Raw genomic sequence first — 112,524 nt, 5'->3', positions numbered from 1 at the left:
CCCCCCCCCCCCCCCCCCCCCCCCCCCCCCCCCCCCCCCCCCCCCCCCCCCCCCCCCCCCCCCCCCCCCCCCCCCCCCCCCCCCCCCCCCCCCCCCCCCCCCCCCCCGCGTGCAGGCGCGTCCTTGTCGCTCACGCCGATCCCGATCATGGGCACTCACGGATCTGCGCCGCCTGCGGCGTAGTAGGTGGTTGTCGAGGTGGCGATCAGTCTGTGCCGGAACGGGGTGAGTTGGATGGCGGGCGCGCCAGCGCCTAGGACACCGAACAGACGATCTCTCCAGATCGCTGCCGAAATGTCAGACGCGGTCGCTACCCTATGAAGCATGACAGTACGGGCACCAGCGGAGACGGGTCTTGCCGAACTCACGGTCGCGCTGCGCAACGCGTGGTCGGCCGACACATCCGTTACTCCTGAAGCCTGGACGCCCTCACTTCCGTCGCAAGGGCAGTGTGCGGTCACGGCACTCGTCCTGCAGGACTACCTCGGTGGGGAACTTCTTCGGGGAATAGTGGACGGTGTCAGTCATTACTGGATCATGTTGGCCTCGGGGAAAGAGATTGATTTAACTCTTGATCAGTTCCCAAACCCCACAATTACTTCGACTGGTGTTCGAGAACGTGACTATCTTTTGTCGAGTACGTCGACCAGCCGTCGTTACAAATTGCTCGCTGACTCTGTAGCAAGACAGGTCCGTGAACATGGGCACATCTGACCGCACCCTCTTTCTCTACACCTCTAACATCCGGGAGCGATACGTTACGGACGCGCTCGCAGCCGTCGCGCATCCGAACGGTGCACGGATTCGGTTCCGCTATGACCGTCGGCATGTCTCTGAAGAGTTGCGCAGTGAATGGTTGCGCTCGACAGGATTGAGTGCGCTGATACACCTTTCGCTTCAGCACCCGCAGCGGTTTCATGAGTCTGCGTTCATCCCGTTGAGGTTAGCGACGGTAGTGGGCGCATCCGAACATGGTGAGATTCTGTCTATCGATCTCGAACTGGGGGATTACTTCACCTTCCTCGGATTGCCGGTCGGTGCCGAGCCCGACAAGACTCAACGGTTGGAACTTGGCCACCGAATTCGCGAGTACTCGAAATTGCTCAGAACGTCTAGTCAGTATCCATCGCCCGACGATGATGTGCCCCACTCAGCAGGCTTTGGTCCAGCAGCTTCATCGTTCAACAATGACCTAGAGGAAACGAAGCTCCCTCTGTCGTCTGGCAATGACGCTGCCTTCCGAGCGATCGTTGACTATCTTTCGTCCACGCTCACCAACCCAGAAAGGTTCTACTTTCGAGTTGTCGGAATACGTGACATCGGCACCGGTGAGTTCGTGGGTGCAAAGGATGGCGAGTTTTGGCTGACGACGGGGCACAGCTACATTCTGGAGATCTTCCACCGTCAGGAGAGCCTTGGGATGATCCCCTCGGAGCTAAGGCTCGCCGTGGGTGAAGGCCTGAGTGCTCGTGATGTTGAGAGCCTGACCCTCACATCAGCGTACGACGCGTTCTCAGTTTTCATCGATGTGCCCAACCGCCCTGACTCGACCCGCAGCTACCTGGAAGTTGGGCCCCGTATTCCCTCGGAGGCCGCATCAATCCGCCTGAACGTTGTGCTGGGCCCGTCCAACGCGCAGAAGTACGCGATTCCAGTAGCCGGAGCGGTTGCAGCTGGCGCCGTTGCCTTCGCAGCGACCGATCTTGTGCCCAAAGATGGCTGGGGAGCTGGGTTTTCCGTTGCACTTGCTGGAGCGGTATTCGGGCTAGGGCTATGGCAGACGAAGCGCGGCCTAAAAATCCTTCCCTGAGTTCGAGGGGGACCAAAAGGGGACCAAAATCAAGCAAACCATGCATTTCGTGACGTGCTCTGCATGATCTGATCCGCGGAATTACGCGGTTTTCGGTGAGATTTGAATCGTCTGGACGCCTGGGGGTCAAGGGGTCGCAGGTTCAAATCCTGTCAGCCCGACCGAGAAGTCCCGGAAACTCAAGGGTTTCCGGGACTTTTCTGCAGGTGGATGTGATCCGATCATCGAAAACCCATCGCTTTGGCTCCCTCGTGGCCCGCTCCGGCCGTCCCGCTCCGGAAGGGGAGCGACCGTGCCGGTTGCTCCCGATCCGTGTGTGGGCCGGATTCAAGCTTCCCCAAGACCGTCGACGTCCGGCAAGCTGAGTGCTAGTCAAGGCGAGGAGGCCGAATGGTGAACAAGCTTGAGATGGGGACGCGTCGGGTCGGGGACTTCATCGACTTCGACCCAGACACCCCCGAGGTGAACATGATCCTCGAGCGCTCGGAGCATGGGATCAGTATCACACTGCCGTGGTCGGAGCCGGGTAGTCCCTACGCGGGTTGGTTTGTCGGCGATGGATTCATGCAGCCATCTGTGCTCGAGGGGGAGGAGCCTGCCGAACGGAAGCCCGTCCCGAAGCGGGTTCTCTTCCATGATTCGCATGGCCCGATTCTTCTCACCGGCTGCCGCGCAAAGGGATTCCATGCGAACTTCTGGGGGCCTGGCAGCGGGACGCTCTGGTCACGGGTCGCGATCCTGGGAGTGGACCACGATGTCGAGTACGACAAGCCCCACGGTCTGAAGACCGAGATCTCCGGTCTCCGGGAGTGGCTCGGCGTCACGTCTTGGAAAGAGACATATACCTGGCCAGACGGCCCAGTCGCCGCTTCATTCAGCTCGGTTGTCGCAGACAAGTTCGAGATCGGTGACGTCGACGGGATCGCGTTGTCATTCGTGCCGGGGTGGGCCGTCGTCCCCGAAAGTGGGCGCGATGCTCGCACTCTGAAAGACCTGATGAGGTGCACCACGCGGAGCACCGACCCCAGGAGCTGGCGCGACCACTACGCCAAGCATCGGGCGATTTGCGACCTCCTCGTGCTGTCCCGCTGGTGGAACGAGTCTTGTGTCGAGGTACTTGCCTACCGAGAGGATGACCCTCTCACGACGATGGATGGCAAGGAACACGGTGAACAGTGGCGCAACGTCGTGGTGTCTGATGACACGCCGACGGCGCCGCCCAGCGGATACCGCCCCCACATCATCCGGTTCGCCGACCTGCAGGTCGGGGGGATCAAAGCTTGGATTGCCCTGCATGACGAGTTCTCCCGAGCTCTCGATCCCGTGATCACTTGCATCAACCTGAAAGAGGCCGGTGGTCACACTCGGCTCGCGCACACCGGCCCCGGCCTGGAAGCCCTGGGCTACCTGTTGATGATCCGAGATAGCGTCGCGGAGAAGGACGCGGCCCATGCCTCACTGCGCGCGCGTCTGGAACGAATACTCGCCGATCTCGGGGACAGCTTGCCGTTCGAAGGAGCGGACTGGGTCGACTCATTCGTCGAGGTATACAACGGGATCAAGCACGCCAACCGCGCGGAGCCCGACATGGTAGACGTGCTCAACGCTTGGCAGCGGGGCGTGCTCGTCGTCCGAGCGTGGGTTGCCGCGGAGCTGGGAGTGCCTTTGGATGAGCTGAAGACCCGCCTCAAAGACGACTCGCAACAGCACGGCTTTGTGAAGGTCACATAACGTCCGCCGGATCACCAGGGCAGGTCCGAGCCAGCTAGACCCTGGCCGGTCAGGCAGCTAGGCCTGTGCCTCCTCCGCCTGTCCCGGGCCGTCCAGCGAGAGGGAGTCCAGGACGAACTCCCGGAGGACAGATGGATCGACATCGGGGCTCGGGAGATCATCAAGCTGATACGAAAGCCCGGTCCTCGCTGCCGTCACCTGTTCAAGAAACCTTGACCTCATAGCAGTCGAGACAACCGCCGCAAACTCCGGTTGGGCGAATCGCATCTCGTACGTGATGTCGCTTCCCACCCACCGAGAGAAGCGAACGAAGGCGCTGGCAACGCGCACGTAGCTGTCAAAACTATCGATTGCGTTGTCAAGAATGCCCTCGACCCTCTCGACCCCGTAAGACCAGGCGATCAGCTCGATTGAACTGGTCAATCGAATGTGGTCGTCGAGCAACTCATCCTTTCGGGTGCGAACGGCATTGAGCCAGTAGTCGGCGAAGCCTCGAGCAATCGACTTGGCGCGATCACGGTCCCGGAGAACGTTCGTGAACTGCATGATCACCGTGAACGAGTCCACTTCGCCGACCGCTTCGATAACGTCGGTGGCTAGGGCCTGCCCTGCCTCCACGCTCAGCGCGACTTCTCGTGCCAGCCAGGGAGTTAGAGTCGTGCGCGGCGAACCGGGGATGCGAGGGTCCGTGAGGCGACGTCGGACACGCTCGAGCAGAAATTCGACCAATGCGCGGCTGGTCGAGCTTGCATCGCGCCGATGCTCGAACGCGCGCTTGTATCCGAGATTCGCGGTCGCGTCTGCACCGTCGAGCAATGCGATGAGCTCGTCCAGCCGTTCTGACTCTCCTCGGTCGACGAGGTCGTCGACCACAGCCGCGATCAACTCATCACTCACATCATCCTCGGGAAGAGCCAGCAGCAGGTATCGCCCGAAGTAGACCTCATCTGCCACTGACCGTGGATGTGCGTAATGGCTGCTTACTTCGTCAAGACTGATGCCGGGGAACAGTAAGTCGAGCACCCTCGCTATGTCCCGTGGGTCGCCCGCTGGGTCAACGCCGCGGATTCGCGCTAGCCAGTCGTCGAGCGGGATCTTCTCACTAGTAAGCAAGCCGGTGCTTCGGGTCCCAGACTTCAGTTCCGAGTGCCAGCGAGACAGCTGGCTCCAAACGCCATGAGCCTCGAGGCGCAACCATGTAACTCCGGCGTAGTCGAGCACGTCGAGCTCAGCGTCTCGAACGTGAGTTGCGAAGGCCAGCAACTGCGACCGAAAGCGCCCCAGCGTTCGGGGCGTTCTGATCATGGGAGCAAGCACATGTGCGAGTTCGGCCTCACGCTGTAGCCCATGATCATCCAGGCGGGCGCCGCTTGCCTCCATCAACTGACTCAGCGTCTGGTGGGTTAGTCGTAACGCGGCGGCCCGCGAGATGGGCGGTACTTCGAATGGGTATTGAACGATCTTCTCCATGAAGGAAGTGGCACGCCCCACGGACCCACTAACCTCAAGGAGTTCCTCAATCGTCGCCTGGTCGTACGCCATCAAGTAGTGGATTCCCCGGAACCTGCCGAGCAGTCGCACCACGCGCAGCAAGTTCATGAGCTCGGACCCAGCCAGCCGGTCTACATCGTCGATCACGACCAGCACCCGCGTGCCCACCTCGGCAACGGTTGAAGACAGTTCTTCAAACTGCTTGTGCCAGGGCGGCCGCGATGCGAGGGTGGCGAGCACTTCGTTCGCTACACCGCCGGCCGCCGCGCCCGCGAGTGGCACCGCATTTAGTAAGGGCGCGACAAAACCGGCGTACCGGGCGAACTTCGCGCGCGTCTCCCCAGACGCGGCGACACCAAGTGCATCAGCGAGAGTCGACACGAATTCGAAGGACATTGCACTCGTGTCTCCGCTTGACCACGGCGTGAAGTCCGCAACGATCCAGTCATCAGACAGCTTCGATCTGACCTGCTGGATGATAGAGGTCTTCCCAGACCCCCATTCCCCGACCAGCCCGAAAACTGTGCTTGGATCACTCGCGGTGCTTTCGCTGATTTGAGAGACGACGGTGGCGACAAAGGGTCCGCGACCAAGCTCATCCCCAGTCGCGTCCGTTAGCGGCTCATCGGCCCACGGTGCCGGGTCGTGCTGGTGCCGTTCGTATGCCATGGTCACAGATTGGCACGATCAAGCGTGCGGACCTCTTCACACACGCCCAGCCGGGCGTTGCACACCGCTGTAGGGTGCGTTAGGACTGGCACTCGCGACGGGGTCGCTCACGTACTCGTGTCGTGTCGAGTCGAGGCCGGTTGGTCGTCAACCTGCCACAGCGGGATCTGCCCACCATCTGTCCATTCCACAACCGTGCTCCCCGAGCAGCGTGCGAGAAGATGGGAGCGAGCGGCAGATTCGCCACCATTCACCACGGGATGAGGGGTTCTACAGTGACCGACATGGCGGGCTCGGTTTACCGAGGGATAATTGCGACGACGAAGCCGACCGTTCTTACCTCTGGCGAGCACGTGGTCTTCGCGAGGCAGGCGCTCGAGGGCATGATCACACAGATCGACGGTGGCTTCATTCCGCTCTCTGAAGAGCATCTCACCATCTACCCGCCTTTGGGACGCATCGTTAGTGGGTCGCTCGAGCCGACTGAAGACGGCTACGAGGCGTTGGTTATCGAAGGCGTTACGTTGCCAATCCACGATCGCGATGACGACAACGATCCATTCGCGTCGTCGAGCGACATGCCGGAGGAACCGCCGGAGTCCGTCGAAGTCAACGTGCAGGTTGAGACCCGGAACTTCGAGCCCGAAGTGTGGAGTGAACTCGCGGTTGCCAGCCCGCTTCCCATCCATGAGGTTCAGAAGTGGTCATCGCTGCCGCCCATCGAGTGGCTGCTCGCCATTCCGGTTACGTGGGGCGCGGCGAAGTTCGCAGGCAGCTTCCTCGAGCGTCTCGGAGGGTTGACGGCAGATCGCCTAACCCAGTGGATCGGGCGCGCCTCGGATGCAGCGAAAGAGTCCGGACGCGATCGGTTCGTGACCCTCTCGTTCGACCTCTCGGACGGGCGCCGACTCTTGGGCTTCGTCCCCTTCTCTGCGGGCACCGACCTTACCGAGCTTGGGACCGCCGTCGACAGCGCTGGCAAGCTGGCCGAGATCGCTGGGAGCTGGCGGGATGCAACCCGGGTGGACGCCCAGATCGTCGCATATCTATACTCCGCTGGGCAGTGGCGCCTGGCGTGGTTTGTCACGGACTCGATGGTTCTCAGAACGCCCTACTTCGTCAAGCATCTCCCAGATCCGTCGCGCTTCCTCCAGGAATAGGTTGACCTTCGGCCACACTCAACGCGTCAGGACTCAATCGTCAACAACGGTCGCCTCGTCGATCCATCGGGCAAGCACGCTGAAGGCGGCTAGTTGCTCCACGGCCTCTTGCTCTGAAGCTCCCCTTCGTCATGACTCGCGGGGTTTCGAATGCCGGCGTAGCAGTCCTTCGCAAACGCCGCGATTCCTCATCGCGAGCTCAGCGAGGTTCCACCGCCGTCGTCATTCGGCGGCCGAAGCCGAGTCTCGGTTCCAGCATCGCATCATTGATGCGGAGCCGGTGGTCGTCGTGGACCACGAGCCGTCGTAGGACGGCCCTGTGGAGCTCAGCGATCTTACCGATACGCCGCTCATACTGATGGCGGACACGTGCGGGTTGACGACCTTCACCACCGATCTCTTCGTCGCGAACGACCTGCCGTTGAGCGCCTACGACGGTGAGGCGGCGACCTATCGGATGCTCGAGGAATGGGCCAAGCTGGGCCTCGGTAACGCGGTCATCGCGCGCTCGAAGCTCGCCTCCCCGGACGCGCCGCACCGCCCGCTGAGTGAACACGGCATGGACTTGGAGATCTTCTACGAGGCCGTCTGGGACGCTTCCTCCCCGCTCACCGACGACCTGGCCGACCTCACCGCCGTGCTCTCGCTGGACGCGGCCACTGCCGACTCATAAACAGGGGTTATCTCTCGATCACGTGCGCTCGTCCACTCCCGACGGCTGCCGCTTCGTAGCGTGGAGACGAGACGGCACCCGCCGTCCAGGACGGAGAGGAGCCGCATCATGGCCGAGCTCGACAGGGAACTCACCGGACGCGCCGCGATCGTGATCGGGGGCACGAGCGGGATGGGCCTCGCCATCGCTGAGCGGATCGGACGGGAGGGCGCGATCGTCGTCCTCGTCGGACGGCGCGAGGAGAAGCTGGAGAATGCGCGGGCGTCTCTCATCGGCCAAGGGCATCGATGGGACCGTCCTCCAGGCCGATCTGACGGACCCCGCGAGAGTGGAAGCACTCCGGGCCCGGCTCGCCGCCGAGCACGCCGATGCCGACCTCCTCGTCAACGCCGCGGGTGAGTTCGCGCCGAAGCCGTTCCTCGAGCACACCGAAGCGGACTACGACGCGTAGCTCGAAGGGCTTCATCGGGAAGGACGAGGTCGACGGGGTCGTGTCGAGCTTCGACGCCTTCCACCCGCTCGGCCGGGTGGGAACCCCCGAGGACATCGCCGAGGTCGCCGCGTTCCTGCTCTCCGACCGCGCGAGCTGGGTGACCGGTGCGGTCTGGGACGCCGACGGCGGCGTCATGGCCGGTCGCAACTGACGCCCGCTCCTCGCGGAGTCCCGGAACCTAGCGGCTCGGCGAGGTCTCCTCAAGCCCCTCGGCCACTCCGGTTCCAGCCGGGAGACTGGGGGGCAGCCCGATCGAAGGAGGAGACATGGAATCGACACCCGACGACGTCGGCGGTCAGCCGCTGCGCGACGGCGACGCGACCACCGAGGCTGACCCGAGCAACGATCCCGCGCAGGCGGAATGGGAACGCACAGAAGCCCTCGACGACGGTGCGGCACCGGAAGATCTGGCGGCGCAGACCGCCACCAGCCGTGATCCCGACGAGATCCCCGGTCCCGACGATGAGGTGCCGGCGGAGGACCTGCCGGGCTCCACCCCGCAGCCAGAGAGCCAGGGGGAGGACCCGGTCCTCGCCGACCTCGGCGAGGAAGGCCAGGGCGACCTGGGGCCGGGGGACGTCTGATGGCCATCACGACGATCGTCACCCGCTCGAAGAACGGCCAGTGGGTCAACGAGGTGGAGGGCGCGCCGGAGCTCTCCCGCAGCTACACCAGCCGTGACGAGGCGATCGAGGAGGGGGAAGCACTGGCTTCCGAGCGCGGTGCCCGCCATGAGATCGAGGAGAGCGAGCCGACCGGCACCATCACCGACGGCGGCGACCCGAGCGACGTCTGAAGCACCACGGTTGCTCAGCGCATGATGACGAGTTCGCGCGTCGTGCGGGTCATCGCCACATAGCGGTCGACCGCCCCCGTGCGCCCGGAGCCGAATGCCTCCGGGCGCACGAGGATCACGAGGTCGAACTCCAGTCCTTTGGCCTCCTCCGGTGTCAGTACCCTGACCCGCGGACTCGGCGCGAAGGTGGGGTCGCCGATGACTGCAGCGACTCCCTCCGGGTTCGCCGCGAGCCACGCCTCCAGCACCGCGTCGCGCTCGGCCACCGTGCCGTGCCGGACCGGGATGCCGCTCTCCCGCACGGACGTCGGGACATTGGCGTCGGGCAGCGCTTGGCGGATGGTCGGTGCGGCCAGCGCCATCACCTCGGCCGGCGTGCGGTAGTTGACCCGGAGCGAGGCGATCCGCACGTTCCGCAGGCCGAGGCGTTCGAGGCGATCCGCCCAGGACTCCGGGAAGGCCCTCCGTGCCTGGGCCCTGTCGCCCACGACGGTGAAGCTGCGAGAGGGGCACCGCGCGATCAGCGTTCGCCACTGCGCATCGGTGAGCTCCTGCGCCTCATCGACGACGATGTGTCCGAAGGGGCCTGCGAGCTCATCCGGCGGGAGCGGGGGAGGTGCGTCCGCTCCCGCGAGCACGTTCCGCGCATCTTCGCCGCGCAGGATCGACATCACCTTCATCTCGCTGTCATCGCTTTCGATGAGGTGGTCGACGACCGCGGACATCTGTTCCTCGGCCGCGGCGGCTGCCACGTGTCGCCGGTGCTGCTCTCGGACGGCTTCGGGGTCGCCGATCCGGCGGTGCGCTGCGTCGAGCAGGGGAAGGTCCGCGTCCGTCCAGGGTGCCCCTTCTGCTCGGCTCAGCAGAGCGCGCTCGTCGGCCGTGAGGTCGGGCGCGCACTGCTCGAGCAGCGTCGGGGATGCCCAGAGCGCGGCGACCACCGCCTCCGGTGCCAACAGCGGCCAGGCCCGCCGGAAGGTCGCCGTGAGTTCGTCGTCCTGCCGCAGCCACCGGCGGATCGAGGACTCGGAGACCTCCGCGTCGCGGACCTGGTCCACGAGCATCTCCAGCACCTCCTCCCAGACCTCGTCGCGCGCTTCGTTGTGCGGCGACGCCGGATCCGCTGTGGCGAACAGGTCGGCCCAGTCCTCGCGGCTCACCCAGAGATCGGCCCACGGTGTCTCGAGGCGGAGAGCGTGCGTCGGCGGCCGGGTCAGCGCCGAGATCGCCGCGGGGATCACCTGCTCCGGGTCGAGGCGCTGCTTGATCTCAGCCACCCGGGGATCCGCCTCCGGGATGGCGCCCGCGCCTTCGGGAGTGAGGTCGCGCAGGGTGCACAATCTCACCGTGTCCTCGCCGAGGCTCGGCAGCACATCCTCCACGTAGCCGAGGTACTGCGGGTTCGGCCCCACGAGGAGCATGCCGCCGGCTCCGTTCGTCAGCCGCGGCTCGGCGTACAGGAGGTGCGCGGCGCGATGCAGCGCGACCACCGTCTTGCCGGTGCCCGGGCCGCCGTCGACGACGAGCGCACCGGGCGAAGGCGCTCGCACGATGGCGTCCTGATCCGCCTGGATGGTCGCCAGCACGTCGCGCATCCGCCCGGTCCGGTGGGCGTCGAGGCTGGCGAGAAAAGCCGACTGGTCGTCGAGGGAGGCGGCGCCGTCGAGGCCCTCCGGCGACAGGGCCTCGTCCCAGTAGTCCGTGATCCTGCCACCTTTCCACCGGTACCGTCGCCGGGAGAGGAGGCCCCGGGGGTCTTCCCAGGTCGCGGCGAAGTACGGTTCCGCAGCCCGAGCCCGCCAGTCGACGAGCAGGCGGGTGCCGTCCGCATCGGACACCCCGGCGCGACCGATGTACACCGGCGGTCCGGCCGCGGGGGTCATCCGGCCCAGGCACATGTCGATGCCGTAGCGCTCCCGCAGGCGCAGCGTCGCGCTGAGGCGGCGGATCTCCAGGTCGCGATCGACCGCCGTGACGCCCGCGTCCGCGGCCTGCCGGCGCACGAGGGCGAGACGAGCGGTCAGGGCGTCGCGTTCCCGGGAGAGGGCGACGCCGAGCCGTCGGAGGTGGACGCGGTCGGCGGCGATGAGGTCGTCTGCGGACTTCGCCGCATGGTCGGCGGACAGGTCAAAGGGGTCGAGCACCGGAGGTCTCCTTCGCGAGGGCATGCGGGGCACGCGAGTCGTCGATTCTGCCTCTCGAGGGGGGCCTTGTGGCAAGCCCCCACCCCGGCGATATCCTGGAGATGCAGGGAGACGAGGGGACCTCACCATGACCCATCGGATCGGCTACCTCATCGGCAGCCTCGCATCGGACTCGATCAACCGCGTCCTGGCCACGGCGCTCGTGCGGCTGGCTCCGCCGGACCTGGAGCTCGTGGAGATCCCGATCCGCGACCTCCCCCTCTACAACCGCGACGACGAACTCGAACCGATCGCTGCGGTCACCGCGTTCAAGAGCGCGATCGAGGGCGCGGACGGGCTGCTGCTCGTGTCTCCGGAGTGCAACCGCTCCATCCCCGGGGCGTTGAAGAACGCCATCGACTGGGGCTCGCGACCCTGGGGGCACAACTCGTTCGCACGCAAGCCCACCGGCATCATCGGCGCCTCGACCGGAGCGATCGGCACCGCGGTCATGCAGTCGTCGATGCGGAGCGTGCTGAGCTTCCTCAATGCGCCCCAGCTGAACGCCCCGGAGGCGTACATCACGTTCCGACCCGAGGTGTTCGGCACCGACGGGCAGGTGTACGACGCCGACACCGAGAAGTTCCTCGGCACTACATGGAGGAGTACGCGGCGTTCGTCGAGCGGGTGCTGTCGCTCACCGCTCCGGGTCACGTCGGCGACCGGTAGCCGCCGCCGCGCTCGCCGCGTCAGGAGAGCGTGTCCGCCACGAGGGCGCTCAAGGCCAGGGCGTCGTGGGGTGCGTGCCCGCGGGCGTCGTTGTCGAAGTACACGAAGACGTCGCGCGGTGTCCCGTCGTCGGCGCCGGTCCCGTCGGCCCACCCGCGGATGAGCCTCGCCCACTCCCGCAGCTCCGCCTCGGTGTAGGCGCTGTGGTAGAGCATCTGCGCGCCGTGGAGGCGGACGTAGACGAAGTCGGCGGTGAGGGCGTCGAACCGCGGCCACGTCCCGGCGGTGTCGGCGATGACGAGGGAAGTCCCGTGATGCTGCAGGAGCCTCAGGCTCGAGGGGTCGGCGAAGGAATCTGAACGCGGTTCGAGGGCGAAGCGGAGCGGGCGGTCGGCATCGATCTCCAGCCACGCCCGGTCCTGCAGCCGCTCGTCGTGCCGCCGGGCGAGGGAGAGGGCCTCCGCCGTCGTCTGCGGAAGGGCGTCGAGGAACGCCTCCACGAGCTCCGCGTCGAAATGCTGCCTCGCGGGGAGCTGCCAGAGGATCGGTCCGAGGCGGGGACCGAGGGCGAGGACGCCCGAGGCGAAGAAGTTGGCCAGCGCCTGTTCGACGTTGCGCAGCCGCAGCATGTGGCTGACGTAGCGTGAGCCCTTGACCGCGAACACGAAGTCGTCGGGAACGCTCGCCGCCCACCGGCGGTAGCTCTCGGGCCGCTGCAGAGAGTAGAACGAGCCGTTGAGTTCGACGGTGGGGAACTGCGATCCGATGTGCTCGAGCTCTCGACGCTGCGGCAGGCCGCGCGGGTAGAAGTCGCCGCGCCACCGGGCGTACCGCCACCCGGAGACGCCGATGCGTACCCGGCCCTGCTTGCTCTGCCGCGTCATGGCCGCCTCCGTCGGGTCAAGCCCCTTGCCGCTGCCGTTCGGCGTCGGCAGGCTGGACTCGTCCACACCGAAGGAGGAGAAGCCATGTCTCTCAATGACCATCCGATCGACGATGTGAAGCCCGAGGCGGACCTGCAGGAGCAGGAGCGCCTTGCGGAGGAGGTTCCCGAGGACCCGGAAGTTCCGACCCCCTCGGCACCGGAGCCGCATCCCATCGAGGCGGACCCCGCGGACGCCGCGGAGCAGCGCATCGAAGTGCAGCTGGATGAGGACGGCCTCGACGAGCCCACCGACGGCTGACGGCCTCCGGCGGCAGGTGCACCGGGGCGGCGGTCGAGACAGGGGAGAGGCGTCATGACGAACGACCGTAGCCCGAGCGGTGCACGCCCTCGCCGGGGTTGACGCTCGGCGGGACGGCGGCTAGCCGCGGGGTATGCCCTCTCGACGGGACCGCCCCAACCCGGTGCTGCCGAGAGGGCTCACCGTCCTACCCGGACGGTTGGGGAGGCGGCGAAGTCTCGCTGTCTCTACGGCTGATCCCCCAGAGATTCAGCCGGTAGCCCCCGCTACGAAGAGCAGAATATCCCTTAATCCTCTTGTCCGCCATTTGGGGGACAAAACTTTCTTCGAAAATTCTGCGCGGCTCCCGGCTCTGTCGCCGATACGGGCCGTTCCGTAGGGTGGGGGCATGGACAGGATGCTCGTCTTCGCTGGTCAGGTCGCACTTCCGGTCGGGCACCGGGTCGAGGTCTCCGAACTCGTCGACCCGCAGACGGAGGAGCCCGTCGTCCTCTCGCTGCTCGATCTGGACACCGGCATCCGCTATCGACGCGCCGAGGAGCCGCGCGCCGAGGTGACGCACTGGATCGGTCGCGTCCTCGACTGCACGGTGGCCGTGGGCGTCGCTCCGCGGACGTCGCTGCTCATCGACCCCATCGGGCCGTCGGCCAGCGGCGCGGGCATCGCTCTGCGCGGCGCGGACGCGGCGGTCAACGCGGCCAAGGCCGAGGCGGATCGCTGGGGTGGATCGGACCGTCCCGCTCCGGAGGAGCCCGAACGCTTCTGGTGACCACCGGAAGCCGGGCGCCTCGGGCGCCGGACTCATCGGGCACCGGACTCATCGGAAGTCCCGCGAGCGGTGCATGACCCCCGTGCGGAGGTCTTCGAAGGCGTCGGCGAGCACATTGACGACCCCCTCCGGTGAGCGCTCGAGGATGCCGCGGATGATGAGCGCCGGGGACTCTCGGGCGATACGACCGAACCGACCCCAGACCCCCGTCGAGCAGATCACGTTCACCAACCCGCTCTCGTCCTCGAGGTTGACGAAGGTGACGCCGGCGGCCGTGGCGGGGCGCTGTCGATGGGTGACGAGACCGGCCACCTCGACGCGTCGTCCGGTCTCGTGCCGCTGCAGGTCCGCGGCCGTCAGGACGCCGCGAGCCCGGAGGTCGTCGCGGAAGTGCGTCATCGGGTGGTCGTCGGTCGAGATACCGGTCGCCCAGAGGTCGGCCGAGAGGCGCTCGTAGCTGGTCTGGTCGGCGAACAGCGGGGGCTGCACCGCCACCGTGGTCCCCGGAAGGAACCGGGCGCGGTCTTCCGCGGCGGCTCCGGCGAGCCAGATGGCCTCCCGGCGCTCCAACCCGAGGCACGCGAAGGCTCCGGCGGTGGCGAGGGCCTCCAACTGAGCGGCCGTCGCGTCGGTCCGGCGCACGAGGTCGTGCAGATCGCGGTAGGGACCGTGCGCCTCCCGCTCGGCGACGATGCGCTCCGCCATCGGCACCCCGATCCCGCGGATGCCGCTGAGCCCGAGGCGCACCGCGAACCGTCCGTCCCGCCGGTGCGCCGCGGACTCGTCCGGTGCGCTCCGGTCGAAGCGGTGCACGGGTGGTTGCGGGTCGGCCAGGCAGTCGTCCCTCCCGGTCGTCCCTGCGGCGTCCGGCGTGAGGGGTTCGAGGGTCTCGGTGGCGGAGGAGAGATGGAGATCCGGGCGACGGACCTCCACACCGTGCCGACGGGCATCCGCCGTGAGGGTCGCAGGGGAGTAGAAGCCCATCGGCTGCGACCGCAGCAGGCCCGCGAGGAAAGCGGCCGGATAGTGCAGCTTCAACCATGAGCTCGCGTAGACGAGCAGGGCGAAGGACAGGGAATGGGACTCGGCGAAGCCGAAGTTCGAGAACGCCTGGATCTGCGCGTAGATCCGGTCGGCGGCATCGTCGACCAGCCCGCGGCGGGCCATCCCGGCGTACAGCTTGTCCCTGACCTTCTCGATCTTCTCCAGACCCCGCTTCGATCCCATCGCCCGGCGCAGCAGGTCGGCCTCATCGGCCGTGCAGTCGCCGACGGCCGTGGCCATCTGGATCAGCTGCTCCTGGAAGATGGGGATGCCCAGAGTCCGCGCGAGGATGTCCTCCAGGTCGCTGTGCGGGTAGGGGATGGGGAACTCCTCCGGGGGCTCGCCCCTGGCCTCCCGCTCCCGGTTCACCTCGTCCACCTTGTCCTTCGCCATCTTCCGACGGACGAACGGGTGCACGGCGCCGCCCTGGATGGGTCCGGGGCGGATGAGAGCGATCTGGATGGCGAGGTCGTAGAAGCGTCGCGGCTGCAGCCGGGGGAGCAGCCCGATCTGCGCGCGGGACTCCACCTGGAAGACGCCGATCGAGTCGGCCCGGCAGAGCATGTCGTAGACGCCGGCCTCCTCCTTCGGCAGGGTCTCCAGCGTCCACTCCTCGCCCGTCGCCTCCCGGACCAGGTCGAAGCAGTGCTGCAGCGCCGCGAGCATGCCCAGACCGAGGAGGTCGAACTTCACCAGTCCCATGAAGGCGGCGTCGTCCTTGTCCCACTGGATGACGGTGCGGTCCTCCATGCGGGCGTGCTCGACCGGCACCACCTCACCGACCGGCCGGGCTGTGAGCACCATGCCGCCCGAGTGGATCCCCAGATGCCGTGGAGCCTTCAGCAGCTCGGCCGCGTAGTCGAGCACGGTGTCGGGGATGTCGTGGCCCTCGACGGGTTCGAGCCCCGATCCCCAGCCGTCCACCTGCCGCGACCAGGAGTCCTGCTGTCCCGGAGAGTGCCCCAGGGCTCTGGCCATATCGCGGACCGCATTCTTCGGCCGGTACTGGATGACGTTCGCCACCTGAGCCGCCCGCTCCCTGCCGTACTCCCGGTAGACCCACTGGATGATCTCCTCCCGTCGCCGTGAGTCGAAGTCCACGTCGATGTCCGGCTCCTCCGTGCGGGTGGTGGCGAGGAAGCGCTCGAAGGGAAGACGGTAGAGGATCGGGTCGACCGCGGTGATGCCCAGCAGATAGCAGACCGCGCTCGCCGCGGCCGAACCCCGGCCCTGGCAGAGGATGCCGCGTCGCCGGGCCTCCGTCACGATGCCGTGCACGATGAGGAAGTACCCGGGGAAGTCCTTCTCCTCGATCACGTCGAGCTCGCGGGCGATGCGCCGACGGCCGTCCGCGTCCAACCGCGGGTACTTCGACGGGACAGCCTCCCAGACGAGGTGCCGCAGCCAGCTCATCGGCGTGTGCCCCGTCGGCACGTCCTGACGGGGGAGAGCCGGGCGCGCCATCCGGAGCGGGAAGGCCGAGGCCGCGGCCAGCTCCAGGCCGTGCGAGATCGCACCGGGGTACCGTCGGAAGCGCGCGGTCATCTCCGCCCCGCTGCGCAGGTGCGCGCCGCCGTGGGCCGGCAGCCAGCCGTCGAGCTCGTCCATGCTCCGGACCGCACGGACCGCGGCCACCGCCTCGGCGAGGGGGGCCTGGTCCGGGCGGGCGTAATGCACGTTGTTGGTCGCCACGACGGGCAGCCGCATCCGGCGGGCGAGGTCGGCGAGGGCGTCGTTGCGCCGGGTGTCCAGCGGATCGCCGTGGTCGAAGAGCTCGACGGAGACATTGTCACGTCCGAAGAGGTCGACGAGGTGGCGTAGCGGCGCGGCGGCGTCTCCGGCCTCCAGGCCCTGCCGTACCGCCCCCTTGCGGCAGCCGGTGAGGATCGTCCAGTGCCCGTCGGCGGTCGCCGCGAGCTCGTCGAGGTCGTAGACCGGGCGCCCTTTCTCCCCGCCGCGGAGCTGGGCCGCGGTGATCGCTCCGGACAGGCGGTGGTACCCCTCGAGGCCCCGGGCGAGCACCAGCAGATGAGTGCCCGGCGGGTCGGCGGCCCCCTGCGGAGCGGAGGGCAGATCGAGAGAGAGCTCGGCACCGTAGACGGTCTGCAGGCGCAGCTCCATGAGCTCCGCCAGCTCGGCGAAGCGCGCGGCGCCGTAGAACCCGTCGTGGTCGGTGAGGGCGAGCGCGCTCAGGCCGAGACGCTCGGCCTCCGCGAGGAGGTCCTCGGGGGAGGACGCCCCGTCGAGGAAGGAGTAGGACGAGTGCGCGTGCAGCTCGGCATAGGGCACGGCCTCCTCCGGACGCTCCGGGAGGGACGGGGGGACGCGCTTCCGTGGACGACTCACCGGCCCGGGGTCCGGTCGGAGCCTCGGCGGCGCGGAGGTCGCTTCAGGGGTGGGCTCTCCGCTGAGGGTGCGTTCGAGCTGATCCCAGGTCAATGGCGGATTGTGCCAGCCCATCAGCGGTACCTCCCTTCAGCCCACCAGCGCTCGCCGGCCAGGAAGACGAGCCAGGCGCGGTCTCGGTCGTCGACGATCTGGAGTCGGTGGCCTCGCTTGCCGCCGCCCGTGCTCCAGCGCCGTTCGTGCACGGGCCACGGGCCGGCCCAGGCCTGCACGGTCGCCCCGTCGATGCGGGCGGGGTCGTGCGTGAGGGCGCCACGATCATCGACGTCGATCGTGCTCCCGTCCGCAGCGACGACGCCGATGGGGCGCGGCGGGCGGAACACCTCGGAGGGGAGAGGGTCGGGAAGGCTCCCCGGCCAGGGGGACCGCGGATCACGAGGCGGGACCGGACGCTCGCCCCACGGCGTGAGCACCTGACGATCGGCGAGCCAGCGCCCTCCGGAGAGGGCAGCGGTGACCACGCCCTGATGCCCCAGCATGGTCTGCACCCGTGAGACCGCGTGATGCAGTCGCTCATCGGTGCCCGAGCCGAAGAGTCCTGGTTGGTGATGGGCCGCATCGTCCACCGCGACGGGGAGGAGGCGGGCGGCCACGATGCCCCCGAATGCCCTGGCCTCGTCGACGGGCGCGCTCGCGGTCAGGGCGGCCAGCGCCTCCAGCTGCCAGCGCACGCGGTCCACGAGGTCGGCGGCGTCGAAGCTCGTCGGGTGCAGCCAGGTGCGGGAGTGGACGGCGCCGTCGTCGTCTGTCAGGTCGATCCGCACCTCGGTGCACACGAGCGACGCGTCCGCCAGAGCGAGCATCACGGCATCGGCGGTCTGCCGCACGGCGAAGGCCACCTGGTCGGTGCCTCCGAGAGGGGACTCGAACTCGATGGTCCTGGCCAGTTCGGGGTCGGGCGGCCGGGGAGTCAGGGGCCGGGAGTCGGCGCCGGCGGCGAGGGCCTGCAGGCGGGCGCCGTGTTCGCCGAAGCGGTCGCGGACGTCGAGAGGGGCGAGCGCGGTGAACTCGCCGAGAGTGCGTACGCCGAGGCGGAGGAGGAGATCGCTGATCTGCTCGTCGCGGAGCACCTGCACGGGATAGGGGGCCAGGAACTCGCGGGAGCCGCCCGGAGGTACGACCGTGCAGGACGCCGTTCCTCGGGCCGCGATCTCGGCGGTGAAGGGTCCGTCGGCGACGCCGACACGCACTTCGGGGAAGCCGGCAGCGGCGAGGATCGTGGACAGGGCTGTCGCCGCCTCGGCCTCCCCGCCGTGATAGCGGGCGATCCCGCGGGCGCGCAGGATCGCGAGGCCGGGACGCAGCAGCGTCACACCCGGGGCGTGCTTCTCGATGAGCTGCAGCACCGGGACGAAGGCACGCTCGTCCTTCTCGGCGTCGTGGGGGAGGACCTGCAGCGAGGAGAGGAGGCCCTGGGCGACGCGGCGACGCTGCCCGATGCGGACGCCGTGCGCGCGAGCGGATGCGGTGCAGGCGACGACCATGTTGGCCTGTACCAGGGCCGTGGGCGGATGCGACCCTCCGCCCAGCACCGCTCGCAGCGGCCAGTCGGGGAACCAGAGGACGAGGACACGGAGAGGGGCGTTCATCCCGCCTCCGCCCAGAAGAGGAGGTCGGATGACCCGGCCTCAGCGCTGTCCGTCGCCGAGGGGGCGAGCGGCGGCAGGGCGGTCAGCTCTGCGCCCACGGTCTCCACGGCTCCGTGCCCGCCGGGCAGTCGGACACGCACGCTCGAGGCGCGAGGGCTGTGCCTGGTCCGCGCCGTGACCGTCACTGTGCAGTCCGAGAGCAGCCCCCACCCCTCGCCGAGCCCATGCCAGTCCGGATCGTGGAGCCGGATGGTCCCCTCGCTCTGCGCCCAGCGCCCCGCGCCCGGTTCCTCCGCCACGAGCAGCGTGGACCCGCGGTCGCGCAGACGGGCGCTGAGTCGGGACACATCGGCATCCCGTGCCCTCGTCGTGGGCTGCACGACGATCAGGGGCACCACCTCGGCCAGCGCGGATGCGACGGCGAGCCAGCGGTCCCCCGGGTCGGGGACGAGGATCAGTCGGCTCAGGTCGATGCCGTAGGCGGCAGCGGCCTCGACCCCCAGGGTGGGCATGCCGATCACCGCGCACCAGTGCCCGCGGTCGGAGGAGGCGCTGAGCAGCGCGAGCACGAGGGCGGGCGAGGGGGAGACGGTGTACGAGGTGCCCGTCTGCAGCCCCTCCTCCGGCAGCAGTGCGGCGAAGGCGGGATCGAGGGGGAGGAGCGTGTGCTCGCTGCGCCGCCGCTGCATCCGGCTGATCTCGCGGCGCAGCCGCAGCACCTCTCCGGCGCGGCTGTCGCTGGTCGGAGAGAGCGCGGTCATCGCATCGAGCCCGATCCCCATGTGTCCATCCTCGAAGATATGTACGAGTAAAGCAAGTGGCGCGACTGACGTTAGTTCGTACATCCGACATTGCTCCGCGGTTGTCCACAGGGCTCTCCGCGCCTTCCTGGATCTCCCTAACCTGCGGGGATGGACATCCGTCTCGCCCTCCTCGGCCTCGTGCATGGCGGCCTCCTCGCGATCGGCATCCTGCTGACCGTGATCGACGCCCGCACGCACCGCCTCCCGAACCGCATCGTGCTGCCGACCCTGTTCCTGCTGCTCCTGGCTGCGGCCGCCGACGCCGTCGTCACCGCCGACGCGGCCGCGCTGGGGCGGGGCCTGCTCGGGTCCCTCGTGCTCGGCGGCTTCTATGCGGCCCTGCGGCTGCTCAGCCGGGCGGGCATGGGTGGAGGAGATGTGAAGCTCGCCCTCGTGATCGGGCTCGTCCTCGCCTGGCACGGCTGGGGCGCGTTCCTCCTCGGCGCCTCGTCCGCCTTCGTGCTCGGAGCGGTCTACGCGCTCGTGCTCCTCGCCGCGGGACGGGCCGACCGGAGGACCCGCATCGCCTTCGGCCCGTGGATGATCGCGGGGGCGGTCCTCGGCGTCCTCGGCGGCTGACCGGGCAGGTCGCCCCGAATGAGGGAGGGCAGCGCTACCCTGGGCACATGGCACTCGCACGACTTCACGGTGGCCCGCTGGACGGGCAGATCATCCCCCTCGACGACGACGCGGACGACAAGCTGATCGTCCCCTACAGCGAGACGCAGGTGGTCTACAACCGCCGCGGCGAGCCGCAGAACACGGGCGAGGGCGATGGCCCCACCGAGATCGACTACTGGTTCGAGGAAGCCCTCGAAGACCTCACGCTCGAGGATGACTGAGCCCTCTCGCACCGTCGAGGTCGAGCGCACGTACGACGTCGACGAGGGGACGCCCCTGCCCGACTGGACGGCGATCCCCGGCGTCGACGCCGTCTCGCCCGGCGAGCACCGCGCTCTCGACGCCCGCTACCTGGACACCGCGGATGGAACGCTGGCCCGTGCCGGCGTCGCGGTGCGCCGTCGCTCCGGGGGCCCGGACGAGGGATGGCACATCAAGGGTCCGCGGCAGGGCGACGGCCGGGTCGAGCAGGGCTGGCCCCTCGGTGGCGAGGAGCTCCCGACGGCGGTGCGTGAGGCGATCGCCGCCTGGACGACCGCGCCGCTGGAGCCGCTCGCGCGCATCGAGAACGACCGGACGGCCTACCTCCTCACCGGACCGGACGGCGTCGTGGCGGAGTTCGTCGACGACCGTGTGCGCGCGACCGATCTGCGCAGCGGAACACGTCGGGCGTGGCGGGAGTGGGAGGTCGAACTCGGACCGGCGGCTCCGTCCGACGACGCCGGTCGTGCGGCGTTCTTCGCGGCGATCGAGACCGCCGTGCGCACCGCCGGTGCACGAGCGGCCGGCTCCGATTCGAAGCTCGCCCGGGCTCTCGGCTTCTAGGCCTCCCACCCTCCGGAAGCAACCCCTTTCCGGGTGGGCGTCCGGGGTGGTTGAGTGACGACATGAGTCGACCGCCCGTGCTCCGATCGCTGCAGACGATCGTCCCCGAGACCGTCATCGTGCAGGAGCAGGTGCGCGACGTCTTCGCCGCGCAGCCCGACCTGGGACGGCTGGCGCAGCGCATCGTGGCGACGTCGTTCAACGTCTCCGGCATCGACACGCGGCACACCGTGATCGCGGAGCTCGCCGAAGACGCCGCTCCGGACGAGCCGCTGTTCTACGACCGCGGTTCGGGAAGGCTGCTGGCGCCGGGCACGAAGGCGCGCAACGACGTCTATACGCGTGAGGCTTCCCGTCTTTTCGTCGAGGCCGCGCGCCGCGCCCTCGAGGCGGACCCCGACCTGGACGCGGCGGACGTGACGCACGTCATCACGGTCTCCTGTACGGGCTTCCACGCCCCGGGACCCGAATACGAGATCGTGCGCGGGCTCGGCCTGTCCGACGCCGTGCAGCGCTACCACCTCGGCTTCATGGGGTGCTATGCCTCGATGCCGGCTCTGCGCGCGGCCGCACAGTTCTGCGCGGCCGAGGAGAACGCCGTCGTCCTCGTCGTCAGCGTCGAGCTGTGCACGCTGCACCTGCGCTCCTCCGAGGATCCGGACACCATCGTGGCCTCCTCCCTGTTCGCCGACGGGGCGGCCGCGGGGATCGTGACGGCACGGGACCTGCCCACGGCCGTCCCCGCCCTCCGGCTCGACGGCTTCCACACCGCGATCGTGCCGGAGGGTGTCGACGACATGGCCTGGACGATCGGCGACTCCGGTTTCGAGATGATCCTGTCGACCGCCGTCCCGCAGATCATCGGCGAGTCGATCATCGGGGCACTCGCGCCGCTCTACGGGCGGGAGGAGGGGCTGGCGGAGGCCTTCGCCGCTGGGCAGGTGGGGGACCGGGTGCGCCACTGGGCGATCCATCCCGGCGGACGGAGCATCCTCGACCGCGTGCAGGAGCGGATGGCGCTGAGCGATGCGCAGCTGCGGCCCGCGCGCGAGACGCTCCGGGAGTACGGGAACATGTCGAGTGCGACGGTGCTGTTCGTGCTGAAACGCATCCTCGAACAGGAGGGTGCGGAGCCCGGCGACCGCGTGGCGGCGATGGCCTTCGGGCCTGGCCTCACCGCCGAGAGCGCGTTGCTGACCGTCGTCGCACCCGCACCGTGAGCGTGGATCTGTCGGCGCGCGCCGCCGAGCTCGTCGAGCTCATGGACGACCCCGACGCGGATGAGGAGGCGCTCGGTCGCACGTACCGACGCTTCAGCGCCGTCAACGCGGTCGTCTCGCGCCCCGGGCGGCTGTACCGCCGCGACATCCGTCCCCGGGCGGCGTCCGGGCATCCGCTGCGCATCCTCGACATCGGTGCCGGCGGGGGAGACCTGTGTCGCGACCTCGTCCGCCGACTGCGGCGCGACGGCCTCCGGGCCGACATCACCGCTCTGGACGCCGACGAGCGCGCGATCCGCTGGGCCTCGGCACACGACGACGGCGCGGGGATCCACTATCGTCACGCACTCTCCAGCGACCTCGTGGCGGCGGGCGAGACCTATGACATCGTCCTCTCCAACCACGTCCTCCATCACCTCGACGCCGCAGCGCTGCACGCGGTGCTCGCCGACTCCCGTGCGCTGGTGGGCGATCGCGGACTCGTCTCCCACCACGACATCGCCCGCAGCCGTCTGGCCTATGGGGCGTTCACGGCCGGGACCTGGCCGTTCGCGCGGAACCTCCTCGCCGGGTCCTTCATCCGGGTCGACGGTCTCCTGAGCATCCGCCGCTCGTACACTCCGCAGGAGCTCGCGGCGGTGGCCCCGTCGGCCTGGGAGGTGCGGTCGCACCTGCCCGCACGGCTCGAGCTGCGCTGGGAGGGCGCAGATGGTCGACCATGACGTCCTCGTGGTGGGAGGCGGTCCGGTCGGGCTGCTCCTCGCCTGCCTCGTGGCGCAGGACGGCCGTCGGGTGCGCGTGTGCGAGCGTCGCACGGACCCGGGCACGCAGACGCGCGCGATCGGGATCCACCGTCCGGGGCTCGATGCCCTCGATGCGGCCGGGGTGGGCACCGCGGTGCGCTCCGAGGCGCTCCGCCTGTCCGGCGGGGAGGTCCGCAGTCGCGGGCGGCGGCTCGCCGCCCTGACCTTCCCGTCCGAACGTCCGATCCTCACGCTCGCGCAGCCGCGCTCCGAGGAATTGCTGCGGGGCCGCCTCCGGGCGCTGCGACCCGATGCGCTGCAGTCCGGCTCCGTCGTCCGCTCGGTCCGCGACGAGGGACCGTTCGTGCGGGTCGGGATCGACGGCGAGCATGGACGTCGGGAGGAGACGGCGTCGATCGTGGTCGTCGCCGACGGCGTGCGGAGTCCTCTGCGGGCGGCGTTCGGTGCCGGCTGGGACCCGCGGTCGGGGAGCGCCGACTACGCGATGCTCGACGTCGACGCCCCGCAGACCGACGATCGTGCCGTGCTGTACTTCGAGCCGGACGGCCTCGTCGAGTCCTTCCCCTTGCCGGGTGGGCGGCACCGCTGGGTGGTGCGCGAAGACCGTGGCAGGACGGTGACCTCGGCCGCTGAGCTGGCAGGTCTCGTCGCGCAGCGGACGGGGCACGCCCTCGACGTGGACCCCGCCGCGCCCATGTCGTCGTTCCGCGCGGCCCAGCACGCCGCGCGACGGCTGCACCGCGGACGGATCGTCCTGCTCGGGGACGCCGCGCGCGAGGTGAGCCCCATCGGCGGTCAGGGCATGAACCTCGGCTGGGCGGATGCGCTCCGGCTGAGGGACGCGTTGCGCCGGACCGACCGGGGCGCCGTCCCCGTCCTGGACGGCTTCGCCCGAGAGGTCCGGAGGACCACGCGGATGGCGCATCGCCGTTCCGCGTTCTTCATGGCGATGGGGGCTCCGGCGATCGCGCCGGTCGTCGCCGTCCGGGAGGGGCTGGTCGGCGTGCTCGGCTCTACGCCACTGCGCGGGTGGACGACCGGCCTCATCACGATGCGCGGCCTGTGACGCGAGAAGGCCCGGTCCGCGATGCGCGGACCGGGCCTTCTCGAGGCGTCGGATCAGAAGTTGATCATGTGGCCGGCCAGGCCGTGGAAGCCCTCCTGCAGCGCCTCCGACAGCGTCGGGTGCGTGTGCACGTTGCGGGCCAGCTCGAGAGCCGTGAGGTCCCACTTCTGCGCGAGCGTGAGCTCGGGCAGCAGCTCCGACACGTCGGGACCGATCATGTGCGCGCCGATGAGCTCCAGGTGCTCGGCATCGGCGATGAGCTTGACGAAGCCGACCGGCTCGCCGAGGCCATGCGCCTTGCCGTTGGCCATGAACGGGAAGGTCGCGACCTTGATCTCACGCCCCTCGTCCTTGGCCTGCTGCTCGGTGAGCCCGAACGATGCGACCTGCGGGGAGCAGAACGTGGCGCGCGGCATCATGCGGTAGTCGCCCAGCGTCTGGGTCTCAGCACCGCCGATGGTCTCGGCCGCCACGACGCCCTGGGCCTCGGCCACGTGGGCGAGCTGCAGCTTGGCGGTGACGTCGCCGATGGCGTAGATGCCCTCGACGTTGGTGCGCATGTGGTCGTCGATGTCGATCGCGCCGCGCTCCGTCAGCTTCACACCGGTCTTGTCGAGTCCGAAGCCCTCGACGTTCGGGGCGAACCCGACCGACATGAGCACCTTGTCGGCCTCGATCGACGCCTGCTGGCCGTCCTTGCCGGTGTAGGAGACGGTGACGGAGGAACCGTTATCGACGACCGACTCGACCTTGGTGGAGGTGAGGATGTCGACGCCGTAGTTCTTGTACTGCTTCGTGATCTCCTTCGACACGTCGGCGTCCTCGTTGGGGAGGGCGCGGTCGAGGAACTCGATGATCGTGACCTTCACGCCGTAGTTCGTCATCACGTAGGCGAACTCCATGCCGATGGCGCCGGCGCCGACGATCACGATGGACTTCGGCAACTCACGGGAGAGGATCTGCTCCTCGTAGGTCACGACGTTGTCGCTGAGCTGCACACCGGGAAGCAGGCGGACCTTCGATCCCGTCGCGATGATCGCGTTGTCGAACGTGACCTCCTCGGTGGAGCCGTCCGCCTTCGCGACCGAGATGGCCTTCGGGCCGGTGAAGGTGCCGCGGCCGTCGTACTCGGTCACCTTGTTCTTCTTCATGAGGAAGTGGATGCCCTTGACCCGGCCGTCCGCGACGACGCGGCTGCGGTCGAACGCCTTGCCGTAGTCGATCGTGAACTCTCCGGAGATCCCGAAGAAGTCGGCCTTGTGGTTCAGGGTGTGCGCGATCTCCGCGTTCTTCAGGAGCGCCTTGGAGGGGATGCAGCCGACGTTGAGGCAGACACCACCCCAGTACTTCTCCTCGATGATCGCGGTGGACAGGCCGAGCTGTGCGCTGCGAACCGCAGCGACGTATCCGCCAGGACCTGCACCAAGGATGACGACGTCGTAATGTGGCATGTCTTAAGCCTATCGCTCAGAGGGGGCGTCGGAATCGGTGGGGGCCGGTCCCCGAGGGCGGCGCACGATGAGCCAGACGACCGCGCTCAGCGCGGCGAGCACGCCCAGGATCACCAGCACCCAGATCCATGGGGAAGCGGCTCCGGCGTCGTCTCCCGCGTCCGGTGCCGTCGTCGCGGTCGCCTCGGGGGTAGCGGTCTGCTCCGTCGTCGGCGCCGCGGTCGGGGGAGCGGTGGTGGGCTCGCCCGTCGCGGCGCCCTCGTCGCCGACGGTGACGGTGAAGGAGAACTCTCCGGACGTCGGGTGGCCGTCGCTCGAGACGACCTTCCAGACGACGCGGTACTCCCCGGCGGGGCCCGAGCCGGTCAGGGGCTGGGTCACGATCGCCCCGTCGACCGTGGGGGCGCCGTCGATCACGGACTCGCCGGCCGGATCGGTGACGGTGAGCTCCGTCGCACCCTCCCCCTCGATGAGCTTGGCGCTGAAGGTGAGGGTCAGCTCCGCGGGCAGGGTCTCCACACTGCTGTCCGCCGCAGGCGACGACGACACGAGAGCGTCGTGGGCCGAAGCCGACAGCGGCGGGGAGAAGAGGACGAGGAACGCGGCGAGGAGGGTGGCTACGAGGGCGATCGGGGCCGCCGGGCGGCGCAGAGCTGTGGTCTTCACGAGTCCAGCCTATGAATCCCCGGTATGGGACCGCTGAGTGCGAAAGCGGCCTCCCGCGCACCCCTTCGTATCGGATAGTCTGGACAGCCAGGAGGGCACAGTGACAGACAGCGACAGCCGACCGGCCGGTGAAGCCGCCATCCATCGCTCCGGCGAGCCGAGACACGATGTGACGCAGACGTTCGGACACGATTCCGATCTGTCGTTCGTCCCGTTCGGCGTGGAGTTGACCGATGTCGAGCAGTCGGCCATCGCGGCGCTGCCCTCGGGCTCGGCTCTGCTGCTCGTCCGTTCCGGAGCGCTCGCCGGTGCGCGGTATCTCCTCGACACCGACGTGACCACCGTCGGCCGCCACCCGGAAGCCGACATCTTCTTCGACGACGTCACGGTGTCCCGCCGTCACGCGGAGATCACCCGGACCGGGACGACGTTCGAGATCATCGATCAGCGCTCCCTCAACGGCACTTATGTGAACGGGGAGCGCGTGGACCGCAGCCCCCTGGCGGACGGTTCCGAGCTGCGCGTCGGCAAGTTCCGTCTGAACTTCTTCGCGTCCCCGCTCGACCGCGCGGCGAACGCCTGATGGCGGCAACGCCCGCCCGCGAACGCTCGGCGTCCGCGGGCCTGCTGAGTATCGGTCAGGTGCTCGCACGCCTCACTCCGGAGTTCCCCGACCTGACCTCCAGCAAGCTGCGGTTTCTCGAGGTGCAGGGCATCGTCCGGCCCTCCCGCACCGAGTCCGGCTACCGGAAGTTCTCCTCCGCCGATATCGAGCGGCTCCGTCTGGGACTGACGCTGCAGCGGGATCACTACCTTCCGCTCAGCGTCATCCGTGAGCAGCTCGACGAGGCGGAGGCCTCGGGGGAGACGGCGGCCCTCACGCCGCCGCCCTCGATCGCCCCGGCCCCGCGCCGTTATCGCCGTGAGGAGTTGCTGGCTGCAGCCGGCGCGGGTCCCCAGCTGCTCAACGACGCCATCAGCACCGGGGTCATCACCGCGCAGGAGACCTACTCGGACTCCACCGTCGCGCTGCTCCGTGGGCTTGTCGCCCTCGACCGGCACGGCATCGAGCCGCGTCATCTCCGCTCCCTGCGACAGGGAGCGGAGCGTGAGGTGTCGCTCATCGAGTCGGCGCTCTCCACGTTGCTGCGCCGGACCGATGCCGCCTCGCGAGCGCGCGCCAATGAACTCGCGCCGGAACTGGCCACACGGATCGACGACGTCCGGACCTTGTTCGTGAAGGACGCACTCACGCGGATCCTTTCGTAACGAACTGATTGCGACACACCTTCGGCGTCGCACGGATGTCGTTGCCGGTGCCGGGACCCTGCTCTACCGTGGAGATAACCGTTCCAGGGAGGATTTCAGATGAATGCGGATGAGCTCGCAGGCGACCCGCGGTTCGTGACCGAACTCCTCTTCACCGACGGTCTGCCCGCGATGGACGATGAGGTCGGCTATCGCGGTGCCGTGGCGGCCCGCGCGGCCGGTATCACCTACCGTCAGCTCGACTACTGGGCACGCACCGAGCTCGTCGAGCCCACGGTGCGCGGTGCGAACGGCTCCGGTTCCCAGCGCCTCTACGGCTTCCGCGACATCCTCGTCCTGAAGCTCGTGAAGAGCCTGCTCGACACCGGGATCTCCCTGCAGCAGATCCGCACCGCGGTGGACGAGCTCCGCCGCGCCGGTATCCGCGACCTCGCAGGGACGACCCTCATGAGCGACGGGGCGTCGGTCTACCTCTGCACGTCGAACGACGAGGTGATCGACCTGGTCAGCCGCGGTCAGGGTGTCTTCGGTATCGCGGTCGGCAAGGTCCTGCGTGAGGTGGAGTCGACGCTCGTCGCCTTCGACGCCTCCGCTCCCGACCCCGTCGACGAGCTCTCCGCCCGTCGCGCCAAGCGCTCCGCCTGACGGCCCCCGCTCCACGAAGAACGGCCACCCTCGAAGAGGATGGCCGTTTCGTCGTTCCGGGGTCTCAGCTCTGCGGCCCGGTCTCCGGGACGGGGATCCGACCCGTGCGGATGATGCGGTCGAGGAGTTGGTCGAAGTCTGCGGCGAGTTCCTGCGCCGAGTCGCCGGGCCAGATGTGCAGCGGCTTCGCGGCGCCCTGCGCCTGCTGGAGGGAGGTGCGCTCCGGCAGCTGCGGCGAGAGGACGAGGGGGCCGAACATGTCCCGCAGCTCCTTGATGCGGAACTGATGCTCGATCGACTGCGGGCGCACGCGGTTGACGACGATGCCCAGCGGCTGGAGGCGCGGGGAGAGGCCGCGGCGGATCTCCTCGATCGCACGCAGGGCACGGTCCGCTGCCGCCACGGAGAAGAGTCCGGGCTCAGTGACGACCATGACGCGGTCGCTCGCCGCCCACGCAGTACGGGTGAGGGCGTTCAGCGAGGGCGCGCAGTCGATGAGCACGAGGTCGTAGTCCGCCTCGACCGCAGCGAGCGCCTCCTCGAGCTTCCACACATCGCGGACGCTCGGGTGCGGGCCGTCGAAGTTGATGGCGGACGGACTGCCGATCAGCACGTCGATCGTGCCGGGGTGGACCTTGGCCCAGCCGCTGGAGGTGATCGCCTGACGGACGGTCTTCTCCTTCGGGTTCGCCAGCACATCGGCGATGTTGAGTCGTCCCGCGACCTGGATGTCCATCCCGGTGGAGACGTCGGACTGCGGGTCGAGGTCGACGACGAGCGTCCGGACACCCCGGGCGAAAGCCGCGGAGGCCAGCCCGAGTGTCACGGTCGTCTTGCCGACGCCCCCCTTGAGAGAGCTGACGCTGAGTACGTGCACGGAGACCACGTTACCTTCCCCTAGGCTGGGGGAACACTCAGCCCCGCCCCATGTGCGTGCCTCGGCCGTGCATCGAGCTCTCAGAGGTGTGCATGTTCCAGAAGATCCTTGTGGCGAATCGTGGCGAGATCGCGATCCGGGCATTCCGGGCAGCGGTCGAGGTGGGGGCGCGCACCGTCGCCGTCTTCCCGCACGAGGACCGCGGCTCGGTCCACAGGCTCAAGGCCGACGAGGCGTACGAGATCGGCGAGCGCGGCCATCCGGTCCGCGCCTACCTCGATGTCGACGAGATCATCCGCGTGGCCACCGAGGCCGGCGCCGACGCCATCTACCCCGGATACGGCTTCCTCTCGGAGAATCCGGAACTGGCGGAGAAGGCCGCGGCGAACGGCATCGTCTTCATCGGGCCGCCGGCGACGGTCCTCGAGATGGCCGGCAACAAGGTCGAGGCGAAGCGTCACGCCGTCGAAGCAGGCGTCCCCGTGCTCCGGTCCACCGAGGCTTCGGACGACGTCGATGCGCTCGTAGCCCAGGCGGAGGAGATCGGGTTCCCCCTCTTCGCCAAGGCGGTCGCCGGAGGAGGAGGCCGCGGCATGCGGCGCGTCGAGACGCTCGGCGATCTCGGACCGGCCCTCGCCGAGGCCATGCGGGAAGCCGGCAGCGCCTTCGGCGACCCCCGGATGTTCCTCGAGCAGGCCGTCGTGCGGCCGCGGCACATCGAGGTGCAGATCCTCGCGGACAAGACCGGTGAGACGGTGCACCTGTTCGAGCGGGACTGCTCCGTCCAGCGGCGGCATCAGAAGGTCGTCGAGATCGCTCCCGCCCCCAACCTCGATGACGACGTGCGCCAGGCCCTGCACGGCTACGCCGTGGCTTTCGCCCGCTCCATCGGCTATGAGAACGCGGGGACCGTCGAGTTCCTGCTGGAGACGGCGGGGGAGCGCGCCGGCGAGGTCGTGTTCATCGAGATGAACCCGCGCATCCAGGTCGAGCACACGGTCACCGAGGAGGTGACCGACGTCGACCTCGTGCAGAGCCAGATGCGCATCGCCGCGGGGCAGACCCTCGCCGAGCTCGGACTGCAGCAGGAGAACCTGCACCTGCGCGGCGCCGCACTGCAATGCCGCATCACCACGGAGGACCCGACGCAGGGCTTCCGACCCGACACCGGGAAGATCACCACCTACCGCTCGCCCGGCGGCGCGGGGATCCGTCTCGATGGCGGCACCGTTCACCAGGGTGCCCAGATCAGCCCGCACTTCGACTCGATGCTGGCGAAGCTGACCTGCCGCGGCCGCGATTTCCCCGCCGCCGTCGCCCGTGCGCGCCGTGCCCTCGCCGAGTTCCGCATCCGCGGGGTCTCCACGAACATCCCCTTCCTCCAGGCTCTGCTCGACGACGAGGCGTTCATCCGGGGCGACGTCAGCACGTCCTTCATCGACGAGCGGCCGGAGCTGCTCCGCGGACGCGCCTCGAAGGACCGCGGGACGAAGATCCTCAACTGGCTCGTCGACGTCACGGTGAACAAGCCGCACGGCGCTCACCCCGGCGTCATCGACCCCGCGACCAAGCTGCCGCCCATCGACCTGGCGGCCGAACCGGCGCCCGGATCCCGGCAGCGGCTGCTCGAGGTCGGTCCCGAGGAGTTCGCTCGCGGCCTGCGTGCGCAGAGCGCCCTCGCGATCACCGACACGACCTTCCGCGACGCGCACCAGTCGCTGCTCGCGACCCGGGTCCGCACGAAGGACCTCGTCGCCGCCGCTCCGTACCTCGCCCGGCTCACACCGGAGCTGCTCTCTGTCGAGGCCTGGGGAGGCGCCACGTACGACGTCGCGCTCCGCTTCCTGGGAGAGGACCCGTGGGAGCGACTGGACAAGCTGCGGGCGGCCCTCCCGAACGTCGCCATCCAGATGCTCCTCCGCGGTCGGAACACGGTCGGCTACACGCCGTACCCGACGGCGGTGACCGAGGCTTTCGTCGCGGAGGCGGCGGCGAGCGGCGTCGACATCTTCCGCATCTTCGACGCGCTCAACGACGTGGAACAGATGCGCCCGGCGATCGAGGCGGTCCGCGCCACGGGGACCGCGGTCGCGGAGGTCGCGCTCTGCTACACCGGCGATCTGCTGGATCCGGCGGAGCAGCTCTACACGCTCGACTACTACCTCGGGCTCGCGGATCAGATCGTCGCCGCCGGCGCGCACATCCTCGCGATCAAGGACATGGCGGGCCTGCTCCGCCCCGCCGCGGCCGCGAAGCTCGTCACGGCGCTCCGGGAGCGCTTCGACCTGCCCGTGCATCTGCACACCCACGACACTCCGGGCGGACAGCTCGCCACCCTGCTCGCGGCCAGCGCCGCCGGCGTCGATGCGGTGGACGCTGCGTCGGCCCCGCTGTCCGGCACGACCAGTCAGCCGTCCCTGTCGTCTCTCGTCGCCGCCCTCGCCCACACGGAGCGGGACAGCGGGATCTCGCTCGCCGCCGTCTCGGACCTTGAGCCCTACTGGGAGGCGGTGCGTCGCCAGTACGCACCGTTCGAGTCGGGGCTTCCGGGGCCCACCGGACGCGTGTACCACCACGAGATCCCCGGCGGTCAGCTGTCGAACCTCCGGCAGCAGGCCAAGGCTCTCGGCCTCGCCGACGACTTCGAACTCATCGAGGACATGTACGCCGCCGCGGACCGCATCCTCGGACGCGTGCCGAAGGTCACCCCGTCGTCGAAGGTCGTGGGCGACCTCGCTCTGCACCTCGCCGCGGTGAACGCCGATCCCGCGGACTTCGAGGCGAACCCCGGGAAGTACGACGTGCCGGACTCCGTGGTCGGGTTCATGGCGGGCGAGCTCGGCGACCTCCCCGGTGGCTGGCCCGAGCCCTTCCGCTCCAAGGTGCTCGCCGGCCGTTCCGTGCGAACCGGCCTCACGGCGCTGACGGACCAGGACGAGGCGGAGCTGGCCGGGACGAGCGCGCAGCGGCGCTCCCGCCTGAACACGCTGCTGTTCCCCGCGCCCACGGCTGAGTTCGCGGAGCGGCGCGAGCAGTACGGCGATCTCTCCGTGCTCGACACCAGCGACTATCTCTACGGGCTGGTCCCCGGCCAGGAGCACCTCATCGAGATCGATCGTGGGGTGCAGCTGTACGTGGGGCTCGAAGCCATCGGCGAGGCGGACGACAAGGGCATGCGGACCGTGATGACGACCCTGAACGGTCAACTCCGGCCCGTGTTCGTGCGGGATCGCTCCATCGCCGTGGATGCACACGAGGTGGAGAAGGCGGACACGTCCGTCCCCGGCCAGGTGGCGGCGCCGTTCTCCGGAGTGGTCACCCTCAAGGCCGAGGTGGGGGCGACGGTGCGGGCCGGTGAGCCGGTCGCGTCGATCGAGGCGATGAAGATGGAGGCTGCCATCACGGCCCCCGTGGACGGGGTCGTCGAGCGGCACGCCATCGCCGAGACCCAGCAGGTGGACGCGGGTGATCTTTTGGTCGTGATCCGACCGGCGCACTAATCTTGTCCGGGCGAGGCCGCGCACCCTGGGCGCATCCCGAGGCCCGCACAGGTTGGAGTGACACGTGACCGCGAAGAACAACGCCGATCCCGAGGACAGTCCGCTGGGGGTGCTCGACGACGCTGCGTCCGTCGACACCGCCGGCATCGGCATCCTCGGCGGGACCGCGCAGGTGCGGGTGACCCTGCCGGCGGAGGAGGACGACGATCTCGCCGACGACGGTGTGGTGGTGGGAGAGGTCGGCATCGATCTCGTCGTCGATGACCTCACGCTCCCCGCAGCGCCCAAGCCTGTCCTGGATCCGCCGCGCCTCGATGACGTGATCGATGCGGTCGTGGTGGAGGAGCCCGCGCCGACGGCGGATGCCGCACCGGATCGGGTCGCCGAGGAGGAGGCTGCGGCTCTCTTCCTCGCCAAGGCCGGTGCCGACCGTACGGAGATCCCGGCGGCGAAGCCGGTGCGCGCTCCGCAGCCACCCGTGCAGAAGGAGACCACGATGCCCGCATCCGACGACAAGCCCGTCGCCTCCGCGCCCGCGCGTCCGGCGCCGCGCACCGATGTGACGCTCACCGCGAAGCGCCTCGACGAGTTGGGGGAGTCCGCCCGCGAATCCGCGGACCTCCTCACCACCGATCGCCTCCTCGACCCGCATCGTGTGGCAAAGCCGGAACCCGAGGGCGGGTGGAGCCATCTGCTCTACACGTTGTCCGGACGCCGACTGAACCTCGGTGATGGACGACGTGCGCGTGAGCGCAAGGAGCTCACCGCGCGGATCGCCGCGCCGCTCGCCGGCGGGGCCCGTTTCGTGCCGGTGCTCTCGCGTAAGGGCGGTGTGGGCAAGACCACGGTCACCGCGCTCCTCGGTATGGCCCTTGCGGACGCGAGGGAGGACCGGGTCATCGCGGTGGACGCGAACCCCGATCGGGGAACTCTCGCCGACCGGGTGCAGCGCGCCGCGCACGGCAAGTCCGTGCGCGACCTCGTCCGCATCCGGGACGACGTGCGGGGCTACCACGATGTCTCCGCCATCGTCGCTCGGGATGCGACGCGCCTCGATGTGCTCGCGTCGGACGCCGATCCCCGCGTCGCCGAGGCCTTCAGCGACGACGACTATCGCGACGTCGCCGATGTGGCCGCTCATTACTACTCGCTCGTCCTCACCGACACCGGCACCGGAATCGTCCATTCGGTGATGTCGGCCACCCTCGACCTCGCCGACCAGATCGTCATCGTCTCCGGTCTCAGCGTCGACGAGGCGCGACTGGCCTCCGAGACGCTCACGTGGCTGGAGACCAACGGGCACGCGCAGCAGGCGCGGGATGCGATCGTGGTGCTCAACCAGTCCACGCCCGGCACGCCGCTCGTGCGTCTCGGGGAGCTCCAGGCGCACTTCGCGTCGCGGGCCCGCAGTGTCGTGCGTGTGCCGTACGACCCGCAGATCGCCGCGGGCGGGACGATCGTCTTCGCGAACCTCCTCCCTGAGACGCGGAAGGCGGCGCGGGAACTCGCGGCGCTCCTCGTCGAGGGTCTCCGGGCGAAGGCCGCCTGATGACGGTCCGAGAGATCCGCATCTTCGGCGATCCCGTCCTGCGGACCGTCTGCGCGCCCATCGAGGAGATCGACGACGGCGTGCGCGCCCTGGTCGCCGATCTCCTGGAGACGGTCGAGCTCCCCGGTCGTGCCGGCGTGGCGGCCCCGCAGATCGGCGTCGCGCTCCGCGCCTTCAGCTACAACGTCGACGGCGAGATCGGATACGTCCTCAACCCCGTGCTCACGGAGGTGCGCGGCGAGCCCGAGCCGACGGGGGAGGGGTGCCTCTCGGTGCCGGGACTCTGGCACGATGCGCAGCGCCACCCCTGGGCCCGCGTCGAGGGGATCGACCTCGACGGGCGGCCGGTGGTGCTCGAGGGGGACGGCTTGCTCGCGCAGGCCCTCCAGCATGAGACCGACCACCTCGACGGCACGCTCTTCCTCTCCCGGCTCGACCCCGAGACCCGGAAGATCGCGATGCGCGAGGTGCGCGAGAGCTCCTGGTTCTAGCCCCGACCCACCCCCGTACGTACGAACCGGCCCCTTGCGCTCGCGCGCAAGGGGCCGGTTCGGTCAGAAGGGGGTGGGTCGACGAGGGTGTCAGCCGCCGATCGCGACGTTGGTGGTGGCGACGGGCTCGTCGTAGATCGCGGAGATCTCGTCGGCGAAGTCGTTCATGATGATGTTCCGCTTGATCGACAGCTTCGGGGTGAGGTGGCCGGAGGCCTCCGTCCACTCCGAGTCCAGGATCGTGAACTTGCGGATGGACTCCGCGCGCGACACCCGCTCGTTCGCGGCGTCCACGGCGCGCTGCACCTCGGCGCGGACCTGCGCGTTGGTCGAGGCCTCTGCCAGCGTCATCTTCTCGTCGAGACCGTTGTTCGCGAGCCAGGTCGGCAGCATCTCCGGGTCGAGGGTGACGAGGGCCGAGATGAACGGACGCTGGTCGCCGACGACGACGACCTGCCCGACGATCGGGTTCGCGCGGATCGGGTCCTCGAGGGCGGCCGGAGCGACGTTCTTGCCGCCCGCCGTGACGATGATCTCCTTCTTGCGCCCGGTGATCGTGAGGAATCCGTCGGCGTCGAAGCTGCCGATGTCGCCGGTGTGGAACCAGCCGCCCTCGCTGAACGCCTCGGCGGTGGCCTCGGGGTTGTTCCAGTACTCCTTGAACACGTTGATGCCACGCACCTCGATCTCGCCGTCGTCGGCGAGACGCACCCCGACGCCGGGAAGGGCGGGCCCGACCGTGCCGATCTTCGACTTCGAGGCGAGGTTCACCGTCGCGGGCGCCGTCGTCTCGGTCAGACCGTAGCCCTCGAGGATCACCACGCCGAGGCTGTGGAAGAAGTGGCCGAGGCGGGCGCCGAGGGGCGCGGATCCGGAGACGGCGTAGACGACGTTCCCGCCCATCGCCTCGCGCAGCTTGGAGTACACGAGCTTGTTGAACAGCGCGAACTTGAGCTTCATCCCGAACGGGATCTTCTTCCCCTCCTCGAGGAGCCGGGAGTGCTCGATCGCCACGTCGGCGGCCGCCCGGAAGATCTTGCCCTTGCCGCCCGCCTCGGCCTTCTGCTCGGCGGAGTTGTACACCTTCTCGAACACGCGGGGGACGGCCAGGAGGAAGGTCGGCTTGAACGACCCGAGCGCGGGCAGCAGCTGACGGGTGTCCGGCTGGTGCCCGGTGCGGACGCCCGCGTGCACGTTGAGGATCGAGATGAACCGGGCGAAGACGTGCGCCGTGGTGATGAAGAGCAGGGTGGAGGAGCCGGGGGTCTGCACGACTTCGTCGAGGGCCTTCGCGGAGTTGCGGGAGAGCTCGACGAAGTTGCTGTGCGTGAGCACGCAGCCCTTGGGTCGTCCCGTGGAGCCCGAGGTGTAGATGAGGGTCGCGATGTCCGAGCCGACGGCGAGGTTCCGGCGCCGCTGGATCTCGTCGTCGGAGACCGAGGCCCCCTGCGCGGTGAGCGTGTCGATGGCGCCCAGATGCAGCTGCCAGACCTCCCGGAGCAGCGGCAGGTCGCCGCGCACCTCGTCGACGCGGGCGAAGTGCTCCGGCGACTCGACGAGGAGCGCGATCGCGCCCGAGTCCTCGAGGATCCACTGGATCTGCGACGGGGAGCTCGTCTCGTAGATCGGCACCATCACGGCGCCGGCGTAGAACAGAGCGAAGTCGACGAGGCTCCACTCGTACGTGGTGCGGGCGAGGAAGCCCACCTTCTCGCCGGGCTGGATGCCGGCGGCGGCGAAGCCCTTCGCGAGCGCGATCACGGCGGTCTCGAAATCGGCGGCGGAGATGTCGCGCCATCCGTCGCCCTGCGGGACAGAGAACAACGCCCGGTCGGGAGTCGCCTCGACGCGCTTCGCAAGCAGGTCGGCGACGTTCGCGTCGGGATCGGCGGGGACGATCGCGGGGACTTCAAACTGGACCACGGCAGCTCCTTCGGTACCGGTCGGGCACGGGCGTTGGTCCGAGTCTAGGGCATGGCACCGGGTCGCGGTCAGGGTGAAACTCAGTCGCTTCGGGCGTCGAGAGACGAGAAACGTGGGGCGATGTGCGACACGGCGCTAGACTTCACCTCGATGTTCTACTGGCTGATGAAGTACGTCGTGATCGGCCCCGTGGTCAAGGCCGTGTTCCGCCCCTGGATCGTGGGGCGGAAGAACGTGCCCGCGACCGGGGCGGCGATCCTCGCCAGCAACCATCTCTCCTTCGCGGACTCGATCTTCCTGCCTCTCGTGATCGATCGGCCGATGTCGTTCCTCGCGAAGAGCGACTACTTCACCGGACGGGGCCTGAAGGGGTGGTCCACCCGCTTCTTCATGAAGGCGACGGGCCAGATCCCCATCGATCGCTCCGGTGGCAAGGCCTCCGAGGCCTCCCTGAACACCGGCCTCCAGGTCCTCGGCGGGGGCGACCTGCTCGGCATCTATCCGGAGGGCACCCGCAGCCCCGATGGCAAGCTCTACCGAGGCCGCACCGGCATCGCCCGGATGGCGCTCGAAGCGAAGGTCCCCGTCATCCCGGTCATCATGGTCGACACCGACACGGCCATGCCCATCGGCCGCCGGATCCCGCGCGTCATGCGGGTCGGAATCGTCATCGGCGAGCCGCTCGACTTCTCCCGCTACGCCGGCATGGAGAACGACCGCTACATCCTCCGTTCCGTCACGGACGAGATCATGGTGGCGCTCCAGCGCCTCGGTCAGCAGGAGTACGAGGACGTCTACGCGTCGACGGTCAAGGACCGCCTCCCGGCGCGCGTCACATAGGCTCCGGGGCGCGTCTCGGCGGTGTCGCCGCCCACTAGGCTGGACGCATGCTCCCGCACCACATCGAAGCCCTTGATGCCTGGCGCTCGCTTCCCATCAAGCAGCAGCCGCAGTGGCCAGACGCCGACCGCGTCGCCGACGTCTCCCGGCAGATCTCGAGCCTTCCGCCGCTGGTCTTCGCCGGTGAGGTCGACAACCTCCGCGACCGTCTCGCCCGGGCAGCCTCGGGGCAGGCCTTCCTGCTGCAGGGCGGCGACTGCGCCGAGACGTTCGCCGGCGCGACGGCTGAGCAGATCCGGAACCGCATCAAGACGGTGCTGCAGATGGCCGTGGTGCTCACGTACGGTGCCTCCATGCCGGTCGTCAAGATGGGGCGCATGGCCGGGCAGTTCGCCAAGCCGCGCTCGAGCGACACGGAGACGCGCGGCGACGTCACGCTTCCGGCGTACCGCGGCGACATCGTCAACGGCTACGACTTCACCGAAGGCTCGCGTCAGGCCGACCCCGGTCGTCTGCTGCAGGGCTACCACACCGCGGCCTCGACGCTGAACCTCATCCGGGCTTTCACGCAGGGTGGATTCGCCGACCTCCGGGAGGTGCACTCCTGGAACAAGGGCTTCGCCCAGAACCCCGCCAACCAGCGCTACGAGCGCATGGCCGCCGAGATCGATCGTGCGATCAAGTTCATGGAGGCCGCCGGCGCGGACTTCGACGAGCTGAAGCGGGTCGAGTTCTTCACCGGCCACGAGGGCCTGCTCATGGACTACGAGCGCCCGATGACCCGCATCGACTCCCGGACGGACACGCCGTACAACACCTCGGCCCACTTCCTGTGGATCGGGGAGCGCACGCGCGAGCTCGACGGTGCGCACGTCGACTACTTCTCGAAGATCCGGAACCCGATCGGCGTGAAGCTGGGCCCCACCACGACGCCGGAGACGGCGCTGGCGCTCATCGACAAGCTCGACCCTGAGCGCGAGCCCGGCCGCCTGACGTTCATCACGCGCATGGGTGCCGGCCGGATCCGCGACGCGCTGCCCCCGCTGCTGGAGGCCGTCCGGGAATCCGGTGCGCAGCCGCTGTGGGTCACCGACCCCATGCACGGCAACGGCATCACGACGCCCACCGGATACAAGACGCGCCGTTTCGATGACGTCGTCGACGAGGTCCGCGGCTTCTTCGAGGCGCACCGCGCCGTGGGTACCTTCCCCGGCGGCATCCACGTCGAGCTGACCGGCGACGACGTCACCGAGTGCCTGGGTGGGTCGGAGCAGATCGACGAGGCGGCCCTCGCGACGCGCTACGAGAGCCTGTGCGACCCGCGCCTGAACCACATGCAGTCCCTGGAGCTGGCCTTCCTCGTTGCCGAGGAGCTCGAGAAGCGCTGATCCACGTGCGGGATGCACGAAGGGGCCGGAACGATGTTCCGGCCCCTTCGTCGTGTCGGCGTCAGCCGGCGAAGCTCATGGTGAGCGTGATGCTCGTGCCCTTCCGCTGCGGGTCGGACGGGCTGTACGACTCCACGCGCGTGTTCTCGTTCGCGAGGAGATCCCACACGGAGTCGGGCAGACCGGTGCTGCTCGTGTAGCTCCAGGTGAAACCGGCGTCGCGCAACGCGGCGGTGGCCTCATCGCGCGTCATCCCGGAGACATCGGGAACGTCGAACAGCGGCGGCCCCTGCGAGACGATCAGCTGGATCGTCTCGCCCGGGCGCCATGATCCTCTCTCGGCGCGGTCCGCGTAGCCGATGACGCGGTCCTTGCCGATGGAGTCGCTCGGGCGGTAGATGTTCTCCTCCGCCACCTTCAGTCCCTTGCCGGTGAGCGTCTCGGTGGCCTGCTTGACCGTCATGTCCGTGACATCCGGCACCGGGCCGCGCGACACCTGGATGGTCGCCGTGTCCTTCTCGTGGACCGTGCAGCCCTGGTCGCAGGCGAAGGCATCTCCGCCGGCTCGGGGGGTGATGCGGACATTGACGACCGACCCGTCCGCGGTGTCGGTGAAGTACTCCTCGTCGTCGGTGATCTCCAGATTCGCCGCCTGCAATGCGGCCCGCACATCGTCGGCCGGCTCCCCGGCGACGGGGGCGAGGTCGTGCGAGGCCGGGCCGGCGGAGACGACGACGGCGACCGTGGTGCCCTTGTCGATCCTGGTGCCCGTGCCGGGGTCCGTCTCGATGACGATCCCCTTCTCGACATCCACGGAGAACTCGTCGCGCTGGGCGGGTTCGAAGCCGGCTTCGGCGAGGTCCGCGGCGGCTTCGTCGTAGGTCTGGCCCGCTACATCAGGCACCGCGATCAGCGATCCGGGACCGGAGCCGAACCACCATCCGACGCCGCCGGCGAGGACGGCGAGCAGCAGAACGAGGGAGAGGAGGAAGGTACCGCGGGCGCGGCGCTTGGCGGCTCGCCGGCGGAGGATCGTGGCGTTGTCGATCCCCGGGGAGGTGGCCGTCGCCGGCTCGGGGAGGACCATGGTGCCCGGCATGACCTTGGTGAGGTCTCCGGAATCTGCCTGGCCGTGGGAAGCGCCGGTGGTGCGGGTCACGGCGGGAGCGACCCCGATCTCACGCTCGATCTCGCGCAGGCGCTCGAGCATCTGCTGGGCATCGTCCGGACGCTCGTCCGGAGACTTCTCGGTCGCCCACAGCACGAGCTCGTCGAGCTGCTCCGGCACCGCGGGATTGCGGACGCTGGGCCGGGGAACCGACTCCGTGGCGTGCTGGAACGCGATCTGCATCGGCTGCTCGCCCTTGTAGGGCTGCTCGCCGACGAGCATCTCGTAGAGCATGATGCCGAGCGCGTAGATGTCGCTGCGGGCGTCGGCGGTGCCGCGGGTGACGAGCTCGGGCGCGAGGTACGCGATCGTCCCGAGGAGCTGCTGCCCGGTCGCGGTGTTCGCGGTCGTCGCCCTGGCGAGTCCGAAGTCGCCGATCTTGATGCGGCCGTCCTCCGCGAGCAGGACGTTCTCCGGCTTCACGTCGCGATGGACGATGCCCGCCCGATGCGCGGCGGACAGCCCGGCGAGAACGGCGTCCATGATGGTGATCGTCTGAGCGACGGTGAGGCGCTTCTGCTCGCGGAGCAGCTCCCGCAGGGTGATGCCGGGCAGATACTCCATGACGAGGTAGGCGAGCTCGCCGTCCTGGCCCTGATCGAAAACGTTGACCACGTGCGGGTCGGCGAGCCGCGCCGCGGCGCGTGCCTCCTGGATGAACCGGCTCTGGAACGCGGAGTCGTCGCTGAGGTGGGCGTGCATGACCTTCAGGGCGATGCGACGCTCGAGTCGGAGGTCGGTGGCGACATAGACCGTGGCCATTCCGCCGCGGGCGATCCGCGCGCGCACCCGGTACCGACCGTCGACAAGCCGCCCGATGAGGGGATCGGCTTGATGATTGGTCGTCACGACAGAAGTCTATGGACGATTGGCTGAAAGCCCCGGGAACGCCTCACCCCTCGAGGCATCCGGATTTCCGCAGGCGTCACCCGTGCTGGGCGAGCCATGCGTATGCCTGGTCCTCCCACTGCCCGTAGCGGTCCGGGTAGGCGGAGATCTGCACGGCCTGTGCCGCATCGGTGAACGCCATCGACTCCCAGCCCGGAATGTCGAGCAGCCCGCGGGTCAGATGCCCGTTCGGGTCGCCGGCGCCACCGTAGAAGACGCGGGTGCTCCGCTCTGCGTCCATGATCTGCGTCGGGGTGCCCCAGCCGGTGCTCGGGCGCTGTTGGAAGATCCCGAGCGAGTCGCGATCCCCCCAGTCCAGGTTGCGGAGATCCGACTCCACCATCCCGGTGGCAAGGGCGATGGCGATCCCGCGGTCGGAGACTCCGAGCTCGCGGCCCACGCGGATGATGAGCGCGGCGTTGGCCGCCTGCTCCGCTGTCAGGGTGGCGCTGCGCTGTCCGGTGGGTGCGGTGGCGGGCTTCGGAGCAGGTGCCTGCACGGCGAGGCGCTGACCCGGGTAGATGATCGACGACGCGCCGAGGCCGTTCCAGGCGAAGAGGGACTGCGTGGTGGTCCCGTACCGCTGAGCGATCGAGAACAGCGTCTCACCCGCGGCCACGGTGTGTGTCGCGCCACTCGGCTGCGCGCGCGGTGCCGGTGCCGCCGCGGGCGCGGCTGCGGGCGCAGCAGTTCCGGACACGACGAGCTTCTGCCCGGGATAGATGATGGCGCCGGCGGAAAGGCCGTTGGCGGCGAGGATCGCGCTGACCGAGGTGGCGTATTTCCGGGCGATGCCGAAGACGGTATCGCCCGCCACGACCGTGTGGCTCTTCGTCGCTGCGGGAGTCGGGGTGGGTGACGGCGCGGGAGCCCCGGCGGCGGCGCGCAGCTGCAGGCTCTGCCCCGGATAGATGACCGATCTCCAGGTGAGGCCGTTCCAGCCGAGGACGTCGGTCGTTCGGAGCCCGTAGCGACCGGCGATGCCGGCGACCGTGTCGCCCGGTTGCACGACATGCGAGGGCGGGATGTTCTGCGTCGGTGTGACGCGCGCCGGAGCGATGCGATGCCGTTCGTGCGGCGCGACCGGCGGTGCAGGCGCGGCGGCGGGCGTCGCCGTCAGAGTGGCGGCGAGAGCGCCGGCCACGGCTGTCTGGAAGATCACGTCAGCCCCCTTTTCGAGCACTTCACGCTGACACGGATGTATAGAGATGTCAACAGAAGTGACGGGTGTGACGAATGTGACGGAAGTGCTGAACATGCGCTCCGGCTGGCGAGGTGAGATAGTGGCAACGTGTCTGAGAACGTCGCTGCAACCCCTGATTCCGCCCTCGAATGGCTGACCATGCCCGACCTCGTCGAGGTTCTCGGCGAGCCGCTCGGGCGCGTGCGTCGTCTGATCGACGAGCACTACCTCGTCGGTTCGCGGCGCAGCGGCGTCTTCGCGGTGCCGTCGGTGTTCATCGTGGACGGGCAGCCGCTGAGCTCGCTTCGCGGGACGATCATCGTCCTGCAGGATGCCGGCTTCTCGGACGACGAGCTGATCGACTGGCTGCTCGCCGAGGAGGAGACCCTCGGGCGTTCCCCGATCGCCTCCCTGCTCGCCGGACACAAGAGCGAGGTCCGTCGGCTCGCGCGCACGCTCGCCTGAGAGATTCGTTCAGGAGGAGCGCACGGTCGCTGCTCTGCCGAGGTCGCGGAGCTCTCCGACAGCGGCGTCGTCGAGCCGGGCTCCGGAAAGCGCGCGATCGGCCTCTCTGGCGTACTCCGCGATCATCGTCTCGACCCGTTCGAGGGCCCCGGTTCCGGCGATCGTCTCCTGCAGGAACGACACCTGCGCTGCGGTCAGATCGGGATCGCCGAGCATCTCGTCGAGCAGCCGTCGCGCAGGGGTGTCCAGCTTCTCCCTGGTGAGGGCGATGAGCACGGTGCGCTTGCCCTCGCGCAGGTCATCGCCCGCGGGCTTGCCGGTGACGGCGGCATCGCCGAAGACGCCGAGCACGTCGTCACGCAACTGGAACGCGAGGCCGAGCGGGTGCCCGAAGCGCCGCAGCGCCGAGGTCTGCTCCGCGTCCGCGCCGGCGAGGCTCGCACCCAGGATGAGGGGCTGCTCGATGCTGTACCGCGCCGACTTCAGGGAGGCCACACGGAGCGCCCGTTCTGCATGCTCGCGGTCGTCGCTGACGCTCCACGCCGACTCCTCGGCGATGTCGAGGAACTGTCCGATCGTGACGTCGCGCCGCATGCGCGCGTACTCGGCGCGCACGGTCCATGCCTCCCCGTGCCCATCGAGCGCAGACTCCAGGAGGTCATCGCTCCACGCGACGAGGAGATCGCCGAGCAGCACGGAGCCGGCGCGGCCGAAGGCGGCGGCGTCTCCCCACCAACCGGCGGAGCGGTGGGACGCCTCGAGAGCTCGGTGAGCGGCGGGGCGGCCTCGACGGGTATCGGAGTTGTCGATCAGGTCGTCGTGCACGAGTGCGGCGGACTGGAAGATCTCCAGCGCCGCGCAGAGGTCCCACAGGGCGTCGTCCTCGGCGGCGAGACGGTCGCGGAAGCGGGAGACGGCGCGCCATCCTGCGTGGCAGAAACGGGCGCGCAGCCTCTTGCCTCCGGAGAGGGTGTCGGACGCCGCGTCGAGGAAGGCGGCGGCATCGTCGCCGTACTCCGCCGACTCCGTTCGCATGCGGTCGAGGAAGAGGTCCAGTCGCGCGGCCACGGCGTCGGGGACGGAGGGGGAGGGGGACGGCACGACTCCCAGCATACGTAAAGGATGAGACGCCTGAACTGCTAGCCCCGGACGCCGCTCGCGCGTAGACTGGAGGGCACGATACCCGAGGGGGATGAGATGCCACTCTCCGAACAGGAGCAACGTCTGCTCGACGAGATGGAACGCCATCTCCTGCACAATGACGCCGACGTGGTGAGCGCGCCGTCGGGTGATCGCACGCTCAGCTATCGCAACCTCGTCTACGGGGCCCTTCTCCTGCTCGCCGGCATCGGCGGACTCGTCGTCGGAGTCATCCTCGGGGACGTCTGGGGCATCGTCGTCGGCGTGATCGGATTCGCGGCCATGCTCGGCGGAGTGATGCTGGCTGTCACCCCGGTCCGGCGCAGCGGTCCGGCCGAGACCCGCACGCGCACCGCCCCGAAGCGGCAGGACTCCTCCTCCTTCATGGATCGCATGAACGACCGATGGGATCGGCGCCAGGACGGTCACTGACCCCTCCCTTTCTCTCCACCACGAAGCCCGGATGCTGAGCATCCGGGCTTTTTCGTGCGTACTGCGCCGTCGGCCCTCCACCAGCCCTCCACTGTCCTCCACCCTCCCTCCACCCTTCTCAACCGCGGAATTCCAGGGCATGAGCGAATGTCCGCCCGGCGGTGGGTGACGATAGCCTGGATTCACCGTAGGAATGTGGAGGAAAGTGGAGTAAAGTGGGGCGCACCTCGAGTTGGCCGGACGGAGAGGGGGTGATGGCCGATGCTGCTGGGGACGCACTCACCGAAGCTGGACGACAAGGGACGGGTCATCCTTCCCGCGAAGTTCCGCGAGGACCTGGGCGGCGGCATCGTCGTCACCCGGGGCCAGGAGCGCTGCCTCTACGTCTTCAGCACGGCCGAGTTCGAGGCGATGCACGAGCGGATCCGTCAGGCACCGCTCGCCAACAAGCAGGCGCGTGACTTCATGCGCATGTTCCTCTCCGGCGCCAGCGCGGAGATGCCCGACAGCCAGAACCGCATCACCATCCCCGCCCACCTGCGTCAGTACGCGGGTCTTCAGAAGGAGCTCATCGTGACCGGAGTCGGCGCCCACGCCGAGATCTGGGACGCGGAGAGCTGGAACGCCTACCTCGCCGCCGGCGAGGAGTCCTACGCCGAGCTGGAGCAGGAGGTGATTCCCGGACTGTTCTGACCACGGCTGTGATGCCCCGCCGCTCCCGCCCCGACACACTTCCCCGGTGCCGGGTCGAGATGCGGAGGGGGATCAGAGCCGAAGGTCGGACCCGAGAGAGATCATGAACCTCCGCGACATCCACACTCCTGTCCTGCTCGACCGCTGCGTCGAGCTCCTCGCGCCCGCCCTCCAGGAGGACGGCGCCGTGCTCGTCGATGCCACCCTCGGCATGGGCGGCCACTCGGAGGCGCTGCTCGAGCGATTCCCCGGCATCCGCCTCATCGGGCTGGACCGGGACACCGACGCGTTGAAGATCGCGGGGGAGCGGCTCGCCCGGTTCCGGGACCGGGTCACGCTCGTCCACACGGTCTACGACGAGATCGGGCTGCACGCTCAGGGCGCCGCCGGGATCCTGTTCGACCTGGGTGTCTCGTCGCTGCAGCTGGACGAGGCCGAACGCGGCTTCGCGTACTCCAAGGATGCGCCGCTCGACATGCGGATGGATCAGACGAAGGGCATCACCGCCGCCGAGGTCATCGCCACCTACAGCGAGGGGAACCTGCGGCGCATCTTCGAGCGGTACGGGGAGGAGAAGCTCGCCGGCCGGTATGCGCGCTTCATCATCGACGCTCGTCAGAAGCAGCCGATCACGCGATCGGGTGAGCTCGTCGATATCCTCGTGGCCGCGACCCCCGCGGCCGCGCAGCGGTCAGGGCACCCGGCGAAGCGCGTGTTCCAGGCCCTCCGGATCGAGGTCAACGCCGAGCTGAACGTCCTCGCTGACGCGATCCCCGCCGCGATGGACGCCCTCGCGGTCGGAGGGCGCATCGTGGTGATGTCGTACCAGTCCCTCGAGGACCGGTTGGTCAAGCAGGCCTTCGCCGCCGCCTCCTCCTCGACGGCGCCCGCCGGGTTGCCTGTCGAACTGCCCGAGCACGCCCCCCGATTCCGCATCCTGACCAAGGGTGCGGAACTCGCCGATGACGATGAGCGCGCACGCAATCCGCGTGCGATACCGGTGCGCCTGCGCGCCGCCGAGAAGGTGCGGGAGAGCGCATGAGCATGAACGCAGTCCGCAAGCCGACCCTGCCGCTGCAGCCGGCCGTTCCGGAGACGGCGCCCGAGCGGCGCCTGCAGCCGGTGACGGCCCCGGCACGACGCCGCAAGCCCAAACTCGCCTACGCGCTCGTCGCGCTGGGGGGCGCCCTGGCCATCGGCGCGGGGCAGGTCGGGCTCTCGCTGGCCATCACCCAGGATTCGTTCACGCTCGCCGGGCTCACGTCCCAGCAGCGTGAACTCGACCTCCGGACCGATGCGCTGCAGGAAGAGCTCACGGGACTGAGCTCCCCGCAGGTGCTCGCCAGCAGCGCCGCAGACCTCGGCATGGTCGTCGCGGGCGCCCCGTCCTATCTCCGCCTCAGCGACGGTGCCGTCTTCGGGGCGGGTACCGGGGCGGAGGGGGTGTCCACGATCGATCCCAACGGGAAGGCGGCCGTCGGCAACGTCCTCGTCACGGAGGAGACGCCGCCGGCGACGGACACGGCGGATGAAGCGGCCGGCGGCACATCGCCGGCGCAGGACCTGCCCCCGGCCATCACCGACGGCCTGCCCAGCCCCACGACGCACTGACCATTCCGACCGACGGAGAGATCCCATGACGACACGAGCCACGCGCGGACCGCGGCGACGCACTGTCGTCGCCCTGGCGGTCATCCTTTCCATCCTGGTGGCGTTCGTCGTCCGCCTCATCGACATCCAGGTGGTGAGCGCCGACGAGCACGTCAGCCAATCCCTCGAGCACATCGGCGACGGCTCGACGATCCCCGGCCAGCGGGGATCCATCGTCGACTCCGAGGGCACGGTCCTCGCATCGAGTGTCATGGTCTACGACGCGCAGCTCAGCCCACAGGTCATCAGGCTCACCGAGGAGAAGGATCCGGCTCTGCCGTGGGCCGAGGCCTCCGAGAAGATCGCCGCGATCACGGGGGTGCCGGGGGATGAGATCCGCAAGCGTGTCTCCGACGCCCTCGCCGAGAACCCGAACAGCCAGTACGCGCCACTGAAGACCGGGCTCAACACCGAGCAGTACATCGCGCTGCGCGACCTGGGCCTCGGATCGTATCTCGCGCTGAAGCCGCGCGAGACCCGGGTCTACCCCAACGGCGCCGTCGCAGGCAACGTGCTGGGCTTCCTCGACAACACGGGCGAGGCCAAAGCCGGTGTCGAGCAGCTCGAGCAGGCGTGCCTGGCGCCCGTGGACGGCGAGAAGACCTACCGCAAGGGCAAGTACGGGGTCGTGATCCCGGGCAGCGAGTCCGTCACCGACGCCGTCGACGGCGGCACGGTGCAGCTCACCATCAACAGCGACCTGCAGTGGTACCTCCAGCAGATGGTCGGCGAAGAGGCGCAGAAGCAGGGCGCGAAGGGCGGGACCGTGACGGTGGTCGAGGTGGGCACCGGCAAGATCCGCGCCGCCGCCGAATGGCCGGCGATGGATCCGAACGACCTGGACTCCTCGACGCCGGAGACCCGGTACAGCCAGATCTTCCACCGCGACTTCGAGCCCGGCTCGACGTTCAAGGCGATCACCGCGGCCGCGGCGATGGAGGGTGCCGGTCTCACTCCGCTCAGCACGGTCACGGCGTCGTCGCGCGAGACCTTCCCCAACGGCGCCGTGGTCAACGACGCATTCAGCCACCCCGCCTACAACTACACGCTGGCCGGCGGACTGATCGACTCGTCCAACACCGCGCTGTCGAAGTTCGGCACGATGGTCGCCCCCGAGGTCCGCTATGACTACCTGCAGCGCTTCGGAGTCGGGCAGAAGACGCTGGACTTCCCCTCCGAGGTGGGCGGCATCCTCCACCCGGTGAGCGACTGGGACAGCCAGTCGCTCTACACGACGACGTTCGGCCAGTACTTCACGGTGACGGCCCCCCAGCTCGCCGGCGCGTACCAGGCCATCGCCAACGGCGGGGAGAAGATCGACCTGTCGATGGTCGAGTCCTGCACCGCCCCCGACGGGACCGTGACGGAGACCCCGAAGCCGAAGCACGAGCAGATCGTGAAGGAGCAGACCGCGGCCGACCTGACCCGGATGCTGGAGAACGTCGCGGTGCAGGGCGGCAACGCCGATCGCATCCAGGTGCCCGGCTACCGGGTGACCAGCAAGACCGGTACCGCGCAGGTGTCGGACGGCAAGGGCGGTTACAAGGCGGGCGTCTACTACACCAGCATGGTGGGCTTCGCTCCCGTCGACGACCCCCAGTACGTCGTCGTGGTGACCCTCGACGAGCCGACTAAGGTTGTATCGTCCGCGGCCACCGCTTCCGCCTTCCAGAAGGCGATGACGCAGGTGATGAAGACCTATCGCGTGATGCCGTCCTCTGTCCCGATGGACGCGCTCCTCCCCAAGTTCGGATAGCCGGCGAGAGCCGCGCATGGAGATGACATGATCGCCCTGACGCTCGCTGAGATCACTGCCGCCATCGGTGGTGAACTGCGCGTGGCCGGAGAGCACACGCCGGAGACGGTGGTCGACGGGATCGTCGACACCGATTCGCGCACCATGGAGGCGGGGTCGATCTTCGTCGCCAAGCCCGGAGCCGAGACGGACGGGCACCGCTTCGTCGGTGCCGCCGTCGAAGCCGGTGCCGTGCTGGCGATCGTCGAGCACCCGGTCGACGTCGATGTCTCGCAGATCGTCGTGCCCGATGCCGTCGCGGCGCTCGGCGAGCTCGCCCGTGAGGTCGTGGCGCGCGTGCGGGCCGGCGGGAACCTGCGCATCGTCGGCATCACCGGCTCCAACGGCAAGACGACGACCAAGAACTTCCTCGCCCGCATCCTCGAGGACGAGGGCGAGACCGTCGCTCCGGTGAAGTCCTTCAACAACGAGGTCGGCGCCCCGGTGACGATGCTCCGCGTCACGCACGACACCCGCTTCCTGGTGAGCGAGTTCGGCGCCGCCGCGCCGGGCAGCATCGCGCGCCTCGCCGGCCTCGTCGAGCCCGACCTCGTCGTGGTGCTCATGGTCGGGATGGCCCACGCCGGGGGCTTCGGCGGCATCGAGGCCACGGCGAAGGCCAAGTCCGAGCTCGTCGCCGCGGCCCGCGTGCCCGGCACCGCCGTGCTCAACGCCGACGACCCCCGGGTCTGGGCGATGCGCGAGCTCGCGGAGAGCCGCGGCCTCCGCGTCGTCGGCTTCGGTCAGTCCGCCGCGGCCGCCGTGCACGCGCGGGACATCGAGGTGTCGGCCTCCGGCACCCAGTGCGTGATCGAGGCCGCGGGAGAGGACCTGCCGCTGCGGCTGCGCGTACTCGGGGCTCACCACGTCACGAACGCCCTCGCCGCGATCACCGCCGCCGTGGAGCTCGGCGTGGCCCCGTCCGATGCCGTCTCCCGGCTGGAGACCGTCGAGATCGCGGAGCGCTGGCGCATGCAGCCGCTGGGCAACGACCGCGTCCGGATCATCAACGACGCGTACAACGCCAGTCCCGATTCGATGGCGGCCGCGCTGCGGACCCTCGCCCAGATCACCGGCCCGGACGAGCGCACCGTCGCCGTGCTCGGCGCCATGAGCGAGCTCGGCGAGAGCGCCGGGGAGGAGCACGACCGCATCGGTCTGCTCGCCGTGCGCCTCAACATCCGGCGCATCGTCGTCGTCGGCCCGGAGGCCCGTCGGCTCTACCTCGCCGCCGTCGGCGAGGGGTCGTGGGACAGCGAAGCCGTGCATCTGCCGGACCAGGACGCCGCGTTCGAGTACCTCCGCACCGAGCTGCGCGACGGCGACCGCGTCCTGGTGAAGTCGTCCAATTCCGTGGGCCTCCGGCATCTCGGCGATCGTCTGGGAGAATTGTTCTCGTGAGGTCCCTCATCATGGCGGCGGCCATCTCGCTCGCCTTCACTCTCTTCCTGACTCCCGTCTTCCTCCGGCTCTTCCGCAAATGGGGCTGGGGGCAGGTCATCCGCACCCCGGAGGCCGCAGGCAACCCGAGCCACGAGGCCAAGCGCGGCACGCCCACGATGGGCGGGGTCATCTTCATCCTCGGCTCGATCGTGGGCTACTTCACCGGGGTCCTCGTCAGCGGGGAGACGCCGGCCCTGTCCGCGATCCTCGTCATCTGGCTCATGGTCGGCTTCGGCGTGGTTGGGTTCATCGACGACTACATGAAGGTACGCAGCCAGCGCAGCCTCGGGCTGTCGGGGTGGCGGAAGGTGATCGGTCAGCTCATCGTCGTGATCCCCTTCGGCATCGTGGCGCTCAACTTCCCGAACAAGTGGGGGCAGACGCCGGCCAGCGCGTCCATCTCGCTCTTCCGGGACATCACCTGGCTGAACCTCTTCGCGTTCGGCGTCATCCTCGGCTGGATCCTCTACCTCGCCTGGATCTCGATCATCGGGGTCGCGACCTCCAACAGCGTCAACCTCACCGACGGCCTCGACGGCCTCGCCGCCGGCGCGGGCGTGATCGTCGTCGGTGCATACAGCCTCATCGCGTTCTGGCAGTTCAAGCAGCCCTGCATCGGGGGAGACCCCGGTTCCCTCGGCGGTTGCTACGAGGTGCGCGACCCGTTCAACCTCGCCATCATCTCGGCCTCTTTCGCCGCGAGCCTCATCGGCTTCCTGTGGTGGAACGCCCCGAAGGCGAAGGTCTTCATGGGCGACGTGGGCTCGATGGCCATCGGCGGTGTCATCACCGCGATGGCGATCATGACCAGGACGGAGCTGCTGCTCCTCATCATCGCGGGCGTCTTCGTGCTCGCCTCCGGATCCGTGATCCTCCAGCGCGCCTACTTCAAGATCACCCGCGGCAAGCGGCTCTTCCTCATGAGCCCGTTCCACCACCACCTCGAGATGCGGGGATGGTCGGAGGTCACGATCGTGGTGCGGATGTGGATCATCGCGGGTCTGCTCGCCGTGTCCGCCGTCGGACTGTTCTACGTGGAGTGGCTGACCCGTGTCGGCTGAGCGCCTCGCCGGGCTGACGAGCTGGCACGCCGACTGGAGCGGCCTGCGCGTCGCCGTCCTCGGCCTCTCCATGACCGGCTTCTCCGTGGCCGACACCCTCGCCGAGCTCGGCGCCGACGTCCTCGTGCTGAGCGAGTCCGCGGAAGAGGAGTACGCCCGCCTCCTGCCCGTCATCGGCGCACGGCTGGAGCTCGGACCGCTCGACGCCGTCCCCGAGGCGCTGACGGCGTTCGCGCCTGAGGTCGTCATCGCGTCCCCGGGGTTCGCTCCGGCGCACCCGGTCATCCGCTGGGTCCAGGACGAGGGCATCGCCCTGTGGGGTGACGTCGAGCTCGCCTGGCGGGTGCGCGACAAGGTCCTCCGTGCGGACGGCACGCCGGCGGACTGGGTGCTCATCACCGGCACCAACGGCAAGACGACCACGACCCAGCTCACGGCGACGCTGCTCGTCTCCGGCGGACTCCGTGCCGCACCGTGCGGCAACATCGGCGTCCCCGTGCTGGACGCGGTCCGCGACCCCGCCGGCTTCGACGTGCTCGTCGTCGAACTCTCCAGCCACCAGCTCTGGTATCTCGGCCTGTCGCGCCCGGAGGGGGAGCTCTTCCCGCACGCTGCGGTCTGCCTCAACCTCGCCGACGATCATCTCGTCTGGCACGGCAGCGCGCAGGCCTACCGGGACGCGAAGGCCCTGGTCTATCGGAACACCCGCGTCGCCTGCGTCTACAACAAGGCCGACGAGGCCACGCGGCGGATGGTCGAGGAGGCCGAGGTCGTCGAGGGCGCTCGTGCCATCGGCTTCGACCTCGGCATCCCCGGGCCGAGCGATCTCGGCGTCGTGGAGGGGCTGCTCGTCGATCGGGCGTTCCTCGACGACCGCGCGCGCAGCGCCCTGGAGCTGACCACGGTCGCCGACCTGGAGGCCGCCGGCCTGTCGGCCCCGCACATCGTGCAGAACATCCTCGCTGCCAGTGCTCTCGCCCGGTCCCTCGGGGTCGAGCCCGAGGCCATCCACGGGGCGCTGCAGAGCTTCCGGCTGGATGCACACCGCATCGAGGTCGTCGCACGCCACGCCGGCATCACCTGGGTCGATGACTCCAAGGCGACGAACCCGCATGCGGCCGCGTCGTCACTGCGCGCGTACCCCGGTGCGGTGTGGGTCGTGGGTGGCGATCTCAAGGGCGTCGACATCGCCGATCTCGTCGCGGACGCGGGCGCGACCGCGCGCGCGGCTGTCGTCATCGGAGTGGACCGCACGGCCGTCGTCGCGGCATTCGAGCGACACGCGCCGACGGTGCCGGTCTTCGAGGTCGATGCTGGCGACACTGGACAGGTCATGAACCGCGTCGTGGAGATCGCGGCGGGGATCGTCGACGGGGAGGGCACCGTGCTCCTCGCTCCCGCCGCCGCATCCTTCGACCAGTTCTCCAGCTATGCGGATCGCGGCCACCGCTTCGCCGAAGCGGTGCGGGAATGGATCGATCGGGGGAGCGCCGATGACGCAGGTGGCTCGCCCTCCGCGGTCTGAGTCGGGAGGCCTCGCGGCGCGGGTCTCGCTCGGACGCCGGTTCACGCCGGTGTCCACCGAGTTCCTGCTGATCGCGTCGACCGCCCTGCTCCTGACGATCTTCGGCCTCGTGATGGTGCTGTCGGCGACGAGCGCGACAGCGGTGGCGAAGGCCCAGAACCCGCTGGACGGTGCTCTCCGCCAAGGCGTCTTCGCTCTGCTCGGCATCCCGTTGATGTTCCTCATCAGCCGCTTCCCCGTGGCGTTCCTCAAGCGCATGGCGTGGCCGGCGCTGTTCGGCGCCGTGGCCCTGCAGCTCCTGGTGTTCACGCCACTCGGCGTCGCCGACGGCGGAAACCGGAACTGGATCCAGGTAGCGGGCTTCCAGATGCAACCGTCCGAGTTCCTCAAGCTGGCGCTCGCCCTGTGGATCGCCGCGGTCCTGCTGCGCAAGCAGACCATGCTCGGCACCTGGCACCACGTCTTCATCCCCGTCGTACCCGTCGGCGCGCTGGCGATCGGCACCGTGCTCGCGGGTAAGGACCTCGGCACCGCGATGGTGCTGGTCCTCATCCTCCTCGGCTGCCTCTTCTTCTCGGGCGTGAAGCTGCGGCTGTTCATCATCCCGATGATCCTGGGCGTGGCTGCTGTCCTCGCTTATGCGCTCTCCAGCAAGGACCGCATGCGGCGCATCACCGCCACCTGCGACGACATGACGCTCTACTACAACGACTGCTACCAGTCGATCCACGGCATCTGGGGCATGGCCTCCGGCGGTGTCTTCGGGCTCGGCCTCGGTAACTCCCAGGAGAAGTACGGGTGGCTCCCGGCGGCAGGAAACGACTTCATCTTCGCGATCGTCGGCGAGGAGCTGGGGCTGATCGGCTGCATCGTCGTGCTCGCCCTCTTCACGTTCTTCACCGTGGGTGTCTTCCATGTCATCCGCAAGACCTCGGACCCGTTCATCCGCGTCGCGGCCGGGGGGATCACGGTGTGGATCGTGGGTCAGGCCGTGCTGAACGTCGGCGTCGTCATCGGGGTCTTCCCCGTGATGGGTGTGCCCCTTCCCTTCATGTCCCAGGGGGGGACGGCGCTCTTGGCCGTGCTCATCGCCTGCGGTGTCCTGCTGGCTTTCGCGCGGACCATCCCGGTCGCCGAGAAGCAGTCAGCCGAGCGGGGTAGGGTCGCGAGGTGACTTCGTACCTCCTCGCCGGCGGTGGCACCGCCGGCCATGTGAACCCGCTGCTCGCCGTCGCCGACGCGTTGCGTGAGCGCGACTCCACGGCGACGATCCTGGTGCTCGGCACCGCGGAGGGGCTGGAGTCCCGTCTCGTCCCCGAGCGCGGCTACGAGCTGCTCATCGTCGACAAGGTGCCGTTCCCGCGGCGCCCGAACGCGCAGGCCGCCGCGTTCCCCGCGCGGTTCCGCCGGGCGATCGCCCAGGTGCGTGCGCACATCCGGCAGCACGGGATCGACGTCGTGGTGGGCTTCGGCGGCTACGCCTCCGCACCCGCCTACGTCGCCGCGCGTCGCGAGCGCGTGCCCTTCGTCGTGCACGAGGCCAATGCGAAGCCCGGGCTGGCGAATGTGCTCGGTGCCCGGGCAGCGGCGGGGGTCGGCGTGGCCTTCGCCGGGACGCCGCTCCGCGGGAGCGAGGTGGTCGGCATGCCGCTGCGGCGCGAGGTCATCACGCTCGACCGGGCGGCACGGCGGGCCGAGGCCGCGGAGTACTTCGGGCTCGACCCCGATCGCCCCGTGCTGCTCGTCTTCGGCGGCTCGCTCGGAGCGCAGCGCTTGAACGACGCTCTGGCGGATTCCTGGCGCGACATCCTCGCCGCGGGCTGGCAACTGCTGCACGTGACGGGGGAGCGCAGCGACCTCGCCGACCCGGGAGTGCCCGGCTATGCCCTCCGCCGGTACGTCGACCGCATGGATCTCGCGTTCGCCCTGGCCGACCTCATCGTGTCGCGTTCGGGATCGGCCACGGTGAGCGAGATCAGCGCGCTCGGTATCCCCGCGCTGTACGTGCCGTACTCGGTGGGCAACGGGGAGCAGCGTCTGAACGCCGGCTCGGCCGTGGCCGCCGGTGCCGCGCAGCTCCTTGACGATGCGACGTTCAACGGCGACGCCGTCCGGCGGATCGTCGTGCCGCTGCTCGGCGATCCCGACCGCATCCGGCGCATGGCGGAGGCGGCGGAGACCGCGGGCACCCGGACAGGGACCGAGAACGTCGTGGCGATGATCGATCGTGCCCTCGGTGCGGTGTGACGCCGCCGCCCGGACGAGAACGAAAAGTAGACTGAAGCGGACATGATCAGACCCGACCTCTCCCTCCCCATCCCCGAGACGATCACCTCCGCGCACTTCATCGGCATCGGTGGATCCGGGATGAGCGGACTCGCCAAGATGTTACTCGACGCGGGCATCCGCGTCTCCGGCAGCGACCGCGCCGACAGCGACAACCTGCGGGCGCTGGCCGCCGCGGGGGCGACGGTCCACGTCGGTCATGATGCCGCTCACCTCGGCGACGCCGACACGGTCGTGCACACCGGCGCCATCTGGCCGGAGAACCCCGAGTTCGTCACCGCCAAGGAGCGGGGCCTCCACGTCATCCACCGGTCCCAGGCGCTGCACTGGCTGATCGGCACGCGGCGCCTCGTCTCGGTGGCGGGCGCGCACGGAAAGACCACATCGACGGGCATGATCGTCACCGCCTTGCGTGACCTCGGCGCCGATCCGCACTTCGTCAACGGCGGCGTGATCGAGCAGCTCGGCACGTCCAGCGCGACCGGGAGCGGCGACCTCTTCGTCATCGAGGCGGACGAGTCCGACGGCACCTTCCTCCTCTACGACACGGCTGTCGCGCTCATCACGAACGTCGACCCCGATCACCTCGACCACTACGGCTCCGACGAAGCCTTCCACGACGCCTTCGTGCGGTTCGCGGACGCCGCGTCGGAGGCGGTCGTCATCTCCAGCGACGACCCCGGCGCGCTCCGGGTCCTGGCAGGGCTGTCCCACCCGCGTGTCCTGACGTTCGGGCAGGCCGAGGAGGCCGACGTCCGCGTCAGCGAGATCGTCACCGCGGGCCCCGTCGCCGCCGTCGTCTCGCACGGAGGGGAGACGGAGCGCATGCAGCTCGCGGTCCCCGGCGTGCACAACGCGATCAACGCGACGGGGGCGGTCGCCGTCCTCCTCGCGCTCGGCCACCCGCTCCGCGACGCCGTGCGCGCCGTCGAGGGCTTCGCGGGAACCGTCCGTCGTCTCGAGCGCCACGGTGAGGAGCGCGGGGTCACGGTCTACGACGACTACTCCCATCACCCCACCGAGGTGCGCGCCGCGTTGGAGGCCATGCGCAGTCTGGCGGGTTCCGGCCGGCTTATCGCGATCCAGCAGCCGCACACGTACTCCCGGACGCAGCACATGTACCAGGAGTTCGCGGACGTCCTGGAGGAGCTCGCCGACCACACCGTGATGCTGGACGTCTACGGCGCCAGGGAAGACCCGGTGCCTGGCGTTACCGGTGAGCTGGTGAGCGGCGCGTTCCAGGACCCCTCCCGCGTGCACTTCGTCGCCGACTGGCAGGAAGCGGCCGACTACACGGCATCGGTTGCGGAGGAGGGTGACTTCGTCGTGACCCTCGGCTGCGGTAACGTCTACCAGCTCATCCCGCAGGTGCTGGAGTCACTTCGCCGGACCGACGGGGCGTAGCCCATGCGCCGGCCGCCCCCACTCCCGAGCGCTCCGGATACCCCGGGGGAGACGGACGACGCGTCCGAACGGCCCCTCCGCCGGCGTCCCGCCCCGCTGCGGTCGCCGGAGGAGGGGGGAGGCGCCTCGCCGGTCGAGTCCTCCGCAGTGATGCCCGAGGAGCGACCGATCCCGCGTTCGTCCATGGATGTCTGGCGCGCCGCACGCGCCCGCCGCAAGGCGCTCAGGGCGGAGATCCGTCGGTTCACCCAGCGATCCCGGCGGCGTCGTCTCGTCTGGCTGAGTGCCCTCGGAGCCGTGGTGCTGCTGATCGGAGGGAGTGTCGCCGCCGCCTACAGTCCGCTCTTCGCTGTGCAGCGCATCACGGTCACCGGCACCACGACGATCGATCCCGCGGTGATCGAAGGTGCCCTCGCGGACCAGCTCGGCACGCCGCTCGCCCTGGTCGATACGAGCGAGGTCAAGGCGGCATTGCTGACGTTTCCGCTCATCGAGACGTATGCCCTGGAAGCACGTCCGCCGCACGACCTGACCGTGCGCATCGTCGAGCGTACGCCGATCGGGGTGGTCGAGTCGGGTGCCGGGTTCACGCTCGTCGACGCAGCGGGCGTCGCTCTCTCGACGACAGCCCAGCGCCCCGCGGGACAGCCGCTGGTGGAGGTGGAGGGTGGGGTCGACTCGGCTGCCTTCCGCAGTGCCGGGCTCGTCGTCCGGGCGCTTCCGTCGGACATCCGCAAGACGCTCACCGGTGTGCGGGCCTCGACGGCGGACGACGTGACCTTGACCCTTGAGTCAGGACTCACGGTCGTGTGGGGGAGCCAGGAGGACTCGGGGTTGAAGGCGCTCGCACTCTCCGCCGCGCTCGTGAAGAACCCCGATGCCTCGTCGATCGACGTCACGTCTCCCGATGTGGCGGTCGTCGGCTGATCACTTTCGGCGGGAATGGCGCGACACGCCCATGTCGCTGCGCGTGCGGGGCCGGGCGGCGCATACCTTCGATCTGAGAGAACGCAATACCGGGAAATACTTTACACCTCTAGTTGAGGTTTAAGGTTCACCCCCTTCCAGGCTCTACTAATCGGAGGCCGGCCATGAGCCAGAACCAGAACTACCTCGCCGTGATCAAGGTCGTCGGCGTCGGCGGTGGCGGCGTCAACGCCGTCAACCGCATGATCGAGCTCGGTCTCCGCGGAGTCGAGTTCATCGCCGTCAACACCGACGCCCAGGCGCTGCTCATGAGCGACGCCGACGTCAAGCTGGACGTGGGCCGCGAGCTCACCCGCGGTCTCGGCGCTGGTGCCGACCCCGAGGTGGGTCGTCGCGCCGCAGAGGACCACGCGGAGGAGATCGAGCAGGCCCTGACCGGTGCCGACATGGTCTTCGTCACCGCCGGAGAGGGGGGCGGCACCGGAACGGGTGGTGCCCCCGTCGTCGCCCGCATCGCGAAGTCGATCGGCGCGCTGACCATCGGTGTCGTCACGAAGCCGTTCTCCTTCGAGGGGCGTCGCCGCCAGAGCCAGGCCGAGGCGGGCGTCGCGAAGCTGAAGGAAGAGGTCGACACCCTCATCGTCGTCCCGAACGACCGTCTTCTCGAGATCAGCGACCGCGGCATCTCGATGATCGAGGCGTTCGCGACTGCCGACCAGGTCCTCCTCGCCGGTGTGCAGGGCATCACCGACCTCATCACGACCCCCGGTCTGATCAACCTGGACTTCGCCGACGTGAAGTCGGTCATGCAGGGAGCGGGATCCGCCCTGATGGGCATCGGTTCGGCCCGTGGCGCAGACCGTGCGATCAAGGCGGCGGAGCTCGCCGTCGAGTCGCCGCTGCTCGAGGCCTCGATCGAAGGTGCGCACGGTGTGCTGCTGTCGATCCAGGGTGGCTCGAACCTCGGCATCTTCGAGATCCACGACGCGGCGGATCTCGTCAAGGAGGCCGCGCACCCCGAGGCCAACATCATCTTCGGTACGGTCATCGACGACACGCTCGGCGACGAGGTGCGGGTGACCGTGATCGCCGCGGGCTTCGACGGCGGCGAGCCCTCGCTGCGGCTGGACCCGATGGTCGTCTCGCGTCCCTCGACCGCGTCTCTTCCCGAGGTGGCGCTGTCGGAGACCTCCGAGCCTGCGGCAGAGAAGAGCACGCCCGAGCCCGCCCCGGCGCCGACGGCACCGCGCACGCCGACGACGAGCATCGAGCCGGCCTTCGCCGACGACGACATCGACATCCCCGAATTCCTGAAGTGACGACACCGGTCGGCGCTTCGGCGCCATCGGACCTGGCCGCGCGGCTGTCGGCGATCGACGAGAAGATCGCCGACGCCGCGCGTGCCGCCGGGCGTTCCCCCGAGGGGATCACCCGGATCGTCGTCACCAAGTTCCACCCTGCCTCCTTGGTGCGCGATCTGCACGCTCTCGGAGTGCACGCGGTGGGGGAGAACCGGCAGCAGGAGCTCACCGCCAAGGCGGGCGAACTCTCCGCCCTCGACCTCGAGTGGCATTTCATCGGGCAGGGGCAGACGAACAAGGCCGCGGCGATCAGGCGGAGCGCCGACGTCGTGCATTCGGTGGACCGTGGCCGGTTCGCCGATGCCCTGCACCGTGCAGCCGAGACCGACGAGGTGCTCGACGTGCTCGTCCAGGTGAATCTCACCGAGGATGAGGGCAGGGGAGGCGTGCCGCCGGCGTCGGCGGTGGCGCTGGCCGAGCACGTGCTCGGTCTGTCCTCGCTGCGGCTCCGAGGCGTGATGGCCGTCGCGCCCCTCGACGAGGATCCTGCGAGCGCCTTCGCCCGTCTGCACCACATCGCCGCCGACGTGCGGACCGTCGCTCCCGAGGCGACCTGGATCTCCGCCGGGATGACCGGCGATTTCGCCGAGGCCATCGCCGCCGGCGCGACACACCTGCGGATCGGTTCCGCAATCACGGGACCGCGCCCCGCCCGGGGCTAACCTGTGACAAGACCAGCCCGAAACGTTCGAACCGGAGGACACGATGGGTAACCCGCTGAAGAAGACCATGGTGTATCTCGGCCTCGCCGACGAGGAAGAGGTCTACGAAGAGGAGACGCCGGCACCCGCCCGCGCCCAGCGTGAGCGTGAGCGTGAAGAGCCGGCTCCGGCTCCCGTCACACCGCTCCGTCGTCCCGTCGCCGTCCGCCAGCCTGCAGCAGGAGCCGTGAACGAGATCCTCACCGTCCACCCGAAGCAGTACCGCGACGCCCAGCTGATCGCGGAGAGCTTCCGCGAGGGCGTCCCTGTCATCATCAACCTCTCCCAGATGAGCGACGCCGACGCGCGCCGCCTCATCGACTTCGCGAGCGGTCTCTCCCTCGGCCTCTACGGCCGGATCGAGCGGGTGACCTCCAAGGTCTTCCTGCTCTCGCCGGAGAACATCGCGGTGTCCGGCCACGGGGGTATCGCGCACGCAGACGCCGAGTCTGCGGGCTTCGACCACTCGTAGACCGTGCAGCTGGTCTCGGTCCTCGCCAGCATCGTCCACCTGGTGCTGCTGGTCTACATCCTCGTGCTCTTCGCGAGGCTCATCCTGGACTACATCCCGATGTTCAATCGGGAGTGGCGTCCCAAGGGCTTCGGTCTCGTGGCCGCGGAGGCGGTGTACACGGTCACCGATCCGCCCATCCGGTTCTTCCGGCGGATCATCCCGCCGCTGCGTATCGGTCAGCTCTCGCTGGACTTCGGCTTCGCGCTGACCCTTCTGGTCGTCCTGATCCTGATGAACATCGTCCGGTTGTTCATCCGCTGACCACCCCGCGTGTCGCGCCCGGGGACGGCGGCGAGTTCGCCGAGCCTGGGTGTCGTGGCATCGCGACCCCAAGGCTCGGGGGCTATGCTGGCACCCAGGTGCGCGCCCCGGGTTCGCGCCACATCACGAACACGCCATACATCGGTACTGGCAATCGAACTCATCGAAAGAGGAGCCACCCATGGCACTTACCCCGGATGACGTCGTCACCAAGCAGTTCCAGCACGTCCGCTTCAAGGACGGCTTCGACCCGGACGAGGTCGACGACTTCCTCGACGAGATCGTCATCGAGTGGCGCAAGGCCCTCGAGGAGAACGCCGAGCTGAAGGCGAAGCTTGCCGCGTACGAGTCGGGCTCCACGCCTGCTCCCGCTGCGGCCGCCGAGCCGGCCGCCGCTGCTCCTGCCCCGGCGGCTGCCGCCGAGGCTCCCGCCGCCGACGCCGCACCGACCGGCTCCGCGACCGCGACCGCCGGCATCATCGAGCTCGCACAGCGTCTGCACGACGAGCACGTGGCCGAGGGTGAGGCCAAGCGCAACCAGCTCATCTCCGAGGCCGAGGCCGAGGTCGCCCGCATCCGCACGGAGGCCGAGGCGAAGCAGCGCGAGGAGACCGCGCGCCTGGAGCGCGAGCGCAACACGCTGGAGGCCCGCATCACGGAGCTGCGCAACTTCGAGCGCGACTACCGCTCGCAGCTCCGTGGCTACATCGAGGGCCAGCTCCGCGAGCTCGACGAGAAGTCGGCGTCGACGGACTCCACGCCGGTCTCCGCGATCGGCCTGTAAGGCGCCCTCTTGTCAGGACGTCGTCCCCTTCGTCGGTCGGCGGCCGGTGCGATCGTTGCGATTCTCGCAGCGGTCGTGCTGGCCGCCGATCAGTATGTGAAGTACCTCACGATCGAGAACCTGCCGCTGCATGAGGTTGTCCCGGTCCTCGGAGAGTTCCTCCAGCTCTACTACGTGCGCAATCCCGGCGCGGCGTTCTCCCTCGGCTCGGGGGTGACCTGGATCTTCACCATCGCGCAGGCAGTCGTCGCGGGCGTGATCGTCTGGAAGGCGTTCGGGCTCCGGTCTCGCCTCTGGGCGGTCGTCCTCGGCTGCCTGCTTGGGGGCGTGCTCGGCAACCTGTCGGACCGCCTCTTCCGCGAGCCAGGATTCCCCGTCGGCCACGTGGTCGACATGATCTCGATGCCGTGGATGATGCCGGCCATCTTCAACGTCGCCGACATCTTCATCGTCACCGGGATGATCTCGGTCGCCCTGCTCGTCGTGTTCGGACTGCGCTTCGACGGCACGCGGGAGAAGGACCACGCCCCGGTCGAGACCGACGAGGACGCCGAGGCCGCTGCCGCGTCCGAGGGGCGCTGAGCGTGGAGTCCCGGTCGCTGCCCGTCCCGGACGGGCTCGACGGCACACGCGTGGACGCCGCCCTCGCCAAGCTTCTCGGGTTCTCGCGGACCTTCGCGGCGGAGGTGGCCGCTTCCGGCGGCGTGCGTCTGGACGGCGTCACCCTCGACAAGTCGGACCGGCTGCGGGGTGGTGCCTGGCTCGATGTCGAGTGGCAGCCGAAGGAAGGGCCGAAGATCGTGCCCATCGCGGTGCCCGAACTCGGCATCGTCTACGACGACGAGGACATCGTCGTGGTGGACAAGCCGACCGGCGTCGCCGCCCACCCCTCGCTCGGGTGGGAGGGGCCCACGGTCGTCGGTGCTCTCGCCGCCGCCGGGTTCCGCGTCGCGACCAGCGGCGCCCCCGAGCGTCAAGGCGTCGTGCACCGTCTCGACGTCGGCACGAGCGGTCTCATGGTGGTCGCCAAGAGCGAAGCGGCGTACACCGCTCTCAAGCGGGCGTTCAAGGAGCGCACGGTCGAGAAGATCTACCACGCAGTGGTGCAGGGGCATCCGGACCCGCTCGTGGGCACGATCGATGCGCCGATCGGTCGGCACCCGAACCACTCCTGGAAGTTCGCGGTCGTCCCGGACGGCAAGCCTTCCGTGACGCATTATGAGACCCTCGAGGCGTTTCCGGGGGCCTCGCTGCTGGAGATCCACCTGGAGACGGGCCGCACGCACCAGATCCGCGTGCACATGGCGGCACATCGGCACCCGTGCGTCGGGGATCCGCTCTACGGCGCCGACCCGACGCTCTCCGCCCGCCTCGGACTCACGCGCCAGTGGCTGCACGCGCATCAGCTGGCCTTCGCGCATCCGACGACGGGGGAGTGGGTCCAGTTCGCCTCGCCCTATCCGGAGGACTTCCAGCATGCGTTGGACGTGCTGCGCGGGGAATAGTCCATCCGCCGGGGCGTCGGGGCGCCGGTGTCCGTGGTCTCCGCCACACTGACCGCATGAGCATCGTGGTGCGCCCGGCGACGGTCTTCGATGACGTCGCCGCGGTCGTGGGACCGAAGAAACCGACGTCGAACGTCTGCTTCTGCCTGAGCTATCGGATCGGCAACAAGGAGAACGTCTCCCTTCGCGGTCCCGCACGGGCCGAGCGGGTGCGTGAGCTCTGCCACCAGGATCCTCCTCCCGGCGTGCTCGCCTACCTCGACGACGAGCCGATCGGCTGGGCGGCGTTGCACCCTCGACGCGATACGAGCTTCGCGCGCAATCGCCTCATCCCGCACGTCGACGACCTCGACGTGTGGTCCCTGTGGTGCTTCCGGGTCCGCCCTGGGCACCGCAAACAGGGTGTCTCCCACGCCCTCATCGCGGGCGCGGTCGCCTACGCGCGCGAACGGGGCGCACCCGCGATCGAGGGGTATCCGGTCGACAACGCCGGTGCGAAGGTGAACCTCACGATGGCGTACGTCGGGACGCGGCGTCTCTTCGAGAGCGCGGGGTTCGCGAAGGCGGCGGACACGGGCTCCGTCCTCGACGGCTTCCCCCGCGTGCTCATGCGGCTGGACCTCCGCGAGAAAGCGTGAACCGTCTTCCGCTACCGGGGCAATACAGAGTGTGAACACAGACAGCGAGGTCATCGCTCGGTCGCTCGACGAGCCGCGGGCGTTCTCCGCCATCTTCGAGCGGCATGTGCGTCCGGTCGGCGGGTACATCCGGCGGCGTGTCGGCGAGGATGCGGTCGACGACGTGCTCAGTGAGACGTTCCTGGTCGCCTTCCGCCGTCGAGCTTCTTTCGATCTCGATGTCGCGTCGGCGCTGCCGTGGCTCCTGGGCATCGCCACGAGGATGATCAAGCGGCACCGCGCGGCCGAAGTACGGCAGTGGCGGGCTTTCGAGGCCACTTCGGGCACCGAGGGGCCCGCGGAGCACCCGTACGCGGCGTCCGACGCGCGGCTCGACGCCGATGCCGCCCTGCGAGCACTCGCGCCCCGCATCGCCGGGCTCCCGGCCAGGGACCGCGACGTGCTGCTCCTGCATGCCTGGGGTGATCTCACCTACGAGCAGATCGCCGTCGCCCTCGGCATCCCGGTCGGGACGGTGCGGTCGCGGCTCAACCGGGTCAGACGACGGCTCGCCCCGCCGGGTTCGCGCGGGCAGACCCGACTCACATGGATGGCGAAGGAGGAGAGCGATGCTGCTTATGGAACGAGTGCGTGACCTCGGCGCGGATCAGGCGGAAGCCTCGGACGAGAGCATCCGTCGTGCCCGCGCCACGCTGGCTGCCGCGGTGTCAGCCGCGCGTGCTCCGCGGGGCGGACGACGACGGGCGCGGGTGTGGACCGGCCTCGGCATAGCGGGGCTGACGGCCGGGGCCGCGGTGGTGGCGCTGGGCGCCGGAGGTCTCCTGTTCCCGGTGATGCCCGATGCCGCCGCTGCGGCGGTCCTCGAGCAGGCGGCGAGCGTCACCGTCGATGCCCAGGATCTGACCCCGGAGGAGGGACAGTACATCCGGATCGAGACCGTCGACGAGTTCGTCCAGTTCTGGGATGGAGACGCCGCCGACGACGGCGACGACGACACCTTCGCCTTCAACGCCTCCCGGGAGACGGGGGACGCGGCCGTCCTGGTGAGGGACACACGGGTGCTGTACATCCCTGCAGACCGCTCGGCCGACTGGTTCTACGACTGGGGGAACGCCAAAGTGGTGCGGTCGTTCGGCGCGCAGGGCACGCGGGCCGCACAGGAGTGGCCCTCGTCACCCGGTGCGGCGATCCGCGAGCGCGGCACGGTGCAGGTCCTCCCCGGGGGCGCCTGGCCGGTCGGCGAGGGCGATCCGCCGCCCGTTCCGCAGTTGGCGGACGGCTATCGCCCCTACTACGCCGAGATGCCGCGGGAACCGGCGGCGCTACGGGACTGGCTGCGCGACCGGTCCGGGCTGGCCGACGAGGAGGGTGATCGGTGGGTGGTGGCGAGCCTCTCCGACCCCTCCGCGATCAACCTCATGCCGGCCGAGCTGAGAGCGGCCTTCTTCCGCGCGATCGCCTTGATCCCGGGCTTCGAGCTGGTCGACGAGGGCGACGGCACGGCCACGCTGCGCTATGCGGTTCCCGGCCACCGGACGACGACCATCGTGGTCGACACGACGCACGGACTCGTGGACTCGATCGCGGAGGGCTACGGGTCCGGAGGGGTCATCGGAGACACGCCGGAGTCGACGACGAGCGTCGTCACCGAGGTGGTGGACGAGGTGCCGTGAGGCCGGCCGATGTCGATGGCCGAACGTAGACTCGAAGCATGGCATCCGACTCCTTCGTCCACCTGCACGTGCACAGCGAGTACTCGATGCTCGACGGGGCTGCGAAGATCAATGCGATGACGCAGGCTGCGGCCGATTACGGCATGCCGGCGATCGCGGTGACGGACCACGGGAACACCTTCGCGGCGTTCGAGTTCTACAACGCCGCCCGCAATGCCGGCATCAAGCCGATCGTGGGTCTCGAGGCGTACGTCACCCCGGGCACGCACCGCAGCGACAAGACCCGCGTGCAGTGGGGCTCGGCGGACCAGCGCAGCGACGACGTGTCCGGCTCGGGCGCGTACACCCACATGACCATGTGGAGTCAGAGCACGGAGGGCATGCACAACCTCTTCCGGCTGAGCTCGCTGTCGAGCATGGAGGGGTACTACTTCAAGCCGCGTATGGACCGCGAGCTGCTCCAGACGTACGGCAAGGGGCTCATCGCCACGACGGGGTGCCCGTCGGGAGAGGTGCAGACGCGGTTGCGGCTCGGTCAGTACGACGCCGCCCGCGCGGCCGCAGCGGAGTTCCAGGACATCTTCGGCAAGGAGAACTACTTCGCCGAGATCATGGACCACGGCCTGTCGATCGAGCGCCGGGTCATGACGGATCTGCTGCGTCTCGCGAAAGACCTCGGCATCCCGCTCGTGGCCACCAACGACTCGCATTACACCCACCAGCACGAGGCTGACGCCCACGCAGCCCTGCTGTGCGTGCAGTCCGGCTCCACGCTCGACGACCCGAACCGCTTCAAGTTCGACGGCGACGGGTACTACATCAAGACCGCCGCTGAGATGAGGCAGCTCTTCCGGGACCACCCGGAGGCCTGCGACAACACGCTCCTGATCGCCGAGCGGTGCGAGGTCGAGTTCAACACCTCGGCGAACTACATGCCGCGGTTCCCCGTGCCTGAGGGTGAGACCGAGGACAGCTGGCTCATCAAGGAGGTCGAGAAGGGCCTCCACTACCGGTACCCGAACGGCATCCCGGACAAGGTGCGCAAGCAGGCCGAGTACGAGACCGGCATCATCCTCCAGATGGGCTTCCCCGGCTACTTCCTCGTCGTCGCCGACTTCATCAACTGGGCCAAGGACAACGGCATCCGCGTCGGTCCGGGGCGTGGCTCCGGTGCGGGTTCGATGGTCGCCTATGCGATGAAGATCACCGACCTCGACCCTCTCGAGCACGGTCTGATCTTCGAGCGGTTCCTCAACCCGGACCGCGTGTCGATGCCCGACTTCGACGTCGACTTCGACGACCGCCGCCGGGGCGAGGTCATCGAGTACGTGACCCGGAAGTACGGATCCGAGCGGGTCGCACAGATCGTCACGTACGGCACGATCAAGTCGAAGCAGGCCCTCAAGGACGCCGGGCGCGTCCTCGGCTTCCCGTTCAGCATGGGCGAGCGGCTCACCAAGGCGATGCCGCCGGCCGTGATGGGCAAGGACATGCCCCTCGACGGCATGTTCGACTCCGCGCACCCGCGCTACAAGGAGGCCAGCGAGTTCCGGGCTCTCATCGAGACCGACCCCGAGGCGAAGACGGTCTTCGACCGGGCACTCGGCCTCGAGGGGCTGAAGCGGCAGTGGGGCGTGCATGCTGCCGGCGTCATCATGTCGTCGGAGCCCCTGCTCGACATCATCCCGATCATGCGCCGCGAGCAGGACGGCCAGATCGTCACGCAGTTCGACTATCCGTCGTGCGAGTCCCTCGGCCTCATCAAGATGGACTTCCTCGGCCTCCGGAACCTCACGATCATCTCGGACGCGCTCGACAACATCCGCATGAACCGGGGCGAGGAGCTCGATCTCGAGCACCTCGGTCTCGACGACCCCGCCGTCTACGAGCTGCTGGCCCGCGGCGACACGCTCGGCGTGTTCCAGCTCGACAGTCCGCCGCTGCGTTCACTCATGCGGCTCATGAAGCCGGACAACTTCGGTGACATCTCCGCCCTCATCGCGCTGTACCGTCCGGGGCCGATGGGAGCGAACTCCCACACCAACTACGCGCTGCGCAAGAACGGGCAGCAGGAGATCACCCCGATCCATCCCGAACTCGCGGAGCCGCTCGCCGAGATCCTGGAGGAGTCCTACGGGCTCATCATCTACCAGGAGCAGGTCATGGCGATCGCGCAGAAGGTGGCCGGGTTCAGCCTCGGTCAGGCCGACATCCTGCGCCGAGCGATGGGAAAGAAGAAGAAGTCCGAGCTGGACAAGCAGTACGCCGGGTTCGCGGCGGGAATGACCGAGCGCGGCTTCGGGGAAGGAGCGGTCAAGGCGCTGTGGGACATCCTCCTGCCGTTCTCGGATTACGCCTTCAACAAAGCGCACTCCGCCGCGTACGGTCTCGTGTCCTATTGGACCGCCTATCTCAAGGCGCACTACCCGGCCGAGTACATGGCCGCCCTCCTCACGAGCGTCGGCGACTCGAAGGACAAGATGGCGCTCTACCTGAACGAGTGTCGCCGGATGGGGATCAAGGTGCTCCCGCCGGACGTCTCGGAGTCGATCAACTTCTTCGCGGCCGTCGGCGATGACATCCGCTTCGGTCTCGGCGCCGTCCGCAACGTCGGCACGAACGTCGTCGACGGCATCGTGCAATCCCGCAAGGATGAGCGGTTCACCTCGTTCCACCACTTCCTCGACAAGGTGCCGCTGCACGTCGCCAACAAGCGCACGGTCGAGTCGCTCATCAAAGCCGGGGCCTTCGACTCCATGGGGGACACCCGTCGGGCCCTCCTCGAGATCCATGAAGACGCCGTGGAGGCGGCGGTGGACCGGAAGCGCAACGAGGCTCAGGGCGCCATCGGCTTCGACTTCGACAGTCTCTACGACGGCATGGAGGAGGCGGCCCCCGCGAAGGTGCCTCCTCGTCCCGAGTGGATCAAGAAGGACAAACTCGCCTTCGAGCGGGAGATGCTCGGCCTCTACGTCTCCGACCACCCGTTGGCTGGCCTCGAGGTCCCGCTCGCGAAGCATGCCTCGATCTCCATCCACGACCTCAACAACTCCGAGGACCTGCAGGACGGCGATCAGGTCACTGTGGCCGGCCTCGTCACGAGTGTCCAACATCGTGTGGCGAAGGCGAGCGGAAACCCCTACGGCATGATCACCGTGGAGGACTTCAACGGCGAGGTCACCGTGATGTTCATGGGCAAGACGTACCTCGAGTTCCAGCACACTCTGCAGCAGGATGCGATCCTCGCCGTGCGCGGTCGGGTGTCGCGCCGCGACGACGGGCTCAACCTGCATGCGCAGTCGGCGTTCGCGCCCGACGTCGGCTCCTTCGACGCGGCGGGTCCGCTCTCGCTCGTCCTCGCGGAGCAGCGCGCCACTGAGCGGGTCATGACGGAGCTGGCGGAGGTACTCCGGCGGCACAGCGGGGACACCGAGGTGCTGCTGCGCGTGCACCGCGCGGGCACGGCGAAGGTGTTCGAGGTGCCCATGCCGGTGAAGGTCTCCGCCGACCTCTTCGGTGACCTCAAGTCACTGCTCGGACCAACCTGTCTGGGGTGAGCGGGTAGGATCGGGAGCCGTCGAGAGCACCGGAAAGACGTGGTGCGCCGACGAGGAAAGGACGACTATGAGCACGGATCTTCCCGAGCCGGACACCGAAGCGGTGTTCAGCGATGAGGACGGCGTCCTCTACGACGACGAGGTCACGCCGGAGTACGGGATCCTCGGTTTCACGCTGCGCGAGCTGCTGATCGTGGGCGTATGGGCAGTCTCCTTCCTCGTCTCCTTCTTCCCCCTCAGCGGGGGCATCTCGCTGTGGGGCATCGGCATCCAGTGGATCCTGCCGATCGGCGTGCCCACCGTGGCCGTCTTCCTCCTTGTCCTCCGGCGTTTCTCGCCGGACGGGATACGGAGAGTCGGGTCGCTCGGAATCGACCAGTTCGCCTCCGTGGCGTTCTCGGTGTCGGCCTGTGTCTGGGCAGGGAATCTGTGGCTCGCCCTCTCCGCCGTCATCTCCACCGGCAATTGGGGTCTGCCCTGGAACGCCGTCGTGCAGGTCATCACCTCGACCGCGCTCGTCGTGCTCACCGTCTTCGCGCCGCTCATCCCGGGGCTCAAGGAGGACTTCCAGGGGCGTCTCGTCACGCTGGCGCACCGCAACGCCAATCCGGTGCGCCCGGTGATCGCACGGCCGCGTCCCGAGGCGACGTCGAGCGGATCCGCCGCCGAGTCCCCTGCGGCCGCCGAGTCTCCCGTTGCGGCAGCCGAGGGCGAGACAGCCGTGATCTCCGACGCCGACGCCGATGCCGAGCAGGGCACCGCCGACGCGGACGCCGCCGATCTCCGGGACGCCGACATCGACACGAGCGATGTGTCGGCGAGCGGCGCAGATCGCGTCCCTCTCACCGCGCATGCCTCGGGTGGGGGAACCGGAACCGTGCCGGTCTCCGCGGAGGACGAGTACACACCGGTCTACTCACGGCGCTCCCGCGGAGAGCAGCCGGAGATCGTTTCCGACACCGGCAGCATCGAGTCGCTGCTGGGCGCCAAGGCGCTCTCCGAGGAGGAACTCGCGGCCGCGCAGGAACCGGCATCGGATGATGCGACGGCGGTGCACTCCGTCATCGACGATCACCAGGCAGCCGCCCCGCGTCGGAACGCGCCCGAGGCGCAGCCCTTCTGGATCCTCGCCCCGACGGAGCGCGACGTGCACGACGAACGCGGAGAGCCGATCTTCCGCATCGGTCCGACCGCCTGGGCGCTGGTCATCGAGGATCGGGGCGGGGCGTTCGTCGTGCGCCACGATGACGGGCGCATCGGCTACCTCCACGACATCGCAGGCATCACGAAGGGCTGACATGCGCACGATCGATCTGCGGGGGCGCGAGCTCTCGCCCGCTGACATGCTCGCAGCCGTTCCGCGCGCGACCCAGGCGCGAGCCGAGGCGCTCGACACCGCCGCGCGTCTTGTCGACGACGTTCAGGATCGCGGCGAGGACGCGCTGCGGGAACAGGCGGAGCGGTTCGACCGGGTCACCGGGCACGCCGTGCGGGTGCCGGAAGCACACCTCGCGGAGGCGCTGTCGAACCTGGCTCCGACGGTCCGCGCTTCCCTCGAGGAGGCCATCCGACGTGTGCGCCTGGCCTCGGCCGCGCAGGTTCCCGCACCGCAGGTGACGAGGATCGGCGAGGGAGCGACCATCACGCAGCGCTGGCAGCCGGTGGCCCGTGTCGGGGTCTACATCCCCGGGGGCAAGGCCGTCTACCCGTCGAGCGTCGTCATGAACGTCGTTCCCGCGCAGGTCGCGGGGGTGCAGCAGATCGCCCTCGCCTCGCCGCCGCAGGCGGACCAGGACGGTCGCGTCCACCCGACCATCCTGGCCGCCGCGGCGCTGCTCGGGGTCTCCGAGGTCTATGCGATGGGCGGAGCTGGAGCCATCGGTGCGCTCGCCCACGGTGTCGCGAGCCTGGGGCTCGATCCCGTCGATGTCGTGTCGGGACCGGGAAACAACTACGTCGCGTCGGCGAAGCGGGCCGTCGCCGGGGTGGTCGGCACGGACTCCGAGGCCGGCGCGACCGAGATCCTCGTCGTCGCCGACGCCGACGCCGACCCTCGTCTCATCGCCGCCGACCTCGTCAGCCAGGCCGAGCACGACGAGCAGGCCTCGGCCGTCCTCGTGACGGATGACCTGGAGATCGCGGAGCAGGTCCGCGCAGAGGTCGAGCAGCAGGCCGCGCGCACCCGGCACAGCGAACGCGTCAGGGCCGCGCTGTCCGGCCCGCAGTCGGCGATCGTGCTGGTGGACGACCGAGCGACGGCGGCCGCGTTCAGCAACGCCTACGCCCCCGAGCACCTGGAGCTGCACCTCGCGGATGCGGAGGAGGCGGCAGCCGCCTTCACGAGCGCCGGTGCCGTGTTCGTCGGCGACCAGACGCCCGTCAGCCTCGGTGACTACATGGCCGGAAGCAACCACGTGCTGCCCACCGGTGGTCAGGCTCGCTATGCACCGGGCCTGGGCGCCTATACGTTCCTCCGCCCACAGCAGGTCGTCTCCTACGACCGCTCGGCCCTGGCCGCTGTTCGGGAGGGTGTGGTCGCGCTGGCCGAGACCGAGGTGCTCCCGGCCCACGGCGAGGCGATCGAGGCCCGCTTCACCGCGTAGGATCTGTCAGATGCACTGCCCCTTCTGCCGTCACCCCGACTCCCGGGTCATCGACTCCCGCACCAGCGACGACGGGCTCTCGATCCGTCGGCGCCGTCAGTGTCCGGAATGTGGAGGACGGTTCTCCACGACGGAGACGGCGAGCCTCAACGTCATCAAGCGCTCCGGCGTCATGGAGCCCTTCAGCAGGGAGAAGGTCATCTCCGGTGTGCGCAAGGCCTGCCAGGGGCGTCCCGTGACGGAGGCGGACCTCGCGATCCTGGCGCAGCGGGTGGAGGAGGCGGTCCGGCAGACCGGCGTCTCCCAGCTCGACACGAACGAGATCGGCCTCGCCATCCTGGGGCCGCTCCGTGAGCTCGACGAGGTCGCCTTCCTCCGCTTCGCGAGCGTCTACCAGGCGTTCGACTCGCTCGAGGACTTCGAGTCCGCGATCAGCGACCTCCGGGCCGACCACGCGAAGGCGGAGGCGGCGGACCGGTAATCTGGCAGGGATGTATCCGCTGCTCTTCCGCGCCGTCCTGTCGCGCTTCGACCCCGAGTTCGCCCACCACGCCGGCATGGCGGTGATCCGCGTCCTCGGTGTGCCGCCGCTCTCGTGGGCCACCCGCGCGATGACCCGCCCCGACCCTTCGCTTCGCGTCGAGGCCCTGGGGCTGACGTTCCCGTCGCCGTTCGGCATCGCGGCCGGGTTCGACAAGAACGCCGTCGGCGTCCGCGGCCTCGCCGCGCTCGGCTTCGGGCACGTCGAGGTCGGGACGGTCACCGCCGTCCCGCAGGAGGGCAACCCGAAGCCGCGCCTGTTCCGACTGGTCGCGGATCGCGCGGTCATCAACCGCATGGGCTTCAACAACCAGGGCGCGGACGCTGCCGCCCGCCGCCTCGCCCGCCTCCGCCGTGGTGCCCCCGACACGGTGATCGGCGTGAACATCGGCAAGAGCCGCGTGGTGGATGTGGAAGACGCCGTCGACGACTACGTCGCCTCCGCCACCCGCCTGGCTCCGCTGGCCGACTATCTCGCGGTCAACGTCTCATCGCCGAACACTCCGGGGCTGCGGGGCCTGCAGGCGGTGGAGACCCTGGCGCCGTTGCTGCGCGCCGTCCGTGACGCGGCCGGGTCCACCCCGCTGCTCGTGAAGATCGCCCCCGATCTGTCGGACGATGAGATCACCGCGATCGCGCGGCTCGCCGTCGAGGAAGGGCTCGCGGGCATCATCGCTCACAACACGACGATCAGCCGTGACGGACTGCGCACCGATGCCGCCGTCGTCGAGGCGGCGGGCGCGGGCGGTCTGTCCGGCGCGCCACTCAAGCAGCGGTCGCTGGAAGTCCTCCGGGTCGTGCGCGCCGCGGTCCCCGAGGATTTCTGCGTGATCGCGGTGGGCGGCGTCGAGACGGCCGCCGACGTGCAGGAGCGTCTGGATGCCGGGGCCACCCTGGTCCAGGGCTACACGGCGTTCCTCTATCGCGGCCCGTTCTGGGGTCGCGAGATCAACCGAGGACTGGTCAGTCCGGGTACTGCCCGCGCTTGACCTGCGGCTTGGGCAGGCGCATGAAGCGCATCTGCAGGGCTCGCATGCCGGCGTACCAGCCGAGACCCTTCTCGACGCGGTCCTTGCCGAACTTCGCGGCCGCCTTGCGCTTGACCCGCATGCCGAGGAGGATCATGCCGCCGATCGCGATCACGAGGTACGCCATCATGAACAGGTACGCGTAGAACGAGATCATCATGTTCGTCGGCAGCAGCGAGGCCAGGATGACGAGCACCATGACACCCATCACGAACTCGGCGGGGTGCCAGCCGGCGTCGACGTAGTCGCGTACCCATCGGCGCTGCGGGCCCTTGTCACGCGCGGGGAGGTACTTCTCCTCGCCGGCGGCCATGCCGGCCTGCGCCTTCGCGCGGCGCTCGTTCAGCTCGGCGCGAGCCGCGGCCTTCGCCTCCTTGGTGTTCGCCACGAGGGGGCGGCGACGCGCAGCCTCCTGCTCGGCGCGGGTCGGCGTCGCGCGTCCCTTGCCGACGGCAGGCGTCTGGGGGGCGTCGTCGTTCGTCGAAGGGGAGGCGGGGGTAGTGGCCACGAGGTTCCTCGGTTCGCTGGGGTGGGTCGCCTTAAGATTACTCGCATGACCTCACCTGCACTTCCCAGCGAGTCCGACGCCGCCGTCCTCGAAGCCGTCGCCACCGGCATCCCCTCCGCGCTGTCGGACCTTGGAAGCCTCGTGCGTATTCCCGGCATGGCCTGGCCCGCCTTCGACCAGGCTCAGCTCGAGCGCAGCGCCGACGCCGTCGCCACGCTCGCGCGCGGCACCGGGGTGTTCGACGAGGTGAGGGTGCTCCGTGCCGACATCCCCGGCACAGACGAGCAGGGCCAGCCGGCCGTCCTGGCGACCCGCGCCGCGCGGAACGGCAAGCCGACGATCCTCCTCTACGCCCACCACGATGTGCAGCCTCCGGGGGATGACGCCCTGTGGGAGACGCCGCCGTTCGAGCCGACCGTGCGCGACGGGCGCCTCTACGGCCGCGGAGCCGCGGACGACAAGGCGGGCATCATGGCGCACATCGGCGCGATCCGAGCGGTCGCCGACGTGCTCGGCGACGACCTCGACCTCGGGATCGCGATGTTCGTCGAGGGGGAGGAGGAGTACGGCTCGCGGTCGTTCGCGCAGTTCCTCTCCGACAACAAGGACGCCCTCCGCGCCGATGCGATCGTCGTCGCGGATTCCGGCAACTGGGATTCCGTCACGCCGGGCCTGACCGTGTCTCTCCGCGGCAACGCCCGCTTCACCCTGAAGGTGCGCACGCTCGACCACGCCTCGCACTCCGGGATGTTCGGCGGCGCCGTGCCCGACGCGATGATGGCGACGGTGCGACTCCTCGCCACGCTGTGGAACGAGGACGGCTCCGTCGCGGTCGACGGGATGACCGCTCGGGATGCCGAGACGCCCGAGTACACCGAGGAGACGCTGCGCGACGAGGCCGGGCTCCTCCCGGGGACGACGCCCATCGGCGACGGCACGATCCTCAGCCGCATCTGGAACAAGCCCTCCATCACGGTCATCGGCATCGACGCGACGAGTGTCGCTGCCGCGTCGAACACGCTGCTCCCGGAGGTGACCGTGGTGATCAGCGCCCGTGTCGCGCCCGGGCAGTCCGGCCAGGATGCCTACGAGGCTCTGGAGCGTCACCTCCATGCACACGCGCCCTTCGGCGCCGAGCTGACCTTCTCCGATGTGGACCTCGGCAACCCCTTCCTCGTGGACACCAGCGGGTGGGCCGTCGCGCTGACCCGGGAAGCCATGCGTGACGGGTACGGGGTGCCCCCGGTGGATCTCGGTGTGGGCGGGTCCATCCCGTTCATCGCGGATCTCGTGCGGGAGTTCCCGCAGGCGCAGATCCTCGTCACCGGTGTGGAGGATCCGCACTCCCGCGCGCACAGCCCCAACGAGTCGCTGCATCTGGACACCTTCCGGCACGCCGTAGCGACCGAGGCACTGCTGCTCGCCCGTATGAACGCGCGGGAGATCTGAGCCTTCCGTCCGCACCGGCGGTAGAATCGTCGGAGAGCCCGTACCCGGCCCGTCCTGAGGAGCGACATGAGCGACACCACCCTGTCCGCAGAGACCACGAGCGCACACGGCGTCACGCTGACGGACGCCGCCGCCACGAAGGTGAAGAACCTCCTGGAGCAGGAGGGACGCGACGACCTGCGTCTGCGCGTCGCCGTGCAGCCGGGCGGCTGCTCGGGCCTGATCTACCAGCTGTACTTCGACGAGCGCTACCTCGAAGGCGACGAGACGGTCGACTTCGACGGTGTCGAGGTCATCGTCGACAACATGAGCGTTCCCTACCTCGACGGTGCCTCGATCGACTTCAAGGACACCATCTCCGAGCAGGGCTTCACGATCGACAACCCGAATGCGGCGGGCAGCTGCGCCTGCGGCGACAGCTTCCACTGACACGTTCTTCCCGCGAACGGCCGTCGTCACCTCGTGTGACGGCGGCCGTTCGGCGTCTCAACCTGCATGGTTGGCATGAATCAGGTGTGAGGTTGCTCTAGACTTGAACATGCCTTGTCCGCGATCTGAAAGGTGCATCGTGCCCTCGAAACGCCGCCTTCGTTGGGCCGCACTCCCTGTGGGAGTTGTGGCAGCTGTGGCTCTGGCGGGATGTACTCCCACCGAGCTGAACGGCTTTCTACCGGGCTTCGTGGACGGTGGTCCGGCAGCAACCAACCAGACGGAGCGTGTCTCGTCCCTCTGGGTGAACTCCTGGATCGTTCTCCTCGCGGTCGGCGTCGTCACCTGGAGCCTCATGGCCTGGGCTGCGATCGCGTACCGCCGGCGCAAGGGCCAGACCGGCCTGCCGGTGCAGATGCGCTACAACATGCCGATCGAGATCTTCTACACGATCGTGCCGCTCATCCTCGTGCTGGGCATGTTCTTCTTCACGGCTCGCGATCAGACCGAGATCGAGGCGAAGTGGGACGACCCCGACGTGGAGATCACCGCGATCGCCAAGCAGTGGGCGTGGGACTTCCAGTACGACGGTGAAACCGATGAGGACACCGTCTGGACGATGGGCATCCAGGCCCAGCCGGACGCCGAGGGCAACATCGACCAGGCCGAACTGCCGACGCTGGTGCTCCCCGTCGACCAGAAGGTCACGATCAACCTGCAGTCCCGAGACGTCATCCATTCCTTCTGGATCATCGACTTCCTCTACAAGAAGGACATGTTCATCGGGAAGGACAACTCCTGGTCCTTCATCCCCACTCGTGAGGGCGAGTACGCCGGCAAGTGCGCCGAGCTCTGCGGCGAGTACCACTCGATGATGCTCTTCAACGTGAAGGTCGTCTCGCAGGACGAGTACGACGCTTACCTGCAGTCCCTCGAGGAAGAGGGCAACACGGGAGACATCACCGACGCGTACGACCGTCTCTCGAACCTCCCCGGCACCTCCGGGAAGACCGACACCGAGGAAGGAGAGGAGTAAGTCATGTCGACCACTGAAGCTCCTCGCACCGACGAGGCACCCCGCTCCCGTCCCACCACCCTGCCCGCGCGCCAGGCCGCTCTGATGAGCTCGTCGCGCGTCGAGCAGAAGGGCAACATCGTCGTCAAGTGGATCACCTCCACGGACCACAAGACGATCGGGTACATGTACCTCATCGCCTCGGTGATGTTCTTCCTCCTCGGCGGCGTGATGGCCCTCGTCATCCGCGCCGAGCTGTTCGCGCCGGGCATGCAGATCATCCCGACGAAGGAGCAGTACAACCAGCTGTTCACGATGCACGGCACGATCATGCTGCTGATGTTCGCGACGCCGCTGTTCGCGGGCTTCGCGAACGCGATCCTGCCGCTGCAGATCGGTGCTCCGGACGTCGCGTTCCCGCGTCTTAACGCCTTCGCCTTCTGGCTGTTCCTGTTCGGTTCGACCATCGCCGTCGCCGGCTTCCTCACCCCGCAGGGTGCCGCCTCGTTCGGGTGGTTCGCGTATCAGCCGCTGGCCAACGCCTCGTTCTCGCCGGGTGCCGGTGGAAACCTCTGGATGCTCGGTCTGGGCATCTCGGGCTTCGGAACCATCCTCGGTGCGGTGAACTTCATCACGACGATCATCACGATGCGTGCTCCCGGCATGACGATGTGGCGCATGCCGATCTTCAGCTGGAACACGCTCATCACCAGCCTGCTGATCCTGATGGCCTTCCCGGTCCTCGCCGCGGCGATCTTCGCTGCCGCGGCCGACCGCGTCCTCGGCGCCCACATCTACGACCCGGCCAACGGCGGTGTCCTGCTCTGGCAGCACCTGTTCTGGTTCTTCGGCCACCCCGAGGTCTACATCATCGCGCTGCCGTTCTTCGGCATCGTCTCGGAGATCTTCCCGGTGTTCAGCCGGAAGCCGATCTTCGGGTACAAGACCCTGGTCTACGCGACGATCGCGATCGCGGCCCTGTCCGTCGCCGTGTGGGCGCACCACATGTACGTCACCGGCTCCGTGCTGCTGCCGTTCTTCGCCCTGATGACGATGCTCATCGCGGTGCCCACGGGTGTGAAGATCTTCAACTGGATCGGAACGCTCTGGCGAGGGTCGGTGACTTTCGAGACTCCGATGGTGTTCTCGCTCGGCTTCCTCGTGTCGTTCGTCTTCGGTGGTCTCACCGGCGTGATCCTCGCGGCCCCGCCGCTGGACTTCCACCTCAGCGACTCGTACTTCGTCGTGGCGCACTTCCACTACGTGGTGTTCGGCACCGTCGTCTTCGCGATGTTCGCCGGCTTCTACTTCTGGTGGCCGAAGTGGACGGGACGCATGCTCAACGAGCGCCTCGGCTACGTGCACTTCTGGATGCTGTTCGTCGGCTTCCACATGACCTTCCTCATCCAGCACTGGCTCGGTGTCGACGGCATGGTGCGTCGCTACGCGGACTACTCCGCGGCGGACGGCTGGACCTGGCAGAACCAGGTCTCCACGATCGGTGCGATCATCCTCGGTGCGTCGATGCTGCCGTTCTTCCTGAATGTCTGGATCACCGCCCGCAAGGCTCCGAAGGTGACCGTGAACGACCCCTGGGGTTACGGTGCCTCGCTGGAGTGGGCGACCTCGTGCCCGCCGCCGCGGCACAACTTCACGTCGATCCCGCGCATCCGCAGCGAGCGTCCGGCCTTCGATCTGAACCACCCGGAGGCCGCGGAGTTCGCGACCACCGCACCCGGCGAGCGAGAGGGCCACTGAGCCATGCGCGACAACGTCATCATCTGGTGGGTCCTCACCGCGTTCTTCGCCCTTGTCGGCGTCGTCTACACGGGCTGGAACATCCTGGCTCACCCGGGGCTTCCTCTGGTGAACCAGATCGAGTGGGTCGGCACGGTCGCCCTGTTCTTCTCGGCCTTCATGGGCGCGATGGTCGCTTTCTACCTCGACCGGACGCACAAGGCGCAGAACGGCGAGCTGCCCGAGGACATCCTCACGTCGGACATCGACGACGGTGACCCCGAGCTCGGCGAGTTCAGCCCGTGGTCCTGGTGGCCGCTGGTGCTCGCAGCTTCGGCGGGTGTCTTCGTCGTGGGTCTTGCGGTCGGTCACTTCCTGCTCCCGATCGGCCTCGCGATCTTCGTGGTCGCGATCGTCGGCTGGGTCTACGAGTACTACCGCGGCAACTTCGCCCGCTGAGTCATCTCGCACCACGAAGGCCCCCGGATCACTCCGGGGGCCTTCGTCGTTCCTGTGACCTGTTCATACGCGGGTGCGGATGCGGGGGATTCCGGTCAGCGGGTCGACGGGACGGTGGTGCACACCCTCGGCGTCTTCGACGGGATATCCCTCGCGGGCCCAGTACTCGAAGCCGCCGATCATCTCGCGCACTCGATAGCCCAGACGAGCGAACTCGAGCGCGCCGCGGACACCGCCGTTGCATCCGGGGCTCCAGCAGTAGACGACGACCTCGGCATCCGCCGGGATTTCCTCCGGGGCGCGGTGAGCGATCTCGCTGTGAGGCATGTGGAGCGCGCCGGACACGCGCCCCTGGGCGAATGCCTCGCTCGAGCGGACGTCGATCACGACCAGCGCGCGGCCGGTGGCACGGTCGGCGTGCACGTCGCTGGGGTCGGTCTCGAAGGCGAGTCGGGCGGCGAAGTAGTCGAGAGGATCGATCATGAGCCCAGACTAGGGATGCGCGGGCGCCGACGACCGAGGGATTCCGTCGTGCGTCGCGCGAATCCTGCCGTCGTAGCCGGTCAGAGCGCCGCGGTCATCTGGATCCGCCGTCCGTACCGGGTCAGGCCCAGACGCTCTTCGACGGCGACGAGCTCACGGAGGAAGTCGGTGTCCGGCGTGGACTCCGCGAAGCCGCAGCGGGAGTAGAAAGGGGCGTTCCAGGGGACATCCGCGTAGGTGCGCAGCGTGAGCTGCGAGCGGCCCCGACGGCGGGACTCGTCCTGGGCCGCCAGAACGAGGGCGCGACCGATCCCGCGGCGACCGGAAGCGGGGTGGACGGACAACTGCTCCAGATGGGCGTACCCGGGTCCCTCCAGCACCTGAACGAACCCGACCGGCATGTCACCTCCGCCGGCAGCTTCCGTCGCAGGGGAGCAGGTGGCCACCAGGACGAATCCCTCCGCGCGCTGACGGTCGTCGGCTGTCGATGGCGGGGGCCAGTCCTCGGCACCGAAGCGATCGGTCAGAAGGCTGTCAGCGGCGCGCTCGATCTCCTCCAGGACGGCATGGTCCTGATCCGTCGCGTGTCGGATGAGGGTGATCATGCACGATCCGCGGGCAGAGCGGCGACCGCCTCGATCTCGACGAGCTGGTCGTCATAGCCGAGCACCGTGACCCCGAGAAGGGTGCTGGGCACGTCGTGAGCGCCGAACGCGGCGTGGATGACGTCCCAGGCCGTGACGAGGTCCCGCTGCGCGGAGGAAGCCACCAGGACGCGCGTGCTGATGACATCCGTCAGAGTGGCGCCGGCAGCCTTGAGTGCGAGCTCCAGCGTCTCGACACACCGTGCCGCCTGAGCGGCGTAGTCACCGGGGGCGGTGGTCGTCCCATCGTCCTCCAACGGGCAGGCTCCGGCCAGGAAGACCAGACGCGCGTCAGCGGGGGCGGTGGCGGCGTACGCGTACGGGGCATCGGCGAGGAAGGGAGCACGGAGGAGGCGGACGACCGAAGACATGAGACGATCCTCTCATCAGGGGAGAACGATGAAGGCCCCGTCCGAGCGGACGGGGCCTTCGCGAGGGGGAGTGACGACTACGCGTCGTCCTCCGACTTCTTCTTCCGAGGCTTCTTGACCGGCTCGGTTGAGATCACCGTGCTGGGCGTGTTCGGCGTCTCGTCGACGTGCGTCTCGTCGACGGTGAGCGGCGCATCCGGGAACCCGGCGCGCTCGTGAGCGCCCTGGATCTCGGCAGCCTCCGCCTCTTCGTTACCCGCAGTGACGTGGTGCTGGTGCGCGTCGGCGGCATCGATCTCGGCCTGCGTGAGCGGAGCGAGGCGGTCTTCGAAGAACCAGCGCGACATCGCGGAGCGGAGGTTCTCCGTCCACGGGATGCGTCCCTTGGCGTTCGGGCGGACGACCAGCGGCTCGTAGCCGTCGACGTCGATGAGCTTCCAGCGGTCGTAGACGTCGACCGGCTGGTGCACCTCGATGAACTCGCCGCCGGGGAGGCGGACGATGCGTCCGGACTCGAAGCCGTGCAGGACGATTTCACGGTCCTTCTTCTGGAGTGCGATGCAGATGCGCTTCGTGACGAAGTAGCCGATGATCGGGCCCAGGAACAGCAGCGCCTGCAGCGTGTGGATGACGCCTTCCATGGTGAGCATGAAGTGCGTGGCGATGAGGTCGGACGAGGCCGCCGCCCACAGGACCGCGTAGAAGATGACGCCGGCGACGCCGATCGCGGTGCGGGTGGCCGCGTTGCGCGGACGCTGCGCGATGTGGTGCTCGCGCTTGTCGCCGGTGACCCACGCCTCGATGAACGGGTAGATCGCGACGATGACGATGAACAGCCCGAGAACGGCGACCGGAGCCAGGATGCCGAACGACCAGGTGTGGTCGAGGAACACGATGTCCCAGTTCGACGGTGCCAGGCGCAGGGCGCCGTCAGCGAACCCGATGTACCAGTCCGGCTGCGTACCGGCCGAGACGGGGGAGGGGTCATAGGGGCCGTAGTTCCAGATCGGGTTGATCTGGAAGAACGTCGCGATCAGCACGATGGTGCCGAAGACGATGAACAGGTAGCCGCCCATCTTGGACATGTAGACCGGCATCATCGGGTAGCCCACGACGTTGTCGTTCGTGCGGCCGGGGCCGGCGAACTGCGTGTGCTTGTTGATGATCATGAGCATCAGGTGCACGGCGATGAAGGCGATGACCAGCATCGGGAGCAGCAGGATGTGCAGCGTGTACAGGCGACCCACGATGTCGGTGCCGGGGAACTCGCCGCCGAAGAGGAGGAACGAGGTCCAGGTGCCGATCAGCGGTAGACCCTTGATCATGCCGTCGATGATGCGCAGGCCGTTGCCCGAGAGCAGGTCGTCGGGGAGCGAGTAGCCGGTGAAGCCCTCGGCCATCGCGAGGATGAACAGCACGAAGCCGATCACCCAGTTCAGCTCGCGCGGCTTGCGGAACGCGCCCGTGAAGAACACGCGCAGCATGTGCACGCCGATACCCGCGATGAAGACGAGCGCGGCCCAGTGGTGGATCTGGCGGACCAGCAGGCCACCGCGGAGGTCGAACGAGATGTGCAGCGTCGACTCGAGAGCCGACGACATCGCGATACCGCGCATGGGGGCGTAGGCGCCGGTGTAGTGCGTCTCCACCATGGATGCCTGGAAGAAGAACGTCAGGAAGGTTCCGGAGAGGAACACGACGACGAAGCTCCACAGGGCGATCTCTCCCAGCATGAACGACCAGTGGTCGGGGAAGATCTTGCGACCGAGCTCCTTGACGAAGCCGGAGAGGCTCGTGCGCTCATCGATGTAGTTCGACGCGGCGCCGACGAAGCGGCCGCCGAGAGGCGCCTTGGTGTCCTTCTCGTCCTTGGACAGCGTTGCGGTGCTCAATGGCGCTCCCAGAAGCTCGGGCCGACGGGTTCGGTGAAGTCGCTGCGTGCGATGAGGTAGCCCTCGTCGTCCACGGTGATGGGCAGCTGCGGCAGCGGCCGGGCGGCCGGGCCGAAGATGACCTTCGCGTGGTCCGTGACGTCGAACTGCGACTGGTGGCACGGGCACAGCAGGTGGTGGGTCTGCTGCTCGTACAGCGCGACGGGGCAGCCGACGTGCGTGCAGACCTTGGAGTACGCGACGATGCCGTCGTAGGACCAGTCCTTGCGGTCCTCGGCTTCGATGAGCTGCTCCGGGCGGAGGCGCATCATCAGCACGATGGCCTTGGCCTTCTCCTCGAGGTAGCCCTCATCGTGACCGAGCTCCGCGAGGTCCTCCGGGATCACGTGGAACGCGGAGCCGAGCGTGACGTCGGCGGCACGGATGGGGGTGCCGTCGGGGTCGCGCACCAGGCGCATGCCCTCGTCCCACATGGTGTGCTTCAGCAGCGCGACCGGGTCGCCCGCGGTGGGGTCGTCTGGCGTGGAGTGCGGAGCAAGGCCGCGGAACAACGTCACACCGGGGATGATCGACGCGACGATCGCTGCGAACAGCGAGTTGCGGATCATCGTGCGACGGCCGAAGCCCGACTCCTCGTTCGCGTCGGCGAAGGCCTTGATGGCTGCCTCACGCGTCGAGTCCTTGCCCCGGGTGGGGTGGCGGTGCTCGACGTGCTCCTTGTCGGACATGAGGGCCTTCGACCAGTGGATGGCGCCGATGCCCAGGGCCAGCAGCGCGAGCGCGATGCCGAGACCGATGAAGAGGTTGTTCTGACGGATGTCGATGAGAGCGCCGCTCTCGATCGGGAACAGCATGTAGGCGGCGACCGCCCAGATGCTGCCGGCGAGCGACAGGTAGAACAGCGTGTAGACGGTGCGGACGGCGGCCTTCTCAGCCCGCGGGTCCTTGTCGGTCATCCGCTCGCGGTGCGGCGGAAGACCGGGGTTCTGCACGGGATCGCTGACTGCGACACCCAGCCCCGGGGAGGGCTGGTAGGCCCTGTCAAGAGCCTGCGAGTCGTCGTCGTGTGCCATGGTGCTCCTCGTACGTTCCTCTTCGATGAATAAGCGTCAGTTGGACTTCGCCGTGATCCACACGGTGATGGCGACCAGAGCGCCGATACCGAAGATCCACACGAACAGGCCCTCGGAGACCGGTCCGAGCGAGCCGAGGGAGAAGCCGCCGATCTGGACGGACTGCTGCTGGAAGAGCAGAGCCGAGATGATGTCGCGCTTGTCCTCGTCGGACAGGTTCATGTCGCCGAAGACCGGCATGTTCTGCGGGCCGGTGACCATGGCCGCGTAGATGTGCAGCGCGCTGGTCTCGGTGATGGCCGGAGCGTACTTGCCCTCGGTCAGTGCGCCACCGGCAGCGGCCACGTTGTGGCACATCGCGCAGTTGACGCGGAAGAGCTCGGCGCCGTGCGCCACGTCGCCTTCGCCGTCGAGGATCTCGTCAGCGGGGTACGTCGGGCCGGGGGCTTCGGACTGCACGTAGGCCGCCATCGCGAGAATCTGCTCCTCGGTGAACTGCGGCTCCTTCTGCGGAGCCTGCGGTCCCTGCATCTGCAGCGGCATACGGCCGGTCGACACCTGGAACTCCACCGCCAGCTCGCCGACGCCGTAGAGGCTCGGGCCGTTGGGGGTGCCCTCCAGGTCGAGGCCGTGGCAGGTGGCGCAGTTGGCCGTGAACAGCTTCTCGCCGTCTTCGACCGTCAGCTGCGTCGATGCCGTGGGGGCGTCGTTGGCGGCGAAGGCCGCCGTCGCGCCCGCGTACACCGCACCGGTGATCATGAGGCCTGCTCCGATGAGTGCGGCCGCCGCCAGTGGGCTGCGACGACCGCTCGAACGGCGCTTCTTCTCTCGTGCCATCTCGGGGATCAGCTCCGCTCTTATTTCAGGAAGTAGATAACGAAGAACAGCACGATCCAGACGACGTCGACGAAGTGCCAGTAGTAGGACACCACGATCGAGGAGGTCGCCTCCTTGTGCCGGAAGTTCTTGACGGCGTACGCGCGGCCGATCACCAGGAGGAACGCAACGAGTCCGCCGGTGACGTGGAGGGCGTGGAAGCCGGTGGTGATGTAGAAGGCCGAGGCGTAGGCATCAGCCTGGATCGGCATTCCCTCGGCGACCAGCTGGGCGTACTCCCAGACCTGACCCGAGACGAAGATCGCGCCGAGGGCGAAGGTGAGGAAGAACCACTCGACCATGCCCCAGCCGAACAGACGACGGCGGCCGGCACCGTTCTTCTGTCCCTTGCCGATCTTGTACGGCTGCAGGTCCTCCGCCGCGAACACGCCCATCTGGCACGTGAACGAGGAGAGCACGAGGATCGCCGTGTTCACTGCCGCGAACGGAACGTTCAGGAGCTCGGTACGGTCGGCCCACAGCTCGGGTGAGGTGCTGCGGAGGGTGAAGTAGATCGCGAAGAGTCCCGCGAAGAACATCACCTCGCTGCCGAGCCACACAATGGTGCCGACAGCTACCGGGTTGGGCCGCTTGATGGTTCTCGCCGCCGGGGCATACGTCGCTGAGGTCGTCACCCCTCCATTATGGCCGATCCGCGAGCGTGATTCTTGCACCCCAGACCCTCGATTCGCCGTTCGGGGACTTAGGGGACCCTAAGAAAACACTGCGAATACTCGGTGAATACGCGGGAAACGCCGTTCCTTCGTCTGCTGGGCGCCCGCCCGGATCGCACTGCACGTTTTCTCTGCGCCGATAGGATCGCACACATGGCTGATTCCCTGACCTGGTCCGACGTGCTCACCTCTCTCCTGGAGCGTCGCGACCTCAGCGTCTGGGAGTCCACCTGGGCCATGCGGCGGATCATGCAGGGCGAGGTCTCCGAAGCGCAGCTCGCCGGGTTCCTCGTCGCTCTGCGCGCGAAAGGCGAGACGATCGACGAGATCGTCGGTTTCCGGGACGCCATCCTCGAAGCCGCCGTGCCGCTTCCGGTCTCTCCCGACGTGCTGGACATCGTCGGTACGGGCGGGGACCGGGTGGGGACGGTGAACGTCTCGACGACGGCTGCCGTCATCATCGGTGCCACCGGGATCCCGGTCGTCAAGCACGGGAATCGGGCCGCGAGCTCCGCGTCCGGCTCCTCCGATGTTCTCGGCGCTCTTGGCCTGGAACTCTCGCTCGATCCTGCGGCCGTCGCCTCGATCCTCGACCGGACGGGTATCACCTTCGCCTGGGCGGGGGCCTTCCACCCCGGTTTCAAGCACGCCGGCGCGGTCCGTTCGCAGCTCGGCGTGCCCACGGTGTTCAACATGCTCGGACCGCTCTGCAACCCCGCGCGCGCCGAGGCGAACGCGGTCGGCGTGGCGCAGATGGAGCGGGTGCCGCTCATCACCGGCGTCTTCCGCACACGGGGTGCCACTGCGTTGGTGTTCCGTGGCGATGACGGACTGGACGAGCTCACGACCACCGGCCACAGCCGCATCTGGGAGGTCACCCGCGGGGACATCCACGAGCACGACCTCGACCCGCGCGACCTGGGGATCCCTCTCGCTGACCTGTCCGATCTGATCGGCGGCTCTCCCGCCCACAACGCCGAGATCCTCCGCCGGACCCTTGCGGGGGAGCAGGGACCGGTGCGGGACATCGTGCTCCTCAACGCCGCCGCCGGGATCGTCGCCTTCGAGCTGTCCCAGGACGCGACCCAGGTGCAGCGGCCGATCCTCGAGCGCCTCCGCGACGGCCTCGCCCGGGCGTCCGCTGCGGTGGATGACGGGAGTGCACTGGCGAAGCTCGACCAGTGGATCGGCGTCAGTCGCGAGCTGGCTTCCCCGAAGGAGTGACCATGGACCCGGTCGACGCGCTGCTCGAGATCGCTTCGCTGCTGGAGCGCGAGCGGGCGTCGCGATACCGGGCAAAGGCGTTCCGTCAGGCGGCGGCCACCTTCCAGGAGCTTCCGCCTGACGTGCAGGACGATCCGACGCGCCTTCGGGCCGCCAAGGGCATCGGCGAGTCGACGTTCGCCGTCATCCGGCAGGCTCAGGCCGGAGAGGTGCCGGAGTATCTGATCGAGCTCCGTGGCGACGTGGAACCCGAGAAGGTGTCGGTGCTCCGTGGGAAGCTCCGCGGCGACCTGCACGCCCACACCGAGTGGTCGGATGGGACGACCTCCATCGAGGTGATGGCTGCTGCCGCCCGCGCGCAGGGCCACGAGTACCAGGCCATCACGGATCACTCACCGCGCCTCCGCGTGGCGCGAGGCCTGTCGGCTGAGCGACTCCGAGAGCAGATCCCGCAGGTGCGGGCGCAGTCGGGGGACGGGTTCACGCTCCTCGCCGGTATCGAAGTGGACATCCTGGAAGACGGCGCGCTCGATCAGGAGGATGCGCTCCTCGCGGACCTGGACATCGTCGTCGCCTCGGTGCACTCCAAGCTCCGGATGGATGGACGGGCGATGACCGCGCGGATGATCGCGGCCGTCTCGCATCCTCGGGTGAACGTCCTCGGGCACTGCACCGGCCGTCTCGTCCAGGGCGACCGGGGCACGCGACCGCCCTCGGCGTTCGACGCCGCCGCGGTGTTCGCGGCCTGCGCGGAGAACGGGGTCGCCGTGGAGATCAACTCCCGCCCCGAGCGTCAGGACCCGCCGGACGAGCTCATCGCGATCGCGCTGGAGGCCGGATGCCTCTTCTCCATCGACTCCGACGCGCACGCCCCCGGCCAGCTCTCCCTGCTGGACCACGGTGCCGAACGGGCGGAGCGCACCGGCGTTCCGGCGTCACGCATCGTCACCACGTGGGGGCTTTCGCGCCTCCTCGCCTGGGCGGAGTGACGTCAGCGCTGGTCAGCATCCCTGACCTCGTTCGCGGCCGCGGTGACCGCGGCGACGGCTCGCGTCATCGAGCTGCCGAGATTCCAGCGCTCGGCCAGGGCCGTTGCTTCTTCGGCTTCCTCCGACAAGAGGGCGTGCAGGGCGACTCCCGGGGCAGCGATCGGCAGCGTCGTGGCGACGGCGACGACGGTCGGAGCGACGTCGAGGTAGGCCTGCGCGTCGAGGATCTTCGCGCGGATGCCGGCGCTCATGCCCTCGCCGGCTTCCGCGGCCTCCCGGATGCCGAGCAGGTCGCCGTGCTTCTGCAGCAGAGTGGCCGCCGTCTTCTCGCCGATGCCGGCGACGCCGGGAAGCCCGTCCGACGCGTCCCCGCGCATCGTCGCGAAGTCTGCGTACTGCGTCGGCAGGACACCGTACTTCGCGACGACCGTCGCGTCCGTGACGACTTCCAGGTTGCTCATGCCGCGGGCCGTGTAGATCACGCGCACGTCGCGCTCGTCGTCGACGAGCTGGAACAGGTCGCGGTCGCCGGTGACGATGTCTACGGGCATCGTCGCGTTCGTCGCGAGCGTGCCGATCACGTCGTCCGCCTCGTGCTCGGCGACGCCGACGATCGGGATGCCGATGGCCCCGAGCGTCTCCCTGATCAGGGGGATCTGCGCCTCCAGCGGGTCGGGGACGTCTTCGACGTCCGGGGCGCCCGCCACGACCTCCACCACCCGGTGGGTCTTGTAGCTCGGGATGAGGTCCACGCGCCATTGCGGACGCCAATCGTCATCCCAGCAGGCTACGACGTGGGTCGGCTGATACGTGGTGACCAGCTTGGCGATCATGTCCAGCAATCCGCGTGCGGCGTTGATGGGGGAGCCGTCGGGGGCGGTCACCTTGTCGGGCACGCCATAGAACGCACGGAAGTAAAGGCTGGCGGTGTCGAGCAGCATGAGGCGTTCGGCGTGGGTCATGGGTTCAGGGTAGAGCGTGCCAGATCAGGTGCTCAGCAGCCCGGCGCCGCGGGTCGTTCTTCGCACGTCCGTGCCACGAGCGCGGTGGTGGCCTCGTAGATGCGGACGCTGCGGGACGGTCCGTCGACCGACAGCTCACCGGACACGGGGAACCAGCCCCCGCCGATATCGACTTCCGCGGTGTACGCGACCGTGGTCCTCGTCGAATAGGTGCCCCGTCGCGCATAGGTATGGCTCGTCTCGGTCGGCGTGAATGGCGCCTGCCCGAGCGTCGACCAGGTGCTGCCGCCGTCTGGCTTCGTCGCCGTCGTGCCGTCGCCGTGGTCGAAGACGACGCGAACAGGCGTGAAGCGTACCGTCACCGGCCGATCGAGCAGGGTGCCAGTCGCCGTGTGCGCGGCGACCGTGGCCACGAAGTTCGTCGGCATGCCTGCGATGCCCGCGTTCCCCGGCTCGGCGGTGGTCGTCACCGGTGGGGGAGCGAACTGTGCGAGATCCGCGATGGTGAGCGGTCGCCCCGACTCCTTCGTCACCCGCACCGCGTACATGCCGCACGAGCGGCTCAGTGGCGTGTCGTCTGTCCGACACGGCTCGTTTTCCGTCTCTGGGGTAGAGGGGGATTTGGAAGGCTCGTGACTTGGAGCGTTTGGCGTGGAGCGCTTCTCGGTCGCGATGATCGTCAGGCGGTTTCCGGTGGCCGAGCACCCAGTGACGAAGGACACCGCCGCGTTGCAGCCACTGCTTGATGGAGCAATGAAGCCGAGCGTTGAAAGTGTGATCGCGACGACCGCAGCTAAGAGGCGCACGTAAACTCCTCCGAGCTCTGCAGGCCGGAGATCGTCGAGGCGGCGTTGGCGGTAGCGGCAAAGGTCACCACTGTGGGTTGCAGGGCTGGTCTATCTGGAGCGACGATCGAAGCGCCGTCAGAGTCGACGACATCCACTTCACTTACGTCTATGCAAACTCGAGCTTGCACCCCACCCGAGTCGGCGTCGGCGGACACTCCGCTCACCCATGAAAACCGCGTCGCGCCTGAAGTGCGGACTCCTTCGGCATGAAATTGGCTGAACGCGCGCCTCGTGGATTCAGCCGCCTGCCCCGATAGATGACTGAAGACGCCCTCGAAGGTTGCTGGGTCAGAGAAGTCGACGCGGTTCAAGGCGTCAATGTACTCGGAGAAGGTGGCCTCGGCTGCGGCGAAGGCTTCTTCTTCGGAGGGGAAGGCGGGGGAGGGGGTCGGCGTGGACTCCGGAGCGGGGGTGCATCCGGAGAGCAGCGAGACGCCGAGTGCCAGCACGGCCAGGAGACGGAGAGGAGTGGGCGACATCACCGAGCCACCGTATGCGGAATGCGCTGGTCGCGGCGGGCGTTATCCACAGAGTGGCTGCGGGAGATCCGCTCCTTCATGGGGCGACAACTTCTGGTAGCCTGAACTGTCACTCGTGGCGTGTACACGCATGCCCAGGTGACGAACACACCACAATCCACCTGCTGCGAAGCACATCCCGGCCGTGCGCGGCCATGCTCCGCAGCCCGAGTATCCATTCACAAGGACAACCCACTACATGACTACCGCAACGACCGCCCCGGCCACCAAGCAGGTCGCCATCAACGACATCGGATCTGCTGAGGACTTCCTGGCCGCGGTCGAGAAGACCCTGAAGTTCTTCAACGACGGCGACATCATCGAAGGCACGATCGTCAAGATCGACCGCGATGAGGTCCTGCTCGATGTCGGCTACAAGACCGAGGGTGTCATCCCCTCGCGCGAGCTCTCGATCAAGCACGACGTCGACCCCAACGAGGTCGTCAAGGTCGGCGACGAGGTCGAGGCCCTGGTTCTCCAGAAGGAGGACAAGGAAGGCCGCCTGATCCTCTCCAAGAAGCGTGCGCAGTACGAGCGCGCCTGGGGAGACGTCGAGAAGATCAAGGAGAACGACGGCGTCGTCACCGGTACGGTCATCGAGGTCGTCAAGGGTGGACTCATCGTCGACATCGGCCTCCGTGGCTTCCTCCCGGCCTCGCTCATCGAGCTCCGCCGCGTCCGCGATCTCACGCCGTACCTCGGCCAGGAGATCGAGGCGAAGATCCTCGAGCTCGACAAGAACCGCAACAACGTCGTTCTCAGCCGCCGTGCGCTGCTGGAGCAGACCCAGTCGGAGTCGCGCACCACGTTCCTGAACAACCTGCACAAGGGTCAGGTCCGCAAGGGTGTCGTCTCCTCGATCGTCAACTTCGGTGCGTTCGTGGACCTGGGTGGCGTGGACGGCCTCGTGCACGTCTCCGAGCTGTCCTGGAAGCACATCGAGCACGCCTCCGAGGTCGTCGAGGTGGGCCAGGAGGTCACCGTCGAGATCCTCGAGGTCGACCTCGACCGCGAGCGCGTCTCCCTGTCGCTGAAAGCGACGCAGGAGGACCCGTGGCAGGTCTTCGCCCGCACCCACGCGATCGGTCAGGTCACGCCGGGTAAGGTCACCAAGCTCGTTCCGTTCGGTGCGTTCGTCCGCGTCGCAGACGGCATCGAGGGCCTCGTCCACATCTCCGAGCTCTCCAGCAAGCACGTCGAGCTGGCCGAGCAGGTCGTGTCGGTCGGCGAAGAGGTCTTCGTCAAGGTCATCGACATCGACCTCGAGCGTCGTCGCATCTCGCTGTCGCTGAAGCAGGCCAACGAGTCGGTCGACCCCAACGGAACCGAGTTCGACCCGGCTCTGTACGGCATGCTCGCCGAGTACGACGAGAACGGCGAGTACAAGTACCCGGAGGGCTTCGACGCCGAGACCGGTGCGTGGAAGGAAGGCTTCGACGCCCAGCGCGAGGCATGGGAGCAGGAGTACGCTGCGGCCCAGGCTCGCTGGGAGGCGCACAAGGCTCAGGTCGCGAAGGCGGCCGAGGCCGAGGCTGCGGCCGGCGACGACTTCGGCGGCCAGTCCTTCTCGAGCGAGTCGGCCGGTGCCGGCACGCTCGCCGATGACGAGGCTCTCGCGGCTCTGCGCGAGAAGCTCTCGGGCGGCAACTCCTAAGCAACACTCCGAAAAGGGTCGTCACCCCGCTTCACGGCGGGTGTGGCGGCCCTTTTCGCATGCCCGGAATCCCGCGGAACACCTGCGTGACGCAACATTACGGCCGCATTCGTAACATTCCGGAGCCTCCGACAGCATGGGGACATGACCGCCCTCCTGCCCGCTGCGTCGCACACCGCTGAGGCCCCGAAGACCGCGGGCTCCGCACAGCCCGTGCGCCTCGACGGCATCGCACGGTCGTTCCCGCTCGCACAGGGGCGACGCGAGGTGCTCCGCGGTCTCGACCTGGATATCGCCGCCGGGGAGATCGTCGCCGTCGTCGGCCCGTCCGGGTGCGGGAAGTCGACCCTGCTGCGCCTCATCGGCGGACTGGACACCCCCACGCGGGGGACGATCCGCCTGGACGGCTCCGGTGTCGCCGATGTCGACGAGCGCACAGCGATCGCGTTCCAGGAGCCGCGGCTGCTTCCGTGGCGCACCCTTGCGCAGAACGTCGAGCTCGGTCTTCCCCGCAGCGTCTCCCGCACCGTCGGACGCACTCGCGTCCGCGAACTGCTGCAGCTCGTCGGTCTCGAGCACGCCGCGGATCAGCGTCCGCGCGAGGTGTCCGGAGGCATGGCGCAGCGGGCGTCCCTCGCCCGCGCTCTCGCCAGGAACCCCGGGGTGCTGCTGCTCGACGAGCCGTTCGGCGCCCTCGACGCCCTCACCCGCCTCCGCATGCACGACCTGCTCTTGAAGATCCACGCGGCCGAGCCCACCACGGTGCTGCTCGTGACCCACGACGTGGAGGAGGCCCTCTATCTCGCCGACCGCGTGCTGCTGCTGCGCACCGTCGGCGACGCGGACGACACGGCGTCGTCCGTCGCGCGGACGATCCGCGTCCCCGGCATCCGCCCCCGAGACCGCGCCGACCGCGGCCTCGCCGACCTGCGCGCCGAGCTCCTCGAAGGGCTCGGCGTCGACACGCACCACCACACCCCCGAGGAGACCCGATGAGCACCATCACCCGCCGCATCATCCCTGCGATCGCCGTCGCCGGGACGATGATGCTCGTCGCCACCGGCTGCGTCGCCGGGGAGAACGCGTCCGCCGAGGCCGAGTCCACCCCCGCCGGGAACGGCGAGTGGTCGGCGGACACGCTCTCCATCGACTTCGCGACCTACAATCCGCTCAGCCTCGTGATCCGCGACCAGGCCATCCTGGAGGACATCCTCGGCGACGACGTCACCGTCGAATGGGTGCAGTCCGCCGGCTCGAACAAGGCCAACGAGCTCCTCCGCTCGGGTTCGGTCGACGTGGGATCGACGGCGGGCTCGGCCGCGCTGCTCGCCCGCGCGAACGGTTCGCCCATCCAGGTGATCGACATCTTCTCCCAGCCCGAGTGGTCAGCCATCGTCGTCGGGCCCGACAGCGACATCACCTCGGTGGAGGATCTCAAGGGCGCCTCTGTCGCGGCCACCAAGGGCACGGACCCCTACTTCTTCCTCCTCCAGGCTCTGGAGGAGGGCGGGCTGTCGCTGGCTGACGTCGAGGTGCAGAACCTCCAGCACGCCGACGGGCGCGCGGCGCTCGACGGCGGTTCGGTCGACGCATGGGCGGGTCTCGACCCCATCATGGCCGCCGCGGAGCAGGAGTCGGGCGACAAGCTCATCTACCGCAACGTCGACTTCAACACGTACGGCTTCCTCAACGCGACCGAGGACTTCATCGACAACCACCCCGACCTCGCTCAGGCCGTCGTCGACGCCTACGAGGAGGCCCGTGCGTGGGCGCTCGAGAACCCGGAGGAGACTGCCGCCCTGCTGGCAGAGGTCGCCGGTATCGACCTCGAGGTCGCGACCACGGTCATCCAGGAGCGGTCGAACCTCGACGTGAACGGCATCCCCGGTGACGACCAGCTGAAGGTGCTCGAGAAGATCGCTCCCGTGCTCGTCGAGTCCGGCGACGTCCAGGGTGGGCAGGAATCCGTCGACAAGGCGCTGTCCAGCATCATCAACGACACCTTCGCGACGAAGGCGGGCGCAGGCGAGTGACCGGTTTCGAGGATCGGGTGGTCGTCCCGGCGGAATCGCGGGACGCGCTCGAGTTCGCGAAGGGCGCTCCCCGGCGGGGGACGGGAGGAGCACGGCGTGGTCTGCCGCCCGTCGTACGGATCGTCGGGGGCTTCCTGCTCCCGGCTGCGATCCTCATCGCCTGGCAGGTGGTCACGACGGCCGGCCTCATCGAGCCGTACCGACTCCCGGCGCCGGCGTCGGTGTTCCAGGCCGGGGTGGAACTGGCCGAGTCCGGACAGCTCTGGACCCACATCGCCATCTCCGTCCAGCGAGTGCTGCTCGGGTTCGCGATCGGCTCGGTCGTCGGCCTCGCAGCGGCCGGCATCGTCGGGCTCTCACGCTGGGGCGACGTGCTGCTCAGCCCGACCCTCGCGGCGGTTCGCGCGGTGCCGTCGCTCGCCTGGGTGCCGCTGCTGATCCTGTGGATGCAGATCGGCGAGGAGTCCAAGGTGACCCTCATCGCGATCGGTGCATTCTTCCCGGTCTACACGACCGTCGCCTCCGCGCTCCGGCACGTGGACCCGCAGCTCGTCGAGGCGGGACGCTCCTTCAGCCTGCACGGATGGTCGCTGTTCCGCACGGTCCAGCTCCCGGCCGTGGTGCCGTCCGTCGTCGCGGGCCTCCGCCTCGCGCTCGCCCAGGCGTGGCTGTTCCTGGTCGCCGCCGAGCTGATCGCGTCGTCCATGGGGCTCGGCTTCCTGCTCACGGACTCGCAGAGCACCGGGCGCGTCGACCGCATCCTGCTCTCCATCGTGCTGCTCGCGTTGCTCGGCACGATCACCAACGGCGTGCTCGCGCTGCTGGAGAAGTACCTGCTGCGGCGATGGACGTGACGACGACCGAGGCTCGGCTGCAGGAGGAACGGGTCTATCCTCCGTCGCCCGCGTTCCTCGACGCCAACGTGACCGCGGAGGCCTATGCCCGGGCGGCCGCTGATCCTCTGGCCTTCTGGGAGGACGCGGCCCGCCGACTGGACTGGGCCGAGCCGTGGACGGCCGTGCACGAGTGGGAGCCGCCCGTCGATGGTGCGGTCCCGGCGGCGCGATGGTTCCTCGGCGGCCGGCTGAACGTCGCGGTGAACTGCGCGGACCGTCATGTCGACGCCGGGCGCGGAGACAAGGTGGCGCTGCACTTCGAAGGAGAGCCCGGTGACCGGGTCTCGGTGACCTACGCCGACCTCCAGCGCCGCGTGGCCCAGGCCGCGCACGCGCTGGAAGACCTCGGGATCCGACCGGGGGACCGCGTGGTGATCTACCTCCCCGTGCTCGTGGAGACGGTGGTCATCACGCTCGCCTGCGCGCGGATAGGAGCCGTCCACTCGCTCGTCTTCGGAGGGTTCTCCGCGGAGGCCGTGCGGTTCCGGCTCGAGGACACCGGGGCGAAGCTGCTCGTCACCAGCGACGGCCAGTTCCGGCGGGGGACGGCGACCGAGGTCAAGTCCGCCGCCGACGCCGCCGCCGCGGGACTGCCGGACCTCGAACACGTCCTCGTGCTCCGTCGCACCGGACAGGGCGTCCCGTGGACCGAAGGCAGGGACGTGTGGTGGCACGACGTCGTCGACACGGCTCCCACCGTGCATCGGGCGGAGGCCTTCGACGCCGAGCACCCGCTCTTCATCATCTACACCTCCGGCACGACGGGGAAGCCCAAGGGCCTCGTGCACACCTCCGGCGGCTACCTGACGCACGCAAGCTGGGCGCACTGGGCGCATTTCGACGCCAGACCGGACGACGTCCATTGGTGCACGGCCGACCTCGCCTGGGTGACGGCGCACACCTACGAGATCTACGGGCCGCTGTCGAACGGGCTCACCCAGGTCATCTACGAGGGCACGCCGGACACTCCGCGCCGCGAGCGGCACTTGGAGATCATCGAGCGCTACGGCGTCACGATCTACTACACGGCTCCGACGCTGATCCGGACCTTCATGACCTGGTTCGGCGACGAGCTGCCGAGCGGCCACGATCTGTCGACTCTGCGACTGCTCGGCACGGTGGGCGAGGCGATCAATCCGGAGGCCTGGGTGTGGTTCCGCCGGAACTTCGGGCGGGATGAGCTTTCCGTCATCGACACGTGGTGGCAGTCGGAGACCGGCGCCGCGATGATCGCGCCCTTGCCCGGCGTCACACCCCTGAAGCCCGGCTCCGCGTCGATCCCGCTTCCGGGCATCGACGTCGCGGTGGTCGACGAGAACGGTGACGAGGTGGCGCCTGGACGATCCGGGACGCTGGTCGTCCGGCGTCCGTGGCCGGGGATGGCGCGGACCGTCTGGGGGAACCCGGAGCGCTACCGCGACGCGTACTGGTCTGCGTACGCCGGTGTGGGCGCGCACGGCGGCTACTACGTCGCCGGAGACGGGGCGACACAGGACGCCGACGGCTTCATCTGGATCCTGGGACGACTCGACGACGTCGTGAACGTCTCCGGTCATCGCCTCTCGACGATCGAGATCGAGTCGGCGCTCGTGGCGCACGAGACGGTCGGCGAAGCCGGGTCCGCAGGCGTGGCTGATCCGGTCACCGGGCAGGCGGTCGTGGCGTTCGTCACCCCGTCCGGCCGGGCGGCGATCGACGCGCAGGCGCTGCGCGCTCAGGTCGCCCGCGCGATCGGTCCCGTCGCGAAGCCGAAGCACGTCGTCGTCGTGCCGGACCTGCCCAAGACGCGCTCGGGGAAGATCATGCGCCGCCTGCTCGCGCAGCTCTGGGATGCCGAACAGGATCGGCGCGCGGGACGCGCTCCGCAGGCCCTCGGCGACACGACGTCATTGCAGAACCCCTGGGCCGTCGACGACATCGCCGGCGCTCTCGCCGCAGAATCGAGGACATCATGACCGACGACCACCGCTTCGGGTTCCGCACGCGCGCCCTGCATGCCGGGGGTACACCGGACGCCGCCACCGGAGCGCGGGCGGTCCCGATCTACCAGACGACGTCCTTCGTCTTCGACGATGCGGCCGACGCCGGAAACCTCTTCGCGCTGCAGAAGTACGGCAACATCTACTCGCGCATCGGCAACCCCACCGTCGCCGCCCTGGAGGAACGGCTGGCCTCGCTGGAGGGCGGCATCGGGGCCGTGGCGACCGCCTCGGGGATGAGCGCGGAGTTCATCACGTTCGCCGCGCTCGTGGGCGCGGGCGATCACGTCGTCGCCGCCGCGCAGCTCTACGGCGGCACGGTCACACAGCTCGATGTGACGCTTCGACGCTTCGGCGTGGAGACGACGTTCGTCAGCTCCTCCGACCCTGCCGACTTCGCCGCGGCCATCCGTCCGGAGACCAAGGTCGTCTACGTCGAGATGATCGGGAACCCGTCGGGCGAGATCGCCGACATCGCGGGTCTCGCCGCCATCGCCCACGACGCCGGGGTGCCACTCGTCGTCGATGCGACGCTCGCCACGCCCTACCTCGCGCGCCCGCTGGAGCACGGGGCGGACATCGTCATCCACTCGGTGACGAAGTTCCTCGGCGGCCACGGCACGACCCTCGGCGGTGTGGTCATCGAGAAGGGCACGTTCGACTGGGGCAACGGCAAGTTCCCGCAGATGACCGAACCGGTGGCCTCCTACGGCGGCATCTCCTGGTGGGGCAACTTCGGCGAGTACGGATTCCTCACCAAGCTGCGCTCCGAACAGCTGCGCGACATCGGACCCGCCCTGAGCCCGCAGTCGGCCTTCACGCTCCTGCAGGGCGTGGAGACGCTGCCTCAGCGTATCGACGCTCACATCGCCAACGCCCGGGTCGTCGCCGAGTGGCTGGCGGCAGACCCCCGCGTCTCCTACGTCACCTGGGCAGGACTGGAAGGTCATCCGCATCATGAGCGTGCCGCCCGGTACCTGCCGCTGGGGCCGGGATCTGTGTTCGCGTTCGGAGTCGCCGCCGAGGACGGCCGCGCCGCGGGGGAGACGTTCATCGAGAACCTGCAGCTCGCGTCCCACCTCGCCAACATCGGCGACGCCCGCACCCTGGTGATCCACCCGGCCTCCACCACGCACCGCCAGCTCACCGCGGAGCAGCTCGTCGCCGCCGGCGTGCGGCCCGACCTGATCCGCATCTCCGTCGGCCTGGAGGACGCGGAAGACATCATCTGGGACCTCGATCAGGCCCTCACCCTCGCGACGGGAGCCCACTGATGAGCACGACCTCCGCCGGGGACGCCTGCGCCGTCCCTCAGACCACGGATGCCGCCAGCTGCGCGCTCCCCGCTGCCGTCGAGCCGGGCCGCACGTGGACCGGGCCCTCGCAGCCGCAGCGGTTCGGACTGCTGCGGCGCGCCCGATCGATCGCCATCGTCGGTGCCTCGGGGAATCCGTCACGGGCCTCGTACTTCGTCGCGACCTACCTGCTGTCCAGCACGGCCTACGACGTCTATCTCGTGAACCCGAGGGAGACCGAGATCCTCGGGCAGCCGGTCTACCCGTCGTTGAGCGCCCTGCCCGTGCAGCCCGACATCGTCGACGTCTTCCGTCGTCACGACGACCTTCCGGGGGTCGCGCAGGAGGCGATCGACCGCGGTGCCAAGACGCTGTGGCTCCAGCTCGGCTCCTGGAACGAGGAGGCGGCCGCGCTCGCGGAGGAGGCCGGTCTCTCGGTCGTCATGGATCGCTGCATCAAGATCGAGCACGCCCGCTTCCACGGCGGCCTGCATCTCGCCGGCTTCGACACCGGCGTGATCAGCTCCCGACGGCAGCTGCTCGCGCGCTGAGGGGCGCTCGCTGCGTCGCTCACGCGCAGATCGTGTTCGCCGTGCTGCGTTGCAGCGTCACGGGAACCTGCAGGTCGGTGAGGTGCCAGTCGAGACTGCGGCCGGTGAGCCGCGGCAGAGTCGAGCACGTCCATGCGCGGTCGGGCGTGACATGGCTGCCTGGGAGCACCCCCGCTTCGGCCCAGGAAGTCCACGTGCGGGGAAGGCCCGTCGCCCTCTTCAGATCGACGTCGACGTCGACGTGGTGCGACCCGCCCGGTGCGTTGGTGCTGATGTAGAAGTGGCCGGAGGTGTCGCTGATCTCCTCATAGCGGATGGCCGTGATCGCGCAGGTCGTGGGGGCGGCCGACGGGCTGCTGTACGCCTTGCACGAGTTCCCGGTGAACGGGGACAACCATGTTGAGGCGGACGTCACCGTCGCCGTGACCACGGTCCGATCCGTCCACGCCGCGCTGGTGGTGGAAACGCTTCCCTGGGTGACGGACAGGAAGACGAGCGCCATCGCGACCGCGACGCCGGCCACCGGGGAGAATCGTCGTACGGGTGTCACGTGGTCAGCGGCTTACGCGACGGTCGCTCGACGGGACTCATCATGCTGAGGCCGAGCAGGCCCAGGAGCCCAAGCAGCAGCGGGACGGCGACGGGAGGCGACGTCATCCTCATGATGGCGGTTCCCCACCCGGGGAGCTGTACTGCCGGCTTCCACACCTCGCCGGTCACGGCATAGTCCAAGGCGTCGGAGAAGTCGTTATTGTCGCCCTTCATAGTGATCGTGTGCGCGCCATCGGCGGCCTCGATGGCGGTGATGCGGTGGGTCACCAGGGTGTCGGTCAGCGCGCTCGGGAGGCTGACGACGTCCCCGACCTCGAGGGAGTCGGCGGGGACCTTGGTCGCGACGAGGAGGTCGCCCGTCATGATCTCGGGTTCCATGGAGCCCGAGATCACGACGAGCGGCTGGATGAGCCCGATCGCCGTGGCGCCCCAGACGACGCCGCAGCCCACGCCCGCGGCGGCCAGCGCCCAGAGCACGAGCAGGGCGAGCCGGCGGAGGAGCTGCACCACGGTTCGTCCCTCGTCTCTGCTGTCTCGGTGAGTGTCAGTTGGTCGCGGTGGCGGAGACCGTGACGACGATGGTGCCGCTCTTGCCCTGGTTGCTCGTCGCCCAGTCGGCCGGCGTGGTGACGACGAGCTCGAACTCGTCGCTCGCCGTGGAGCCGGAGGAGGTCAGCGACGCCGCGAGCCCGGTGATCGTCGCCGTCGGCTTCACCGTGAAGTCGGTCGCCGCGTTGCCGGGTGCGTACTCGACGGTCGAGGTGAGGGCGGCGTTGACGGAGCTGGAGTTCTTGACCCAGAGCTTGATGGTGCGGGTCTCGCCCGGGAGCAGATTCGCCAGCTTCTCCGCCGGGACGACGAGCTCGACGCTGTTCTTGGTGGCCGACTCCTTCCAGGTGGTTCCATCGGTCGAACCCTGGAGGTTGAAGGTGGCCGCCGCGGCGGGGGCGCTGAAGAACGTGTTGTCGGTCCACGCGGCGCTGGTGAGGGCGGCGCCGATGCCGCCCGTCGCGAGCACGGCCAGCGCGAACGCCATGATGGGGCGCCGCCTGGAGGGTCGCTCGGTGCGGTCAGGGCGTGCGGTGGCTTCCGTGTTCGTCATGGCTTCGACGTTACGCAGCACACCTCAGGGGACCGTCAAGTCTTCCTCAAGAGGGACCGAAGCTTTCCCGATTGTTCCTCGGCAGCGTCGTGCGACGCCCTCGGTCAGGCGTGGCAGGATGGTCGGATGCCGCTCATCGCTCTCACCGGAGGCATCGCGTCGGGGAAGTCCACCATCGCGAACCGGCTCGCCGAGCTCGGCGCGGTGATCGTCGACGCGGATCGGATCGTTCGCGAGGTCCAGGCGCCGGGATCCGAAGTGCTCGATGCGATCGCTCGGGCGTTCGGCGACGAGGTCATCGCCGACGACGGATCGCTCGACCGGGCGGCCCTCGGGGCGACCGTGTTCGCCGATCCGGACCGTCTCGCGCAGCTGAACGCCATCGTGCACCCTGCCGTGCGGGCCGAGTCCCAGCGCCGTTTCGACGCCGCGTTCCGTGCCGATCCGGATGCTGTCGTCGTCTACGACGTGCCGCTTCTCGTGGAGGCGCGTGTCGACGACCCGTGGGATGCGATCGTCGTCGCGCACGCTCCCGAGGAGGTCCGTCTCGAGAGGCTCGAGCACCTGCGCGGGATGACGCCTGACGAGGCCCGCGGGCGGATCGCCGCGCAGGTTCCCGACGACAGGCGGCTCGCGATCGCCGACATCGTCATCGACACCGCCGGATCGATCGCGGACACGCTGGCCCAGACGGACGCGCTCTGGGACCGGCTCCGCGCGAGCTGAAGCGCTGCCGCCACCGGACGCGGCCCCGATGTCGGAGGGGCGGCATACGCTTGATGTATGCAGCCCACCCGCAGTGTCCGCCCCTTCGAGGTCATCAGCGAGTACGCCCCCGCCGGTGACCAGCCGCAGGCCATCGCCGAGCTGGCGTCCCGCATCAACGCGGGCGAGACCGACATCGTGCTGCTCGGGGCGACCGGAACAGGCAAATCGGCGACCACGGCCTGGCTCGTCGAACAGGTGCAGCGCCCCACGCTCGTGCTCGCGCATAACAAGACCCTCGCGGCGCAGCTCGCCAACGAGTTCCGCGAGCTCATGCCGAACAACGCCGTCGAGTACTTCGTCTCGTACTACGACTACTACCAGCCCGAGGCCTACGTCCCGCAGACGGACACCTTCATCGAGAAGGACTCCTCGATCAACGCGGAGGTCGAGCGCCTCCGCCACTCGACGACCAACTCCCTGTTGAGCCGTCGGGATGTGGTCGTGGTGTCGACCGTCTCCTGCATCTACGGCCTGGGCGCCCCGGAGGAGTACCTGCGCGCCATGGTCGCGCTCCAGGTGGGGGAGCGGTACGACCGCGACGCCTTGATCCGTCAGTTCATCGCGATGCAGTACAACCGCAACGACGTCGACTTCTCGCGCGGCAACTTCCGTGTCCGCGGCGACACGATCGAGATCATCCCGGTGTACGAGGAGCACGCAATCCGCATCGAGCTGTTCGGCGACGAGATCGAGGCTCTCTACTCGCTGCACCCGCTCACGGGCGAGGTCATCGAGAAGCTGGACGCCGTGCCGATCTTCCCGGCCTCGCACTACGTCGCGGGCACCGACGTCATCCAGCGCTCCATCGGCACCATCGAGCACGAGCTGGAGGAGCGGCTGAAGGAGTTCGAGCGCCAGGGCAAGCTCCTCGAGGCACAGCGACTCCGAATGCGGACCACGTTCGACCTGGAGATGCTGCAGCAGCTCGGATTCTGCTCCGGCATCGAGAACTACTCGCGTCACATGGACGGACGCATGCCGGGCGAGCCTCCGCACACGCTCCTCGACTTCTTCCCGGACGACTTCCTGCTCGTCATCGACGAGTCCCACGTCACGGTGCCGCAGATCGGCGCGATGTACGAAGGAGACGCGTCCCGCAAGCGCACCCTCGTCGACCATGGATTCCGGCTGCCGAGCGCGATGGACAACCGCCCACTGCGCTGGGACGAGTTCAAGAACCGCGTGGGGCAGACCGTCTACCTGTCCGCCACCCCGGGCAAGTACGAGATGGGCATCGCCGACGGAGTGGTGGAGCAGATCATCCGCCCGACCGGCCTGGTCGATCCGGAGATCATCGTCAAGCCGTCGAAGGGGCAGATCGATGATCTCCTCGAAGAGATCAGGCTTCGCGTGGAGCGTGACGAGCGCGTGCTCGTCACGACGCTCACGAAGAAGATGGCGGAGGAGCTGACCGACTTCCTCGGCGAGCATGGCGTCCGGGTGCGCTACCTGCACTCCGACGTCGACACCCTGCGTCGCGTCGAGCTCCTCAGCGAACTGCGCGCCGGCGTGTACGACGTCCTGGTGGGTATCAACCTGCTGCGCGAGGGACTCGACCTCCCGGAGGTGTCGCTCGTCGCGATCCTCGACGCAGACAAGGAGGGCTTCCTCCGCTCCGGGACCTCGCTCATCCAGACCATCGGCCGCGCCGCGCGAAACGTGTCCGGTGAAGTGCACATGTACGCGGACAACATGACGGACTCCATGGCCAAGGCCATCGAGGAGACCGACCGCCGACGTGAGAAGCAGATCGCGTACAACAAGGAGCACGGTATCGATCCGCAGCCGCTGCGCAAGCGCATCGCCGACATCACGGAGGTGCTGGCGCGCGAGGGTCAGGACACCGCGGAGCTGATGTCCGGCCGAGGCCGCGCGTCGGGCAAGGGGAAGTCGCCGACACCGAACCTGCGGCGCACCGGGATCGCGGCCGAGGGCGCCCAGCAGCTGGAGGCCACGATCCAGGACCTCACCGATCAGATGCTCGCGGCAGCCGCCGAGCTGAAGTTCGAGCTGGCCGGACGCCTGCGTGACGAAGTGCAGGATCTGAAGAAGGAGCTCCGGTCGATGGAGCGGGCCGGGCACGCGTAGACGGAGTGGAGATGGATGCGGCAGGAGAGGAACTCGCGGACCGCGTCCGCGCACTGCTCGGGACCGACCCTTCCGTCGAGGAGCGCCGGATGTTCGGGACCAGGGCGTTCCTCGACGAGGGGCGCATCCTGGTGGGCGCCCGGAAGGACGGGACGCTTCTCGTCCGTGTGGATGAGGAGAACGGCGCCGTCGCGGTGACCCTGCCCGGAGCTTCGCGCGCCGTGATGGGGTCCCGCACCATGGGGTCCGGGTGGATCGATGTCTCCGCGTCGGCGATCGCCGACGATGCCGCGCTCATGACCTGGATCGACATGGCCCGGGAGTCGGTCGGCGCCGCCCTCGCAGCCGACGACGACTGACGCCGAGGGGCCTACGGGCAGTGCACCAGCGTCTTCGCGCCGGAGCGGTCGATCTCGTGCTCGGTCATCGGCGCACCGCAGAGCGGACAGGCTCGTTCCGCGCGCTCCGCGGCGCTCGGCGGGGGCGTCTTCTCGTAGGGCCCGACCGAGGCCGGACCGGCGAGACGCACGAGGTTGGTGTTCACCCAGGTGTAAAGGCCCCCCGCTTCGCGGATTCGGGTGCGAAGAGGGGGGCGGCTGGAGTCGCGTGACATGTTCATTAGTGTACTAATGATTCGTGCAGATGTATAGTCAAGATCGTGACTGACACCGATGATCTGCTCCGGCTCGAGAACCAGCTCTGCTTCGCCGTGGTCACGGCGGCGCGGAATGTGGTGGCGATCTACCGGCCGATCCTCGAGCCGCTCGGGTTGACGCACCCGCAGTACCTGGTGATGCTCGCCCTGTGGGAGCGGTCGCCGCGGACCCTGAACGACCTCGCCGCCGACCTCGCGCTGGAGCCCGCGACCGCGTCGCCCCTCGTCAAGAGGCTCGAGGCCGACGGGCTGGTGACCCGCCAGCGAAGCAATGAGGACGAACGCCGGCTGGAGATCACGCTCACCGACGCCGGTGCGGCGCTGCGTGCGAGGGCCGTGGACGTGCCGCATCGGGTGATGGCCGCCGTCGGGATGGGCATCGGCGAGATCGCCGCTCTCCGGGACGGGCTCGGGGCCTTCGCGGGGCGGCGCTCCGAGCAGAGCTGAGCCGTCCGGGGGCCCGGGGGAGCGGCTCGCTCGCCGTGACGACTCCGGGAAGCCCCCTCGCCGGGACCAGGCGTTGGGCGTTCTCGGAGCCGATGTCCGTGGCCCCTCGTAGACTTGTTCGGTGCCCATCGTCCCCGTTGCTTCCCCAGGAAAACTCAGTGTCCGCGGCGCCCGCGTGCACAATCTCAAGAACGTCGACATCGACATCCCTCGAGACTCGCTGGTGGTCTTCACCGGCCTCTCCGGATCGGGGAAGTCGAGCCTCGCCTTCGACACGATCTTCGCCGAGGGGCAGCGTCGGTACGTCGAGTCGCTGAGCGCCTACGCGCGGCAGTTCCTCGGCCAGGTCGACCGGCCGGACGTCGATTTCATCGAGGGGCTGAGCCCGGCGGTGTCGATCGATCAGAAGTCGACGAACCGCAATCCTCGGTCGACGGTCGGCACGATCACCGAGATCTACGACTACATGCGTCTGCTCTGGGCGCGCATCGGCGTTCCGCACTGTCCGGTGTGCGGAGAGAAGATCCAGCGTCAGACCGTCCAGCAGATCGCCGACCAGCTCATGGAGCTGCCGGAGCGCACCCGCTACCAGGTCGTCGCGCCGATCGTCTCGCAGAAGAAGGGCGAGTTCGTCGACCTGTTCCGGGAGCTCGGGGCGAAGGGGTACTCGCGGGCGATCGTCGACGGCGAGCTCATCCAGCTGGCCGAGCCTCCGACGCTCAAGAAGAGCTACAAGCACGACATCGCCGTGGTCGTCGACCGCCTCGTCGCCTCGCCGGACATCCTCGGACGCGTGACCGACTCGGTGGAGACCGCTCTCGGACTCGCCGGCGGTGTGGTGCAGATCAACTACGTCGACGGCGAGGGCGACGACGCCTGGCAGACCTTCTCGGAGAAGCTCGCGTGCCCCAACGGCCACGCGCTCACCCTCACCGAGATCGAGCCGCGCACGTTCTCCTTCAACGCGCCGTTCGGCGCCTGCCCCGCCTGCTCGGGCCTCGGCACCCGCATGTCGGTGGACGTGGACCTGATGCTCGGCGACGAAGACCTCTCGATCCGCGAGGGCGTCATCATCCCGTGGACCACCCAGGGCAAGGGCCTCTTCCAGTACTACGAGCGCCTGCTCGAAGGACTCTCCCGCGACCTCGACTTCTCCCTCGACACCCCGTGGCGCGAACTGCACTCCGACGTCAAGGAAGCGGTGCTGCGCGGAGAGAACTACAAGGTCACGGTCAAGTGGAAGAACCGCTACGGCCGTGAGATGCGCTATGCCTCCGGCTTCGAGGGCGTGGTGCCGTACATCGAGCGGCAGTACCTGCAGGCCGAGTCCGACACGCAGCGCAGCCGGTGGGGCGAGTACCTCCGCGAGGTCCCGTGCCCGGTCTGCAATGGCGACCGTCTCAAGCCCGAGGTGCTGGCCGTGCAGGTACACGGTCACTCCATCGCCGAGGTCTCGCACCTGAGCCTGGCCGATGCCCGGGCCTTCATGGAGAAGCTGCACCTCACCGACCGCGAGGCCAAGATCGCCGCCCAGGTGCTCCGTGAGATCCGCCTGCGCCTCGACTTCCTCCTCCAGGTCGGTCTGTCCTACCTGAACCTCAGCCGCTCGGCGGGCTCGCTGTCGGGTGGCGAGGCCCAGCGCATCCGCCTCGCCACGCAGATCGGCTCCGGCCTGACCGGCGTGCTCTACGTCCTCGATGAACCGTCGATCGGACTGCACCAGCGCGACAACCGCCGACTCATCGAGACGCTGCTCACGCTGCGCGACCTCGGGAACACCCTGATCGTCGTCGAGCACGACGAAGAGACGATCGAGGCCGCGGACTGGGTGGTCGATATCGGTCCCGGCGCGGGTGTGAACGGCGGAGCGGTGGTCCACTCCGGGCCGTACTCGGCGCTGCTCGCCGACACCGACTCCATGACCGGCGACTATCTCTCGGGCCGTCGAGAGATCCCGATGCCGGCGAAGCGCCGGAAGATCGACAAGAAGCGCATGCTGAGCGTGGTGGGCGCGCGCGCCAACAACCTCCGCAACGTCACGGCGGACTTCCCGCTCGGCGTCCTCACCGCGGTCACCGGCGTCAGCGGATCCGGGAAGTCGTCCCTGGTGAATGACATCCTGTACCAGGTGCTCGCGTCGCGGCTCAACGGCGCGCGAACGGTGCCGGGCAAGCACACCCGCGTGACCGGCCTCGACAACCTCGACAAGGTCGTGCACGTCGACCAGGCACCGATCGGCCGCACCCCGCGATCGAACCCGGCGACCTACACGGGCGTCTTCGACCGCATCCGCACGCTCTTCAGCGAGACGCCCGAGGCGAAGGTCCGCGGCTACCAGCCGGGCCGGTTCAGCTTCAACGTCAAGGGCGGACGCTGCGAGGCCTGCTCGGGTGACGGCACGATCAAGATCGAGATGAACTTCCTCCCGGACGTGTACGTGGACTGCGAGGTGTGCCACGGCAAGCGGTACAACCGCGACACCCTCGCCGTGCACTACAAGGGCAAGAACATCGCCGAGGTGCTGGAGATGCCCATCGAGGAGGCGGCCGAGTTCTTCGAGCCGATCCAGGCCATCCACCGCTACATGAAGACCCTCGTCGACGTGGGGCTGGGGTACGTGCGCCTCGGCCAGTCGGCGACCACGCTGTCCGGCGGTGAGGCGCAGCGCGTGAAGCTCGCGACCGAGCTCCAGCGCCGCAGCAACGGGCGGAGCATCTACGTGCTCGACGAGCCGACGACGGGTCTGCACTTCGAGGACGTGCGCAAGCTCCTCGAGGTGCTGAACGGTCTGGTCGACAAGGGCAACACGGTGATCGTGATCGAGCACAACCTCGACGTGATCAAGTCGGCCGACTGGGTGATCGACCTGGGTCCGGAGGGCGGTTCCGGCGGCGGCACGATCCTCGCCACCGGCACGCCGGAGCAGATCGCGCGGGTCGAGGAGAGCCACACCGGCCAGTTCCTCGCCGAGATCCTGGGTGAGGGGCGCTCTGCGCGGAAGGCCAGCTGATGGCCGACGTGCTGCCGTACAAGCCCCGGGCGGGCGAGATCCCGACCGACCCGGGGGTGTACCGGTTCCGCGATGCCAACGGCCGGGTGCTGTACGTCGGGAAGGCGAAGAACCTCCGTCAGCGGCTGTCGAACTACTTCGCTCCGCTGCGGACGCTGCATGAGCGCACGCGTCGGATGGTGACGACGGCGGCGTCGGTGGAGTGGACGGTCGTGCCCACCGACGTCGACTCCCTTCAGCTCGAGTACATGTGGATCAAGGAGTTCGATCCGCCGTTCAACGTCAAGTACCGGGACGACAAGTCCTACCCGTTCATGGCGGTCACGCTGGGGGACGAGGCGCCGCGGGTGCTCGTGACCCGGAACCGGAAGATCCCCGGAGCCCGCTACTTCGGTCCTTATCCGAAGGTGTGGGCGGTGCACGAGACCATCGACCTGATGATCAAAGCCTTCCCCATCCGCACCTGCAGCGACGCGAGCTACAAGCGGGCGATGCAGACGGGCCGCCCGTGCTTCCCGGGGCAGATCGGCAAGTGCGGCGGGCCGTGCTCGATGACGGTGTCGATGGAGGAGCACCGCGCCATGGTCGACGATTTCGTCGCTTTCATGGCGGGCGGTGACGAACGCTTCACCCGCGAGCTCACGCAGCGCATGCTCGCCGCGTCGGCGGCCATGGACTACGAGGCGGCCGCGAAGTACCGGGACAAGCTCTCGGCGATCGAGGCCGTGCTCGGCAAGAGCGCCCTCGTGCTGCCGGCGGACGAGGACGCCGACCTGTTCGGCATCGCCGAGGACGAGCTCGCGGCCGCGGTGCAGCACTTCGTCATCCGCGGCGGTCGTGTCCGAGGGGTCCGGGCCCTGACGATCGAGAAGGAGATCGACATCTCCGGCGGGGAGCTCGTGGAGCAGGTCCTCCAGCAGGCGTACGGGGAGGCGCAGGACGTGCCACGTCGCATCCTCGTCCCTGTGCTTCCCGACGACGCCTCCGAGCTGGAGGCGTGGCTGCGTGAACGTCGAGGCCGGAAGGTCGAGATCGCGGTGGCGCACCGGGGCCAGCGGGCCGACCTCATGCGCACGGCCACCCTGAACGCCCAGCAGGCGCTGATCAGGCACAAGACGCGTCGGACGAGCGACTACGTCGCGCGCACGCAGGCGCTGACCGATCTGCAGGAAGCGCTGGGCATGGAGGAGGCGCCCCTCCGGATCGAGTGCTTCGACATCTCGCACCTCGGGGGCACGAACGTGGTCGCTTCCATGGTCGTGTTCGAGGATGGGCTGCCGCGGAAGGACCAGTACCGCACCTTCAACATCGCGGAGACCACCGACGACACCGACTCCATGTACCAGGTGCTGCGGCGTCGGCTCGCCTACCTCGACCGCCCGGAGGAGCAGGAGACCGTCGACCCCACCACCGAGGACGTGGTCGCGGAAGACGTCGGCGAGGCGGGTGTGCGCCGGAAGCCCCGGTTCGCCTACCCGCCGCAGCTGCTGCTCGTGGACGGCGGGCAGCCCCAGGTCGAGGCCGCAGCTCGAGCCCTCCGCGACGCGGGACACACCGAGATCGCCGTCTGCGGCATCGCCAAGCGCCTGGAGGAGATCTGGCTTCCGGGAGACGACTTCCCGGTCATCCTCCCGCGGACCAGCGAATCTCTCTACCTGCTCCAGCGGCTTCGCGATGAGGCGCATCGATTCGCCATCACGCACCAGCGGAAGAAGCGCAAGAAGGACATCACGACGGTGCTCGCCGAGGTGCCCGGTCTGGGGGCGTCGCGGATCAAGGTCCTGCTGAAGCACTTCGGCTCGGTCACGGCGCTGCGCGCCGCCGAACCCCACCAGATCCAGGAGGTCCAGGGGATCGGACCGGTGCTGGCCCAGAACATCCATACGCACCTGTCCACTCGCTAGGCTGGGAGGCCGAGGGGGAGAAGGAGCAGTGAGTAGCGATGTCTGACGGGGAGAAGGGCGAGTTCCTCATCGTCACCGGGATGTCCGGCGCGGGGCGCACCACGGTGGCCAATGCGCTCGAGGATCTCGGCTGGTACGTCGTTGACAACCTGCCGCCGCAGATTCTTCGTCCGCTGCTCGACCTCACCGGCATGGGCGGGGATTCGCTCCCGAAGGTCGCCGCGGTGGTCGACGTCCGCGGTCGCAACCTCTTCGACGACTTCCCCGAGGTGGCGCGTGTGCTGCGCACCCGGGGATCGATCCGCGTGCTGTTCCTCGATGCGTCTGACGACGTCCTCGTCCGTCGGTTCGAGGCGGTGCGTCGCCCCCACCCGCTCCAGGGCGATGGGACGCTCCTCGACGGCATCCGCACCGAGCGCACCCGGCTGGCGCCGATCCGCGAGGCCGCAGACCTCGTGATCGACACCACGGCGTTGAACATCCACCAGCTGGCGACGAAGGTGTCCGACATCTTCTCCGAGGAGGGGGAGGCCCGGCACCGGGTCACGCTGCTCAGCTTCGGATTCAAGTACGGGCTCCCCACCGATGTCGACGTCGTCGCCGACATGCGCTTCCTGCCGAACCCGTACTGGAACGAAGACCTGCGCGGACTCACGGGGCAGGATGAGACGGTACGCGAATACGTGCTCTCTCGCGACGGCGCGGAGGAGTTCCTCGACGCCTACGCGAAGGCTCTCGTGCCCGTCCTCGAGGGGTACCAGCGCGAGAACAAGAGCCACTCCACGATCGCCATCGGGTGCACGGGAGGCAAGCACCGTTCGGTCGCGATGTCCGAGGAGCTCGCCCGTCGACTGGCGGGAATCCCGGGCGTCGCGGTCAACGTCCGCCACCGTGACCTCGGCAGGGAATAGGCCCCCGAGCGAGTAAGCTGGAGGTTTGCGTCGCGACCCGGCGCGTGAACGTGAAGGAGTCTCGTGGCACTAACCACCGACGTCAAGGCTGAGCTCGTCAGCATCCGCAATGCACCCCCGACGGTGCGCGTCGCTGAGGTGACGGCCATCCTCCGGTTCGCCGGTGGTCTGCACTCCATCGCCGGCCGGGTGGCGGTGGAAGCGGAGGTCGATGCCGAGACCCTCGCCCGCCGCGTGGCTCGTGACCTCGCCGAGATCTACGGCGTCCGTCCGGAGATCGCCCAGGTGCAGTCGAGCACCGCCAACGACGGCGCCCGCTGGGCGGTGCGCGTCATCGCGCAGGGGGAGACCCTGGCCCGCCAGACCGGGCTTCTCGACCAGCGTCGCCGCCCGGTCCGCGGACTCCCGAACCGCCTCACCACGGGTTCCCGTGCGGAGGTCGCCGGCCTCTGGCGCGGGGCGTTCCTCGCCGCGGGGACGCTCAGCGAGCCGGGCCGCTCCGCCATGCTCGAGGTCGCCTGCCCGTCGTCCGAGGCGGCCATGGCGCTCGTGGGTGCCGCTCACCGTCTCGGCGTCGCCGCGAAGGCCCGCGAGGTCCGTGGGCTTCCCCGCGTAGTCGTCCGCGAGGGCGAGGCCATCCGCACCATTCTCAGCGAGATGGGCGCCCAGCGCACCGCCCTCGCCTGGGAGGAGCTGCGACAGCGCCGCGAGGTGCGCGCCGGCGTGAACAGGCTCGTCAACTTCGACGACGCGAACCTCCGCCGTTCCGCGCAGGCGGCCGTGGCGGCATGCGCCCGCGTCGAGCGTGCTCTCGAGATCCTGGCCGACGAGGTGCCCGACCACCTCCGTGTCGCCGGCGAGCTCCGCCTCGCGCACCGCGACGCCAGCCTCGACGAGCTGGGGCACCACGCCGACCCTCCGCTCACCAAGGACGCCGTGGCCGGCCGCATCCGCCGGCTGCTGGCGATGGCGGACAAGCGTGCGCAGCAGGAGGGCATCCCGGGGACCGAGGCCGCCGTCCCCGCAGGGCTCGACGTCTGACCCGGTGACGCCGCCCTGGACGGCGTGTCAACCCCTGGAAGGATCCGGACACCCGAGGCGTTGTCGTCAGTAGGATGAAAGTCGTCCGCTCTCCGTCGCACATCGGCGACGCGGAGCATCGGCAAGCGCCGCGGCGCGGCGCGGATTGGATGAATGCGATATGGCAACCTACACGCTCCCCGACCTTCCCTACGACTTCGCCGCTCTCGAGCCGCACATCAGCGGCAAGATCATGGAGCTGCACCACGACAAGCACCACGCGACGTATGTCGCAGGCGCCAACACCGCCCTGGAGCAGCTGGCCGAGGCCCGCGAGAGCGGCAACCTCGCGAACGTGAACAAGCTCGAGAAGGACCTCGCGTTCAACCTCGGCGGCCACGTCAACCACTCGATCTTCTGGACGAACCTCTCGCCGAACGGCGGCGGTCAGCCCGAGGGCGAGCTCAAGGCGGCCATCGACGAGTACTTCGGCTCCTTCGAGAAGTTCCAGGCGCACTTCACCGCCGCCGCCACCGGGATCCAGGGTTCCGGCTGGGCCGTCCTGAGCTGGGACTCGATCGGCTCGCGCCTCATCATCCAGCAGCTCTTCGACCAGCAGTCGAACACCGCGCAGGGCACCATCCCGCTGTTCCAGCTGGACATGTGGGAGCACGCCTTCTACCTCGACTACCTCAACGTGAAGGCCGACTACGTCAAGGCCGCGTGGAACATCGCCAACTGGGAGAACGTCGCCCAGCGCCTCGAGGTCGCCCGTCAGCAGACGAACGGCCTGCTGGTACTGTCGTAATCGGGTCGCGTCCCGGCGGGCCCACGGCTCGTCGGGGCGCCATCTCAGCCAAAAAACCCGCGCATGGCGCACGCTCGACGGCGGCGCTCGGCGCATGAGAAACAGGGAGACCTGAGTGTCTGTCAAGATCGGTATCAACGGCTTCGGCCGCATCGGACGCAACTACTTCCGCGCAGTTCTCGCGCAGGGAGCAGACCTTGAGATCGTCGCGGTCAACGACCTCACCGACAACAAGACCCTGGCACACCTGCTGAAGTACGACTCGGTCAGCGGTGTCCTCGACGCCGAGATCACGTACGACGACGACAGCATCAGCGTCGACGGCAAGGAGATCAAGGCCTTCGCAGAGCGTGACCCCGCCAACCTCCCGTGGGGCGAGCTGGGCGTGGACATCGTCATCGAGTCCACCGGCTTCTTCACCAACGCCGACGCCGCGCGCAAGCACATCGACGCGGGTGCGAAGAAGGTCGTCATCTCGGCTCCGGCCACGGGTGACGACCGCACCATCGTCATGGGCGTGAACGAGGAGACGTACAACCCGGAGACGGACCACATCATCTCCAACGCCTCCTGCACCACGAACTGCCTCGCGCCGCTGGCCAAGGTGTTCAACGACGCCTTCGGCATCGACCGCGGCTTCATGATGACGGCCCACGCGTACACCGCCGACCAGAACCTGCAGGACGGCCCCCACAAGGACCTCCGCCGCGCCCGCGCCGCCGCGATCAACATCACGCCGGCCTCGACGGGTGCCGCGAAGGCCATCGGCCTCGTCCTCCCGGAGCTGAACGGCAAGCTCAGCGGCTCGTCGTACCGCGTGCCGGTTCCCACGGGTTCGATCGTCGACCTCACCCTCATCACGGACCGCGAGAACCTCACGGTGGACGAGGTCAACGAGGCCTACAAGAAGGCTGCGGCCGACGGCCGTCTGGCCGGGTACCTGCAGTACAACGAGGACCCGATCGTGTCGAGCGACATCGTGCACAACCCGCACTCGTCGATCTTCGACTCCACGCTCACCAACGTCAGCGGCAACCTGATCAAGGTCTCGAGCTGGTACGACAACGAGTGGGGCTACTCCAACCGTCTCGTCGACCTGACCGAGTACGTCGCCGAGCGCATCTGAGCTCCGCCACATGACTCTGCGCACCCTGGACTCACTGGGTTCGCTCGAGGGCAAGCGCGTCATCGTCCGTTGTGATCTGAACGTCCCCCTGCGGGACGGGGTCATCACGGACGATGGCCGTGTCCGCGCCTCGCTGCCGACCCTGAAGACCCTCATCGACGCGGGCGCCCGCGTCGTCGTCTGCTCGCACCTCGGCCGTCCCGACGGCGCCCCCGACCCGCAGTACAGCCTCGAGCCGGTCGCCCAGCGGCTGTCCGAGCTGCTCGGCGCGCCGGTCGCCTTCGCCGGCGACACGGTCGGTGAGGCCGCGAGGGATGCCGTGGCGTCCCTCGAGAACGGTCAGGTCGTCGTGATCGAGAACCTCCGATTCAACCCGGGGGAGACCTCGAAGGACGACGCCGAGCGCGGTGCCTTCGCGGCACAGCTCGCGGAGCTGGGCGACGTGCTCGTCTCCGACGGCTTCGGCGTCGTGCACCGCAAGCAGGCGAGCGTCTACGACCTCGCGAAGCTGCTGCCCTCGGCGGCCGGCCTCCTGATCGCGACCGAGCTCGACGTGCTCGACCGCTTGACGGAGAACCCGGAGCGGCCGTACGCGGTCGTGCTCGGCGGGTCCAAGGTGAGCGACAAGCTCGGAGTCATTTCCCACCTGCTGCCGCGGGTGGACCGCATCCTCGTCGGCGGCGGCATGCTCTTCACCTTCCTGAAGGCGCAGGGCCATGCCGTCGCGTCGAGCCTCCTTGAGGAGGACCAGCTCGACACCGTCCGCGGGTACATCGCCGAAGCGGCGGAGCGCGGCGTGGAGCTCGTGCTCCCCACCGATGTGGTGGTCGCCGCATCCTTCGGCGCCGACGCGGACCACGAGGTGGCTGCCGCGGACGCGATCGAGGAGACGGCGTTCGGCTCGTCGGGCATCGGCCTCGACATCGGACCGGAGACCGCGGCGCGCTTCGCCGAGGTCATCCGCGGATCGAAGACGGTGTTCTGGAACGGCCCGATGGGCGTGTTCGAGTTCCCGGCCTTCGCCGCGGGCACCAAGGCGGTCGCGCAGGCGCTGACCGAGGTCGACGGCCTCAGTGTGGTCGGTGGCGGCGACTCCGCCGCAGCCGTCCGCCAGCTCGGATTCACCGACGACCAGTTCGGGCACATCTCGACCGGCGGCGGTGCGAGCCTCGAATTCCTCGAGGGCAAGAAACTACCTGGGCTGGAGGTCCTCGGATGGGCGTGAGCTCCCGTACCCCGCTGATCGCGGGCAACTGGAAGATGAACCTGGATCACCTGCAGGCGGTGGCGTTCGTGCAGAAGCTGCACTGGACGCTGAAGGACGCCAAGCACGAGGACGGCTCCGTGGAGGTGGCGGTCTTCCCGCCCTTCACCGATATCCGCAGCGTGCAGACGCTGATCGACGCGGACAAGATCCCGTTCGCGTTCGGTGCGCAGGACGTCTCGGCGCACGACTCCGGTGCGTACACCGGCGAGATCTCCGGGGCGTTCCTGGCGAAGCTCGACGCGAAGTACGTCATCATCGGACACTCCGAGCGTCGCGAGTATCACGCCGAGTCCGACGAGATCGTGGCCGGCAAGGTGAAGGCTGCGCTCAAGCACGGCCTCTCCCCGGTGATCTGCGTCGGCGAGACGGCGGAGGACCTGGAGAAGTTCGGTGCCAGCGCGGTTCCGGCCGGACAGCTCGAGGTCGCCCTTCAGGGCGTCTCCCCGTCCGCTGACATCGTCGTGGCGTATGAGCCCGTCTGGGCCATCGGATCGGGCCAGGCGGCCACCCCGCAGCA

The 112,524-nt window shown here is 68.7% G+C and carries 106 protein-coding genes and 2 pseudogenes (1 of these 108 only partly in view); 81 read left to right on the top strand and 27 right to left on the bottom strand.

Annotation, left to right across the window (positions count from 1 at the left end):
• The first annotated feature begins 324 nt into the window (after nt 1–324).
• The 3 genes from WFJ36_RS06905 (at nt 325) to WFJ36_RS06895 (ending at nt 3,541) form a co-directional block, all read left to right on the top strand.
• Nucleotides 325–714 carry a YunG family protein gene (locus WFJ36_RS06905; protein WP_336642952.1) on the top strand — a complete coding sequence of 130 codons (390 nt, stop codon included), beginning with the start codon at nt 325–327 and terminating at the stop codon, nt 712–714.
• On the top strand, nt 695–1,810 hold the full coding sequence (locus WFJ36_RS06900) for a hypothetical protein (protein WP_336642951.1): 1,116 nt from the start codon (nt 695–697) through the stop codon (nt 1,808–1,810). The genes WFJ36_RS06905 and WFJ36_RS06900 overlap by 20 nt, the downstream gene beginning before the upstream one ends.
• Before the next feature lie 390 nt (nt 1,811–2,200).
• Nucleotides 2,201–3,541: a HEPN domain-containing protein gene (locus WFJ36_RS06895; RefSeq protein ID WP_336642950.1), complete on the top strand. Its 1,341-nt coding sequence runs from the start codon at nt 2,201–2,203 to the stop codon at nt 3,539–3,541.
• A gap of 57 nt (nt 3,542–3,598) precedes the next feature.
• Here WFJ36_RS06895 and WFJ36_RS06890 read toward each other — a convergent pair whose 3' ends face one another.
• Entirely contained in the window at nt 3,599–5,701 is a 2,103-nt protein-coding gene (locus tag WFJ36_RS06890; RefSeq protein ID WP_336642949.1) for a P-loop NTPase fold protein, read from the bottom strand.
• 284 nt (nt 5,702–5,985) lie between these two features.
• Between WFJ36_RS06890 and WFJ36_RS06885 the strand changes: the two genes are divergently transcribed.
• From WFJ36_RS06885 to WFJ36_RS06860, 7 genes and pseudogenes are all read left to right on the top strand, one after another.
• Nucleotides 5,986–6,861 (top strand): hypothetical protein, encoded by an 876-nt coding sequence (locus WFJ36_RS06885; RefSeq protein ID WP_336642948.1) that lies wholly within the window; start codon nt 5,986–5,988, stop codon nt 6,859–6,861.
• 376 nt (nt 6,862–7,237) lie between these two features.
• Nucleotides 7,238–7,534: a hypothetical protein gene (locus WFJ36_RS06880; protein WP_336642947.1), complete on the top strand. Its 297-nt coding sequence runs from the start codon at nt 7,238–7,240 to the stop codon at nt 7,532–7,534.
• 108 nt (nt 7,535–7,642) lie between these two features.
• Nucleotides 7,643–7,744 (top strand): annotated as a pseudogene (locus WFJ36_RS17140) (short-chain dehydrogenase); the annotation flags it as partial.
• Between the two features lie 43 nt (nt 7,745–7,787).
• Nucleotides 7,788–7,985: a hypothetical protein gene (locus WFJ36_RS06875; protein ID WP_336642946.1), complete on the top strand. Its 198-nt coding sequence runs from the start codon at nt 7,788–7,790 to the stop codon at nt 7,983–7,985.
• 40 nt (nt 7,986–8,025) lie between these two features.
• Nucleotides 8,026–8,178: an SDR family oxidoreductase gene (locus WFJ36_RS06870; protein WP_442927823.1), complete on the top strand. Its 153-nt coding sequence runs from the start codon at nt 8,026–8,028 to the stop codon at nt 8,176–8,178.
• 115 nt (nt 8,179–8,293) lie between these two features.
• On the top strand, nt 8,294–8,611 hold the full coding sequence (locus tag WFJ36_RS06865; RefSeq protein WP_336642945.1) for a sugar ABC transporter ATPase: 318 nt from the start codon (nt 8,294–8,296) through the stop codon (nt 8,609–8,611).
• Nucleotides 8,611–8,823: a DUF2188 domain-containing protein gene (locus WFJ36_RS06860; RefSeq protein WP_071329871.1), complete on the top strand. Its 213-nt coding sequence runs from the start codon at nt 8,611–8,613 to the stop codon at nt 8,821–8,823. Before WFJ36_RS06865 ends, WFJ36_RS06860 begins: the two co-directional genes overlap by 1 nt.
• Nucleotides 8,824–8,837: 14 nt before the next feature.
• Here WFJ36_RS06860 and helR read toward each other — a convergent pair whose 3' ends face one another.
• Entirely contained in the window at nt 8,838–10,967 is a 2,130-nt protein-coding gene (gene helR / locus WFJ36_RS06855) for an RNA polymerase recycling motor ATPase HelR (protein ID WP_256209489.1), read from the bottom strand.
• A 127-nt stretch (nt 10,968–11,094) separates the two neighbouring features.
• Between helR and WFJ36_RS06850 the strand changes: the two are divergent.
• A pseudogene (locus WFJ36_RS06850) lies at nt 11,095–11,675 on the top strand (NADPH-dependent FMN reductase).
• Nucleotides 11,676–11,695: 20 nt separating this feature from the next.
• On the opposite strand, the gene WFJ36_RS06845 reads toward WFJ36_RS06850, so the two are convergent.
• A complete protein-coding gene (locus WFJ36_RS06845; protein WP_071329903.1) occupies nt 11,696–12,559 on the bottom strand; it encodes a DUF72 domain-containing protein in 864 nt (287 codons plus the stop codon).
• Between the two features lie 84 nt (nt 12,560–12,643).
• Between WFJ36_RS06845 and WFJ36_RS06840 the strand changes: the two genes are divergently transcribed.
• Both WFJ36_RS06840 and WFJ36_RS06835 read left to right on the top strand, forming a co-directional pair.
• Nucleotides 12,644–12,859 carry a hypothetical protein gene (locus WFJ36_RS06840; protein ID WP_071329868.1) on the top strand — a complete coding sequence of 72 codons (216 nt, stop codon included), beginning with the start codon at nt 12,644–12,646 and terminating at the stop codon, nt 12,857–12,859.
• 388 nt (nt 12,860–13,247) lie between these two features.
• Nucleotides 13,248–13,628, top strand: a complete 381-nt coding sequence (locus WFJ36_RS06835; RefSeq protein WP_292790677.1) for a hypothetical protein — start codon at nt 13,248–13,250, stop codon at nt 13,626–13,628.
• A gap of 48 nt (nt 13,629–13,676) precedes the next feature.
• Here WFJ36_RS06835 and WFJ36_RS06830 read toward each other — a convergent pair whose 3' ends face one another.
• From WFJ36_RS06830 to WFJ36_RS06820, 3 genes are read right to left on the bottom strand one after another with little or no spacing between them, the layout of a single operon-like run.
• Nucleotides 13,677–17,132: an error-prone DNA polymerase gene (locus tag WFJ36_RS06830; RefSeq protein WP_336642944.1), complete on the bottom strand. Its 3,456-nt coding sequence runs from the start codon at nt 17,130–17,132 to the stop codon at nt 13,677–13,679.
• The gene (locus WFJ36_RS06825; protein WP_292790683.1) at nt 17,132–18,667 is read right to left on the bottom strand and encodes a DNA polymerase Y family protein; all 1,536 of its coding nucleotides are present in this window, start codon (nt 18,665–18,667) and stop codon (nt 17,132–17,134) included. The genes WFJ36_RS06830 and WFJ36_RS06825 overlap by 1 nt, the downstream gene beginning before the upstream one ends.
• Nucleotides 18,664–19,449, bottom strand: a complete 786-nt coding sequence (locus tag WFJ36_RS06820; protein WP_292790686.1) for a hypothetical protein — start codon at nt 19,447–19,449, stop codon at nt 18,664–18,666. The genes WFJ36_RS06825 and WFJ36_RS06820 overlap by 4 nt, the downstream gene beginning before the upstream one ends.
• Nucleotides 19,450–19,578: 129 nt before the next feature.
• Here WFJ36_RS06820 and WFJ36_RS06815 point away from each other — a divergent pair, with 129 nt between their 5' ends.
• The 6 genes from WFJ36_RS06815 to WFJ36_RS06790 all read left to right on the top strand — a co-directional run bounded on the left by WFJ36_RS06815 (nt 19,579) and on the right by WFJ36_RS06790 (nt 23,966).
• On the top strand, nt 19,579–20,049 hold the full coding sequence (locus WFJ36_RS06815; protein WP_071329863.1) for a prepilin peptidase: 471 nt from the start codon (nt 19,579–19,581) through the stop codon (nt 20,047–20,049).
• Between the two features lie 47 nt (nt 20,050–20,096).
• Nucleotides 20,097–20,312, top strand: a complete 216-nt coding sequence (locus WFJ36_RS06810) for a hypothetical protein (protein ID WP_025105115.1) — start codon at nt 20,097–20,099, stop codon at nt 20,310–20,312.
• Entirely contained in the window at nt 20,305–20,916 is a 612-nt protein-coding gene (locus WFJ36_RS06805; protein WP_071329862.1) for a CYTH domain-containing protein, read from the top strand. Before WFJ36_RS06810 ends, WFJ36_RS06805 begins: the two co-directional genes overlap by 8 nt.
• A 62-nt stretch (nt 20,917–20,978) precedes the next feature.
• Nucleotides 20,979–22,136, top strand: coding sequence for a type III polyketide synthase (locus tag WFJ36_RS06800; protein ID WP_292790693.1), 1,158 nt, complete (start codon nt 20,979–20,981; stop codon nt 22,134–22,136).
• Nucleotides 22,133–22,858, top strand: coding sequence for a methyltransferase domain-containing protein (locus tag WFJ36_RS06795; protein WP_336642943.1), 726 nt, complete (start codon nt 22,133–22,135; stop codon nt 22,856–22,858). Before WFJ36_RS06800 ends, WFJ36_RS06795 begins: the two co-directional genes overlap by 4 nt.
• Complete coding sequence (locus tag WFJ36_RS06790) at nt 22,845–23,966, top strand: FAD-dependent oxidoreductase (RefSeq protein ID WP_336642942.1); 1,122 nt, start codon at nt 22,845–22,847, stop codon at nt 23,964–23,966. Before WFJ36_RS06795 ends, WFJ36_RS06790 begins: the two co-directional genes overlap by 14 nt.
• Before the next feature lie 53 nt (nt 23,967–24,019).
• On the opposite strand, the gene lpdA is transcribed toward WFJ36_RS06790, so the two are convergent.
• Both lpdA and WFJ36_RS06780 read right to left on the bottom strand, forming a co-directional pair.
• The gene (lpdA, locus tag WFJ36_RS06785; protein WP_071329858.1) at nt 24,020–25,417 is read right to left on the bottom strand and encodes a dihydrolipoyl dehydrogenase; all 1,398 of its coding nucleotides are present in this window, start codon (nt 25,415–25,417) and stop codon (nt 24,020–24,022) included.
• Between the two features lie 9 nt (nt 25,418–25,426).
• Nucleotides 25,427–26,083: a copper resistance CopC family protein gene (locus WFJ36_RS06780; RefSeq protein ID WP_071329857.1), complete on the bottom strand. Its 657-nt coding sequence runs from the start codon at nt 26,081–26,083 to the stop codon at nt 25,427–25,429.
• 100 nt (nt 26,084–26,183) lie between these two features.
• On the opposite strand from WFJ36_RS06780, the gene WFJ36_RS06775 reads away from it, so the two are divergent.
• The 3 genes from WFJ36_RS06775 (at nt 26,184) to WFJ36_RS06765 (ending at nt 27,997) form a co-directional block, all read left to right on the top strand.
• Nucleotides 26,184–26,666 (top strand): FHA domain-containing protein, encoded by a 483-nt coding sequence (locus WFJ36_RS06775; RefSeq protein WP_060921153.1) that lies wholly within the window; start codon nt 26,184–26,186, stop codon nt 26,664–26,666.
• A complete protein-coding gene (gene ftsR, locus WFJ36_RS06770; RefSeq protein ID WP_071329856.1) occupies nt 26,666–27,352 on the top strand; it encodes a transcriptional regulator FtsR in 687 nt (228 codons plus the stop codon). Before WFJ36_RS06775 ends, ftsR begins: the two co-directional genes overlap by 1 nt.
• Nucleotides 27,353–27,451: 99 nt before the next feature.
• Nucleotides 27,452–27,997, top strand: a complete 546-nt coding sequence (locus tag WFJ36_RS06765) for a MerR family transcriptional regulator (protein WP_060921155.1) — start codon at nt 27,452–27,454, stop codon at nt 27,995–27,997.
• Nucleotides 27,998–28,061: 64 nt separating this feature from the next.
• On the opposite strand, the gene WFJ36_RS06760 is transcribed toward WFJ36_RS06765, so the two are convergent.
• Entirely contained in the window at nt 28,062–28,874 is an 813-nt protein-coding gene (locus WFJ36_RS06760) for a ParA family protein (protein WP_060921164.1), read from the bottom strand.
• A 92-nt stretch (nt 28,875–28,966) separates the two neighbouring features.
• Here WFJ36_RS06760 and WFJ36_RS06755 point away from each other — a divergent pair, with 92 nt between their 5' ends.
• The 3 genes from WFJ36_RS06755 (at nt 28,967) to def (ending at nt 34,414) form a co-directional block, all read left to right on the top strand.
• Nucleotides 28,967–32,374 (top strand): pyruvate carboxylase, encoded by a 3,408-nt coding sequence (locus WFJ36_RS06755; protein ID WP_336642941.1) that lies wholly within the window; start codon nt 28,967–28,969, stop codon nt 32,372–32,374.
• Between the two features lie 64 nt (nt 32,375–32,438).
• Nucleotides 32,439–33,923, top strand: a complete 1,485-nt coding sequence (locus tag WFJ36_RS06750; protein WP_071329854.1) for a MinD/ParA family ATP-binding protein — start codon at nt 32,439–32,441, stop codon at nt 33,921–33,923.
• Nucleotides 33,923–34,414 (top strand): peptide deformylase, encoded by a 492-nt coding sequence (def, locus tag WFJ36_RS06745; RefSeq protein ID WP_071329853.1) that lies wholly within the window; start codon nt 33,923–33,925, stop codon nt 34,412–34,414. Before WFJ36_RS06750 ends, def begins: the two co-directional genes overlap by 1 nt.
• 90 nt (nt 34,415–34,504) lie before the next feature.
• Here the strand turns inward: def and WFJ36_RS06740 are convergent, their stop codons facing one another.
• Nucleotides 34,505–36,337, bottom strand: a complete 1,833-nt coding sequence (locus tag WFJ36_RS06740) for an AMP-dependent synthetase/ligase (protein WP_336642940.1) — start codon at nt 36,335–36,337, stop codon at nt 34,505–34,507.
• A gap of 150 nt (nt 36,338–36,487) precedes the next feature.
• On the opposite strand from WFJ36_RS06740, the gene WFJ36_RS06735 reads away from it, so the two are divergent.
• Together WFJ36_RS06735 and WFJ36_RS06730 are read left to right on the top strand one after the other, a co-directional pair.
• Nucleotides 36,488–37,177 (top strand): lysophospholipid acyltransferase family protein, encoded by a 690-nt coding sequence (locus WFJ36_RS06735; RefSeq protein ID WP_071329902.1) that lies wholly within the window; start codon nt 36,488–36,490, stop codon nt 37,175–37,177.
• Nucleotides 37,178–37,224: 47 nt separating this feature from the next.
• Nucleotides 37,225–38,565 (top strand): class II 3-deoxy-7-phosphoheptulonate synthase, encoded by a 1,341-nt coding sequence (locus tag WFJ36_RS06730; protein WP_071329851.1) that lies wholly within the window; start codon nt 37,225–37,227, stop codon nt 38,563–38,565.
• Nucleotides 38,566–38,626: 61 nt separating this feature from the next.
• Here the strand turns inward: WFJ36_RS06730 and pknB are convergent, their stop codons facing one another.
• Together pknB and WFJ36_RS06720 are read right to left on the bottom strand one after the other, a co-directional pair.
• The gene (pknB, locus tag WFJ36_RS06725; protein ID WP_071329850.1) at nt 38,627–40,582 is read right to left on the bottom strand and encodes a Stk1 family PASTA domain-containing Ser/Thr kinase; all 1,956 of its coding nucleotides are present in this window, start codon (nt 40,580–40,582) and stop codon (nt 38,627–38,629) included.
• A 76-nt stretch (nt 40,583–40,658) separates the two neighbouring features.
• Nucleotides 40,659–41,783, bottom strand: a complete 1,125-nt coding sequence (locus WFJ36_RS06720; protein ID WP_336642939.1) for a LysM peptidoglycan-binding domain-containing protein — start codon at nt 41,781–41,783, stop codon at nt 40,659–40,661.
• A gap of 129 nt (nt 41,784–41,912) precedes the next feature.
• On the opposite strand from WFJ36_RS06720, the gene WFJ36_RS06715 reads away from it, so the two are divergent.
• Nucleotides 41,913–42,269: an Rv2175c family DNA-binding protein gene (locus tag WFJ36_RS06715; RefSeq protein WP_336642938.1), complete on the top strand. Its 357-nt coding sequence runs from the start codon at nt 41,913–41,915 to the stop codon at nt 42,267–42,269.
• 9 nt (nt 42,270–42,278) lie between these two features.
• On the opposite strand, the gene WFJ36_RS06710 is transcribed toward WFJ36_RS06715, so the two are convergent.
• Nucleotides 42,279–43,382, bottom strand: coding sequence for a polyprenyl synthetase family protein (locus WFJ36_RS06710; RefSeq protein WP_071329848.1), 1,104 nt, complete (start codon nt 43,380–43,382; stop codon nt 42,279–42,281).
• 84 nt (nt 43,383–43,466) lie between these two features.
• On the opposite strand from WFJ36_RS06710, the gene WFJ36_RS06705 reads away from it, so the two are divergent.
• From WFJ36_RS06705 to WFJ36_RS06575, 27 genes are all read left to right on the top strand, one after another.
• A complete protein-coding gene (locus WFJ36_RS06705; RefSeq protein ID WP_025105096.1) occupies nt 43,467–43,841 on the top strand; it encodes a DUF3040 domain-containing protein in 375 nt (124 codons plus the stop codon).
• 261 nt (nt 43,842–44,102) lie between these two features.
• The gene (gene mraZ, locus WFJ36_RS06700) at nt 44,103–44,534 is read left to right on the top strand and encodes a division/cell wall cluster transcriptional repressor MraZ (RefSeq protein ID WP_025105095.1); all 432 of its coding nucleotides are present in this window, start codon (nt 44,103–44,105) and stop codon (nt 44,532–44,534) included.
• Between the two features lie 103 nt (nt 44,535–44,637).
• A complete protein-coding gene (gene rsmH, locus WFJ36_RS06695) occupies nt 44,638–45,576 on the top strand; it encodes a 16S rRNA (cytosine(1402)-N(4))-methyltransferase RsmH (protein ID WP_336642937.1) in 939 nt (312 codons plus the stop codon).
• Entirely contained in the window at nt 45,573–46,145 is a 573-nt protein-coding gene (locus WFJ36_RS06690; RefSeq protein WP_071329846.1) for a hypothetical protein, read from the top strand. Before rsmH ends, WFJ36_RS06690 begins: the two co-directional genes overlap by 4 nt.
• Nucleotides 46,146–46,170: 25 nt before the next feature.
• Complete coding sequence (locus WFJ36_RS06685; protein WP_336642936.1) at nt 46,171–47,940, top strand: peptidoglycan D,D-transpeptidase FtsI family protein; 1,770 nt, start codon at nt 46,171–46,173, stop codon at nt 47,938–47,940.
• Nucleotides 47,941–47,967: 27 nt separating this feature from the next.
• A complete protein-coding gene (locus WFJ36_RS06680; protein WP_292790744.1) occupies nt 47,968–49,380 on the top strand; it encodes a UDP-N-acetylmuramoyl-tripeptide--D-alanyl-D-alanine ligase in 1,413 nt (470 codons plus the stop codon).
• Entirely contained in the window at nt 49,377–50,483 is a 1,107-nt protein-coding gene (gene mraY, locus WFJ36_RS06675; protein WP_071329843.1) for a phospho-N-acetylmuramoyl-pentapeptide-transferase, read from the top strand. The genes WFJ36_RS06680 and mraY overlap by 4 nt, the downstream gene beginning before the upstream one ends.
• Nucleotides 50,473–52,008 carry a UDP-N-acetylmuramoyl-L-alanine--D-glutamate ligase gene (gene murD, locus WFJ36_RS06670; RefSeq protein ID WP_336642935.1) on the top strand — a complete coding sequence of 512 codons (1,536 nt, stop codon included), beginning with the start codon at nt 50,473–50,475 and terminating at the stop codon, nt 52,006–52,008. The genes mraY and murD overlap by 11 nt, the downstream gene beginning before the upstream one ends.
• Nucleotides 51,977–53,182 (top strand): putative lipid II flippase FtsW, encoded by a 1,206-nt coding sequence (ftsW, locus tag WFJ36_RS06665; RefSeq protein WP_071329841.1) that lies wholly within the window; start codon nt 51,977–51,979, stop codon nt 53,180–53,182. The genes murD and ftsW overlap by 32 nt, the downstream gene beginning before the upstream one ends.
• Nucleotides 53,179–54,255, top strand: coding sequence for a UDP-N-acetylglucosamine--N-acetylmuramyl-(pentapeptide) pyrophosphoryl-undecaprenol N-acetylglucosamine transferase (locus WFJ36_RS06660; RefSeq protein ID WP_336642934.1), 1,077 nt, complete (start codon nt 53,179–53,181; stop codon nt 54,253–54,255). The genes ftsW and WFJ36_RS06660 overlap by 4 nt, the downstream gene beginning before the upstream one ends.
• 42 nt (nt 54,256–54,297) lie before the next feature.
• Nucleotides 54,298–55,698: a UDP-N-acetylmuramate--L-alanine ligase gene (gene murC / locus WFJ36_RS06655; RefSeq protein WP_336642933.1), complete on the top strand. Its 1,401-nt coding sequence runs from the start codon at nt 54,298–54,300 to the stop codon at nt 55,696–55,698.
• A 183-nt stretch (nt 55,699–55,881) separates the two neighbouring features.
• Nucleotides 55,882–56,625, top strand: a complete 744-nt coding sequence (locus tag WFJ36_RS06650; RefSeq protein ID WP_336642932.1) for an FtsQ-type POTRA domain-containing protein — start codon at nt 55,882–55,884, stop codon at nt 56,623–56,625.
• Between the two features lie 164 nt (nt 56,626–56,789).
• Entirely contained in the window at nt 56,790–57,944 is a 1,155-nt protein-coding gene (ftsZ, locus tag WFJ36_RS06645; RefSeq protein ID WP_060922670.1) for a cell division protein FtsZ, read from the top strand.
• Nucleotides 57,941–58,648, top strand: a complete 708-nt coding sequence (locus WFJ36_RS06640; protein ID WP_336642931.1) for a YggS family pyridoxal phosphate-dependent enzyme — start codon at nt 57,941–57,943, stop codon at nt 58,646–58,648. Before ftsZ ends, WFJ36_RS06640 begins: the two co-directional genes overlap by 4 nt.
• 43 nt (nt 58,649–58,691) lie before the next feature.
• Nucleotides 58,692–59,159: a cell division protein SepF gene (locus WFJ36_RS06635; RefSeq protein WP_071329837.1), complete on the top strand. Its 468-nt coding sequence runs from the start codon at nt 58,692–58,694 to the stop codon at nt 59,157–59,159.
• Between the two features lie 3 nt (nt 59,160–59,162).
• Nucleotides 59,163–59,462, top strand: coding sequence for a YggT family protein (locus tag WFJ36_RS06630; RefSeq protein WP_025105081.1), 300 nt, complete (start codon nt 59,163–59,165; stop codon nt 59,460–59,462).
• Nucleotides 59,463–59,643: 181 nt separating this feature from the next.
• Nucleotides 59,644–60,246 (top strand): DivIVA domain-containing protein, encoded by a 603-nt coding sequence (locus WFJ36_RS06625; protein WP_071329836.1) that lies wholly within the window; start codon nt 59,644–59,646, stop codon nt 60,244–60,246.
• Between the two features lie 9 nt (nt 60,247–60,255).
• A complete protein-coding gene (gene lspA, locus WFJ36_RS06620) occupies nt 60,256–60,828 on the top strand; it encodes a signal peptidase II (protein WP_442927822.1) in 573 nt (190 codons plus the stop codon).
• A gap of 2 nt (nt 60,829–60,830) precedes the next feature.
• Nucleotides 60,831–61,751, top strand: coding sequence for an RluA family pseudouridine synthase (locus tag WFJ36_RS06615; RefSeq protein WP_071329835.1), 921 nt, complete (start codon nt 60,831–60,833; stop codon nt 61,749–61,751).
• A gap of 56 nt (nt 61,752–61,807) precedes the next feature.
• Entirely contained in the window at nt 61,808–62,389 is a 582-nt protein-coding gene (locus WFJ36_RS06610) for a GNAT family N-acetyltransferase (protein WP_071329834.1), read from the top strand.
• Between the two features lie 31 nt (nt 62,390–62,420).
• Nucleotides 62,421–63,023, top strand: coding sequence for an RNA polymerase sigma factor (locus WFJ36_RS06605; protein ID WP_071329833.1), 603 nt, complete (start codon nt 62,421–62,423; stop codon nt 63,021–63,023).
• Nucleotides 62,998–64,062 (top strand): hypothetical protein, encoded by a 1,065-nt coding sequence (locus WFJ36_RS06600; protein ID WP_336642930.1) that lies wholly within the window; start codon nt 62,998–63,000, stop codon nt 64,060–64,062. The genes WFJ36_RS06605 and WFJ36_RS06600 overlap by 26 nt, the downstream gene beginning before the upstream one ends.
• A 38-nt stretch (nt 64,063–64,100) precedes the next feature.
• The gene (gene dnaE / locus WFJ36_RS06595; protein WP_071329831.1) at nt 64,101–67,619 is read left to right on the top strand and encodes a DNA polymerase III subunit alpha; all 3,519 of its coding nucleotides are present in this window, start codon (nt 64,101–64,103) and stop codon (nt 67,617–67,619) included.
• A gap of 67 nt (nt 67,620–67,686) precedes the next feature.
• On the top strand, nt 67,687–68,916 hold the full coding sequence (locus tag WFJ36_RS06590) for a hypothetical protein (RefSeq protein WP_336642929.1): 1,230 nt from the start codon (nt 67,687–67,689) through the stop codon (nt 68,914–68,916).
• A 1-nt stretch (nt 68,917) separates the two neighbouring features.
• On the top strand, nt 68,918–70,222 hold the full coding sequence (gene hisD / locus WFJ36_RS06585) for a histidinol dehydrogenase (protein WP_071329829.1): 1,305 nt from the start codon (nt 68,918–68,920) through the stop codon (nt 70,220–70,222).
• A gap of 10 nt (nt 70,223–70,232) precedes the next feature.
• The gene (gene nrdR / locus WFJ36_RS06580) at nt 70,233–70,703 is read left to right on the top strand and encodes a transcriptional regulator NrdR (protein WP_025105071.1); all 471 of its coding nucleotides are present in this window, start codon (nt 70,233–70,235) and stop codon (nt 70,701–70,703) included.
• 10 nt (nt 70,704–70,713) lie between these two features.
• The gene (locus WFJ36_RS06575; protein ID WP_071329828.1) at nt 70,714–71,751 is read left to right on the top strand and encodes a quinone-dependent dihydroorotate dehydrogenase; all 1,038 of its coding nucleotides are present in this window, start codon (nt 70,714–70,716) and stop codon (nt 71,749–71,751) included.
• On the opposite strand, the gene WFJ36_RS06570 is transcribed toward WFJ36_RS06575, so the two are convergent.
• Nucleotides 71,726–72,298 carry a DUF3043 domain-containing protein gene (locus WFJ36_RS06570; RefSeq protein ID WP_060921218.1) on the bottom strand — a complete coding sequence of 191 codons (573 nt, stop codon included), beginning with the start codon at nt 72,296–72,298 and terminating at the stop codon, nt 71,726–71,728. The two genes, WFJ36_RS06575 and WFJ36_RS06570, sit on opposite strands and share 26 nt — an antisense overlap.
• A gap of 45 nt (nt 72,299–72,343) precedes the next feature.
• Here WFJ36_RS06570 and WFJ36_RS06565 point away from each other — a divergent pair, with 45 nt between their 5' ends.
• The 5 genes from WFJ36_RS06565 (at nt 72,344) to WFJ36_RS06545 (ending at nt 77,387) form a co-directional block, all read left to right on the top strand.
• Entirely contained in the window at nt 72,344–73,747 is a 1,404-nt protein-coding gene (locus WFJ36_RS06565) for a dipeptidase (RefSeq protein ID WP_336642928.1), read from the top strand.
• 66 nt (nt 73,748–73,813) lie between these two features.
• A complete protein-coding gene (gene erpA / locus WFJ36_RS06560; protein ID WP_071329826.1) occupies nt 73,814–74,176 on the top strand; it encodes an iron-sulfur cluster insertion protein ErpA in 363 nt (120 codons plus the stop codon).
• A 109-nt stretch (nt 74,177–74,285) separates the two neighbouring features.
• Nucleotides 74,286–75,212, top strand: a complete 927-nt coding sequence (ctaC, locus tag WFJ36_RS06555) for an aa3-type cytochrome oxidase subunit II (protein WP_071329825.1) — start codon at nt 74,286–74,288, stop codon at nt 75,210–75,212.
• Between the two features lie 3 nt (nt 75,213–75,215).
• Nucleotides 75,216–76,949: an aa3-type cytochrome oxidase subunit I gene (gene ctaD / locus WFJ36_RS06550; protein ID WP_071329824.1), complete on the top strand. Its 1,734-nt coding sequence runs from the start codon at nt 75,216–75,218 to the stop codon at nt 76,947–76,949.
• Between the two features lie 3 nt (nt 76,950–76,952).
• On the top strand, nt 76,953–77,387 hold the full coding sequence (locus tag WFJ36_RS06545) for a cytochrome c oxidase subunit 4 (protein WP_025105064.1): 435 nt from the start codon (nt 76,953–76,955) through the stop codon (nt 77,385–77,387).
• A 63-nt stretch (nt 77,388–77,450) separates the two neighbouring features.
• Here WFJ36_RS06545 and WFJ36_RS06540 read toward each other — a convergent pair whose 3' ends face one another.
• From WFJ36_RS06540 to ctaE, 7 genes are all read right to left on the bottom strand, one after another.
• Nucleotides 77,451–77,870: a rhodanese-like domain-containing protein gene (locus WFJ36_RS06540; protein ID WP_071329823.1), complete on the bottom strand. Its 420-nt coding sequence runs from the start codon at nt 77,868–77,870 to the stop codon at nt 77,451–77,453.
• Between the two features lie 80 nt (nt 77,871–77,950).
• Nucleotides 77,951–78,475, bottom strand: coding sequence for a GNAT family N-acetyltransferase (locus WFJ36_RS06535; RefSeq protein ID WP_071329822.1), 525 nt, complete (start codon nt 78,473–78,475; stop codon nt 77,951–77,953).
• A complete protein-coding gene (locus WFJ36_RS06530; protein WP_292791026.1) occupies nt 78,472–78,885 on the bottom strand; it encodes a RidA family protein in 414 nt (137 codons plus the stop codon). The genes WFJ36_RS06535 and WFJ36_RS06530 overlap by 4 nt, the downstream gene beginning before the upstream one ends.
• A gap of 77 nt (nt 78,886–78,962) precedes the next feature.
• Complete coding sequence (gene qcrB / locus WFJ36_RS06525; protein WP_136052991.1) at nt 78,963–80,777, bottom strand: cytochrome bc1 complex cytochrome b subunit; 1,815 nt, start codon at nt 80,775–80,777, stop codon at nt 78,963–78,965.
• The gene (qcrA, locus tag WFJ36_RS06520; protein ID WP_071329603.1) at nt 80,774–81,850 is read right to left on the bottom strand and encodes a cytochrome bc1 complex Rieske iron-sulfur subunit; all 1,077 of its coding nucleotides are present in this window, start codon (nt 81,848–81,850) and stop codon (nt 80,774–80,776) included. Before qcrA ends, qcrB begins: the two co-directional genes overlap by 4 nt.
• 36 nt (nt 81,851–81,886) lie before the next feature.
• On the bottom strand, nt 81,887–82,687 hold the full coding sequence (gene qcrC, locus WFJ36_RS06515; protein WP_071329602.1) for a cytochrome bc1 complex diheme cytochrome c subunit: 801 nt from the start codon (nt 82,685–82,687) through the stop codon (nt 81,887–81,889).
• A 20-nt stretch (nt 82,688–82,707) separates the two neighbouring features.
• The gene (ctaE, locus tag WFJ36_RS06510) at nt 82,708–83,361 is read right to left on the bottom strand and encodes an aa3-type cytochrome oxidase subunit III (RefSeq protein WP_105950032.1); all 654 of its coding nucleotides are present in this window, start codon (nt 83,359–83,361) and stop codon (nt 82,708–82,710) included.
• Between the two features lie 192 nt (nt 83,362–83,553).
• Here ctaE and trpD point away from each other — a divergent pair, with 192 nt between their 5' ends.
• Nucleotides 83,554–84,624 carry an anthranilate phosphoribosyltransferase gene (gene trpD / locus WFJ36_RS06505; RefSeq protein ID WP_071329601.1) on the top strand — a complete coding sequence of 357 codons (1,071 nt, stop codon included), beginning with the start codon at nt 83,554–83,556 and terminating at the stop codon, nt 84,622–84,624.
• A gap of 2 nt (nt 84,625–84,626) precedes the next feature.
• A complete protein-coding gene (locus WFJ36_RS06500) occupies nt 84,627–85,613 on the top strand; it encodes a PHP domain-containing protein (RefSeq protein WP_336642927.1) in 987 nt (328 codons plus the stop codon).
• Between the two features lie 2 nt (nt 85,614–85,615).
• Here WFJ36_RS06500 and WFJ36_RS06495 read toward each other — a convergent pair whose 3' ends face one another.
• Both WFJ36_RS06495 and WFJ36_RS06490 read right to left on the bottom strand, forming a co-directional pair.
• On the bottom strand, nt 85,616–86,575 hold the full coding sequence (locus WFJ36_RS06495; RefSeq protein WP_336642926.1) for a 5'-3' exonuclease: 960 nt from the start codon (nt 86,573–86,575) through the stop codon (nt 85,616–85,618).
• A gap of 32 nt (nt 86,576–86,607) precedes the next feature.
• Nucleotides 86,608–87,108, bottom strand: coding sequence for a hypothetical protein (locus WFJ36_RS06490; protein ID WP_143049308.1), 501 nt, complete (start codon nt 87,106–87,108; stop codon nt 86,608–86,610).
• 1,032 nt (nt 87,109–88,140) lie between these two features.
• On the opposite strand from WFJ36_RS06490, the gene rpsA reads away from it, so the two are divergent.
• From rpsA to WFJ36_RS06455, 7 genes are all read left to right on the top strand, one after another.
• Entirely contained in the window at nt 88,141–89,595 is a 1,455-nt protein-coding gene (gene rpsA, locus WFJ36_RS06485) for a 30S ribosomal protein S1 (RefSeq protein WP_060921208.1), read from the top strand.
• Nucleotides 89,596–89,739: 144 nt separating this feature from the next.
• Nucleotides 89,740–90,591 (top strand): ABC transporter ATP-binding protein, encoded by an 852-nt coding sequence (locus WFJ36_RS06480; protein WP_071329597.1) that lies wholly within the window; start codon nt 89,740–89,742, stop codon nt 90,589–90,591.
• The gene (locus tag WFJ36_RS06475) at nt 90,588–91,628 is read left to right on the top strand and encodes an aliphatic sulfonate ABC transporter substrate-binding protein (protein ID WP_336642925.1); all 1,041 of its coding nucleotides are present in this window, start codon (nt 90,588–90,590) and stop codon (nt 91,626–91,628) included. The genes WFJ36_RS06480 and WFJ36_RS06475 overlap by 4 nt, the downstream gene beginning before the upstream one ends.
• Nucleotides 91,625–92,482 (top strand): ABC transporter permease, encoded by an 858-nt coding sequence (locus tag WFJ36_RS06470; protein ID WP_071329595.1) that lies wholly within the window; start codon nt 91,625–91,627, stop codon nt 92,480–92,482. Before WFJ36_RS06475 ends, WFJ36_RS06470 begins: the two co-directional genes overlap by 4 nt.
• Nucleotides 92,473–94,479: an acetate--CoA ligase gene (acs, locus tag WFJ36_RS06465; RefSeq protein ID WP_336642924.1), complete on the top strand. Its 2,007-nt coding sequence runs from the start codon at nt 92,473–92,475 to the stop codon at nt 94,477–94,479. The genes WFJ36_RS06470 and acs overlap by 10 nt, the downstream gene beginning before the upstream one ends.
• Entirely contained in the window at nt 94,476–95,777 is a 1,302-nt protein-coding gene (locus WFJ36_RS06460) for an O-acetylhomoserine aminocarboxypropyltransferase/cysteine synthase family protein (RefSeq protein ID WP_071329593.1), read from the top strand. The genes acs and WFJ36_RS06460 overlap by 4 nt, the downstream gene beginning before the upstream one ends.
• Nucleotides 95,777–96,349 carry a CoA-binding protein gene (locus tag WFJ36_RS06455; protein WP_336642923.1) on the top strand — a complete coding sequence of 191 codons (573 nt, stop codon included), beginning with the start codon at nt 95,777–95,779 and terminating at the stop codon, nt 96,347–96,349. Before WFJ36_RS06460 ends, WFJ36_RS06455 begins: the two co-directional genes overlap by 1 nt.
• Nucleotides 96,350–96,368: 19 nt before the next feature.
• On the opposite strand, the gene WFJ36_RS06450 is transcribed toward WFJ36_RS06455, so the two are convergent.
• From WFJ36_RS06450 to WFJ36_RS06440, 3 genes are read right to left on the bottom strand one after another with little or no spacing between them, the layout of a single operon-like run.
• The gene (locus tag WFJ36_RS06450; RefSeq protein ID WP_336642922.1) at nt 96,369–96,899 is read right to left on the bottom strand and encodes a hypothetical protein; all 531 of its coding nucleotides are present in this window, start codon (nt 96,897–96,899) and stop codon (nt 96,369–96,371) included.
• Nucleotides 96,896–97,411, bottom strand: a complete 516-nt coding sequence (locus tag WFJ36_RS06445; protein ID WP_256209474.1) for a signal peptidase I — start codon at nt 97,409–97,411, stop codon at nt 96,896–96,898. Before WFJ36_RS06445 ends, WFJ36_RS06450 begins: the two co-directional genes overlap by 4 nt.
• A 34-nt stretch (nt 97,412–97,445) precedes the next feature.
• Complete coding sequence (locus WFJ36_RS06440; protein WP_292791310.1) at nt 97,446–98,003, bottom strand: hypothetical protein; 558 nt, start codon at nt 98,001–98,003, stop codon at nt 97,446–97,448.
• 126 nt (nt 98,004–98,129) lie between these two features.
• On the opposite strand from WFJ36_RS06440, the gene coaE reads away from it, so the two are divergent.
• From coaE to WFJ36_RS06425, 3 genes are read left to right on the top strand one after another with little or no spacing between them, the layout of a single operon-like run.
• Nucleotides 98,130–98,729: a dephospho-CoA kinase gene (gene coaE, locus WFJ36_RS06435; RefSeq protein WP_071329590.1), complete on the top strand. Its 600-nt coding sequence runs from the start codon at nt 98,130–98,132 to the stop codon at nt 98,727–98,729.
• Nucleotides 98,730–98,786: 57 nt separating this feature from the next.
• A complete protein-coding gene (gene uvrB, locus WFJ36_RS06430) occupies nt 98,787–100,859 on the top strand; it encodes an excinuclease ABC subunit UvrB (protein WP_025105040.1) in 2,073 nt (690 codons plus the stop codon).
• 11 nt (nt 100,860–100,870) lie between these two features.
• The gene (locus WFJ36_RS06425; protein ID WP_336642921.1) at nt 100,871–101,218 is read left to right on the top strand and encodes a TfoX/Sxy family protein; all 348 of its coding nucleotides are present in this window, start codon (nt 100,871–100,873) and stop codon (nt 101,216–101,218) included.
• An 11-nt stretch (nt 101,219–101,229) separates the two neighbouring features.
• Here the strand turns inward: WFJ36_RS06425 and WFJ36_RS06420 are convergent, their stop codons facing one another.
• A complete protein-coding gene (locus tag WFJ36_RS06420; RefSeq protein ID WP_071329588.1) occupies nt 101,230–101,478 on the bottom strand; it encodes a hypothetical protein in 249 nt (82 codons plus the stop codon).
• A 39-nt stretch (nt 101,479–101,517) separates the two neighbouring features.
• On the opposite strand from WFJ36_RS06420, the gene WFJ36_RS06415 reads away from it, so the two are divergent.
• From WFJ36_RS06415 to tpiA, 9 genes are all read left to right on the top strand, one after another.
• Entirely contained in the window at nt 101,518–101,961 is a 444-nt protein-coding gene (locus WFJ36_RS06415; protein WP_071329587.1) for a MarR family winged helix-turn-helix transcriptional regulator, read from the top strand.
• Between the two features lie 121 nt (nt 101,962–102,082).
• Nucleotides 102,083–104,971, top strand: a complete 2,889-nt coding sequence (gene uvrA, locus WFJ36_RS06410; RefSeq protein WP_060921194.1) for an excinuclease ABC subunit UvrA — start codon at nt 102,083–102,085, stop codon at nt 104,969–104,971.
• On the top strand, nt 104,971–106,875 hold the full coding sequence (uvrC, locus tag WFJ36_RS06405) for an excinuclease ABC subunit UvrC (protein ID WP_336642920.1): 1,905 nt from the start codon (nt 104,971–104,973) through the stop codon (nt 106,873–106,875). The genes uvrA and uvrC overlap by 1 nt, the downstream gene beginning before the upstream one ends.
• A 38-nt stretch (nt 106,876–106,913) precedes the next feature.
• Nucleotides 106,914–107,786 carry an RNase adapter RapZ gene (rapZ, locus tag WFJ36_RS06400; protein WP_060921192.1) on the top strand — a complete coding sequence of 291 codons (873 nt, stop codon included), beginning with the start codon at nt 106,914–106,916 and terminating at the stop codon, nt 107,784–107,786.
• Between the two features lie 63 nt (nt 107,787–107,849).
• Nucleotides 107,850–108,827 carry a DNA-binding protein WhiA gene (whiA, locus tag WFJ36_RS06395; RefSeq protein WP_060921191.1) on the top strand — a complete coding sequence of 326 codons (978 nt, stop codon included), beginning with the start codon at nt 107,850–107,852 and terminating at the stop codon, nt 108,825–108,827.
• Between the two features lie 160 nt (nt 108,828–108,987).
• Nucleotides 108,988–109,614, top strand: coding sequence for a superoxide dismutase (locus WFJ36_RS06390; RefSeq protein WP_025105027.1), 627 nt, complete (start codon nt 108,988–108,990; stop codon nt 109,612–109,614).
• A gap of 115 nt (nt 109,615–109,729) precedes the next feature.
• Nucleotides 109,730–110,740 (top strand): type I glyceraldehyde-3-phosphate dehydrogenase, encoded by a 1,011-nt coding sequence (gene gap / locus WFJ36_RS06385; RefSeq protein ID WP_292791294.1) that lies wholly within the window; start codon nt 109,730–109,732, stop codon nt 110,738–110,740.
• Between the two features lie 10 nt (nt 110,741–110,750).
• On the top strand, nt 110,751–111,965 hold the full coding sequence (locus tag WFJ36_RS06380; RefSeq protein ID WP_336642919.1) for a phosphoglycerate kinase: 1,215 nt from the start codon (nt 110,751–110,753) through the stop codon (nt 111,963–111,965).
• A protein-coding gene (tpiA, locus tag WFJ36_RS06375) for a triose-phosphate isomerase (protein ID WP_071329583.1) crosses the window boundary here: on the top strand, nt 111,956–112,524 show its 5' portion. The gene runs 223 nt beyond the window's last position; 569 of the gene's 792 nt are visible here — the first part of the coding sequence; its start codon is at nt 111,956–111,958; the stop codon falls past the right edge of the window. Before WFJ36_RS06380 ends, tpiA begins: the two co-directional genes overlap by 10 nt.

The sequence above is a fragment of the Microbacterium sp. MMO-113 genome (assembly GCF_037148555.1).
Lineage (GTDB): Bacteria > Actinomycetota > Actinomycetes > Actinomycetales > Microbacteriaceae > Microbacterium.
Note: the sequence above shows the minus strand (reverse complement) of the source record. Positions and strands in the feature narration are given on the sequence as shown.

Bases quoted from the DNA above. Each gene is read 5' to 3' on its own strand.
- WFJ36_RS06905 (WP_336642952.1), top strand. From the start codon at position 325: ATGACAGTACGGGCACCAGCGGAGACGGGTCTTGCCGAACTCACGGTC.
- WFJ36_RS06895 (WP_336642950.1), top strand. From the start codon at position 2,201: ATGGTGAACAAGCTTGAGATGGGGACGCGTCGGGTCGGGGACTTCATC.
- WFJ36_RS06890 (WP_336642949.1), bottom strand. From the start codon at position 5,701: ATGGCATACGAACGGCACCAGCACGACCCGGCACCGTGGGCCGATGAG.
- WFJ36_RS06885 (WP_336642948.1), top strand. From the start codon at position 5,986: ATGGCGGGCTCGGTTTACCGAGGGATAATTGCGACGACGAAGCCGACC.
- WFJ36_RS06875 (WP_336642946.1), top strand. From the start codon at position 7,788: ATGCGCGGGCGTCTCTCATCGGCCAAGGGCATCGATGGGACCGTCCTC.
- WFJ36_RS06865 (WP_336642945.1), top strand. From the start codon at position 8,294: ATGGAATCGACACCCGACGACGTCGGCGGTCAGCCGCTGCGCGACGGC.
- WFJ36_RS06860 (WP_071329871.1), top strand. From the start codon at position 8,611: ATGGCCATCACGACGATCGTCACCCGCTCGAAGAACGGCCAGTGGGTC.
- WFJ36_RS06845 (WP_071329903.1), bottom strand. From the start codon at position 12,559: ATGACGCGGCAGAGCAAGCAGGGCCGGGTACGCATCGGCGTCTCCGGG.
- WFJ36_RS06840 (WP_071329868.1), top strand. From the start codon at position 12,644: ATGTCTCTCAATGACCATCCGATCGACGATGTGAAGCCCGAGGCGGAC.
- WFJ36_RS06835 (WP_292790677.1), top strand. From the start codon at position 13,248: ATGGACAGGATGCTCGTCTTCGCTGGTCAGGTCGCACTTCCGGTCGGG.
- WFJ36_RS06830 (WP_336642944.1), bottom strand. From the start codon at position 17,132: ATGGGCTGGCACAATCCGCCATTGACCTGGGATCAGCTCGAACGCACC.
- WFJ36_RS06825 (WP_292790683.1), bottom strand. From the start codon at position 18,667: ATGAACGCCCCTCTCCGTGTCCTCGTCCTCTGGTTCCCCGACTGGCCG.
- WFJ36_RS06820 (WP_292790686.1), bottom strand. From the start codon at position 19,449: ATGGGGATCGGGCTCGATGCGATGACCGCGCTCTCTCCGACCAGCGAC.
- WFJ36_RS06815 (WP_071329863.1), top strand. From the start codon at position 19,579: ATGGACATCCGTCTCGCCCTCCTCGGCCTCGTGCATGGCGGCCTCCTC.
- WFJ36_RS06810 (WP_025105115.1), top strand. From the start codon at position 20,097: ATGGCACTCGCACGACTTCACGGTGGCCCGCTGGACGGGCAGATCATC.
- WFJ36_RS06805 (WP_071329862.1), top strand. From the start codon at position 20,305: ATGACTGAGCCCTCTCGCACCGTCGAGGTCGAGCGCACGTACGACGTC.
- WFJ36_RS06800 (WP_292790693.1), top strand. From the start codon at position 20,979: ATGAGTCGACCGCCCGTGCTCCGATCGCTGCAGACGATCGTCCCCGAG.
- WFJ36_RS06790 (WP_336642942.1), top strand. From the start codon at position 22,845: ATGGTCGACCATGACGTCCTCGTGGTGGGAGGCGGTCCGGTCGGGCTG.
- lpdA (WP_071329858.1), bottom strand. From the start codon at position 25,417: ATGCCACATTACGACGTCGTCATCCTTGGTGCAGGTCCTGGCGGATAC.
- ftsR (WP_071329856.1), top strand. From the start codon at position 26,666: ATGGCGGCAACGCCCGCCCGCGAACGCTCGGCGTCCGCGGGCCTGCTG.
- WFJ36_RS06765 (WP_060921155.1), top strand. From the start codon at position 27,452: ATGAATGCGGATGAGCTCGCAGGCGACCCGCGGTTCGTGACCGAACTC.
- WFJ36_RS06755 (WP_336642941.1), top strand. From the start codon at position 28,967: ATGTTCCAGAAGATCCTTGTGGCGAATCGTGGCGAGATCGCGATCCGG.
- def (WP_071329853.1), top strand. From the start codon at position 33,923: ATGACGGTCCGAGAGATCCGCATCTTCGGCGATCCCGTCCTGCGGACC.
- WFJ36_RS06735 (WP_071329902.1), top strand. From the start codon at position 36,488: ATGTTCTACTGGCTGATGAAGTACGTCGTGATCGGCCCCGTGGTCAAG.
- WFJ36_RS06730 (WP_071329851.1), top strand. From the start codon at position 37,225: ATGCTCCCGCACCACATCGAAGCCCTTGATGCCTGGCGCTCGCTTCCC.
- WFJ36_RS06710 (WP_071329848.1), bottom strand. From the start codon at position 43,382: ATGCTGGGAGTCGTGCCGTCCCCCTCCCCCTCCGTCCCCGACGCCGTG.
- WFJ36_RS06705 (WP_025105096.1), top strand. From the start codon at position 43,467: ATGCCACTCTCCGAACAGGAGCAACGTCTGCTCGACGAGATGGAACGC.
- mraZ (WP_025105095.1), top strand. From the start codon at position 44,103: ATGCTGCTGGGGACGCACTCACCGAAGCTGGACGACAAGGGACGGGTC.
- rsmH (WP_336642937.1), top strand. From the start codon at position 44,638: ATGAACCTCCGCGACATCCACACTCCTGTCCTGCTCGACCGCTGCGTC.
- WFJ36_RS06690 (WP_071329846.1), top strand. From the start codon at position 45,573: ATGAGCATGAACGCAGTCCGCAAGCCGACCCTGCCGCTGCAGCCGGCC.
- WFJ36_RS06685 (WP_336642936.1), top strand. From the start codon at position 46,171: ATGACGACACGAGCCACGCGCGGACCGCGGCGACGCACTGTCGTCGCC.
- WFJ36_RS06680 (WP_292790744.1), top strand. From the start codon at position 47,968: ATGATCGCCCTGACGCTCGCTGAGATCACTGCCGCCATCGGTGGTGAA.
- ftsW (WP_071329841.1), top strand. From the start codon at position 51,977: ATGACGCAGGTGGCTCGCCCTCCGCGGTCTGAGTCGGGAGGCCTCGCG.
- murC (WP_336642933.1), top strand. From the start codon at position 54,298: ATGATCAGACCCGACCTCTCCCTCCCCATCCCCGAGACGATCACCTCC.
- WFJ36_RS06650 (WP_336642932.1), top strand. From the start codon at position 55,882: ATGGATGTCTGGCGCGCCGCACGCGCCCGCCGCAAGGCGCTCAGGGCG.
- ftsZ (WP_060922670.1), top strand. From the start codon at position 56,790: ATGAGCCAGAACCAGAACTACCTCGCCGTGATCAAGGTCGTCGGCGTC.
- WFJ36_RS06635 (WP_071329837.1), top strand. From the start codon at position 58,692: ATGGGTAACCCGCTGAAGAAGACCATGGTGTATCTCGGCCTCGCCGAC.
- WFJ36_RS06625 (WP_071329836.1), top strand. From the start codon at position 59,644: ATGGCACTTACCCCGGATGACGTCGTCACCAAGCAGTTCCAGCACGTC.
- WFJ36_RS06610 (WP_071329834.1), top strand. From the start codon at position 61,808: ATGAGCATCGTGGTGCGCCCGGCGACGGTCTTCGATGACGTCGCCGCG.
- WFJ36_RS06600 (WP_336642930.1), top strand. From the start codon at position 62,998: ATGCTGCTTATGGAACGAGTGCGTGACCTCGGCGCGGATCAGGCGGAA.
- dnaE (WP_071329831.1), top strand. From the start codon at position 64,101: ATGGCATCCGACTCCTTCGTCCACCTGCACGTGCACAGCGAGTACTCG.
- WFJ36_RS06590 (WP_336642929.1), top strand. From the start codon at position 67,687: ATGAGCACGGATCTTCCCGAGCCGGACACCGAAGCGGTGTTCAGCGAT.
- hisD (WP_071329829.1), top strand. From the start codon at position 68,918: ATGCGCACGATCGATCTGCGGGGGCGCGAGCTCTCGCCCGCTGACATG.
- nrdR (WP_025105071.1), top strand. From the start codon at position 70,233: ATGCACTGCCCCTTCTGCCGTCACCCCGACTCCCGGGTCATCGACTCC.
- WFJ36_RS06575 (WP_071329828.1), top strand. From the start codon at position 70,714: ATGTATCCGCTGCTCTTCCGCGCCGTCCTGTCGCGCTTCGACCCCGAG.
- WFJ36_RS06565 (WP_336642928.1), top strand. From the start codon at position 72,344: ATGACCTCACCTGCACTTCCCAGCGAGTCCGACGCCGCCGTCCTCGAA.
- erpA (WP_071329826.1), top strand. From the start codon at position 73,814: ATGAGCGACACCACCCTGTCCGCAGAGACCACGAGCGCACACGGCGTC.
- ctaC (WP_071329825.1), top strand. From the start codon at position 74,286: ATGCCTTGTCCGCGATCTGAAAGGTGCATCGTGCCCTCGAAACGCCGC.
- ctaD (WP_071329824.1), top strand. From the start codon at position 75,216: ATGTCGACCACTGAAGCTCCTCGCACCGACGAGGCACCCCGCTCCCGT.
- WFJ36_RS06545 (WP_025105064.1), top strand. From the start codon at position 76,953: ATGCGCGACAACGTCATCATCTGGTGGGTCCTCACCGCGTTCTTCGCC.
- WFJ36_RS06540 (WP_071329823.1), bottom strand. From the start codon at position 77,870: ATGATCGATCCTCTCGACTACTTCGCCGCCCGACTCGCCTTCGAGACC.
- WFJ36_RS06535 (WP_071329822.1), bottom strand. From the start codon at position 78,475: ATGATCACCCTCATCCGACACGCGACGGATCAGGACCATGCCGTCCTG.
- WFJ36_RS06530 (WP_292791026.1), bottom strand. From the start codon at position 78,885: ATGTCTTCGGTCGTCCGCCTCCTCCGTGCTCCCTTCCTCGCCGATGCC.
- qcrA (WP_071329603.1), bottom strand. From the start codon at position 81,850: ATGGCACACGACGACGACTCGCAGGCTCTTGACAGGGCCTACCAGCCC.
- qcrC (WP_071329602.1), bottom strand. From the start codon at position 82,687: ATGGCACGAGAGAAGAAGCGCCGTTCGAGCGGTCGTCGCAGCCCACTG.
- trpD (WP_071329601.1), top strand. From the start codon at position 83,554: ATGGCTGATTCCCTGACCTGGTCCGACGTGCTCACCTCTCTCCTGGAG.
- WFJ36_RS06500 (WP_336642927.1), top strand. From the start codon at position 84,627: ATGGACCCGGTCGACGCGCTGCTCGAGATCGCTTCGCTGCTGGAGCGC.
- WFJ36_RS06495 (WP_336642926.1), bottom strand. From the start codon at position 86,575: ATGACCCACGCCGAACGCCTCATGCTGCTCGACACCGCCAGCCTTTAC.
- rpsA (WP_060921208.1), top strand. From the start codon at position 88,141: ATGACTACCGCAACGACCGCCCCGGCCACCAAGCAGGTCGCCATCAAC.
- WFJ36_RS06480 (WP_071329597.1), top strand. From the start codon at position 89,740: ATGACCGCCCTCCTGCCCGCTGCGTCGCACACCGCTGAGGCCCCGAAG.
- WFJ36_RS06475 (WP_336642925.1), top strand. From the start codon at position 90,588: ATGAGCACCATCACCCGCCGCATCATCCCTGCGATCGCCGTCGCCGGG.
- acs (WP_336642924.1), top strand. From the start codon at position 92,473: ATGGACGTGACGACGACCGAGGCTCGGCTGCAGGAGGAACGGGTCTAT.
- WFJ36_RS06460 (WP_071329593.1), top strand. From the start codon at position 94,476: ATGACCGACGACCACCGCTTCGGGTTCCGCACGCGCGCCCTGCATGCC.
- WFJ36_RS06455 (WP_336642923.1), top strand. From the start codon at position 95,777: ATGAGCACGACCTCCGCCGGGGACGCCTGCGCCGTCCCTCAGACCACG.
- WFJ36_RS06440 (WP_292791310.1), bottom strand. From the start codon at position 98,003: ATGACGAACACGGAAGCCACCGCACGCCCTGACCGCACCGAGCGACCC.
- coaE (WP_071329590.1), top strand. From the start codon at position 98,130: ATGCCGCTCATCGCTCTCACCGGAGGCATCGCGTCGGGGAAGTCCACC.
- uvrB (WP_025105040.1), top strand. From the start codon at position 98,787: ATGCAGCCCACCCGCAGTGTCCGCCCCTTCGAGGTCATCAGCGAGTAC.
- WFJ36_RS06425 (WP_336642921.1), top strand. From the start codon at position 100,871: ATGGATGCGGCAGGAGAGGAACTCGCGGACCGCGTCCGCGCACTGCTC.
- WFJ36_RS06420 (WP_071329588.1), bottom strand. From the start codon at position 101,478: ATGAACATGTCACGCGACTCCAGCCGCCCCCCTCTTCGCACCCGAATC.
- uvrC (WP_336642920.1), top strand. From the start codon at position 104,971: ATGGCCGACGTGCTGCCGTACAAGCCCCGGGCGGGCGAGATCCCGACC.
- rapZ (WP_060921192.1), top strand. From the start codon at position 106,914: ATGTCTGACGGGGAGAAGGGCGAGTTCCTCATCGTCACCGGGATGTCC.
- WFJ36_RS06390 (WP_025105027.1), top strand. From the start codon at position 108,988: ATGGCAACCTACACGCTCCCCGACCTTCCCTACGACTTCGCCGCTCTC.
- WFJ36_RS06380 (WP_336642919.1), top strand. From the start codon at position 110,751: ATGACTCTGCGCACCCTGGACTCACTGGGTTCGCTCGAGGGCAAGCGC.